The sequence below is a fragment of the Pseudomonas sp. YH-1 genome, assembly GCF_051990045.1.
In the GTDB taxonomy this organism is placed as follows: domain Bacteria; phylum Pseudomonadota; class Gammaproteobacteria; order Pseudomonadales; family Pseudomonadaceae; genus Pseudomonas; species Pseudomonas nicosulfuronedens.
On the sequence record NZ_CP178184.1, the window covers coordinates 4,146,001 to 4,257,166 of the forward strand.

102 protein-coding genes and 1 pseudogene (1 of these 103 cut by a window edge) are annotated in these 111,166 nt (G+C 65.1%); 51 read left to right on the forward strand and 52 right to left on the reverse strand.

Annotation, left to right across the window (positions count from 1 at the left end; genetic code table 11):
* Positions 1 to 831: pseudogene (locus tag ACKI1H_RS19050) on the reverse strand (TonB-dependent receptor) (its annotated part extends 1,513 nt beyond the left edge of the window); the annotation flags it as partial.
* Between the two features lie 347 nt (positions 832 to 1,178).
* On the opposite strand from ACKI1H_RS19050, the gene ACKI1H_RS19055 reads away from it, so the two are divergent.
* Entirely contained in the window at positions 1,179 to 2,099 is a 921-nt protein-coding gene (locus ACKI1H_RS19055; RefSeq protein WP_138525469.1) for a LysR family transcriptional regulator, read from the forward strand.
* A 143-nt stretch (positions 2,100 to 2,242) separates the two neighbouring features.
* Positions 2,243 to 2,689: an N-acetyltransferase family protein gene (locus ACKI1H_RS19060; RefSeq protein ID WP_440465941.1), complete on the forward strand. Its 447-nt coding sequence runs from the start codon at positions 2,243 to 2,245 to the stop codon at positions 2,687 to 2,689.
* A 4-nt stretch (positions 2,690 to 2,693) separates the two neighbouring features.
* Here ACKI1H_RS19060 and ACKI1H_RS19065 read toward each other — a convergent pair whose 3' ends face one another.
* On the reverse strand, positions 2,694 to 3,362 hold the full coding sequence (locus ACKI1H_RS19065; RefSeq protein WP_138525471.1) for a TIGR04211 family SH3 domain-containing protein: 669 nt from the start codon (positions 3,360 to 3,362) through the stop codon (positions 2,694 to 2,696).
* A gap of 315 nt (positions 3,363 to 3,677) precedes the next feature.
* Between ACKI1H_RS19065 and ACKI1H_RS19070 the strand changes: the two genes are divergently transcribed.
* On the forward strand, positions 3,678 to 4,013 hold the full coding sequence (locus ACKI1H_RS19070) for a DUF2790 domain-containing protein (protein ID WP_138525472.1): 336 nt from the start codon (positions 3,678 to 3,680) through the stop codon (positions 4,011 to 4,013).
* 18 nt (positions 4,014 to 4,031) lie between these two features.
* On the opposite strand, the gene ACKI1H_RS19075 is transcribed toward ACKI1H_RS19070, so the two are convergent.
* The gene (locus tag ACKI1H_RS19075) at positions 4,032 to 5,417 is read right to left on the reverse strand and encodes a heavy metal sensor histidine kinase (RefSeq protein ID WP_440465942.1); all 1,386 of its coding nucleotides are present in this window, start codon (positions 5,415 to 5,417) and stop codon (positions 4,032 to 4,034) included.
* Positions 5,414 to 6,088, reverse strand: a complete 675-nt coding sequence (locus ACKI1H_RS19080; RefSeq protein WP_138525474.1) for a heavy metal response regulator transcription factor — start codon at positions 6,086 to 6,088, stop codon at positions 5,414 to 5,416. Before ACKI1H_RS19080 ends, ACKI1H_RS19075 begins: the two co-directional genes overlap by 4 nt.
* Before the next feature lie 402 nt (positions 6,089 to 6,490).
* On the opposite strand from ACKI1H_RS19080, the gene ACKI1H_RS19085 reads away from it, so the two are divergent.
* From ACKI1H_RS19085 to ACKI1H_RS19095, 3 genes are all read left to right on the forward strand, one after another.
* The gene (locus ACKI1H_RS19085) at positions 6,491 to 7,738 is read left to right on the forward strand and encodes a TolC family protein (RefSeq protein WP_440465943.1); all 1,248 of its coding nucleotides are present in this window, start codon (positions 6,491 to 6,493) and stop codon (positions 7,736 to 7,738) included.
* A gap of 171 nt (positions 7,739 to 7,909) precedes the next feature.
* Positions 7,910 to 9,160, forward strand: a complete 1,251-nt coding sequence (locus ACKI1H_RS19090; protein ID WP_440465944.1) for an efflux RND transporter periplasmic adaptor subunit — start codon at positions 7,910 to 7,912, stop codon at positions 9,158 to 9,160.
* Between the two features lie 12 nt (positions 9,161 to 9,172).
* Positions 9,173 to 12,325 carry a CusA/CzcA family heavy metal efflux RND transporter gene (locus tag ACKI1H_RS19095; protein ID WP_440465945.1) on the forward strand — a complete coding sequence of 1,051 codons (3,153 nt, stop codon included), beginning with the start codon at positions 9,173 to 9,175 and terminating at the stop codon, positions 12,323 to 12,325.
* 47 nt (positions 12,326 to 12,372) lie between these two features.
* Here ACKI1H_RS19095 and ACKI1H_RS19100 read toward each other — a convergent pair whose 3' ends face one another.
* Positions 12,373 to 13,122, reverse strand: a complete 750-nt coding sequence (locus ACKI1H_RS19100; protein WP_440465946.1) for a substrate-binding periplasmic protein — start codon at positions 13,120 to 13,122, stop codon at positions 12,373 to 12,375.
* A gap of 339 nt (positions 13,123 to 13,461) precedes the next feature.
* The gene (locus ACKI1H_RS19105) at positions 13,462 to 14,799 is read right to left on the reverse strand and encodes an OprD family porin (RefSeq protein WP_138525478.1); all 1,338 of its coding nucleotides are present in this window, start codon (positions 14,797 to 14,799) and stop codon (positions 13,462 to 13,464) included.
* A 231-nt stretch (positions 14,800 to 15,030) separates the two neighbouring features.
* Between ACKI1H_RS19105 and ACKI1H_RS19110 the strand changes: the two genes are divergently transcribed.
* On the forward strand, positions 15,031 to 15,375 hold the full coding sequence (locus ACKI1H_RS19110; RefSeq protein ID WP_081517039.1) for a cupin domain-containing protein: 345 nt from the start codon (positions 15,031 to 15,033) through the stop codon (positions 15,373 to 15,375).
* Between the two features lie 54 nt (positions 15,376 to 15,429).
* Here ACKI1H_RS19110 and ACKI1H_RS19115 read toward each other — a convergent pair whose 3' ends face one another.
* Positions 15,430 to 16,122, reverse strand: a complete 693-nt coding sequence (locus tag ACKI1H_RS19115; RefSeq protein ID WP_440465947.1) for an MgtC/SapB family protein — start codon at positions 16,120 to 16,122, stop codon at positions 15,430 to 15,432.
* Positions 16,123 to 16,423: 301 nt separating this feature from the next.
* On the opposite strand from ACKI1H_RS19115, the gene ACKI1H_RS19120 reads away from it, so the two are divergent.
* Positions 16,424 to 16,732 (forward strand): NIPSNAP family protein, encoded by a 309-nt coding sequence (locus ACKI1H_RS19120; RefSeq protein WP_138525481.1) that lies wholly within the window; start codon positions 16,424 to 16,426, stop codon positions 16,730 to 16,732.
* Between the two features lie 228 nt (positions 16,733 to 16,960).
* Here the strand turns inward: ACKI1H_RS19120 and ACKI1H_RS19125 are convergent, their stop codons facing one another.
* The 3 genes from ACKI1H_RS19125 to ACKI1H_RS19135 are packed head-to-tail and all read right to left on the reverse strand — an operon-like array spanning position 16,961 to position 22,704.
* On the reverse strand, positions 16,961 to 18,379 hold the full coding sequence (locus ACKI1H_RS19125) for an efflux transporter outer membrane subunit (protein WP_440465948.1): 1,419 nt from the start codon (positions 18,377 to 18,379) through the stop codon (positions 16,961 to 16,963).
* Positions 18,376 to 21,507, reverse strand: a complete 3,132-nt coding sequence (locus tag ACKI1H_RS19130) for a multidrug efflux RND transporter permease subunit (protein ID WP_440465949.1) — start codon at positions 21,505 to 21,507, stop codon at positions 18,376 to 18,378. Before ACKI1H_RS19130 ends, ACKI1H_RS19125 begins: the two co-directional genes overlap by 4 nt.
* Positions 21,508 to 21,534: 27 nt before the next feature.
* Complete coding sequence (locus ACKI1H_RS19135; protein WP_440465950.1) at positions 21,535 to 22,704, reverse strand: MexC family multidrug efflux RND transporter periplasmic adaptor subunit; 1,170 nt, start codon at positions 22,702 to 22,704, stop codon at positions 21,535 to 21,537.
* A 172-nt stretch (positions 22,705 to 22,876) separates the two neighbouring features.
* Between ACKI1H_RS19135 and ACKI1H_RS19140 the strand changes: the two genes are divergently transcribed.
* Together ACKI1H_RS19140 and ACKI1H_RS19145 are read left to right on the forward strand one after the other, a co-directional pair.
* On the forward strand, positions 22,877 to 23,440 hold the full coding sequence (locus tag ACKI1H_RS19140) for a TetR/AcrR family transcriptional regulator (RefSeq protein WP_440465951.1): 564 nt from the start codon (positions 22,877 to 22,879) through the stop codon (positions 23,438 to 23,440).
* 86 nt (positions 23,441 to 23,526) lie between these two features.
* Positions 23,527 to 24,972 (forward strand): SulP family inorganic anion transporter, encoded by a 1,446-nt coding sequence (locus tag ACKI1H_RS19145; RefSeq protein WP_138526417.1) that lies wholly within the window; start codon positions 23,527 to 23,529, stop codon positions 24,970 to 24,972.
* Positions 24,973 to 25,111: 139 nt separating this feature from the next.
* Here ACKI1H_RS19145 and ACKI1H_RS19150 read toward each other — a convergent pair whose 3' ends face one another.
* From ACKI1H_RS19150 to ACKI1H_RS19180, 7 genes are all read right to left on the reverse strand, one after another.
* On the reverse strand, positions 25,112 to 25,363 hold the full coding sequence (locus ACKI1H_RS19150) for a hypothetical protein (protein WP_138526418.1): 252 nt from the start codon (positions 25,361 to 25,363) through the stop codon (positions 25,112 to 25,114).
* Between the two features lie 70 nt (positions 25,364 to 25,433).
* The gene (locus ACKI1H_RS19155) at positions 25,434 to 30,014 is read right to left on the reverse strand and encodes an autotransporter outer membrane beta-barrel domain-containing protein (RefSeq protein ID WP_440465952.1); all 4,581 of its coding nucleotides are present in this window, start codon (positions 30,012 to 30,014) and stop codon (positions 25,434 to 25,436) included.
* A 92-nt stretch (positions 30,015 to 30,106) separates the two neighbouring features.
* The gene (locus ACKI1H_RS19160) at positions 30,107 to 31,795 is read right to left on the reverse strand and encodes a response regulator (RefSeq protein ID WP_440465953.1); all 1,689 of its coding nucleotides are present in this window, start codon (positions 31,793 to 31,795) and stop codon (positions 30,107 to 30,109) included.
* Positions 31,796 to 31,841: 46 nt separating this feature from the next.
* The gene (locus ACKI1H_RS19165) at positions 31,842 to 32,345 is read right to left on the reverse strand and encodes a DUF2938 domain-containing protein (RefSeq protein WP_440465954.1); all 504 of its coding nucleotides are present in this window, start codon (positions 32,343 to 32,345) and stop codon (positions 31,842 to 31,844) included.
* A gap of 58 nt (positions 32,346 to 32,403) precedes the next feature.
* Positions 32,404 to 33,600: an MFS transporter gene (locus ACKI1H_RS19170; protein WP_440465955.1), complete on the reverse strand. Its 1,197-nt coding sequence runs from the start codon at positions 33,598 to 33,600 to the stop codon at positions 32,404 to 32,406.
* A 110-nt stretch (positions 33,601 to 33,710) separates the two neighbouring features.
* Positions 33,711 to 33,926: a tautomerase family protein gene (locus ACKI1H_RS19175; RefSeq protein WP_138216719.1), complete on the reverse strand. Its 216-nt coding sequence runs from the start codon at positions 33,924 to 33,926 to the stop codon at positions 33,711 to 33,713.
* A 32-nt stretch (positions 33,927 to 33,958) separates the two neighbouring features.
* Positions 33,959 to 34,693 (reverse strand): SDR family NAD(P)-dependent oxidoreductase, encoded by a 735-nt coding sequence (locus tag ACKI1H_RS19180; protein ID WP_440465956.1) that lies wholly within the window; start codon positions 34,691 to 34,693, stop codon positions 33,959 to 33,961.
* A 132-nt stretch (positions 34,694 to 34,825) separates the two neighbouring features.
* Between ACKI1H_RS19180 and ACKI1H_RS19185 the strand changes: the two genes are divergently transcribed.
* Together ACKI1H_RS19185 and ACKI1H_RS19190 are read left to right on the forward strand one after the other, a co-directional pair.
* Positions 34,826 to 35,749, forward strand: a complete 924-nt coding sequence (locus ACKI1H_RS19185; RefSeq protein WP_440465957.1) for a LysR family transcriptional regulator — start codon at positions 34,826 to 34,828, stop codon at positions 35,747 to 35,749.
* A 181-nt stretch (positions 35,750 to 35,930) separates the two neighbouring features.
* Entirely contained in the window at positions 35,931 to 38,333 is a 2,403-nt protein-coding gene (locus ACKI1H_RS19190) for a TonB-dependent siderophore receptor (protein ID WP_138526425.1), read from the forward strand.
* 263 nt (positions 38,334 to 38,596) lie between these two features.
* Here ACKI1H_RS19190 and ACKI1H_RS19195 read toward each other — a convergent pair whose 3' ends face one another.
* The 3 genes from ACKI1H_RS19195 to ACKI1H_RS19205 form a co-directional block, all read right to left on the reverse strand.
* Entirely contained in the window at positions 38,597 to 39,109 is a 513-nt protein-coding gene (locus ACKI1H_RS19195; protein ID WP_440465958.1) for a thioredoxin family protein, read from the reverse strand.
* A 58-nt stretch (positions 39,110 to 39,167) separates the two neighbouring features.
* Positions 39,168 to 39,611, reverse strand: coding sequence for a nuclear transport factor 2 family protein (locus tag ACKI1H_RS19200; protein ID WP_045207256.1), 444 nt, complete (start codon positions 39,609 to 39,611; stop codon positions 39,168 to 39,170).
* A 108-nt stretch (positions 39,612 to 39,719) separates the two neighbouring features.
* Positions 39,720 to 40,223: a GNAT family N-acetyltransferase gene (locus ACKI1H_RS19205; protein WP_138526427.1), complete on the reverse strand. Its 504-nt coding sequence runs from the start codon at positions 40,221 to 40,223 to the stop codon at positions 39,720 to 39,722.
* 144 nt (positions 40,224 to 40,367) lie between these two features.
* On the opposite strand from ACKI1H_RS19205, the gene ACKI1H_RS19210 reads away from it, so the two are divergent.
* The 4 genes from ACKI1H_RS19210 to ACKI1H_RS19225 all read left to right on the forward strand — a co-directional run bounded on the left by ACKI1H_RS19210 (position 40,368) and on the right by ACKI1H_RS19225 (position 42,576).
* Positions 40,368 to 40,799 (forward strand): Rrf2 family transcriptional regulator, encoded by a 432-nt coding sequence (locus tag ACKI1H_RS19210; RefSeq protein WP_138526428.1) that lies wholly within the window; start codon positions 40,368 to 40,370, stop codon positions 40,797 to 40,799.
* 118 nt (positions 40,800 to 40,917) lie between these two features.
* Positions 40,918 to 41,304: a DUF1360 domain-containing protein gene (locus ACKI1H_RS19215; RefSeq protein WP_138526429.1), complete on the forward strand. Its 387-nt coding sequence runs from the start codon at positions 40,918 to 40,920 to the stop codon at positions 41,302 to 41,304.
* Between the two features lie 17 nt (positions 41,305 to 41,321).
* A complete protein-coding gene (locus tag ACKI1H_RS19220) occupies positions 41,322 to 42,011 on the forward strand; it encodes a class I SAM-dependent methyltransferase (protein WP_440465959.1) in 690 nt (229 codons plus the stop codon).
* A gap of 73 nt (positions 42,012 to 42,084) precedes the next feature.
* Positions 42,085 to 42,576: an HIT family protein gene (locus ACKI1H_RS19225; RefSeq protein WP_138526431.1), complete on the forward strand. Its 492-nt coding sequence runs from the start codon at positions 42,085 to 42,087 to the stop codon at positions 42,574 to 42,576.
* On the opposite strand, the gene ACKI1H_RS19230 is transcribed toward ACKI1H_RS19225, so the two are convergent.
* Positions 42,547 to 43,461 carry a LysR substrate-binding domain-containing protein gene (locus ACKI1H_RS19230; RefSeq protein WP_440468889.1) on the reverse strand — a complete coding sequence of 305 codons (915 nt, stop codon included), beginning with the start codon at positions 43,459 to 43,461 and terminating at the stop codon, positions 42,547 to 42,549. The two genes, ACKI1H_RS19225 and ACKI1H_RS19230, sit on opposite strands and share 30 nt — an antisense overlap.
* Positions 43,462 to 43,598: 137 nt before the next feature.
* Here ACKI1H_RS19230 and ACKI1H_RS19235 point away from each other — a divergent pair, with 137 nt between their 5' ends.
* Positions 43,599 to 44,549, forward strand: a complete 951-nt coding sequence (locus tag ACKI1H_RS19235; RefSeq protein ID WP_440465960.1) for a DMT family transporter — start codon at positions 43,599 to 43,601, stop codon at positions 44,547 to 44,549.
* Position 44,550: 1 nt separating this feature from the next.
* Here the strand turns inward: ACKI1H_RS19235 and ACKI1H_RS19240 are convergent, their stop codons facing one another.
* The gene (locus ACKI1H_RS19240; RefSeq protein ID WP_440465961.1) at positions 44,551 to 45,249 is read right to left on the reverse strand and encodes an MOSC domain-containing protein; all 699 of its coding nucleotides are present in this window, start codon (positions 45,247 to 45,249) and stop codon (positions 44,551 to 44,553) included.
* A 132-nt stretch (positions 45,250 to 45,381) separates the two neighbouring features.
* Here ACKI1H_RS19240 and ACKI1H_RS19245 point away from each other — a divergent pair, with 132 nt between their 5' ends.
* Positions 45,382 to 45,621: a cytoplasmic protein gene (locus ACKI1H_RS19245; RefSeq protein ID WP_138526435.1), complete on the forward strand. Its 240-nt coding sequence runs from the start codon at positions 45,382 to 45,384 to the stop codon at positions 45,619 to 45,621.
* Between the two features lie 208 nt (positions 45,622 to 45,829).
* Here the strand turns inward: ACKI1H_RS19245 and ACKI1H_RS19250 are convergent, their stop codons facing one another.
* Positions 45,830 to 46,756, reverse strand: coding sequence for a LysR family transcriptional regulator (locus ACKI1H_RS19250; protein WP_440465962.1), 927 nt, complete (start codon positions 46,754 to 46,756; stop codon positions 45,830 to 45,832).
* Positions 46,757 to 46,836: 80 nt separating this feature from the next.
* Here ACKI1H_RS19250 and ACKI1H_RS19255 point away from each other — a divergent pair, with 80 nt between their 5' ends.
* Both ACKI1H_RS19255 and ACKI1H_RS19260 read left to right on the forward strand, forming a co-directional pair.
* Positions 46,837 to 48,159, forward strand: coding sequence for an MFS transporter (locus ACKI1H_RS19255; RefSeq protein ID WP_440465963.1), 1,323 nt, complete (start codon positions 46,837 to 46,839; stop codon positions 48,157 to 48,159).
* A gap of 30 nt (positions 48,160 to 48,189) precedes the next feature.
* Positions 48,190 to 49,119, forward strand: a complete 930-nt coding sequence (locus ACKI1H_RS19260) for a carbon-nitrogen hydrolase family protein (RefSeq protein ID WP_440465964.1) — start codon at positions 48,190 to 48,192, stop codon at positions 49,117 to 49,119.
* A 41-nt stretch (positions 49,120 to 49,160) separates the two neighbouring features.
* On the opposite strand, the gene ACKI1H_RS19265 is transcribed toward ACKI1H_RS19260, so the two are convergent.
* Entirely contained in the window at positions 49,161 to 50,144 is a 984-nt protein-coding gene (locus ACKI1H_RS19265) for an aldo/keto reductase (RefSeq protein ID WP_440465965.1), read from the reverse strand.
* A gap of 258 nt (positions 50,145 to 50,402) precedes the next feature.
* Between ACKI1H_RS19265 and ACKI1H_RS19270 the strand changes: the two genes are divergently transcribed.
* The 3 genes from ACKI1H_RS19270 to ACKI1H_RS19280 are packed head-to-tail and all read left to right on the forward strand — an operon-like array spanning position 50,403 to position 52,834.
* Positions 50,403 to 50,732: a carboxymuconolactone decarboxylase family protein gene (locus ACKI1H_RS19270; RefSeq protein ID WP_138526439.1), complete on the forward strand. Its 330-nt coding sequence runs from the start codon at positions 50,403 to 50,405 to the stop codon at positions 50,730 to 50,732.
* A 10-nt stretch (positions 50,733 to 50,742) separates the two neighbouring features.
* The gene (locus ACKI1H_RS19275; protein ID WP_440465966.1) at positions 50,743 to 51,747 is read left to right on the forward strand and encodes an aldo/keto reductase; all 1,005 of its coding nucleotides are present in this window, start codon (positions 50,743 to 50,745) and stop codon (positions 51,745 to 51,747) included.
* 46 nt (positions 51,748 to 51,793) lie between these two features.
* Positions 51,794 to 52,834 (forward strand): NAD(P)-dependent alcohol dehydrogenase, encoded by a 1,041-nt coding sequence (locus tag ACKI1H_RS19280; RefSeq protein ID WP_440465967.1) that lies wholly within the window; start codon positions 51,794 to 51,796, stop codon positions 52,832 to 52,834.
* Positions 52,835 to 52,868: 34 nt separating this feature from the next.
* Here the strand turns inward: ACKI1H_RS19280 and ACKI1H_RS19285 are convergent, their stop codons facing one another.
* Positions 52,869 to 53,762, reverse strand: a complete 894-nt coding sequence (locus ACKI1H_RS19285; RefSeq protein ID WP_440465968.1) for a LysR substrate-binding domain-containing protein — start codon at positions 53,760 to 53,762, stop codon at positions 52,869 to 52,871.
* Between the two features lie 58 nt (positions 53,763 to 53,820).
* Positions 53,821 to 54,822 (reverse strand): zinc-dependent alcohol dehydrogenase family protein, encoded by a 1,002-nt coding sequence (locus tag ACKI1H_RS19290; protein WP_440465969.1) that lies wholly within the window; start codon positions 54,820 to 54,822, stop codon positions 53,821 to 53,823.
* A 105-nt stretch (positions 54,823 to 54,927) separates the two neighbouring features.
* Here ACKI1H_RS19290 and ACKI1H_RS19295 point away from each other — a divergent pair, with 105 nt between their 5' ends.
* Positions 54,928 to 55,839, forward strand: a complete 912-nt coding sequence (locus ACKI1H_RS19295; RefSeq protein ID WP_440465970.1) for a LysR substrate-binding domain-containing protein — start codon at positions 54,928 to 54,930, stop codon at positions 55,837 to 55,839.
* A 26-nt stretch (positions 55,840 to 55,865) separates the two neighbouring features.
* On the opposite strand, the gene ACKI1H_RS19300 is transcribed toward ACKI1H_RS19295, so the two are convergent.
* Positions 55,866 to 56,738: a hypothetical protein gene (locus ACKI1H_RS19300; RefSeq protein ID WP_440465971.1), complete on the reverse strand. Its 873-nt coding sequence runs from the start codon at positions 56,736 to 56,738 to the stop codon at positions 55,866 to 55,868.
* Positions 56,739 to 57,135: 397 nt separating this feature from the next.
* On the reverse strand, positions 57,136 to 58,362 hold the full coding sequence (locus ACKI1H_RS19305; protein WP_440465972.1) for an EAL domain-containing response regulator: 1,227 nt from the start codon (positions 58,360 to 58,362) through the stop codon (positions 57,136 to 57,138).
* A 285-nt stretch (positions 58,363 to 58,647) separates the two neighbouring features.
* Here ACKI1H_RS19305 and otsB point away from each other — a divergent pair, with 285 nt between their 5' ends.
* The 3 genes from otsB to otsA are packed head-to-tail and all read left to right on the forward strand — an operon-like array spanning position 58,648 to position 62,650.
* The gene (gene otsB / locus ACKI1H_RS19310) at positions 58,648 to 59,463 is read left to right on the forward strand and encodes a trehalose-phosphatase (protein ID WP_440465973.1); all 816 of its coding nucleotides are present in this window, start codon (positions 58,648 to 58,650) and stop codon (positions 59,461 to 59,463) included.
* Positions 59,460 to 61,259: a glycoside hydrolase family 15 protein gene (locus ACKI1H_RS19315; RefSeq protein WP_440465974.1), complete on the forward strand. Its 1,800-nt coding sequence runs from the start codon at positions 59,460 to 59,462 to the stop codon at positions 61,257 to 61,259. The genes otsB and ACKI1H_RS19315 overlap by 4 nt, the downstream gene beginning before the upstream one ends.
* A complete protein-coding gene (gene otsA, locus ACKI1H_RS19320) occupies positions 61,241 to 62,650 on the forward strand; it encodes an alpha,alpha-trehalose-phosphate synthase (UDP-forming) (protein ID WP_138526448.1) in 1,410 nt (469 codons plus the stop codon). Before ACKI1H_RS19315 ends, otsA begins: the two co-directional genes overlap by 19 nt.
* A gap of 47 nt (positions 62,651 to 62,697) precedes the next feature.
* Here otsA and ACKI1H_RS19325 read toward each other — a convergent pair whose 3' ends face one another.
* Positions 62,698 to 62,865: a hypothetical protein gene (locus ACKI1H_RS19325; protein ID WP_440465975.1), complete on the reverse strand. Its 168-nt coding sequence runs from the start codon at positions 62,863 to 62,865 to the stop codon at positions 62,698 to 62,700.
* A 290-nt stretch (positions 62,866 to 63,155) separates the two neighbouring features.
* Here ACKI1H_RS19325 and ACKI1H_RS19330 point away from each other — a divergent pair, with 290 nt between their 5' ends.
* Entirely contained in the window at positions 63,156 to 63,365 is a 210-nt protein-coding gene (locus tag ACKI1H_RS19330) for a cold-shock protein (RefSeq protein ID WP_017518411.1), read from the forward strand.
* Between the two features lie 142 nt (positions 63,366 to 63,507).
* On the opposite strand, the gene ACKI1H_RS19335 is transcribed toward ACKI1H_RS19330, so the two are convergent.
* The 3 genes from ACKI1H_RS19335 to ACKI1H_RS19345 form a co-directional block, all read right to left on the reverse strand.
* Positions 63,508 to 64,788: an MFS transporter gene (locus tag ACKI1H_RS19335; RefSeq protein WP_126624768.1), complete on the reverse strand. Its 1,281-nt coding sequence runs from the start codon at positions 64,786 to 64,788 to the stop codon at positions 63,508 to 63,510.
* A 118-nt stretch (positions 64,789 to 64,906) separates the two neighbouring features.
* On the reverse strand, positions 64,907 to 66,061 hold the full coding sequence (locus tag ACKI1H_RS19340) for an acyl-CoA dehydrogenase family protein (protein WP_126624769.1): 1,155 nt from the start codon (positions 66,059 to 66,061) through the stop codon (positions 64,907 to 64,909).
* A 59-nt stretch (positions 66,062 to 66,120) separates the two neighbouring features.
* Positions 66,121 to 66,987 carry an IclR family transcriptional regulator gene (locus ACKI1H_RS19345; protein WP_138526449.1) on the reverse strand — a complete coding sequence of 289 codons (867 nt, stop codon included), beginning with the start codon at positions 66,985 to 66,987 and terminating at the stop codon, positions 66,121 to 66,123.
* Between the two features lie 241 nt (positions 66,988 to 67,228).
* Between ACKI1H_RS19345 and ACKI1H_RS19350 the strand changes: the two genes are divergently transcribed.
* The 7 genes from ACKI1H_RS19350 to ACKI1H_RS19380 all read left to right on the forward strand — a co-directional run bounded on the left by ACKI1H_RS19350 (position 67,229) and on the right by ACKI1H_RS19380 (position 75,197).
* Positions 67,229 to 68,005 carry an enoyl-CoA hydratase gene (locus ACKI1H_RS19350; RefSeq protein ID WP_440465976.1) on the forward strand — a complete coding sequence of 259 codons (777 nt, stop codon included), beginning with the start codon at positions 67,229 to 67,231 and terminating at the stop codon, positions 68,003 to 68,005.
* The gene (locus ACKI1H_RS19355; protein WP_440465977.1) at positions 68,002 to 69,552 is read left to right on the forward strand and encodes a 3-hydroxyacyl-CoA dehydrogenase; all 1,551 of its coding nucleotides are present in this window, start codon (positions 68,002 to 68,004) and stop codon (positions 69,550 to 69,552) included. The genes ACKI1H_RS19350 and ACKI1H_RS19355 overlap by 4 nt, the downstream gene beginning before the upstream one ends.
* Positions 69,553 to 69,585: 33 nt before the next feature.
* Positions 69,586 to 70,788, forward strand: coding sequence for a 3-oxoadipyl-CoA thiolase (locus ACKI1H_RS19360; protein WP_440465978.1), 1,203 nt, complete (start codon positions 69,586 to 69,588; stop codon positions 70,786 to 70,788).
* A gap of 22 nt (positions 70,789 to 70,810) precedes the next feature.
* Entirely contained in the window at positions 70,811 to 72,049 is a 1,239-nt protein-coding gene (locus ACKI1H_RS19365; RefSeq protein ID WP_440465979.1) for a CaiB/BaiF CoA transferase family protein, read from the forward strand.
* 141 nt (positions 72,050 to 72,190) lie between these two features.
* Positions 72,191 to 72,940 (forward strand): electron transfer flavoprotein subunit beta/FixA family protein, encoded by a 750-nt coding sequence (locus ACKI1H_RS19370; RefSeq protein WP_440465980.1) that lies wholly within the window; start codon positions 72,191 to 72,193, stop codon positions 72,938 to 72,940.
* Positions 72,940 to 73,869, forward strand: a complete 930-nt coding sequence (locus ACKI1H_RS19375; RefSeq protein ID WP_440465981.1) for an electron transfer flavoprotein subunit alpha/FixB family protein — start codon at positions 72,940 to 72,942, stop codon at positions 73,867 to 73,869. The genes ACKI1H_RS19370 and ACKI1H_RS19375 overlap by 1 nt, the downstream gene beginning before the upstream one ends.
* Before the next feature lie 77 nt (positions 73,870 to 73,946).
* Positions 73,947 to 75,197 (forward strand): OprD family porin, encoded by a 1,251-nt coding sequence (locus tag ACKI1H_RS19380; RefSeq protein ID WP_440465982.1) that lies wholly within the window; start codon positions 73,947 to 73,949, stop codon positions 75,195 to 75,197.
* Positions 75,198 to 75,242: 45 nt separating this feature from the next.
* Here the strand turns inward: ACKI1H_RS19380 and ACKI1H_RS19385 are convergent, their stop codons facing one another.
* Together ACKI1H_RS19385 and ACKI1H_RS19390 are read right to left on the reverse strand one after the other, a co-directional pair.
* On the reverse strand, positions 75,243 to 75,758 hold the full coding sequence (locus ACKI1H_RS19385; protein ID WP_440465983.1) for a BRO-N domain-containing protein: 516 nt from the start codon (positions 75,756 to 75,758) through the stop codon (positions 75,243 to 75,245).
* A gap of 407 nt (positions 75,759 to 76,165) precedes the next feature.
* The gene (locus ACKI1H_RS19390) at positions 76,166 to 76,618 is read right to left on the reverse strand and encodes a hypothetical protein (protein ID WP_440465984.1); all 453 of its coding nucleotides are present in this window, start codon (positions 76,616 to 76,618) and stop codon (positions 76,166 to 76,168) included.
* 397 nt (positions 76,619 to 77,015) lie between these two features.
* On the opposite strand from ACKI1H_RS19390, the gene ACKI1H_RS19395 reads away from it, so the two are divergent.
* Positions 77,016 to 77,432: a hypothetical protein gene (locus ACKI1H_RS19395; protein WP_440465985.1), complete on the forward strand. Its 417-nt coding sequence runs from the start codon at positions 77,016 to 77,018 to the stop codon at positions 77,430 to 77,432.
* Between the two features lie 167 nt (positions 77,433 to 77,599).
* Here ACKI1H_RS19395 and ACKI1H_RS19400 read toward each other — a convergent pair whose 3' ends face one another.
* Both ACKI1H_RS19400 and ACKI1H_RS19405 read right to left on the reverse strand, forming a co-directional pair.
* The gene (locus ACKI1H_RS19400) at positions 77,600 to 77,824 is read right to left on the reverse strand and encodes a DUF2798 domain-containing protein (RefSeq protein WP_126624779.1); all 225 of its coding nucleotides are present in this window, start codon (positions 77,822 to 77,824) and stop codon (positions 77,600 to 77,602) included.
* Positions 77,821 to 78,411 (reverse strand): flavodoxin family protein, encoded by a 591-nt coding sequence (locus ACKI1H_RS19405; RefSeq protein ID WP_440465986.1) that lies wholly within the window; start codon positions 78,409 to 78,411, stop codon positions 77,821 to 77,823. The genes ACKI1H_RS19400 and ACKI1H_RS19405 overlap by 4 nt, the downstream gene beginning before the upstream one ends.
* A gap of 108 nt (positions 78,412 to 78,519) precedes the next feature.
* Here ACKI1H_RS19405 and ACKI1H_RS19410 point away from each other — a divergent pair, with 108 nt between their 5' ends.
* A complete protein-coding gene (locus ACKI1H_RS19410; protein WP_440465987.1) occupies positions 78,520 to 78,951 on the forward strand; it encodes a helix-turn-helix domain-containing protein in 432 nt (143 codons plus the stop codon).
* A 224-nt stretch (positions 78,952 to 79,175) separates the two neighbouring features.
* Here the strand turns inward: ACKI1H_RS19410 and ACKI1H_RS19415 are convergent, their stop codons facing one another.
* Entirely contained in the window at positions 79,176 to 80,039 is an 864-nt protein-coding gene (locus ACKI1H_RS19415; protein WP_440465988.1) for a LysR substrate-binding domain-containing protein, read from the reverse strand.
* 133 nt (positions 80,040 to 80,172) lie between these two features.
* Here ACKI1H_RS19415 and ACKI1H_RS19420 point away from each other — a divergent pair, with 133 nt between their 5' ends.
* The 4 genes from ACKI1H_RS19420 to ACKI1H_RS19435 are packed head-to-tail and all read left to right on the forward strand — an operon-like array spanning position 80,173 to position 84,344.
* A complete protein-coding gene (locus tag ACKI1H_RS19420) occupies positions 80,173 to 81,228 on the forward strand; it encodes an agmatine deiminase family protein (protein ID WP_440465989.1) in 1,056 nt (351 codons plus the stop codon).
* A complete protein-coding gene (gene aguB / locus ACKI1H_RS19425) occupies positions 81,228 to 82,130 on the forward strand; it encodes an N-carbamoylputrescine amidase (RefSeq protein ID WP_440465990.1) in 903 nt (300 codons plus the stop codon). The genes ACKI1H_RS19420 and aguB overlap by 1 nt, the downstream gene beginning before the upstream one ends.
* 2 nt (positions 82,131 to 82,132) lie before the next feature.
* Positions 82,133 to 83,230, forward strand: a complete 1,098-nt coding sequence (locus ACKI1H_RS19430; protein WP_440465991.1) for an extracellular solute-binding protein — start codon at positions 82,133 to 82,135, stop codon at positions 83,228 to 83,230.
* A gap of 10 nt (positions 83,231 to 83,240) precedes the next feature.
* Positions 83,241 to 84,344 (forward strand): agmatine deiminase family protein, encoded by a 1,104-nt coding sequence (locus ACKI1H_RS19435; RefSeq protein ID WP_440465992.1) that lies wholly within the window; start codon positions 83,241 to 83,243, stop codon positions 84,342 to 84,344.
* Positions 84,345 to 84,658: 314 nt separating this feature from the next.
* Here ACKI1H_RS19435 and ACKI1H_RS19440 read toward each other — a convergent pair whose 3' ends face one another.
* The 3 genes from ACKI1H_RS19440 to ACKI1H_RS19450 form a co-directional block, all read right to left on the reverse strand.
* Positions 84,659 to 85,423 carry an SIR2 family NAD-dependent protein deacylase gene (locus ACKI1H_RS19440; RefSeq protein ID WP_440465993.1) on the reverse strand — a complete coding sequence of 255 codons (765 nt, stop codon included), beginning with the start codon at positions 85,421 to 85,423 and terminating at the stop codon, positions 84,659 to 84,661.
* Positions 85,420 to 86,943, reverse strand: coding sequence for a sensor domain-containing diguanylate cyclase (locus tag ACKI1H_RS19445; protein ID WP_440465994.1), 1,524 nt, complete (start codon positions 86,941 to 86,943; stop codon positions 85,420 to 85,422). Before ACKI1H_RS19445 ends, ACKI1H_RS19440 begins: the two co-directional genes overlap by 4 nt.
* Before the next feature lie 108 nt (positions 86,944 to 87,051).
* Positions 87,052 to 88,248: a GGDEF domain-containing protein gene (locus ACKI1H_RS19450; protein WP_440465995.1), complete on the reverse strand. Its 1,197-nt coding sequence runs from the start codon at positions 88,246 to 88,248 to the stop codon at positions 87,052 to 87,054.
* A 214-nt stretch (positions 88,249 to 88,462) separates the two neighbouring features.
* Between ACKI1H_RS19450 and ACKI1H_RS19455 the strand changes: the two genes are divergently transcribed.
* Positions 88,463 to 89,092 carry an FMN-binding negative transcriptional regulator gene (locus ACKI1H_RS19455; RefSeq protein WP_440465996.1) on the forward strand — a complete coding sequence of 210 codons (630 nt, stop codon included), beginning with the start codon at positions 88,463 to 88,465 and terminating at the stop codon, positions 89,090 to 89,092.
* 50 nt (positions 89,093 to 89,142) lie between these two features.
* Here the strand turns inward: ACKI1H_RS19455 and ACKI1H_RS19460 are convergent, their stop codons facing one another.
* The 3 genes from ACKI1H_RS19460 to ACKI1H_RS19470 form a co-directional block, all read right to left on the reverse strand.
* On the reverse strand, positions 89,143 to 89,544 hold the full coding sequence (locus ACKI1H_RS19460; protein WP_440465997.1) for a hypothetical protein: 402 nt from the start codon (positions 89,542 to 89,544) through the stop codon (positions 89,143 to 89,145).
* Positions 89,545 to 89,685: 141 nt separating this feature from the next.
* Positions 89,686 to 91,689 carry a peptidase U32 family protein gene (locus ACKI1H_RS19465; RefSeq protein ID WP_440465998.1) on the reverse strand — a complete coding sequence of 668 codons (2,004 nt, stop codon included), beginning with the start codon at positions 91,687 to 91,689 and terminating at the stop codon, positions 89,686 to 89,688.
* Positions 91,690 to 91,831: 142 nt separating this feature from the next.
* Positions 91,832 to 95,011: an autotransporter outer membrane beta-barrel domain-containing protein gene (locus ACKI1H_RS19470; RefSeq protein ID WP_440465999.1), complete on the reverse strand. Its 3,180-nt coding sequence runs from the start codon at positions 95,009 to 95,011 to the stop codon at positions 91,832 to 91,834.
* A 445-nt stretch (positions 95,012 to 95,456) separates the two neighbouring features.
* Between ACKI1H_RS19470 and ACKI1H_RS19475 the strand changes: the two genes are divergently transcribed.
* From ACKI1H_RS19475 to ACKI1H_RS19485, 3 genes are read left to right on the forward strand one after another with little or no spacing between them, the layout of a single operon-like run.
* On the forward strand, positions 95,457 to 96,473 hold the full coding sequence (locus ACKI1H_RS19475) for an alpha/beta hydrolase (protein ID WP_440466000.1): 1,017 nt from the start codon (positions 95,457 to 95,459) through the stop codon (positions 96,471 to 96,473).
* Positions 96,474 to 96,530: 57 nt separating this feature from the next.
* Positions 96,531 to 97,085, forward strand: a complete 555-nt coding sequence (locus ACKI1H_RS19480; protein ID WP_440466001.1) for an antibiotic biosynthesis monooxygenase — start codon at positions 96,531 to 96,533, stop codon at positions 97,083 to 97,085.
* Positions 97,086 to 97,103: 18 nt separating this feature from the next.
* The gene (locus ACKI1H_RS19485; RefSeq protein ID WP_440466002.1) at positions 97,104 to 98,942 is read left to right on the forward strand and encodes an amidohydrolase; all 1,839 of its coding nucleotides are present in this window, start codon (positions 97,104 to 97,106) and stop codon (positions 98,940 to 98,942) included.
* Positions 98,943 to 99,152: 210 nt separating this feature from the next.
* Here the strand turns inward: ACKI1H_RS19485 and ACKI1H_RS19490 are convergent, their stop codons facing one another.
* Positions 99,153 to 99,911: an anti-sigma factor family protein gene (locus tag ACKI1H_RS19490; protein WP_138526668.1), complete on the reverse strand. Its 759-nt coding sequence runs from the start codon at positions 99,909 to 99,911 to the stop codon at positions 99,153 to 99,155.
* Positions 99,908 to 100,417, reverse strand: a complete 510-nt coding sequence (locus ACKI1H_RS19495; RefSeq protein WP_192223326.1) for a sigma-70 family RNA polymerase sigma factor — start codon at positions 100,415 to 100,417, stop codon at positions 99,908 to 99,910. Before ACKI1H_RS19495 ends, ACKI1H_RS19490 begins: the two co-directional genes overlap by 4 nt.
* 162 nt (positions 100,418 to 100,579) lie before the next feature.
* Between ACKI1H_RS19495 and ACKI1H_RS19500 the strand changes: the two genes are divergently transcribed.
* The 5 genes from ACKI1H_RS19500 to ACKI1H_RS19520 all read left to right on the forward strand — a co-directional run bounded on the left by ACKI1H_RS19500 (position 100,580) and on the right by ACKI1H_RS19520 (position 103,478).
* A complete protein-coding gene (locus ACKI1H_RS19500; protein WP_440466003.1) occupies positions 100,580 to 101,626 on the forward strand; it encodes a catalase family peroxidase in 1,047 nt (348 codons plus the stop codon).
* A complete protein-coding gene (locus ACKI1H_RS19505) occupies positions 101,626 to 102,189 on the forward strand; it encodes a cytochrome b (protein ID WP_440466004.1) in 564 nt (187 codons plus the stop codon). Before ACKI1H_RS19500 ends, ACKI1H_RS19505 begins: the two co-directional genes overlap by 1 nt.
* Positions 102,186 to 102,428, forward strand: a complete 243-nt coding sequence (locus tag ACKI1H_RS19510) for a DUF2790 domain-containing protein (RefSeq protein ID WP_440466005.1) — start codon at positions 102,186 to 102,188, stop codon at positions 102,426 to 102,428. The genes ACKI1H_RS19505 and ACKI1H_RS19510 overlap by 4 nt, the downstream gene beginning before the upstream one ends.
* Positions 102,429 to 102,511: 83 nt before the next feature.
* Positions 102,512 to 102,961 (forward strand): hypothetical protein, encoded by a 450-nt coding sequence (locus ACKI1H_RS19515; RefSeq protein ID WP_280056298.1) that lies wholly within the window; start codon positions 102,512 to 102,514, stop codon positions 102,959 to 102,961.
* A 31-nt stretch (positions 102,962 to 102,992) separates the two neighbouring features.
* Entirely contained in the window at positions 102,993 to 103,478 is a 486-nt protein-coding gene (locus ACKI1H_RS19520) for a hypothetical protein (protein WP_280056297.1), read from the forward strand.
* A gap of 26 nt (positions 103,479 to 103,504) precedes the next feature.
* Here ACKI1H_RS19520 and ACKI1H_RS19525 read toward each other — a convergent pair whose 3' ends face one another.
* The 7 genes from ACKI1H_RS19525 to pstS form a co-directional block, all read right to left on the reverse strand.
* Positions 103,505 to 104,548, reverse strand: coding sequence for a sterol desaturase family protein (locus tag ACKI1H_RS19525; RefSeq protein WP_440466006.1), 1,044 nt, complete (start codon positions 104,546 to 104,548; stop codon positions 103,505 to 103,507).
* Positions 104,549 to 104,937: 389 nt separating this feature from the next.
* A complete protein-coding gene (locus ACKI1H_RS19530; RefSeq protein ID WP_440468890.1) occupies positions 104,938 to 105,483 on the reverse strand; it encodes a hypothetical protein in 546 nt (181 codons plus the stop codon).
* Positions 105,484 to 105,542: 59 nt separating this feature from the next.
* Positions 105,543 to 106,241, reverse strand: a complete 699-nt coding sequence (locus ACKI1H_RS19535; protein ID WP_440466007.1) for a hypothetical protein — start codon at positions 106,239 to 106,241, stop codon at positions 105,543 to 105,545.
* A gap of 50 nt (positions 106,242 to 106,291) precedes the next feature.
* On the reverse strand, positions 106,292 to 107,053 hold the full coding sequence (gene pstB, locus ACKI1H_RS19540; protein WP_054911197.1) for a phosphate ABC transporter ATP-binding protein PstB: 762 nt from the start codon (positions 107,051 to 107,053) through the stop codon (positions 106,292 to 106,294).
* A gap of 76 nt (positions 107,054 to 107,129) precedes the next feature.
* Positions 107,130 to 108,023: a phosphate ABC transporter permease PstA gene (gene pstA, locus ACKI1H_RS19545; protein WP_440466008.1), complete on the reverse strand. Its 894-nt coding sequence runs from the start codon at positions 108,021 to 108,023 to the stop codon at positions 107,130 to 107,132.
* Positions 108,023 to 108,988: a phosphate ABC transporter permease subunit PstC gene (pstC, locus tag ACKI1H_RS19550; RefSeq protein WP_138526868.1), complete on the reverse strand. Its 966-nt coding sequence runs from the start codon at positions 108,986 to 108,988 to the stop codon at positions 108,023 to 108,025. Before pstC ends, pstA begins: the two co-directional genes overlap by 1 nt.
* 74 nt (positions 108,989 to 109,062) lie before the next feature.
* Positions 109,063 to 110,094, reverse strand: a complete 1,032-nt coding sequence (gene pstS, locus ACKI1H_RS19555; RefSeq protein WP_138526867.1) for a phosphate ABC transporter substrate-binding protein PstS — start codon at positions 110,092 to 110,094, stop codon at positions 109,063 to 109,065.
* Between the two features lie 404 nt (positions 110,095 to 110,498).
* Between pstS and ACKI1H_RS19560 the strand changes: the two genes are divergently transcribed.
* A complete protein-coding gene (locus ACKI1H_RS19560) occupies positions 110,499 to 110,759 on the forward strand; it encodes a hypothetical protein (protein WP_440466009.1) in 261 nt (86 codons plus the stop codon).
* Positions 110,760 to 111,166 lie beyond the last annotated feature (407 nt).

Sequence of the window (111,166 nt, forward strand, 5' to 3'; positions counted from 1 at the left end):
CCATACACCACCATGCTGCCGTTGCTGGAATCCTCCTCGTTGTAGTCGTTGATCCAGCGCAGGTCGAAGTCTTCGTTGGGCTTGAACAGCAGTTGCCCGCGAATGCCCTGGCGCTCGCCGCCGTTCAGGTAGTTATCGTCGTGGACGTTCTTGATGTAGCCGTCGTCGCGGGTGCGGTAGGCTGAGACGCGCCCGGCCAGGGTGTCGGTCAGCGCCCCGGAGACGGTGCCCTTGCCCTGGAAATAGCCGTCCTGGCCGCCGGAGACCTCCACGCTGCGTTCCGGCGTGAAAGTCGGGGCGCGGGTGCTGATGTTCAGCACACCGGCCGTGGTGTTCTTGCCGAACAACGTGCCCTGCGGGCCGCGCAGCAGTTCCAGCTGCTCGATGTCCAGCAGGTCGAATACCGCCATGCCCGGGCGACCGAGATAGACGTTGTCCAGGTAGACCCCGGCGCTGCCTTCGAGGCCGTCGCTGGCCGGGTTGTTGCCGATGCCACGAACCGCGATGCTCGATTGCCGCGCGTGGATGAAGGCGACGTTCACGCTGGGCAGGATCTGCTGCAGATCCTGCACCTTGTAGACCCGCTGGGTTTCCAGGGTTTCGCCGCCGACCACGGTGATCGGCGTCGGCACCTTCTGCGAGTCTTCCTCGCGGCGGCGGGCAGTCACGGTGACCTTGCCCAGGGTGGCGTCGGCCTTGGCCTGCGCGGCGCCGACGGGCTTGCTGGTTTCACCGCCGGTGGTGGCGTCCTCGGTTTCCTCAGCGAGCACGGGCAGGGCGCCGCCCAGGGCCAGTAGCAGGACCACGGCGTAGTCCGGAGCCCGCAGCCGGCGCGGTTTGAAGGGGAAGGGCGAGTGTCTCGAAGTCATGCTGTGTCCTTGTCTCTGCACGCTGTTCGCGGGCAAAAGGGGGCCGCGCCAGGCAAAAGTGGCGAACGACGTTTTTCGTTGTGGGTGGGTGCGGCTTTGCTGTCAGCGACAGCGGGACAGGCACATTCGCGAAGAGAGGCGGTGCAAGGCTGGCATCGGGCGACTCCTGGTCTGAGCTATATTCTTAGTTCATAAAAGAATAGATGTTTGTTTTATTCTTCGTTGACGGAATAAGAGCTTGCATTTAAAACCAGCGCATAACGAGCGGCAAATGCCTTTGCCCACTATTTTCAATGCCGGAAATGCATCATGGATCTGCGCCAACTCCGCTACTTCATCGCCCTCAACGAACACCGCAGCTTCGTTCGCGCCGCCGACGCCATGGGCATCACCCAGCCGGCGTTCAGCCGCAGCATCCAGGGCCTGGAGCAGGAGCTGGGCTGCCGCCTGGTGGACCGGGGCAGCAAGGATCTGCGCCCGACCCCCGAGGGCCAGGTGGTGTTGCAGCACGCGCTGAGCCTGGTGCAGGGCGCCAACAACCTGAGCCACGCGGTGGCCCGGCTGAACAAGCTGGACTCGGGCGAGCTGCGCTTCGGCAGCGGGCCGGCGCCGGCGCAGAAACTGGTGTCCGATGCGGTGTCACGTTTCGTCCAGCGCTACCCGCGCATCCATATCCAGTTCGGTGTTGACAACTGGGAGCGCCTGGCACGCAGTCTGAGTCGCGAGGAGATCGAATTCTTCGTCGCCGATATCCGCCATTTCGAGGCTGACCCGAACTTCCAGACCCGCGCGCTGAAGCCGCGCAGCGGGCTGTTCTTCTGCCGCGAGGGGCACCCGCTACTGGCCAAGGAAAGCCTCTCCACCAACGACATGTTCGCCTACCCGCTGGCGGCCACGCTGATCCCGCCCAGCGCGCGGAAGATGCTCGCCAACCTCAGCGGCAAGATCGACATCAGCACCAACGTGCAGTGCGAGGACATGGCCTCGCTGGTGCGCATCGTCAGCCAGACCGATGCCATCGGCATCGCCGTGGAGGAGGCGCTGAGCGAGCCGATGGCGCGCGGGGAGCTGGTGCGCCTGCACTTTCGAAACCTGCCGCAGAACGTCGATATCCTCCAGGCCCGCTGCGGTATCGTCACCCGCAGCGGCGACCGCCTCTCGGCGGCGGCGCGGGCGATGATCGAGCTGCTGGTGGACCTGGATGCGGGGGTGGAGAGCGAGGTGGCGTGAGGTGGGTCGCCACTGGCCAATGGCGAATCAACGGTAGCGATCATCGGCAGGGACTGTCCGGGCGGATCAGTCGGCTTGCCTGCAAGGGGCGACAGATGAGAGGGTCTGATCGTACCGCCCGGAACCTTTCATGGACGCCTGCAATGAGTTTCTCGTTCCGCCCCGCCCGCATCACCGATGTGCCCTACGTCCAGCGAGGCGAGGAGGCCTATATCCGCCAGTGGGAGCCTGCCCACGAGGCGTGCTGGCGAGAAGACTTCGACCGGCACCTGGCGCGCTGGCTGGAGCACTTCGAGCGCCTGACCATCGCCGAGCATGAAGGCGAGAGTGTCGGCTACAGCCTCTGGTTACCCGAAGAGGGCAGCGCGGAGCTCTGCACTTTGGGTGTCAGCGTGGCGTGGCGGGGAAAGGGTGTCGGTGCGGCGCTGTTGCAGCGCTATATCGCCGATGCCCGGCAGGAAGGCTACACGCGATTGAAGCTCAGCGTGCGCCCGGACAACCCGGCGCGGCGCCTGTACGAGCGAGCCGGGTTCGAGCCGCAGGGCAGTGACGCCCTGGGCTATCGGCAGTACGAGTTGCGCCTGGACTGAGGTGTCAGACCCACTCGGTGCTGCGCTTGCGGCGCACCCGCAACATGGTTGGCAGGATCAGCCCGGCCAGCAGGCCGGCGCCGGCAATGCTGCCGCCGTAAGCCATGTAGCGCATCAGCACCTGTTTGTTCTCATCGCCCAGTTGCGCCTGCGCATCGCGCAGTTGCGAGCGCGCCTGGCTCAGTTCGCCGTCCAGGGCAGTGCGCGCGGCCTGCAGTTCGTCGATGAGCTTCTTGCGCGCGTCCAGGGTTTCCTGCATGCCCTGCACGCGGTTCTTCCAGCTGTCGTCGATGGTCTGCAGCTGGGTGGTCAGCTCGGTGACCTTTTGTTCCAGGGAGGGCAGGCGCTCGGCCTGGCCCGGCTTCTCCTGCAGGTCCTTGCTGGCGATCCACACGGTGTTGCCACTGTCGCTGCGCACCTGGCTGTAGTCGCCGGACGTGCTGACCAACTGGACCTTCTGCCCGGAGGTCAGGGTGCCGACGATGCGGTAGCCGTCGGTAGGGCCGCTGCGCACGTAGGTGCTCAGGCTGTCGTTCACCCAGCGCGCGTTGCTGGCGGGCTCCTCGGCCTGGGCCGGAGCGCCGGCTGCCAGCAGGCCGGCGAACAGGCAGGCACCGAGGGCGCGGGTCTGGAGGGGAGAAACTCGTGCGGGGAAGCGACGCGATAGGGACATGGGCAATCTTCACATGACTTGGAACGAAACCCGCCTTGCGGGAGCGAAAACGCCGGCCGGGCGATTTATTTGAAACGAAGGATTCAGAGCTGTCCGGGTGGCCAATGGCCAGGGATCCCACCCGGTGGGCCGACAGCACACAGACAGTTGTCGGATGCCGAGAGTTCACCGGTGGGAAATTGCGCGGATGAGTGGTGAGAAATTGCTAATGATCGATCAAGGCTGGATAACCGAATCGTCATCCTTGCCTCAGCTTCCCGTTAGCGGCGGGCACTTAAGGTGGAGTCACTTCCAACCACCCACGAGGTGACTGCCATGAAACTCTCCCGCTTCTTCCTGATCGCTGTTCTGACCGGCGTATCCTCCCTGGCGCTGGCCGACGGTGGCGGCGACATCACCTTCGCCCGTATGGAACAGGCCCGCCAGCAGGTCATGCAGGCCCGCCAGAGCGCGCCCACGCCGACGCAGATCGCCGAGGCGAAGCAGTACACCTACGGGATGAACCTGGACATTGCCGAAGTGGTGGCGGTGACTCCGATGAGCGCCGACTGCGGCGTGGTGCCGGTGCAGCTGCGCTACAAGGACTCCTTCGGCGAGGAACAGGCCATCGAGTACCGCACCGAGCGCGTCGCCTGCCGTGCCACCCGCTGATCTTGAGCTGGACGGCGATCAGTCAGGTGGCGGAGGAAACTTCAGGAGGAAGCGCGTCGGCCCTTCCTCCGAACTCTGCGCACAGGCGGTGCCCAGGTGCAGCTCCATGATCGAGCGCACGATGGCCAGCCCGAGGCCCGTGCCGCCCTGTGCCCGCGAGCGACCCTTGTCCACCCGGTAGAAGCGCTCGAACAGGTGCGGCAGGTGCTCGGCGGAAATCCCCGCGCCGGGGTTCTGTACCTGTAGCGTCACGGCCTCCCCATCGCCCCGCACCTGCACGCTGATGCGCTCGCCCTTGGGCGTGTGGCGGATGGCGTTGGACAGCAGGTTGGAAATGGCGCGCTGGATCATCAGGCGGTCGCCCACCACCAGCCCGTGACCTTCGATGACGATGCGCAGCGACTTCTCCTCGGCGCTGAAGTCGAACAGCTCGGCGACCTTCGCCGCTTCCTCTTCCAGCCGCACTGGCTCCTGCGGCAGCAGTGCCCGTGGGTGGCTGACCTGGGCGAGGAACAGCATGTCGCTGACGATCCGCCCGACTCGTTCCAGCTCCTCGGTGCTGGCAGCCAGCACCGTCTCGTACTCTTCCTTTTGCCGCGGCCGCGACAGCGTTACCTGGGCCTTGCCCAGCAGGTTGCCGATGGGCGAGCGCAGTTCGTGGGCGATGTCGTCGGAGAACTGCGTCAGCTGCTGCACGCCGCCATCCAGTCGGTGCAGCATCAGGTTCAGCGCCCGCGCGGCCTTGCCCAGTTCCCGCGGCAGGTCCTGCACGGGGATGCGATGGCTGAGATCCTGAGTGGTGATCAGAGAAGCCACCTGGCCGAATTTTCGCAAAGGTTGCAGGCCGCGCTTGGCCACCAGGCGCGCGCCGAGGGCGATAAGCAGCAGCAGTGGCGGCACCGCCAGCCAGGCCGAACGCAGGAAGGCGCTGAGCAGGGCGTCATCCTCGCGGCGATCCAGGGTCAGGAATACTCGCAGGGTATTGCCGTCGCGCAGGCGGATCAGGCTGCGCTCGGTGAGCAGGCGGCGGCCATCCGGCGCGCTCCAGCCGAACGCACGGCCAGTGCCGGCGAATGCATCGAGCGCCGGCAGATCAGCGGGCGACCCACTGTTGAACAGCGCCGATTTTCCAGGCTGTTCGGCGAGCAGCGCAGCGCTGAGATTATCGTGGCCCATCAACTGATCCTGCAGGGCATGGCCGCGCAGGGGCAGGGCGGCGAGGCCGGGGTCGGCCTCCAGCGCGTGGCGCAGTTGCCCGAGCTTGTCTTCCAGTTCGCGGTGGGCGCGCTGGTCCAGCTGATGATCGAGGGCGACGTAGGCGAGGGTGAGCAGCAGTACCGTCAGCACCGAACCCAGCACGCCGACCCACAGGCCGATGCGCAGCGACAGGCTGGCCGGCTTCATGCGCGGGACTCCAGCACGTAGCCGACTCCGCGCAAGGTGTGGATCAGCTTGTCGGCGAAGGGATCGTCGATCTTGGCGCGCAAACGGCGAATGGTGACTTCCACCACGTTGGTGTCGCAGTCGAAGTTCATGTCCCAGACCAGCGAGATGATCTGCGTGCGCGAAAGCACTTCGCCGCTGCGGCTCATCAGCAGGTACAGCAGGGCGAACTCCTTGCTGGTCAGGTCGATGCGCTGGCTGTCGCGGTAGGCGCGATGGCGGCCGGGGTCCAGTTCCAGCCCGCCGATCTCCAGCACCTGTGGCTGGTCGATGCGCTCGCTGCGGCGCATCAGCGAGCGCACGCGGGCCAGCAGTTCGGGGAACTCGAAGGGCTTGAGCAGGTAGTCATCGGCGCCCAGGTCGAAGCCTTTGACCCGCTCGGTGAGGCGGCCGCGGGCGGTGAGCATCATCACGCGGATGTCGCTGTGCTGACGCAGGCTGGCGAGCACGTCCCAGCCGTCCATCTGCGGCAGGTTCACATCGAGGATGACCAGGTCGTAGGCGCACTGCCGGGCCAGGTGCAGGCCGTCGACGCCGTTGTCGGCGCGGTCGACGACATAGCCGCTTTCGCTCAGCCCCTGTTGCAGATAATCGGCCGTCTTGTGGTCGTCCTCGATGAGCAGGATCTTCATGAATAGTTACTCGGTAATTGCGTGAAGAGTGGTGCCGCAGGTGCAGGAAAGTTCATCCGGACTGCGAAAAACGCGCGCAGTCTAGAAGCTGTAGCGACTTCAGGGTCAACGATGGCGATGTCGCATTTGCGGTTCTGAAAGAAGTGCTCAAAGTTCTGTAGATCGCTGGTCTGCAAGGAATTTCAGGAGATTTAGGGTTTCGTTGGAATGCTTTGAATTGTTTCCTGAAGTTACTTGGAAGCGGCGTGCGGCCTTTTTAAATACATACAACGGGACGTCGGCGGATGGCCAATTACATGTTTGTAATTATCCAGTCACCTTGTCGCTAGAGAGGCACTTCTAGATTCGCCGGTGGAAATGACGGGATGCCGTCGAAGTTGACTCCACCGTGCGAGGTTCGCCGTGTTTTCAAGACGTTCTGTATTCGCCGCGCAGGCGACGCTGCTGGCGTTGCTGCTCTGGCAGTCACCAAGCTGGGCGCAGGCCCGCGAGATCGGCATCGAGGATGCCCTGCAGGCGGCCGCCAGCGGTAACCCCGAGCTGGCTGCCAGCGGCCGGGAAATCGGTATTGCCCAGGGGCTGCGCGAGCAGGCCGGCCTGCTGCGCAACCCGACGCTGTCCTGGGAGCAGGAGGGCACCGAATCGCGCAACCGCACCACCACCCTCAGTATCAGCCAGCCACTGGAACTGGGCGGCAAGCGCGGCGCACGGGTGGAACTGGCCGAGCGCGGCCAGGATGTGGCGGCGCTGAGCCTGGAAGCCCGGCGCAATCAATTGCGTGGCGAGGTGATCGCGGTGTTCTACACCGCCCTGCGTGCCCAGGAGCGCGAGCGCCTGGCGCAACAGTCCGTCGAGTTGGCGCAGCGGGGCGTCTCTGCCGCTGATGGCCGTGTGCGTGCCGGCAAGGCGCCGCCACTGGAGGCCAACCGCGCGCAGGTACAACTGGCCGAAGTGCGCCTGGAGCAGGAGCGCGCCCGTCGCGAACGGGCCGACGCCAACCAGGCGCTGGCCGCGCTGATGGGGCTTGCGTCGCCGGACTTCACCGGGGTGCGCAACGACGGCGCGCAGTCCTTGCCCGCGCTGCCAACCCCCGATGAGCTGCTGCGCCGCCTCGGTGATAGCGCGCCGATGCGCCTGGCGCAGGGGCGCATCGATGAAGGCGAAGCTGCCGTGCGCCTGGCGAAGACCCAGCGCATCCCCGACCTCGATGTCAGCCTGGGGAGCCAGGAAGCGATCGAGGAGGGCAACCGCGACCGCATCGCGGTGATCGGTTTCAGTCTGCCGCTGCCGTTGTTCGACCGTAACCAGGGCAACATCCTCGCCGAGTCGCGCCGTGCCGATCAGGCCCGCGACCTGCGCAATGCCACCGAGCTGCGCCTGCGCCAGGAAACCCAGCAGGCGCTGCAGCAGTGGAGTACCGCCCAGGGCGAGGTGAATGCCTTCCGCCAGACCATCCTGCCCAGTGCCCAGACCGCCGTGGAAAGCGCCACGCGCGGCTTCGAGATGGGCAAGTTCGGCTTCCTCGAAGTGCTCGACGCCCAGCGCACCCTGATCACCGCCCGCGACCAGTACCTGCGCGCGCTGGCCCAGGTCAGCGATGCCTGGGGACGCATCGAACGGGTCTACGGCGATGTCGGCGCGGCCCGCTAACCGCCGTCGCGCCTGGCTCGGCCTGCTGCTCGTGACCCTGATGCCATCTGCTGCCGCGCCGACCGTGAGCCTGCCCGCGCACTGGTGCGTCCACGACCTCTTCAGCACCCTCCATCACCCTGCGGTGCCGGCGCCACGGCGCGGCGCCGGGGGATATTTACCGGAGCTTCCATGATCAAGAAAACCCCTCTCGCCGCCGCCGTTCTGCTGGCCTCCGCTCTAGGCGTCAGCGCCTACGCCTGGATGGGCAGCGAACAGGCCGGCGGCAAACACCTCGACGACGCCACCCATGCGGACGGCGAGCACCATGGCAACCCTGCGCCGGCCAGCCATGCCGAAGCGGCCAGCCATGCCGATGGTGAACATCACGTCGCCGAGGAAACAGACAACGAGGAGGAAGGCCTGCACCTGACCCCTGCGCAGATCGAGGCCGCCGGCATCCAGCTGGTGACCGCCGGCCCACAGGCGCTGGATGAAGCCTTCAGCCTGCCCGGTGAGATCGGTTTCGATGAGGACCGCACCGCGCACGTCGTGCCGCGCACCCCTGGCGTGGTGGAAGCGGTGTCGGTGGAGCTCGGGCAAAGCGTGAAGAAGGGCCAGCTGCTGGCGGTGATCGCCAGCCAGCAGGTGTCCGAGCTGCGCAGCGAGCTGGCTGCCGCCCAGCGCCGGCTGGCCCTGGCGAGCAAGACATTCGAGCGCGAACGGGAACTGTGGCAGGAGAAGATTTCCGCCGAACAGGACTACCTGCAGGCGCGCCAGGACCTGGAAGAGGCGCGCATCGCCCTGGCCAACGCGCAGCAGAAGACCAACGCCCTGAGCGGTGTATCGGCCAGTGCCGGCGGCAATCGCTATGAGTTGCGCGCGCCCTTCGACGGCGTGGTGGTGGAGAAGCATCTGGTGCCAGGCGAGGTGGTCAGCGAGAGCACGGCGGCCTTCACGCTGTCCGACCTGTCGCGGGTCTGGGCCAGCTTCAGCGTGGCGCCGCAGGACCTGGCGCGGGTGCAGGTGGGCAAGCCGGCGCGGGTGGAGGCGGCAGACCTCGGCATGCAGGTCGACGGTCGCGTCAGCTACGTCGGCAACCTGCTCGGCGAGCAGACTCGCAGCGCGGTGGCTCGCGTCACCCTGGCCAATCCCGATGGCGCCTGGCGTCCCGGCCTGTTCGTCAATGTGCGGGTAAGCAGCAGCGCGCGGCAGGTGGCGGTCGCGGTGCCGGAGCAGGCGATCCAGGAGGTGGAAGGCAAGCCCAGCGTCTTCGTGCGCAGCACCGAAGGGTTCGACCCGCGTCCGGTCGATCTCGGCGCGCGCAGCGCAGGTCAGGTCGAGGTGCTGGCCGGGCTTGCCGCCGGCGATCAGGTGGCGGCCGAAGGCAGCTTCGTCCTCAAGTCCGAGCTGGGCAAGAGCTCGGCGTCCCACGCGCACTGACGGAGCGAGAACATGTTCGAACGCATCATTCGTTTCGCCATCAAGCAACGCTATCTCGTGTTGCTCGCCGTCCTCGCCATGGCCGGCCTGGGTATCGCCAGCTACCAGAAGCTGCCCATCGACGCGGTACCCGACATCACCAACGTGCAGGTGCAGGTGAACACCTCGGCGCCGGGCTTTACCCCGCTGGAGACCGAGCAGCGCGTCACCTACCCGGTGGAGACCGCCATGGCGGGACTGCCCGGCCTGCAGCAGACGCGCTCGATCTCGCGCTCGGGGCTGTCCCAGGTGACGGTGATCTTCAAGGATGGCACCGACCTGTTTTTCGCTCGCCAATTGGTCAACGAACGCTTGCAGCAGGCCCGCGAGCAATTGCCGGAGGGCGTCGAGTCGGCCATGGGGCCGATTTCCACGGGACTGGGAGAAATCTTCCTGTGGACCATCGAAGCCGAGCCGGGCGCGCGCAAGGAGGACGGCAGCGAATACACGCCCACCGACCTGCGCGTGATCCAGGACTGGGTGATCAAGCCGCAGTTGCGCAACGTGCCGGGCGTGGCCGAGGTGAACACCATCGGCGGCTTCGCCAAGCAGTTCCAGGTCGCCCCGGACACCCGCCGTCTCGCAGCCTACCGGCTGACCCTGGCCGATGTGATCGCCGCGCTGGAGCGTAACAACGCCAACGTCGGCGCCGGTTACATCGAGCGCAACGGCGAGCAATTGCTGGTGCGTGCACCGGGGCAGGTGGGCAGCCTGGAAAACATCGCCAACATCGTGGTCGCCAATGTCGACGGCACGCCGATCCGCCTGCGCAACGTCGCCGAGGTCGACCTCGGTCGTGAGCTGCGCACCGGCGCCGCCACCGAGGATGGCCGCGAAGTGGTGCTTGGTACGGTGTTCATGCTGATCGGCGAGAACAGCCGTACCGTCGCCAAGGCCGCCGCCGAGAAGCTGGCCGAGATCAACCGCACTCTGCCGGCCGGGGTCAAGGCGGTGACCGTCTACGACCGTACGCAGCTGGTGGACAAGGCCATCGCCACGGTCAAGCGCAACCTCACCGAGGGGGCGATCCTGGTGATCGCGGTGCTCTTCCTGTTCCTGGGTAACATCCGCGCGGCGCTGATCACCGCCATGGTGATCCCGCTGGCCATGTTGTTCACCTTCACCGGCATGTTCAGCAACCGCATCAGCGCCAACCTGATGAGTCTCGGCGCGCTGGACTTCGGCATCATCGTCGACGGCGCCGTGGTGATCGTCGAGAACGCCATTCGCCGCCTGGCCCACGCGCAGCAGCATCATGGGCGCATGCTCACCCGTAGCGAACGTCTGCACGAGGTCTTTGCCGCGTCGAAGGAAGCGCGGCGCGCGCTGATCTATGGGCAACTGATCATCATGGTGGTGTACCTGCCGATCTTCGCCCTCACCGGCGTCGAGGGGAAAATGTTCCACCCCATGGCGTTCACCGTGGTGCTGGCGCTGCTGGGGGCGATGATCCTCTCGGTGACCTTCGTCCCGGCGGCCATCGCGCTGTTCATCACCGGCAAGGTGAAGGAAGAGGAAAACCTGCTGATGCGCAGTGCGCGCCGTGCCTACGAGCCGGTGCTGGACTGGGTGATGGCGCGCCGTGCGCTGGTATTCGCCGGCGCCGCCGTGCTGGTGGTGCTCTCGGGGTTGCTCGCCAGGAGCATGGGCAGCGAGTTCGTGCCCAGCCTGGGCGAGGGTGACTTCGCCCTGCAATCGCTGCGCACGCCGGGCACCAGCCTCTCGCAATCGGTGGCCATGCAGGAACGGCTGGAGCGCCAGGTACTCGACAAGGTGCCGGAGGTGCTGCGCATGTTCAGCCGTACCGGTACCGCCGAGATCGCTTCCGACCCGATGCCGCCGAACATCTCCGACGCCTACGTGATGCTCAAGCCCAAGGACCAGTGGCCCGACCCGAAGAAGAGTCGCGCGCAACTGGAAGCGGAAATCCAGGACGCCGCCAATGGTGTGCCGGGCAGCGCCTATGAACTGTCGCAACCCATCCAGCTGCGCTTCAACGAGCTGATTTCCGGGGTGCGCAGTGACGTGGCGGTGAAGGTCTTTGGTGATGACATGGACGTGTTGAACCAGACTGCCGAGCAGATTGCCGGTGTATTACGTCAGGTGCAGGGCTCGTCCGAGGTGAAGGTCGAGCAGACCAGCGGCCTGCCGGTGCTCACCGTCAACATCGACCGCCAGCGCGCGGCGCGCTACGGGTTGAATGTCGGCGACATCCAGGACAACGTCGCCGTGGCCATCGGTGGCCGCGAGGCAGGCACGCTGTTCGAGGGCGACCGCCGCTTCGACCTGATCGTGCGCCTTCCAGAGAACCTGCGCAGCGATATCGACGCCCTGTCGCGCATGCTGATCCCGGTGCCGGCTCCGGCCAACGCCATCGATTCGCGCATCGGTTTCATCACCCTGGGAGAGGTGGCGCGCCTGGAGCTGGTGCAGGGGCCGAACCAGGTCAGTCGCGAGAACGGCAAGCGTCTCGTCGTGGTCAGCGCCAACGTGCGTGGCCGGGATATCGGCTCGTTCGTCTCCGAAGCCAGCGGCAGCATCGAGCAGCAGGTGAAGCTGCAGGCCGGCTACTGGACGACCTGGGGTGGCCAGTTCGAGCAGTTGCAGTCGGCGGCGCAACGTCTGCAGATCGTAGTGCCGGTGGCGTTGCTGCTGGTGTTCACTCTGCTGCTGATGATGTTCAACAACGTCCGCGATGGCCTGGTGGTATTCACCGGGATTCCCTTCGCACTCACGGGCGGCGTGGTCGCGCTGTGGTTGCGCGATATCCCGTTGTCGATCTCCGCGGGCGTAGGGTTCATCGCGCTGTCGGGCGTGGCGGTGCTCAACGGCCTGGTGATGATCTCGTTCATCCGCAGTTTGCGGGAGGAGGGGCGCGGCCTCGATGCGGCGATCCGTGAAGGCGCGCTGACCCGCCTGCGCCCGGTGCTGATGACGGCGCTGGTGGCTTCCCTGGGCTTCGTGCCCATGGCGCTGGCGACCGGCACTGGCGCGGAAGTGCAGCGGCCGCTGGCGACCGTGGTGATCGGCGGCATCCTGTCCTCGACCACGCTGACATTGCTGGTGCTGCCGGCGTTGTATCGGTGGATCCACCGTCGCGAGGAGGAGGTTTCGCAGGCGGATTGATGAGCGCGGTTGTCGTCAGGGCCTGATCGCCCTGGCGACGAAACCACTCAGTGCTCGTCAGCGTGTTCGTAGCGGCGCCGGATTTGCTCCAGCTCGCCGGATTGGCGCATTTCCTCCAGAGCGCTGGCCCAGCTCGCAACCAGGGCGTCGTCGCTGTCGCGACTGAAGGCGATGTACAGAGAAGAGCGATAGAGCTCGATGGGAATGCGCCGTAGCGTTCCTGCGGCGATGTTCAGCTGCTTGCTGTAATAGGCGACGCCCGCGTCGGTGTCACCGACGATGATGCCGGTGCGGCCGGCCAGGAGCATGCGGTACAGCTGCTCGCTTTCCACTGCCCGTGGGTCGAGGTTGTCGAAGCCTTGCGCCGCCAGCGTATTCGGGACCAGGCCGGCGTGGCGCGTGGTGATTCGCCTGGCCTGTCGCAGCTGAGCCAGGGTAGTGATCGGCGCCTCGGCACCGGCCAGCTGGTAGGCGTGAATGGATTCCTCGACGATCGGCCCCACCCACTTGTACAGAGGCTCGCGCTCCGCCGTGCGGAACAACGAGAACATGATGGTCTTTGGGCGCAGTTGAAGGTCGCGGGTGGTGCGCATGCTGGGCAGCAGGACGACCTCGAAGCGGTCGCCCGTGCGCTGCATGATGGCGCGGACGATTTCCGTGGCAAGCCCGGTGATCCGTCCATTCTCCCGATAGTTGTAAGGGGCCCAGTCCTCCGTGACGACCCGGTAGTCGTCGGCCCTGGCGAGGCTGCTCACCAGCAGGCTGAGCAACGCCGCAATGAGTGTCGAAAGCTTCAAGGCTGTGGTCCGCTACCGTGAGGATCGCCAGAGAGTGGCATCGTCGGCGGGGACGGACAAGCTCGCGTCCGGAATCCGCGCAGAATTCTGCATCGGCTTGAGTCGGTGGCATGGGCAGCGGCGATGACGATGAAAGCGGCAAAAAAAGGCGCCCATGCGGGCGCCGAGGGTTCCTCTTCCTCCAAAGGGGCACGTGGAGCGCCAGGAAGTGGAGCAGTCTTGCGGGGGAAATCATCACCAGTTGCCTTGGGGGCGGTGATGCCTTCCGTTATACGCAGGGGCGCCTAACGGGAGGCTGAGGCGTAGCTGACAATTTCGTCATCCCCCCAGGCGATGGTCCTAGAGCACCGCCAAGGGGTACTCGATGATCAGCCGCACCTCATCCAGGTCCGACTCGAAGGCGGTGGCGCGGGTCGTCGCCTGACGTATGCGCAGCGACAGGTCCTTGAGCTGGCCCTCCTGGAACACGTACTTGGCTTCGATGTCACGCTCCCAGCGCTTCTGGTCGGTGAGTGGATCGCCGTTGTCGTCGCGGCGCATGTACACGGCGTTGGCGTTGGAGTAGTCGGCGTCGGTACCGCGGGCATAGCGGGTCATGAAACTCAGGCCGGGCACGCCGTAGGTGGCCATGTCGAGGTCGTAGCGGACCATCCAGGAACGCTCCTTCGGCGAGTTGAAGTCGCTGTACTGGATGGAGTTGTCGAGGTAGATCGAGTCAGCCTGGCGCAGGTAGTCGAAGTCGTTGTTGCCGTTGTTGCGCTGGTGGCTGACGGCGATGCGGTGGGCGCCGAAGTGAACGCCGGCGCTGGCGCTCCAGATGTTGGTGTTGAACTCGCCGAGCAGCTCGCGGCCCTCGTCCTGCGACTTGTAGTAGTTGAAGCCGCCGAACAGCTCCACGCCCTCGCTGAGCGGGAAGTTCAGCGCGGTGCCGAAGTAGTACTGGTTCCAGGCGTCCTTCAGGCGGCTGCTGTAGAGACTGACGCTGGCGTTGTCGTTGATGGCGTAGTCGCCGCCGCCATAGGCAAGCCAGTCGGAGTCCACCGGGCCTGCGTAGAAGGTGGCGAAACCGTCGTCCATCTGCCGTGACTGCGGCTGGCTCATGGAGTGCAGGCGGCCGCCTTGCAGCGTCAGGCCTTCCAGGCTGGTGTTCTGCAGAGTGAAGCCACGGAAGGATTCCGGCAGCAGGCGCGAGTCGCCGTAATGCACCACGGGCGTTTCCGGAAACACGTCGCCGACCTTCAGCACCGTGTCCCACAGGCGCACCTTGGCGGCGCCGCCGGCCTTGGCGTAGTCACTCTCGGTGCGGCCGTCGTTATCGGTGGGCAATACGTCCACCGAGCTGCCGGCGCCGTTGCGGCCGTCGCCGGTGTCGAGCTGGAAGCCGACCATGGCGAAGGCGTCAACGCCCACGCCGACCGTCCCCTGGGTAAAGCCGGATTCGAACCTGCCGATGATCCCGTGGGCCCAGACTTCCGAGTAGCCGTTGCCGCGCGGCGGCATCGACTGGCCGTGGCGGGCGTCGCGGTTGAAGTAGAGGTTGCGGTTGAGGATTTCCAGGCTGGCGCCTTCGAGGAAGCCTTCGGCCTTCTCCTCGGACTTGCCTTCGGCGAGGACGGTCGGCGAAGCGACCCCCAGTGCCAGCAGCGAAGCCGCCAGCGGGAACTTGTATCGGTACATGATGTGCTCCTAAGGGCAGGATGGTCGGTTACCGCCTGCTGTTGTTGTTTTCGCCCAGGCGTGGCGAGGGCCACGGGCATCGTGTAGGAGCGTGGATAACGCTGGCGTGAGCGGCGGATGACAAATCTGTCAGGCAGCGCTGGCAGGCAAACCGATGTCGGAACCAGGCAATCGCTGCCGGCGGCCGATGCCTAGGGTGGCGAACCCTCATTGAAACGACCTGGAGCTGACATGTCCGATTTCATCACCGTCCTGCGCGACACCTGCCCGACGCCCGTGCTGGACGCGACCAAGTGGAAGCGCATCGGCGGCGACCCGCACACCGTCAACCTCAACGCCTACCTGTCGGCGGACGGCAGCAAGATCATGGGCACCTGGATCTGCACCCCCGGCAAGTTCGAGGTGAATTACGAGAAGTGGGAGTACTGCCACTTCCTCGACGGCTACTGCGTCATCACCCCCGAGGGAGAGCAGCCAGTCCACCTGCGTGCCGGCGACGTGTTCGTCATCGAACCGGGCATGAAGGGCACCTGGGAAGTGGTGGAGACGGTGCGCAAGTACTTCGTGTTCGCCTGACCCGGATATCATGAAAAAGGGAGCCCATCGGCTCCCTTTTTCAGGGTGCGGCGCTCATTGGGGCCCGTCGCTGACCGACCAGCTGGCGGCCGACACATAGGGCGCCAAGGCCAGCTCACCGACCAGAGCTTCCAGCAGGCTGTCCTGCTCGCGGGGCGCGAGCGCCAGAGCGCTCACTTCCACCTCGCCGCCAGTCTTGCGGGTGTGGCTTTCCAGGCTCTGCAAGGCCAGGCCGTTGGCACCCAGGCGGCGCAGCAGGGTAGAGCGCACCAGGGCTTCATGCTGGGATTCGGTGACGGCCTGCACTTCGTAGTAGCGCTCGGTGCTGGGTTCGATGGGAGCGTGGCGCTGAATCCAGCGGGTCACCGCCGGCAGCGTCAGGTTGCAGAGCACGATGAGCAGGGTGGCGCACAGCGCCGCGAGCAGAAATCCGCTGCCAGCCAGCACACCCACGGCGCCGGTACACCAGACCGTGGCCGCGGTGCTCAGGCCGCGAACGCTGAGGCCGTCACGCATGATCACGCCTGCGCCGAGGAAGCCGATGCCGGTGACCACCTGGGCGGACATCCGCACCACCTGGTCCTCCGCGCCGAGCAGGAACGGCAGGGTGGCGAAGGTGGCCGCGCCCAGGGCTACCAAGCCATGGGTGGCAACGCCGGTGAAGCGCTGGCGCCATTGGCGCTCCATGCCGATCAGTGCGCCGAAACAGAGTGCCGCGAAGAGGTCGAGGACAATCTCGAAGTTCATGCCTTGTGCTCCGCGCCGGTCTTGTGCCGACGTCCGTGGAAAGGGGCATCGTGCCCCTGGTGAATAGGGAGGTGCGTCCAGTCTAACGGGCTGGCGGGCGATACGGGCTGACATGTCGCAGGCGGGCTGTGACCTGTAGCAGCGAGCTTGCTCGCGAACCGCTTGACGACGAGGTCGCCGGGAGGCCTGTTCGCGAGCAAGCTCGCTCCTACGAAGAGCCATATGCCGGGAAGGCTGTTTAGGCGTTCCCGCGAGGACTAGGTAGAGTGGCCGTCCCATTCAACGCAAGAGAGTTGGCAAGATGGTCACCTGTTACCTGCGCTACGTGCTGGACCCGTACAAGCTCAAGGAATTCGAACACTACGGCCGGCTGTGGATTCCCCTGGTGGAGCGCTTCGGCGGTCAGCACCACGGCTACTTCCTGCCCTCCGAGGGGGCCAGCAACATTGCCCTGGCGATGTTCACGTTCCCCAGCCTGGCCGACTACGAACGCTACCGACAGCAATCCATGGACGATCCCGAATGCCAGGCCGCGTTCCGTTACGCGGAAGAAACCCGCTGCATTCTCAGCTACGAGCGGAGCTTCTTCCGGCCGGTGTTCGGCGACTGATCGCCCGCTTTGATGCAGCGCGCAGGCCCCGTGCCAGCCGGCAAGCTTCTCGGGGCTGGAGTCATCGCGGACACAGTCCGCTTGTATGGCGTTAGGGTAGGCGCGGGCCATCCGTCGGCAGAGGAGCAGCACCGTAGGGCGCATAACGCCGGAGGCGTTATCCGCCATGGCGGCGGATAACCCGTGCCGGGTTATGCGCCCTACGTGAACCGGAGCCAAGGTGGTGGATCAGCGCTGCGCCGTCGCCTCCCCATTCCAGCCGCCGCCGAGGGCGCGGAACAGATCCACCAGGGCGATCTGCCGCTGGGTGCTGGTCTCGATGTAGGCCGACTCGTTGACGAAGTTGCTGCGCTGCGCATCGAGGTAGCGCAGGTGGCTGTCGACGCCGCCTTCGTAGCGCGCCTTGGCCAGCTTCAGCGTCTCGTTGGTGGTGTTGGCCAGGGCACGGCGCGCGGCTTCTTCACGGCGCAGGGTGTCGGTTGCCGCGAGCGCATCGGCCACTTCGCGGAATGCGGTCTGGATGGTGCCTTCGTAGGCGGCCACGGCCGAATCCTTGCGCACCTTGGCGAGGTCGAGGTTGGCGCTGTTGCGGCCGGCATCGAAGATCGGCAGCGACAAGGTCGGCACGAAGCTCCACGAACGCGAGCCGCCGTCGAACAGCCCGGACATTTCCGCGCTGGACGTACCGAAGCTGCCGGTCAGGCTGATGCGTGGGAAGAACGCCGCGCGGGCCGCGCCGATATCGGCATTGCGCGCCTTGAGCACGTGCTCGGCGGCGAGGATGTCCGGGCGCCGCTCGATCAGTTCCGACGGGGTGCCGGGCGCGATGTCCTGGATCAGCATGGGCTTGTCCTGCGGCACCTGCGGAATACGCCTGGCCGCATCGGATGTGCCGAGCAACAGCACCAGGGCATTGAGCGCCTGCTGCTTCTGCCGCGCGTTGCTTTCCAGCTCGGCGCGGGACTGTTCCACCAGCCCGAGCGCTTCCTGATAGTCCAGCGCCGTGGCCGCGCCGGCAGTACGCCTCTGGCCGATCAGGCTGAGCGAATCCTCGCGGCTGGCCAGGGTCTGCTCGGTCAGCTGCAGGCGACGCTGGGCGCCGTCGTAGGTGAGATAGGCCTGGCTGACCTCGGCAATCAGCGCGATGCGTGCGCTGCGGCCGGCTTCCTCGGTGGAGAGGTATTGCTCCAGCGCGGCGTCGGTCAGGCTCTTCACCCGGCCGAACAGGTCCAGCTCGTACTCGGGCAGCGCCAGGCCGACCTGGTAGCTGCTGCTCACCGCCGAACCGCCGCTGTTGGACAGGTCCGCCGGCAGCCGCTGGCGATTGCCGTTGGCCGCCGCATTCAGCCCTGGCACGCGATCGGCGCGCTGGATACGGTACTGCGCGCGGGCCTGCTCGATGTCCAGCAGGGTCTGGCGCAGCGAGCGGTTGTTGTCCAGCGCGACGTTCACCAGCTCACGCAGTTCGCTGTCGACGATGAAAGTCTGCCAGTCCAGGTGGCTCGCCGCGGTGCCGGGCTGGGCGGCGGGGCCGCTCCAGCTCTGCGCCACCGGTGCTTCCGGGCGTTCGTAGGTGGGCGCCATCGAGCAACCCCCCAGGGTCAGCGCCAGCAGCAGGGTGATGGCGGGTTTGTGCAGGGCGGTCATTGCACGACCTCCGACGGTTGATGCGCAGGTTTGGGTTGGCGACGCAGCAGTGACAGCAGCCAGACGAAGCAGATGGGCACGAAGATGACCCCGAGCAGCGTGGCGCTGAGCATCCCGCCGATCACCCCGGTGCCGATGGCGCGCTGGCTGGCGGCGCCGGCTCCGCTGGCGACCACCAGCGGCACTACGCCGAGGATGAAGGCCATGGACGTCATGATGATCGGCCGGAAGCGCAGGCGCGCGGCCTGGATGGCGGCGTCGCGCAGGCTGTGGCCCTGTTCCCAGAGCTCCTTGGCGAACTCGACGATGAGGATCGCGTTCTTCGCCGCCAGGCCGATGATGGTGATCAGGCCGACCTTGAAGTACACATCGTTGGGCAGCCCGGTAACGGTCACCGCGAGCACCGCGCCGAGGGCGCCGATGGGCACGATCAGCATCACCGACAGCGGGATCGCCCAGCTCTCGTAGAGCGCCACCAACAGCAGGAACACCACCAGGATCGCCAGGGCGAACAGCTGGGTGGCCTGGCCGCTGGCGACTTTTTCCTGGTAGGAGAGGCCGGTCCATTCGTAGCCGATGCCGGCTGGCAGTTCGCTCACCAGACGCTGCATTTCGGCCATGGCCTCGCCGGTGCTGACACCGGGGGCGGCGTCGCCGGAGATGCGGATCGACGGGTAGCCGTTGTAGCGCGCCAGCTGCACCGGGCCTTCTTCCCAGCGGGTGCTGACGAAGGCGGACAGCGGCACCAGCTCGTCGGCACTGTTGGGCACGTAGAGCTTGAGCACGGCTTCCGGGGTCATCCGGTCGCCCTGTTCGGCCTGCACCACCACGCGTTGCTGGCGGCCGGCGTTGGCGAAGTCGTTGATCACCGAGGAGCCGAAGGCGGTGGACAGCGCACTGCTGATGGACTCGAAGCTGACGCCCAGGGTGCGCGCCTTTTCGCGGTCGATCTCCAGGCGTAGCTGGGGGGCCTCGGCGAGGCCTTCCATCATGGCGTAGAGGATCTTCGGATTGCCGTTCGCCTCACCGAGCAGTTGGTCGCGGGCCGCCAGCAGCGCCTCGCGGCCGAGGCCGGCACGGTCCTGCAGGCGCAGCGAGAAGCCGCCGGAGTTGCCCAGGCCGTCGATGGGCGGCGGGGTAACGGCCATGATCGCGCCGTCGCTGATGCCGGCGAAGCGCTCGTTGATCGCCGCGGTTTCCGCCTCGGCGGACTGCGATTTATCGCGCACGGACCAGTCCTTCAGGGTCGGGAAGGCCAGTGCGGCGTTCTCGCCCATGCCGGAGAAGCTGAAGCCCATCACCAGGAAGGACGAGGCCACGGCCTCGCGCGACTTGAGGAACTGCTCCAGCTCCTGGCCGGTGACGTCGGCCCGCGCACGGGTGGCGCCCGGCGGTAGCTGGATGTCGACGATCATGTAGCCCTGGTCTTCCACCGGCACGAAGGATTCCGGCAGGCGCAGGTAGCTGTAGCCGAGCAGGGCGACGATGCCGGCGTAGATCAGCATGTAGCGCCCGGCACGCTTGACCAGCGCGGTATTGAGCAGGGTGTAGCGCTCGGTCAGGCGGTTGAAGCCCCGGTTGAAGGCGCCGAAGAAGCCGCGCTTCTCGTGGTGGCCTTCGGGGATCGGCTTGAGCAGGGTCGCGCACAGCGCCGGGGTGAAGGTCAGGGCGAGGAAGCCGGAGAACAGGATCGACACCGCCAGCGACAGGGAGAATTGCTGGTAGATCACCCCCACCGAACCCGCCATGAACGCCAGCGGCATGAACACCGCCGAGAGCACCAGGGTGATGCCGATGATCGCGCCGGACACCTGGCCCATCGCCTTGACGGTGGCGGCAGGCGGGGAGAGGCCTTCCTCGGCCATGATCCGCTCGACGTTCTCCACCACCACGATCGCGTCGTCCACCAGGATGCCGATGGCCAGCACCATGCCGAACATGGTCATCATGTTCACCGAGAAGCCCAGCAGGTACATCGCCGTCAGCGTGCCCAGCAGGCACACCGGCACCACGATGGCCGGGATCAGGGTGTAGCGCACGTTCTGCAGGAACAGGAACATCACCAGGAACACCAGCACCATGGCTTCGAGCAGGGTGTGGATGACCTTCTCGATGGCCACGTCGACGAAGCGCGAGGTGTCGTAGGGCACCGAGTACTCGACGTCGTCGGGGAAGTTCACCGACAGCTCGGCCAGGCGTTCCTTGACCAGCGCGGCGGTCTGCAGGGCGTTGGCGCCCGGCGAGAGCTGGATGGCGCCGGCCACGGTGGGCTTGCCGTCCAGGCGTGCGGTGAAGTTGTAGCTCTCGCTGCCCACCTCCAGGCGCGCCACGTCGGCCAGCTTCACGGTGGAGCCATCCGGATTGGCGCGCAGGACGATACGACCGAACTCTGCCGGATCGTCCAGGGTGCCCTTCACGGCGAGGGTGGCGGTCAGCTCCTGCTCGGTGCTGCCGGGGGAGGCGCCGAAGCTGCCGGCCGGCACCTGCACGTTCTGCCCGCGAATGGCATTGCCCACGTCATCGATGGACAGACCGTAGCCGACCAGCTTCTGCGGGTCGATCCACACGCGCATGGCGGCTTCGGAGGAGAAGAACTGCAGCTTGCCGACGCCTTGTACGCGGCGCAGCTCGTTGTTGATGTTGCGCGCGGCGTAATCGCCCAGGGCGGTGGTGTCGGTGCGCTGGGAGCCTTCCTTGTAGTTCAGCGCGTAGATCAGCAGGAAGCCGGCGCTGGTCTGCTCGACTTCCAGCCCTTGCGTGAGCACGGCCTGGGGCATGCGCGCCTCGGCCTTCTTCAGGCGGTTCTGCACGTCCACCTGGGCCAGTTCCGGGTTGGTGCCGGGCTGGAAGGTGACCACCACTTCGGCCATGCCGTTGGAGTTGCTGGTGGATTCGAAGTAGAGCAGGCCCTTGGCGCCGTTGAGCTCCTCCTCGATCACGCTGGTGACCGAGTCCACCAGCACCTGCGCCGAGGCGCCGGGGTAGGTGGCGGTAACGGTGATCTGCGGCGGCGCCACGCTGGGGTACTGGGCGACCGGTAGCAGCGGAATGGCCAGCAGGCCGGCCAGGGAAATGAACAGCGCCACCACCCACGCGAAGTTGGGGCGCTTGATGAAGAACAGTGACATGGGGAATTCCTCGCGGCGGTCCTCGCCTTATTGGCGCGACGCCTGCTGTTGCTGCTGTTGCTTCTGGGCTTGATCGGCTTGACGGGCTTCGACCTTGGCACCCGGCTGCAGGCCGGTGAGGCCACCGACGATGACCTGGTCGCCGCTGGCCAGGCCCTGGCTGATCTGCCAGCGCGAGCCCTGCATGGCGCCGGTCTGCACCTGGCGGGTCTCGACGCGGCTTTCGGCGCCGATCACCAGCACGTGAGCGGTGCCGTCGGTGGCGCGCTGCACGGCGCGTTGCGGCACCAGAATGGCCTTGGCGTCGGTGCCCTGCGGGGCGGTGACGCGCACATACATGCCTGGCAGCAGCAGACCGTCGGCGTTGTCGAATCTGCCGCGCAACGAGACCTGGCCGGTACCGCGATCCACCGAGATATCGGTGAACAGCAGCTCGCCCTTGCGCTCGTACGGCGTGCCCTCGACGCGCAGGCTCAGGGCCTGGCTCTGGCCGGCGGGGAGGTTGCCGCTCTTCAGCGCTTCACGCAGGCGCAGGGCGTCGGCCACCGGCTGGGTGAAGTCGGCATAGATCGGGTCGAGCTGCTGGATGCGCGCCATCAAGGTGGCGTCGCCCTGGCCAACCAGTGCGCCCTCGGTCACCAGCGCGCGGCCGATGCGCCCGGAGATCGGCGCCTTGACCGAGGCATAGCCCAGGTTCAGGCGCGCGGTTTCCAGGTCCGCCTGGGCGGAGCGTACCGAAGCCTGGGCGCTGCGCAGATCGGCGGTGGCGGTGTCGAAGTCCTGCTGGCTGACTGCTTCGATCTTCACCAGCGGCTCGTAGCGCTTCACCCGCGCCTGGGCTTCCTGCTGCGCCGCCTGGGCACGCGCCAACTCGCCCTCGGCGCGGGACACGGCAGCCTTGAGCGGCGCCGGGTCGATCTGGAACAGCAGGTCGCCGGCCTTGACGTCGGCGCCTTCCTCGAAGCGCTTCTGCACCACGATGCCCGCCACCCGCGCACGTACTTCGGCAACGCGCATCGGCTCGATACGCCCCGGCAACTCCGACGTCAGGGTGAGGGGTTCGGTCGCGACTGCCACCACATCCACTGGGCGCGCCGTTTCGGCGGCCGCCTGGGGTTCACCGGATTGTCCGCAACCGGCCAGCGCCAACGCTGCCACCAACGCACTGATTGTCCCTACTGCACGCAACCTGCCCATGTTTCACCCGGGGTCTGTCTATCTGGAAAGGTGCGTATGATCCTTTCAAACTCTAAATGAGTCAATAATGTCTCATTTGCTTCTGTGGTGTATAAAATGTGTCATGACCTTTCAAAAGAGAGGCCTTTTTCTGCACAATGAGACGATCCGCCACCTGACACGAGGCCCCCGAATGACTCTCTCCGCCCACGATGAACGTCTGCTCAAGGCGCTGGCCGTCGCCATCGTCGACCGCCCTCGGGCGACGCTGAAGGAGCTGGCGGAATCGGCGGGGGTGAGCAAGGCGACGCTGCACCGCTTCTGTGGCACCCGTGACGGGTTGATGGAGATGCTCGAGGACTACGGACATGTGGTGATCCGGCAGATCCTCGAAGCCGCCGAGCTGCAGCGTGCCGAGCCGCTGGAAGCATTGCGCCAGCTGATCGCTGAGCACCTGCGGCACCGTGACATGCTGAACTTCCTGCTGTTCCAGTACCGCGCCGAGAACCTCGACATGCAGGCGACGACCGAGCGCTGGAGCTACTACACCGAAGCAGTGGATGCTTTCTTCCTGCGCGGCCAGCAGAGCGGCAGGTTCCGCATCGACATCACTGCTGCGGTATTCACCGAACTCTTCCTCTCCATGCTCTACGGCATGGTCGACGCCGAGCGCTACGGCCGCGCGGCCAGCTCCAGTTCCGCCCAGGTGCTGGAGCAGTTGTTCCTCAATGGTGCACTGGTAAGACCCCAGGCCTGAGGCAGGCGCGGGACCGGTGGGTGGCCGGGCAGGGCGGTTTTCCGTACCATTGCCGCCCCTTCGCAGTCCCCGTTCCGAGTAGAAAAATGAAACCCGCCCGCTTGCGTGCCGATGTCCTGGCCGGACTCACCACGTCCTTCGCGCTGGTGCCCGAGTGCATCGCCTTTGCCCTGGTCGCCCACCTCAATCCGCTGATGGGCCTCTACGGCGCCTTCATCCTCTGCACCCTGACCGCCCTGTTCGGCGGCCGCCCCGGCATGGTGTCCGGCGCTGCCGGTTCGATGGCGGTGGTGATCGTTGCGCTGGTGGTGCAGCACGGTGTGCAGTACCTGTTGGCCACGGTGCTGCTGGGCGGGGTGGTGATGATGCTGTTCGGCCTGTTGCGCCTCGGCAAGCTGGTACGGATGGTGCCGCACCCGGTGATGCTGGGTTTCGTCAACGGCCTGGCCATTGTCATCGCCATGGCCCAACTCGAACACTTCAAGGACGGCGAGCACTGGCTCAGTGGCAACCCGCTGTACGTGATGGTGGGATTGGTGGCGCTGACCATGGCGGTGGTCTACGGGCTGCCGAAGCTGACCCGTGCGGTGCCGCCGGCGCTGGTGGCGATCCTCGGCGTCGGCCTCGCGGTGTACCTGCTCGGCCTGCCGACGCGCACCCTGGGCGATATGGCACATATCGCTGGCGGCTTGCCGCCGTTCGCGCTGCCGGACATTCCCTGGAACCTGGAAACCCTGCGGATCATCGCGCCCTATGCCTTCCTCATGGCGATGGTCGGCATCCTGGAAACCCTGCTGACGCTCAACCTCACCGACGAGATCACCGAGACCCGTGGATTCCCGGACCGCGAGTGCGTGGCGCTGGGTGGTGCCAACATCGTCTCCGGGCTGTTCGGCGGCATGGGTGGCTGCGCGATGATCGGGCAGACGGTGATCAACCTCAGCTCCGGCGGCCGGGGGCGGCTGTCCGGCGTGGTCGCCGGGGTGATGATCCTGCTCTTTGTGCTGTTCCTCTCGCCGCTGATCGAGCGCATCCCGCTGGCGGCGCTGGTGGGGGTGATGTTCGTGGTGTCGCAGCAGACCTTCGCCTGGGCTTCGCTGCGGGTGCTGAACAAGGTGCCGCTGAGCGATGTGCTGGTGATCATCGCGGTGACCGCCATCACGGTCGCCACCGATCTGGCCACGGCGGTGTTCTGCGGCATCATCCTGGCGGCGCTGGACTTCGCCTGGAAGCATGCTCGCGAACTGTATGCGGACATCCATGACGAAGCTGACGGCAGCAAGCTGTACCGTGTGCATGGCACGCTGTTCTTCGCTTCCACCACGCCGTTTCTCAATCAGTTCGACCCGGCGAACGATCCGCTGCAGGTGACCCTGGACTGCGCGCACCTGAGCTTCGTCGACTACTCGGCCATCGCCGCGCTGATGACCCTGCGCGAGCGCTACAGCAAAGCCGGTAAGCATCTGCGCGTGGTGCATCTGTCCGAGCGTTGCAAGCAGTTGCTCAAGCGGGCGGGGATGCAGCACGCCTGAGCCTCGGCGCCCCCAGCGCAGCGTAGGGCGAATAACCTGGATCAGGTGATCCGCCGGCTGTCATTCGGCGGATAACGCTGGCGCGTCATGTGCCCTACGGAGCTGACTCCGGCGCCTTGACCTGTCGGAGCGATGCCCATCATTTCGTTGGCGGCGCTGACCGCATGGGTATCGCTGCGCTCCACCCATCCTGCTGAGCGTTCAGGCTTTGCCAGACGCCTTCCAGCGAATCGGCGTCCAGCAGCAACTGTCGGGCGGCACAGCGAATGCGTCGGGCCTGTTCTTCGGTGACGTTGCAGGAGCCCAGTTCGCGCAGCAGTTCGGCGGCGACTTCGTTGTTGAAGGAGCTGGTACGTACGGCGCGCAGGATACGGCTGTCGGCGTGTTGCATGAGGTTCTCCCGGGGGAAACGAAAAAGCGGCGCAGCGCCCGGAGGCGCTGCGCCGGTCGATGCCTGAGGCTCAGAATTTCACCTTGATGCCAAGGATGCCTTCGTAGCTGCGGCCTTCACCATCGAAGGACTTCTGATATCCCAGCGATCCGGTGACGCTGGTCCGCTCGTTGAGCTGGTAGTCCACGCCCAGGTTCAGTTCGCCCCGGGTGCCATCCATGTCGGTGCCGAAGGGGATGTAGCCGTTGGCCGAGGAGAACTCGGTCTTGGCCTTGCCCTTGAACTCGTGCCAGACGCTCGGCCGGACCCAGGCGTTGGTGCGGTGGATGCGTCCCTGGTCGTCTTCGCGGAACCAGTCCTTGTCGAGCCGCACGCCGAGCCGGCCGGTGAGGGAGTCGACATCCTCGAAACGCACATCGGATGCGTCGTCGTGGCTGTCATCGAGCTTCAGCTTGCTGACGATCAACTGGGCCTGCGGCTCCAGGTGCAGGGTCTTGTCACGGTTGAGCTTGAACGGATAGCCGGCCTCGAGCGAGGCGGTGACGCCGTGGCCACGGGTTTTCATCGATCCGGCGTCGTTGGCGCGGGCCTGCAGGTCGAAGCGGTTGAATTGCAGCACGCCATCGAGGTACCAGCCTTTGGGGCCGAAGTGTGTCCAGTAGCCACCGATTCCATAGGAGCGCAAGCTGTCGTCGCCGGCGTCCTGGCCATCGGTATGGTCGACGCTGCCCTTGATGCGCCCGGCCTGCAGCGAAAGACCGGCCTGGTCGGTGCTGCCGTCGGTGTCTTCGTTGCGGTAGAGATCGGCGCCGACCTGGAAGGCCTGGATGCGGTAGTCGTAGTCGGCGCCGCTGGACAGGCTGTCCTTGCCTTTCTGGTGGATCAGCCGGCCCCAGCCCAGGGACGGGCCGTAGGTGTCGGTTTCTTCGCTGGGCAGCGGGTCGGTGGCATTGCGCCGCTCCTCGCCAACGCGTTCATGCAGGGTATCGACCAGGGCGCGGCTGTAGTTCAGCGCCATGGCGGGGAGCGCGCTGTACAGCGAGGTTTCGGCCCGGTAGTTGGGGACCTGCGGCGTCGGTGCCGGAGCGGTCGGCGTGACAGGGGCGAGAGGAGCGACCGGATTGCTCGGGTCGACAGGCGCGACGGGACCAACCGGATCAACCGGGCGGCCGGGATCGACAGGATCGACAGGGCTGACCGGATTCACCGGAGTCGCGTCCTTCGTCGAACGCAGGTACCAGGCCTCGCCGTTGCTGTCATCGAGGCTCGAGCGGTGCAGGGTGTACTCGTACGGACCGGCCTTGACCCGGTTGAGCAGCCGGAAGACGTCGGCCTCAGTGGTGCCGCCATTCACCGCGTCCACAACCTTGATGCCGTTACCCTCGGTCAGCGCTCCGGGGCCGCCGGCATTCTTGATTCGCAGATTGCTGTCGCCAGTGGCCTTGCCGCCGTCGATCACCAGTTGATCGGAAGGCGAGTCGTCCTTGTAGAGGTAGGTATTCAGCGCGAGGGTGCCGTTGTCGCCGTGGTAGTCATTGACGCTCAGCCGCTTGTAGCCGCCCTCGACACTGAAGTCGATCAGGCTGGCGTCGTTGCGCAGCACGCTCAGGTTCGAATCACCGGTGAGTTGCCAGAGGCTGGTGTCGCGAAGGGTGACGTCCGAGTGGCTGCCGGCGGCGGTCTTCGCCGTGCCGCTGACCAGCGAGGTCGAGAGGTCGAGGCGAGCGTTGCCAACGGCATCTTCGCTACGGCCGAGGCCTTGCCACTGGCCGGTACCCATGTCGGGGCTGGCGCTGCCGTCACTGGCCACGGAACGGTCGACGTTCAGCCATTGGCCGCTGCCCCCGGCCAGGCTGTGGCTGAGGGCGATGTCGGCGACGCCGGCCGTGGCAAGGGTGGCTCCATCGCGGTTGGAGAGGGTGGCGTGGTCCATGCTCACCTGGCCCGGAAGCGTTTCGGTTCCCTGCACATAGAGCGCTGCGGATTGCGCACCCTGTGCCGCCACCACGACGGATTCGGCATCGACGCTGCCACCCTGGCGCGCCACCACGCCATGGCCGAAGTCGCCCTGGGTATTCACGCTAACGCCATCCAGGCGGGCGGTGGCGGTGTTGTTGGCGAACACGCCCACAGCCTGTTCGCCCTGGGTGCTGACGGTGCTGTTGGTCGCGCTCAGTGCGCCGCCGGATTCGGCGCGCAGGCCGTGTGAGGCGATGCCCTGAGTGGCGATACTGCTGTCGCTCAGGTCCAGTGTGGCGGTTTCGTCCTTGTACTGGCGGCTGACCAGGGCGCCGGCGGCGTGGTCGCCTGTGGTCTGTACGGTGACGTGGCTGGCGGAGAGTCCGACGGCACCCGGCTTGGCCGAGCCGATGCCGGCGTAGAGGCCGACCGAGTATTCACCCTCGGTCTTCACACTGAGGTTGCCCAGGATCATGCTGCCGCCGTCGTCCACGGCGGCGCCGTAGGCCTGGGAGCCTTGCGTCAGCACGCTGGTGCCGTCGGCTACCAGCAGGGCGCCGGGATTGCGCGCTGCCAGGCCGTGGGGAAAGGTGAGGTTGCCCGCAGTTGGCGAGCCGTTGCCGGTGGTGGTGACCGAGCCGCCATGAACGATCACCGTGGCGCCGAGGTCGGCGACTATGCCCATGGCGTTGTCGTTGCCGTGGGTGGTGACGGTCAGGTTGCTGGCAGTGAGGGTCGAGCCCGGTACGGTGGTGGCAGCACTGCCGGCGGCCAGTGCGGTGGAGTAGTTGCCATGGGTGGTGATGCTGCCGTTGGCCAGGTTCGCGTCGGCGCCATCGCGAACCTGCACGCCGTAGCTGGTCTTGGGCGTGGTAAGCACGTCGCTGCCGGTCATCTGCAGGCTGGAGCCGGTGCCTTCCACCAGCACGCCGGGCGACCAGGGGCCGACGGCGCCGACGGGAGCGTCGACGGCAATGCTGCTGGCATCGACCGTGGCGCTGGCCCCGCCAGTGATGTTGAGACCGATGGAGCGGTTGCCGTCGACGCTGACCGTGGAGTGACTGAGGAGGCCACTGGAGCCGGCGCCTTCGAGGGACACGCCGTGTCCGTAAGTCAGGCCGTGCACCTGCAGTGTGGCGTGGTCCAGCGCCACGCTGCCTCCGCCCATGGCGCGCGCGCCGGCGGCTGGGCTGGCGACACTACCGGTGCCGCTCACACTGGCGCTGGAGTGGTTCAGGGAAACATGGCTGCCGTTGCCTTCGGCGCGAGCGCCGCCGACATTGGTGCCGGTTACGGCGAGGGCGGAATTGGAAAGCTCGATCTGGCTGCCGGACAAGGCATGCAGGGCAGCCGTCGTGGTTGTGCTGGTGGCGCTGCCGCTGGCGCTGATGTCGGCCGCGTCCAGCTTGATTCGTGCGCCGTCCTCGCTACGCGCAGCGCTGGCGCTGCCGGCGGCGATGTCGAGGGTCAGCCCTCGGGCATCGATGAGGGTGCCGCTGCCGCCGGCCAGCAGGCCGTGGCTGAGGCTCAGGAGCTTTTCGCCATCCACCGGGCTGGCGGCGGAGACCGCCGCACCGCTGGTGTGAACACGAGTGTCGCCGGTCAGGCTCACCTGCGCGCCGTTGCGAGCCCAGACACCGACCGAGCCCTTGCCGGAGGTCGTGATGGTGCCGCCGTCGATGTCGACGGTCGCATCGTCGACCAGCACGCCATGGCCGTTGCCGCCGGCGGTGGTCACGGCACTGTTGGTCAGTGTCGTCGAGGAGTCGCTGTCGATACGCAGGCCGTAGGCCGAGCCGCCGTTGGTATCCACGCGGATGCCGTCGGCGGACAGCGAGCTGCCGCCACTCACCTGTACACCATGGGCACCACCGGTGGTGGTACTGCGGGCGCCGGAGGTGGTGATGGCGACGTTGTCCAGTCGGGCCTGGGCGGCGTTCTCCAGCGCAATGCCGGTCGCTCCCCAGGACGTTGTGCTGACGGAACCGCCGTGCATGTCCAGTTGACCCTGGCTGACGAGGCCGCGGTTGTTGTTGCCCTTGGCGCCGCCACCGACCAGGACCTGGGTGTCGGTCAGGTGTGCCGCGCCGTTGGCGTCCACCCGCAAGCCGGTGAGGTCGTTGGTCGTGATGGCGACGCTGGCGGCAGTTTTCGGGTCGAGGACGATGCTGCTGCCGCTGAGCGTCAGGGTGTCGCCTGAGGAGATTCGTGCGCCGGTCTGGCCTTTGGCCGTCGCTGCGGTAACGGCGCTGGTCTCGATGCGGCCCTGGTTGAAGCTGACATTGCCGCTGGTCTTGATGCCGAAGCTGTCACTGGCGCTCAGTTTCACAGTGGTTTCGGCCAGGGAACCGGTGATGACGCCAACGCCACCGGCCAGCGTCACATTGATCGGTGGCGGTGCGCCGAGCAGGGCGCGACTGGCGTAGACCGTCGGTGCCTCGCGGGCGGCCTCCAGGGCGAGGTCGAGGTAGGACGGCAACGCGGGCTCGATGACTACGCCGGCCTCGGAGGGCTGGTTGAGGTCGTCGGTGTCGGCCTCGGTGACGCTGTCCTCGGCTTCGGCTTCGATCACCCGTAGGCTGAACAGACTGGCGAGGACGAGGCTGATAGCCTGGGCCAGACGGGATCGGCGCAGCTGCGCCAGGGCAGAATCGGTCGTGACGGTCGATGGGTAGCGGGGGGTGGATTTCATGGTGCAACTCCATAGCGGGACTATGGAGCGAGCATCGGGTCAGCGTCGGGGCGCTCCCATCGTGGGCGCCTGATTGCTCTGTAGTGGTTGCACTAGAAGCGGGCGTTTCCCTTGGGGAGCTTGAGTTGGATCAAGGCGGCGATGTCCGATTCGGCATCGCCATCCAGCAGCAGTTCGCCATGCAGCAGGCGACTAAGGCGGTGTGCCAGATGAATTCGCGCCTGGTCGGCCATCCCCGTCAGTGGTAGCTGTAGGGGGGTGCCATGGTTGCTGCGGATAGTCAGTCGCCACTCGACTTCGGCACCGGGCAGGGAGGTGCCGTGGGCGCTGACTTTGAGGTCTTGCAGGCCTGCCTTGTGCAACGCGCGCAGTAGCACTGCCAGCAGGCGCTGGTAGCGCCCCCGGTCGATCCAGGCCCACAGGGCTTCCGTGTCGGGCTCGAATGGCTGCTGCGGCTCGCTGGCTTGCAGGGCGTCCTGGGTCAGGCGGTTGAGTTCCTCCGGGCGAGGCATCATCAACGGGGTGCCCCGGTCGAGTTCGATCAGCTCCATCAGTACTTCGAGCTTGTCGCGCATTTTCTCCAGGTGCTGGGGCACCTCTCCCAGTTTGGGGTCGTTGGCATGATCCATTCGGAGTGCGCCGACCAGATCGGCGACAGCGTTCAGCTCCTGCAGCAGGTCACGGCCTGAAGAAAGGAGGAACGCCGCCCGGCTGACGAACAGCGACTCCAGGTAGATCCTGGCCTCCTGCAGGCGCTCCACCAGTTGTTCACTTTCGGTGACGTTCACGTAGTAGCAGAGCACACCGAGCATTGAGCCGGAGTCCTCGCGTATCGGCACTCCGATCAGCCGATAGGTTCGCGCTTCTCCTTCGATCTCACCGGAAACCACCAGGGAAAATGGCACGCCTAGGGCTGCGCCTTCGAGAAATTCGCGCTGGTACCGGGCCAGCTGCTTCGGGTCGACGATGGCCACCTGGGAAATCGACAAGCCGATCAGCGCGGCCTTGCTCCGGCCGTGCTGCTCAGCGTAGGACTGGTTGCAGGTCAGCAGTACGCCATCGATGCTCCACAGGCTGGCGGCATTGGGCAGCAGGCCGAGCAGTTGCTCGATGCCCTCCACCTTGCTCATTCCGTGCAGGGGGCGTTGGGCGAGCTGGAGGACCTGCTGGTCGCTCAGCAGGCCACGGACCTGTGCAGTGGCAATCAGGTCGATCAGTGAGTCGGTGTGGGTCTTCTCCAGCAGGCGGGTCTTGTAGGTGCTCACCGTGCGGTCGCTGATCGCCAGTTCGTCGGCAATGTCCTTGATCCGGTAACCCTGGGCCAGGTACTGCAGCACGGTCAGTTCGCGCGGTGTGATGACTTCCCCCGGAGCAAGATCGGCGGCTGAAGCACTGCTCTGGCGTGCCGGAAAGACCTTGCGACCGCTGAGCACCAGCTTCACCGCGTCGTCCAGTTCAGCGGGCTGGTCGCCCTTGTGCACATAGCCACTCGCACCGGCCTGCTGGCTGAGTTCGTGGTAGTGCGCGCCTGAACGCTGGGTGAACACCAGTGCCTTCTGCCGCGTCTTGCCGCTGCGCAGGCGTTGCAGCAGCTCCAGGCCGCCCAGGCGTGGCAGGTCCAGATCGAGCAGCAACAGATCCGGGTGCAGACGTTGCACCAGGGCCAGGGCCTCGCGGCCGTCACCGGTTTCGCCGACGACTTCGTGGCCGGCTTGCGTCAGGCGCTGGCGTAATGCCTCGCGGACGAAGGGCTGTGGGTCGGCGACGACGATGCGGCTCATCCGTGGCTTCCTGCGGGTCGTTTCTCGCAGAGAAGGGTAGCCCAGCTCAGCGACTGCACAGGAGCGGGGCGAACAGAAGGGCGGCGAGGTACAGGCCAAGGCCGAACACCAGGTGCGTGAGCAAACTGTGCAGGCGAGTCTTTGCAGGGTTGGCGCTGTTCGCGGCGGCGATACCCAGGCCGAACGCCGGTTGCATGACGAAGAAGGGAAGCACCACGGTGGCCAGGCCGAACAACAGGGCGGGCGCCAGCGTAGGGTGGCAACGCCAAGGGGCATCGACGGCGACCAGTGCCAGGGCGAACAGCAGGCCGGTCAGGTAGTGGGCGAGCCAGCCCAGCGCGCGCTCGCCGGCGACAGGGGCTGCCTTGCCGATGGGTGCATGACGAAACTGCCCGCGCGGCATGTGGCCGATCCAGCGCCCGAGCAGGGCGTAATCCAGTGAGGGAACGCCGAGCAGGTGCTTGCGCAGGACGGTCCAGCCATCCATCAGCAGGGTGGCGCCAATGCCGATGCCGGCGATGTGCAGCAGAAGCGTGAGGGAGTGGGGCATGGCTGTTTCCTTCGGGTAAGTCGATGGAAGCAGCATCCCGGTTCAAGTGGACTTGAGGTCAAGCACCCCGTGCCTGCCGTTCGCTCAACGCGGAGCCGAGCACATAGAACACCCCGCCGCCGATGATGAACGCGCCGAGCATGACGAATACCCAGTGCGGCGCGAACAGTGCCAGGAAACAGCCCACCAGGATCGGCCCGAAGGCACCGCCGAGATTGGCCAGGTTCTGCGTGCCGTAGTACACGCCGCGCAGGTGCGGCGGCGCGATGCGGTCGATGAACATGTACTCGGCGGGGATCACGATGATTTCGCCCAGGGTGAACACCACCATCGCCAGCCCCCAGTGCCAGAGGCTGTGGGACAGGCCGAAACCGACGATGCCGAGCACGAACAGTCCCAGGCCGACGATCAGCCAGCGCTGCAGGTGCTCATTGCCGATGCGCTTGCCCAGCAGGTACTGCAGGGCGATCACGGTCACGGCGTTGACCCCCAGCAGGGTCTGGATCACCTGGTAGGCGTACTCCGCGGTGCCGGTGGCCACCAGGTACTGCGACAGGTAGGCGGAGAACTGGCCGAACACCACGGCGGTGAGCACGCCACCGAGGGTGAAGTACATCAGCCGATGGTCCTTCGCCAGCACGCCGATCACGGCGATGAACGACGGTGGCGCAACACCTTCCGCCGGGCGCATGCCCCGGTCCCCGTAACGCAGGAAGGCCAGCAGGAACAGGCCACCCAGCACTGCGGATACCACAAAGGGCACGTGGGCGTGCCACTGCGCCAGGGCTGCGCCGATGAAGGGACCAATGGCATAGGCGAGGTTGATCAGGGTGTAGCGGATGGAGAAGGCGCGGCCCTGTTCGCCGGCCGGCAGCAGGCGTCCGAAGATGGTCTTCACCACCACGTCGGTGACCGAATAGGCGAAGTTGAAACCCAGCAGGAACAGGAAGAACAGCCACAGCTGGGTGGTCAGCAGCATGCCGGCGAAGGCGGCGACGAAGCAGGTGCCGAAGCCGAGGATCAGTCGGAAGCCGGGCATCCGGTCGATCAGGAAGCCGCCATAGAGGCTGAGCAGCGAACCGCCGAACAGGGCGCCGCCCATGATCAGGCCGATGCGGCTGACGGGCAGGTCGAACTGGGTCGAGAGGTAGATCACCAGGTAGGGCAGGGTAATGGCGCGGCCCAGGGTGAGCAGGAAGGTACCGCAGAGCAGCAGGTTGACCTGTAGCGGGTAACGCTTGAGCGCGGCGAGCATTCCTTGCCTCGGCTGTCGATGGGAGCGGGTAGGCTCCCGATCCTATCAGCACCAGCTTGGTGCATGGCAAGCGCCGGAGGCTCTGGTGAGCCTCCAGCGTGCCCGCTGGGTCAGCTGCTGCCGTGCTTGCCCTGCGCCTTCAGTTCGGCGACGGTCTTGCCGCCTACACCCCAGGCGTCGGTGGCGATTTCCTGGATCACCACATAGGTGGTCGACGGCGGCTTGCGCAGTACGCGCTCCAGCAGTTCGGTGACGCCTTCGATGAGCTGGCGGCGCTCGTCGGCGGTCACGCCTTCGTCGGTGACCTGGATATTTACGTAGGGCATGGCGGTTCTCCGTTGTTGTTGTAAAGGTTGGCTTACCAGACGCCGGTGGTGGAGCCACCGTCGACGTTGAGGATGGTTCCGCTGACGAAGGTCGAGTCGGTCAGGTAGAGCACCGCGTCGACGATATCCTGCGGGTTGCCAATCTTGCCACTGGGCGAGAGGCCGCGCAGGAAGGCGCGGGTACCTTCGTCGTCGGGATGCAACGGGGTTTCGATGATCCCCGGCGCCACGGCGTTGACCTGTACGTGGGACGCCGCCAGCTCCAGGGCCAGGCCACGCACCGCGCTATTCAGGCCGCCCTTGATCAGCACCGGCAGCAGCGCCGGGACTTTTACGTTGGGTTGCATGGCGATGGAGGCGGTAATGCTGATGATGTGTCCCGAGCGGTTGGCTGCCATGTGCTGCGCGGCGGCCTGGGAGGGGTAGAAGAAACCCTTGAGGTTGGTGTCGACGATGGTGTCGAGCTCTTCCTCGGTGTAATCGCCCACCGGCTTGGTGATGAAGATACCGGCATTGTTGATCAGGATGTCCACCTGGCCGAAAGCCTCGATGGCCTGGGCGAACAGGCGCCGGGCGGTGTCCGGCTTGGCGATGTCGCCGGCCACGCCGAGGAAGTTGTGCGGGTTGCCCAGCCGGGCGGCGGCTTCCTCCAGGCGGGCCTGGGTGCGGGCGTTGCCGACCACGTTGTAGCCGCGTTCCAGGTACGCGCTGGCGATGGCGAAGCCGAGGCCGCTGGAGGCGCCGGTGACGATGACGGTCTTGCTCATGGTGATTGCTCCGATAGTGGGGCGGGGCGGTGTGCCCGCGTCTTGGAAGCCAATCTAGGTTGCAATCAATGATTGAAAAATAAGGCTGATGGCATTTGAATTGATACCTCATGTAAATAATCGAGCTGCGCCATGCCCCGCCATTTCGACGACCTGCAACTGGGCAGCATCGAGCTGTTCTGCCTCGCTGCGGAGACTGGCAGCTTCACTGCCGCCGCCAACGAGGCGGGCATCACCCCGGCTGCGGTAAGCCGATCGGTGGCGCGACTGGAAGAGCGCCTGGGCGTTCGCCTGTTCGTTCGCACGACGCGGCAGATGCGCCTGACCGATGACGGCCGCAGTTATTTCGAGCAATGCCGCCAGGCGCTGACCCAACTGGTGGATGCCGAGCGCGCAGTCAGCGGCGGCCAGAGCATCGCCTCCGGGCGCCTGCGCATCAGCGTGCCCACACCCTACGCGCATTACCGGTTGTTTCCCCGGCTGCCGGAATTCCGTCGACGCTATCCGCAAGTGCAGGTGGAGGTGCACGTCAGCAACCGCAACATCGACTTCGCCAACGAAGGGTACGACCTGGCGATCCGTGGCCGCGACCCGGCGGACTCCAGCCTGGTGGCGCGGCGCCTGGAGGAAGCGGAGAACGTGGTGGTCGCCACGCCCGAGTACCTGGCGCGAGCCGGCATGCCGCAGACGCCGGACGATCTCGCCGGGCACGAATGCATCCAGTTCGAACTGCCCAGCACCGGGCGACGTGTGCCCTGGTCCTTCCGGGTCAACGGCAAGCGGGTGGAGATCGAGACGGCCGGCAGCCTCACGGTGCTGGAGGATTACCTGGCCACCGCGACCCTGGCGAAGTGCGGTGGCGGCCTGATGCAGGCGTATCGCTTCACCGTGCAGGAAGAACTGGAGCGGGGCGAGTTGGTGGAAGTGCTGAAGGACTACGGGCAGACGACGCGGCCCTTCCTGTTGATCTATCCCCACGCACGCCATGTGCCGTCACGGGTGCGGGCCTTCATCGAGTTCATGCTGGAGAAGCGCAACGATGATAAGCCCCTGTAGGAGCGGGCGCTGGAGCGGCACTGCGTGTTTTGAGAAATAAGATACGAAGTATTCGCATTTACAAAGAATTTACATCTGCATACACTTTGGCTCCCCGTCGGCGTCCACCACGCCGGCATTCGCCAACCCGAGTCATTGCGCCGCCAGAGCGCAAACCTCGCACCGAAGGATCCTTCAGCAGATGAAAGACGTAGCGTCGGGAGCGCTCCTGCTCAGTCTCTCCACTTTTGCTCTCTCCGCAGTGGCGGCCCCCGTGGCCATCAACCTGCCCAAGCAGCCCCTGGCCGCTTCCCTGGAGCAATTGCAATCCGCAACCGGAATGCGGATTTCCTATGATCGTGCCCAGATCGCCAAGGTTGGCGCGCCGGCACTCAAGGGCAACATGGAGCCGAGCGAGGCACTCGATCGTCTGCTGGCGGACAGTGGCCTGCAAGGCACGGTCAATGGCAATAACGCGCAGGTCAGCGGTACCGCACGCGGCGCGTCGGGCACTGACAGCGTCGACCTGGGCGCCACCGAGATCGTCGGCGCCGCCAGCGTGGCGCCGGGTACCACCGAAGGCACCGGCTCCTACACCACGGGCGTGATGCAGACTTCCACCAAGCTGAACATGACCGTCCGCGAAACGCCGCAGTCGGTCAGCGTGGTCACCCGCCAGCAGATGGAAGACCAGAACATGCAGGACCTCGACGACGCGATCCGCGGCGTCACCGGCATGACCGTGCAGCAGTACGGCCCGGCCCGCGTGAGCTACGCGGCGCGCGGCTTTGACGTCGACAACATCATGTACGACGGCCTGGCCACCAGTATTTCCACCTACACCCAGGACGTCATCAGCGCCGCCGACCTGGCGATGTTCGACCGCGTCGAAGTGGTGCGAGGCGCCACCGGCCTGATGCAGGGCGCCGGCAACCCGGCTGCTGCCGTCAACATGGTGCGCAAGCGTCCGACCCAGGACTTCCACATGAGCCTGGAAGGCAGTGCCGGTTCCTGGGACCGCTACCGCAGCCAGGTCGACGTATCCGGCCCGCTGAACAGCGAAGGAACCCTGCGTGGTCGCGCGGTGGCCGCCTACGAGACCCGCGACAGCTTCCAGGACGTAGTCAGCGGCGAGCGCGGCGTGCTCTACGGCATCACCGAGGCCGACCTGAACCCGGACACCACCCTGACCCTGGGGGCGTCCTACCAGAACGACAACAAGAACGACAACTGGGTGGGCCTGCCGGCGCCGCTGGGTGGCCGTCACCTGGACCTCAAGCGCTCCGACTACTACGGCGCCGACTGGTCCTACTGGGATACCACCACCACCCACCTGTTCGGCGACGTGGTGCACCGCTTCGACAATGGCTGGCAGATGAAGGTCGCCGCCGACAAGCTGTGGGCGCGCATCGAGATGCTCGGCCTGTACAACAGCTGCTACTACACCGAAGGCTGCCCGACCATGACCATGGGGCCGGGTCAATACTCCTACACCGACGACCATCAGAGCTACGACGCCTTCGCCAACGGCCCGTTCCAGGCCTTCGGTCGCGAGCATGAACTGGTGTTCGGCGGCAGCTACCGCGAAGAGCGCTTCGACGGCCACGGCGGCTGGGGCGACCTGACCTACAACGACGGCTCGCCGGTGACCCCGTTCGACCCGACGAAGTGGGACCCGAGTTCGGTGCAGAAGCCGAACATCGACATGAGCCTCTGGAACATGAAGCTCGACCAGGAGCAGAAGGGCGCATACGTCACCACCCGCCTGAACGTCGCCGACCCGCTGAAGGTCATCCTCGGTGGCCGGCTGGACTGGTACGAAGCCGACCCGCACAACGACACCGGCACCCAGAAGGTCACTCGCAACGTCACCCGTTACGCCGGTGTGGTCTACGACCTGAATGACGTCTACTCGGTCTATGCCAGCTACACCGACATCTTCAAGCCGCAGAGCAACTTCGACGCCAGTGGCAGCCTGCTCGACCCGATCACCGGCAAGAACTACGAGATCGGCCTGAAGGGCGAGCACTTCGGCGGTGCGCTGAACACCCAGCTGGCGATCTTCCAGATCGACCAGGAAAACCGCGCCACCGACGACACCAGCGGCCCCTCGCCGTGCCCCAGCTCGCCGACCTCGATCTACTGCTCGCGCGCCTCGGGCAAGGTCCGCAGCCAGGGCGTGGACATGGAAGTCAGCGGTGCCATCACCGAGAACTGGCAGGCGATGGCCGGCTACACCTACGTCGACGCCAAGTACAAGCACGACAGCAACGAGGACAACGTCGGCAAGCAGTTCGACCCCAGCAAGCCGCGCCACCTGTTCAAGCTCGCCACCAGCTACACCCTGCCGGGCGAACTGCACCAATGGCGCGTGGGCGGCAACCTGGTGACCCAGAGCCAGACCGAGGACACCACCACCGGCTTCCAGCAGGGCGGCTACACGGTGACCAACGCCATGCTCGGCTACAAGGTCAACGAGAACATCGATACCCGGGTGAACTTCAACAACATCTTCGACAAGTACTATTACAGCGGCATCAGCTTCGGCAACCTGAACTACGGCGAGCCGCGCAACCTGATGTTCACGGTCAAGTACTCGATGTGACCCGTTTGGCCTGAACGAAAAAGCCCCGCATAGCGGGGCTTTTTCATGCCTTCGATTTCACTGCGAAGTCTATGGCGTCCGGTCCCCTCGTAGGATGGCGTGGAGCGAAGCGATACCCATCGATTGGCCGGCAACTCCGCTGATGGGTATCGCTTCGCTCCACCCATCCTACGACTGCATTTCCATGGATATTTCGCGGCAGGCTGAAGTGCCGGCGCATAACCTGTTCCAGGTTATGCGCCCTACGTATCTGCAAGGAGGGGTCAGGCGCGGCCTTCGGCCTTCTCGAACAGATCGAGCAAATCGCGCAGCGTGCTTTCCAGGTACTCGCCCGCACGGTAAGCCGGCTTGAGCGCATCGCCACCCGCCACCACATCCTGCGGCCGTTCGATAAAGCGGCCCACCGGCTGGAAGTCGCCATCGAGCGCCAGCACTACCGGAATCAGGATGCGATCCAGCTCCATGCGTTCGCGAAGGTCATCTTCGGCACGACCCTTGGTGATCACCGCCAGCTCCACTCGCGGTTGCAGGCGCTGCAGATGGTCCATCACGGTGACGTTGATCTGGCAGTCCGGGCACCACATCTCGCCGGCGATCAGCAAACGGTAGTGGCCTTCGACGCCCTGGATGCGGCGCAGGGTATCGGCGCTGATCGTGCCGGGCTCGGCCAGCAACTGCTGGACCTTGCGCACGCCGGCGATCTCGCCGGCCAGGCCGTGGGCGACGAAGGCGTCGAAGCCTTCACCGATGGAGAAGAGTTCCTCATAGGAGGCCATGGGGATTTCCTTGAAGCGGGTGATGGCTCATCCCAGCAGAAATCCCCGTGGCGGGCAATCAGCTCTTGGCGGTCTGCGCCTTGGCGGCCGCGAGGTAGGGCGCCAGGCGCCGGCCCATTTCCTCGCCCAGCGCCTGCAGGCCGCTGAGCGGGCGGACCATCACCTCGAACTCGACGATCTTGCCGTCTTCGTCGAAGCGGATCATGTCGATGCCCTTGAGGTCCTTGCCGTTCACCGTGGCGCTGAACTCCAGCACCACGTTCAGGCCGTCGCCGGTGGCCAGCTCGCGGTGGTAGGTGAAGTTCTCGAACACCTGCAGCACGGTGTTGAGGATGGTCGAGACCACCGGAGCGCCGGGGTAGGGCGAGTGCGCCATGGGCGAGCGGAACACCGCGTTGGGTGCCAGCAGTTGCGGCAGGTTGGACAGGTTCTTGGCGGCCACCATCTGGTGCCAGCTGGCCAGCGAAGCGGCGGCCTGGGGGTGCAGGTTCAGTGCGGTCACGGGAATAGCTCCTGAGCTTCTTGTTGTTCGCTCAGGACGATACGGCCGGTTCGGCAAGTCGCTCAATGATCGGAAATGACAGAAGACTGATCCTGGCGTACAGGGCTCTCAGTGCGTGGCCGGGCTGATCAGGTAGCTCACCAGCTGTGGATCGTCCCCCGGCTCGATGCTCTGCACCGGACGCGGCAGGTCGGCGAACACGGCTTTCCAGAAGGCCGCCGCCACCTCATCCTGGGAATAGAAGCGCACCAGCCAAGGGCCGGGATTTCCCAGCAGCACCTGGTTGGCCAGGGCGCGGCCAATCCCCATGCGACGGTACTTCTTCAGCACGAACAGGTCCGACAGCTCCAGCGCGTCGATGCCCGGCAACTCACTGCCTTCCACCAGCAGGAAGCCGGCGATGAAGCCGTCGGCGAGGATCAGGTTGGCGCTCCACTCCGGCTCGCTCCAGTAGCGCGCCAGGTGTTCCTCGTGAATGTAGAAGCGGCCGTCGACTTCCACGTCTTCGTCTTCCCAGTCCGATGACTCATAGGCGTAGTACTGGTAGAGGTTGCGGATCAGGTCCTGGTGTTCAGGGCCGGTCTGCACCAGCTGGATGGACAGATCGTTCATGGTCGGGAGGCTCGCGGGAAGGCGGAAGAGGGCGCGTGACCGCCATTGTCGCCCATTCCCGTGGTAATGCCAGTGGCAGACGGGTTTGAACCTCGCCTCGGCAGGGTGCGATGATGCAGGCGCCTCCACCTTCGAGACCCCGCCGTGCGAACCGATAGCCGCCTCTCGCGCATGCTCCACGTGCTGCTGCACATGGCCCGCGATGACCAGCCCGTGACCTCCGAGCGCATCGCCCAGATGCTCGGTACCAACCCTGCGGTGGTGCGGCGGACCATGGGCGGCCTGCGCGAAGCGGGCTACGTGCGCTCGGAGAAGGGCCATGGCGGCGGCTGGACGCTGGACTGCGACTTGGCCCAGGTCACGCTGCTGGATGTCTACCGCGCGGTGGGCAGCGAGCGCCTGTTCGCCATGGGTTTCGACAACGTGCACCCGGATTGCCTGGTGGAAAAGGTGGTCAATGACGCACTGCAGGACGCCATGGAACAGGCCACCGCTATCCTCCTGGAGCGCCTGGGCGCCGTGTCCCTGGCAGATCTCGCCGAACGCTTCACCATGCTCTACCCGAAAGACCACTGAGGGTTTCTGGCTGAAGTGCCGGTCGATGACCGGCGTTGACCCGGCTTGCCTGATCAGGTTACTTTAAAAGTAACGAAAGATTCGAAGCGTCACGTACAATCCCACCAGGAACCCTCCCATGACCGACCTCCTGAACTCGCCGCTGGCCGGCGCGCTGTGGACCTGCCTTGCGCTGGCCATTGCCGCATCCGCCCTGTCCATGACCGTCACCCAGACTGAACTGTTCGCGCCACTGCGCGGGCTGGCCTGGAAAGTCCACCCGCAGGTCGGCCACCTGTTCCAATGCTTCTACTGCTTCAGCCACTGGGTGGTGATCGCCGGCACCCTGGTCTACCGTCCGGTAGTGATCGCCAGTGGCTGGGCGCCGGTCGACTGGCTGGTGGCGACCTTCTTCACCATCGCCCTGACCGCGATGTTCTGCGGGCTGCTGTTCAAGGTGTTCCTCACCGCCATGGCCAAGGCCGTGAGCGAGCGGGAGCTGAAGAAGCTGTTCGCAGGCGAGTGAAACGCAAGGGAATCTGCATGAACCACTCCGAACTGATGGCCCCTTTCCACGACCCCGACGCCGCCGCGCGCTACGCGGAAAACCCGCCGCGTTTCGTGCCCGGCCTGTTCGATCTGCACCGCATGGCGGCGATCCTGCTGGCCGAGCAGGCGCCGCACGACGGCCATTTGCTGGTGCTTGGCGCGGGCGGCGGCATGGAGCTGCGAGCCTTCGCCGAGGCACAGCCGGCCTGGCGCTTCACCGGCGTCGACCCTTCCGCCGAGATGCTAGCGGTGGCGGCCCAGATGCTCGGGCCGAACGCCCAGCGTGCCGACCTGCTGCAGGGCTATGTCGAAGACGCACCAGAGGGCCCGTTCGACGGTGGCGCCTGCCTGCTGACCCTGCACTTCCTGCCCGAGCCGGAGCGCCTGCGCGTGCTGCGGGAGATCCATTCCCGGCTCAGGCCAGGCTCTGCCTTCGTGATGGCGCATCTTTGCGTACCGCAGGGCGCTGGCGAGCGTGCGCGCTGGCTGTCGCGCTATGCCGAGTTCGCCGTCAGCGCCGGCATGGAACCCGCCAATGCGCAGCAGGCTCGCAGTGCCGTGGATGCGTACCTGAACATCCTCACACCCGAGCAGGATGAAGCGCTGCTCTGGGAAGCAGGATTCAGTCGCATCGAGGCCTTCTATGTCGGCTTCGCCTTCCGCGGCTGGGTCGCGCTCGCCTGAAGGACTCTGCAAGGACGATCTCAAGGGTTCGGTCTGCTAGGCTGGTGTCCCGTTTTGCGCTGGACGCCAGTCGATGCAGGTTCCTTCCACCCACGTCATCCACCAGACCGAGCACTGGCTGCTCAATCACCATCTGGCGTCTGCCTTGCCGGGCTACCTGATGCTCGGCTCGAAGCGGCCGGTGGAATCCCTGGCCGATCTGCCGGAGGCCGCGTTGGCGGAAATGGGCGTGTTGATGGCGAAAGTCCAGCGCATCCTCGAAGAGACCCTGCAACCCAAATGGCTGTACATCGGCCGTTTCGGCCATTCACCGGGCTTCCCCATCCACTTCCATTTCATCCCGGTATACGCCTGGGTAGAGGAACTGTTCTGGGCCGATGCGCGCTACCGTTCGCTCACCCAGTTCGCTCATGTCGAAGACGCCGCCACCCAGACCGACGGCGCCGAGCTGACCCTGTTCGTCTGGCGCGAATTCGGCGAAGCGCCCGTGCCGCCCGCAGTGCAGGGGCCGCCGGTCGAGCAGGTGATCGAGTGCTTACGCAGGCGTTTCGTCCAGCCCCAGTGACGCCAGCAACCAGTCATGGAACAGCTGCGCCGCCGGTGACAGCTGGCGGTGGCGCAGGGATACCAGGTATTCGCCGCGCTCGGTGACCATGGCCAGATCAGTCACCCTTTGCATCTCGCCGTTAGCCACTGCTTCGTCGGCCATGAAGCCCCAGGCCAGGCCGATGCCCATGCCCTGTTGCACGGCGCGGTAGGCGAGGGTGAGCTGGTTGAACACCGGGTCGCTTTCGGCCGGCTGGTAGTCCTTGCCGAAGTGGCCGAACCAGTCGTGCCAGTCCAGGCAGCTCCAGGCCGAGGTATCCAGCTGCACCAGCGGGGCGGCGGCGAGCTGGTCGAGGGTGGTGATGCGGGTGGCATCGAAGTCCGGCCGGGCGACGGGGTAGACCACTTCCGGCAGCACGAAGCGGCTGTCCAGGGTGGTCCAGTCGCCCCCGCCGTAGAGGATGCCCAGGTCGAAATCCACCAGGCTGGCTTCGTCCATCTCGTTGATCGCATGAACATGCACCGCAATGCCCGGATGCGCCTTGTTGAACTCGATCAGCCTGGGAAACAGCCAGAACTGCGCCATGGCATGGGTCGCCAGTACCGACACGGCGTTACTCTGGTGAACGTTGCGGATGCGCCGCACGCTGTGTTGCAGACGGTCGAGGAGCATGTCGACGGTACCCAGCAGTTCGACGCCGGCAGCGGTGAGGGTGACGCCACGGGGTTTGCGCTCGAACAGCGGCACCTTGAGGCTGTCTTCCAGCGCGCGCATCTGCTTGCTTACCGCGCTCTGGGTGAGGAACAGCTCGGTGGCGGCCTGGGTGAAGCTGCCATAGCGGCCCACGGCCTCGAAGGTGATGAGGGTTTCCAGGGGCGGCAGGGTGCGCAGGTAACGGCTGATGGCGGCTCTCCGGTGAAAGGTCTTAGGTATTCCTGAGGGGAATGTCTCGGTGCGGATTTATCCTTGGTCAGAACCTATCACAACCGCTACCGTGGCGGCTCTTTATGGGCATTCACCGAAGTATCGAGGTTGTTGGAATGAAGCGCGGGGTGGTCTATGCAGGCATGGCAGGGGCAATCTGGGGCGGGGTGATTCTCGCGCCGTCGCTGGTGCCGGAATTCAACCCGCTGCTGATCAGTTCCGTGCGCTTTGCACTGTATGGCGCCATCTCGCTGCTGATTGCCTTGCCGGTGGCACTGGGCCTGATGCGCCGGGTCAGCCGCGACGACCTGCTGATACTGATACGCCTGTCCCTGGCCGGCAACCTGCTGTACTTCGCGCTGCTCTCGGCAGCGGTGCAGTTCGCCGGGGTGGCGGCAGCCTCGCTGATCAACGGCATCATGCCGCTGGCGATCGCCTACCAGAGCCGTTCCGAGCAGGATTCGCTGCCGCTGTCGCGGATGAAGTTGCCACTGGTGCTGGTCGCGCTGGGCATCCTCTGCATCAACCTGGATCCAACGGCCTTGATGGCCTCCGGCAGCACGCCGGGCGAACGCATCCTCGGCATCGTCTGCGGCTTCTGTGGCGTCGCCTGCTGGTCCTGGTACGCCAGCGCCAACGCGCGCTACCTGAAGGCCAGTCACTTCAACAGCCACGAGTGGTCGACCCTGATCGGCGTGGTCACTGGCGCGATGGCGGTGGTGCTGGCGGGCTTGGGCGTGCTGATCGCACCCCAGGCGGTGCCCTCGGGCATTTCCTCGGAGCGCTGGATGGTGTTCCTGTGGGTGTCACTGTTCCTTGCCGTGTTCGGTTCGTGGGTCGCCAATGGCCTGTGGAACGCTGCCACGCGGCGCCTGCCGATGAGCCTGGGCGGCCAGCTGATCGTCTTCGAGACGCTGTTCGCCTGTGCCTATGCCTACATCAACGAGCAGCGGCTGCCGGGCCCGGTGGAGGCGCTAGCCATCGTCCTGCTTACCGTCGGAGTGCTTTGGGCCATCGGTCTGCACCGTGCGCCGGCAGAGGCTCCGGCACGCGCCATGGAGTCCTGATTCAGGCCTTGGGGCTGCCTTCCAGGCGCGGGCTCCAGTCCTCCACTGCGCCGTTCTCCAGGCGTCTGGACAGGGTGCGGCGCCAGTTCGGCGGCAAAGGCAGTTCCAGGCATTCACGCAGCACATCGGCGTCCACGCGTTTGTTGAACAGCACGGCGGATAGCCGCTTCAGCGACCACTCGGCATGGGGCCGCTCGACCAGTTCCAGTATTGCGCCGGCGGCCACCGCGCCTTCCTCCAGGACGCGGTAGTACCAGCCGGTACGCCCGGACTCCTGCACCCGCAGGGCCATCTGCGCCACCTCGAAACGGTCGTTGAGCTTCCAGCAGGGCATGCGCCCCTGGGACACCTCCAGCAAGGCCGTGCCAGCACGGATGCGGTCGCCCAGGCAGATATCCGCTTCGGTCCAGCCGGTGGTGCTGAAGTTCTCGCCGAATGCGCCGGGCCGGCCCAGCAGCCGATGCTCGCCCAGCTCGGTGGCCCAGTCCGCATAGTGCTCGCGGGGATAGTGGTGGATGGCCTTTTCGATACCGCCGTGCACGCGCAGGTCGCCTTGCTCGTCGTTCTCCAGCCCCAGCTTGGTCACCGCCAGACTGGCCTGACGCGCTTGCTTGGCGATGGCGCTGCGCGAGCCTGGGCGAGTGAAGGGCACGGCTTTGCCGGTGAGGAGGGCGGCGAGGGAAACGGCGGGCAGGCTCATGACGGGATTCTCGGGCTCGGAAATGGTGTCGACCAAAAACTACCTGGACAAAATCTGCCAGGACGGTAGGCTTTGTCAATGTTTCGATTCGATACCAAGTGCTCTTCCCATTCAATTTCGCGAGAGCCCGCCATGCAGAAATACCGCCTCATCGTCCGGCGCCACGGCCAGTTGCTCGGCCATTTCGATTCCGACCAGCCCTGGGCGAAGGAGGCCGTGGGCAGCATCGCCTGTTGCCTGGGGGAGCTGGGCTACGGCCTGGAACTGCTGGTGGCCGACAGCGAGCGCCGGCTGCTGGAAAGCTCGCCGTCGGGCATCAAGGTGCTGGCCAGCGAGCCGCTGTATCGGCCGATGCCGCTGGAAAGCCTCTGACGTGTTATCCGCCCTACAAGAGCGGGCTCCGCGTCTGGGGCCGGGCCCTGCGTAGGATGGCGTGGGGCGCGGCTATGCCCATCGATGCACATTGACCGGACTGTAGGAGCGAGCTTGCTCGCGAACCATTTTCCCGACGAATCCGGCGTCAAGCGGTTCGCGAGCAAGCTCGCTCCTACGAGATCAAGAGCCCGGCAGAGCCGGTCGCTCACCCCAGTTTTTGCGCCAGTTCGCCGATGAACTGCCGCAGCCACTCGTGGTGCGGCTTGTTGTGTCGCGCGATGTCCCAGACCATGAAGCAGCGGAACGATGGCACCGGGAAGGGAACCGGGCTGACGCTCAGGTCGGTCATCGCCGCATAGCTTTCGGCGGCGAAGCTGGGGATGGTCGCGATCACTTCGCTGCTCATCAGCGTCGTCAGCGCGCCGCTGAAGTGAGTGAAGGAAGCGGTGACGCGCCGGGCATAACCGGCGGCCTCGAACAGGTCGTCGATGAAGCCGCGCCGGCCATCGTAGGACACCCTCACATGATTCGCGGCGAAGTACTCCTCCAGGGCGATGGGCTCGTCCGCCGCCCGGCCGCGAGGGCGGAACAGGCAGGAGTAGGACGAGGAGAACAGCACCTGGGACGAGTAGCTGGTGTTGAAGTCCTTGGGCTCGCTACAGATCACCAGGTCCATGTCCGGGTCCTGCAGGGACTGTTTCCACAGCGAACTGTTGCTCTGGTGAAAGGCGAAGCTCACACCCAGGCCGTCTGCTGCGGCAGCGTTGACGATGCGCGGCGCAAGGTAGGCCTCGATATCGTCGGACAGGCCGATGTTGAACACGTAGCTGGAGTCGTGGGCGGAGAACTCCGGCTCGTTGCCCAGCACGCCGGAGATCGAGGTCAGCGCCTCGGCGATCTTGGGCGCCAGTTCCATGGCCTTGCGCGTGGGCTGCATGCCGGAGGCGGTGCGGATGAACAGTTCGTCGCCGAAATGCTCGCGCAGCCGGCGCAGTGCCGAGCTGACCGCGCCCTGGGTCACATGCAGCATGGCCGAGGCGCGCGTGGCGCTGCGCTCGGTCATCAGGCAATGGAAGGTGAGCAGCAGGTTCAGGTCGATCCGCGCGATATTACGTACGTTAATCCGGCTCATATTTCCTAATCGTTTGCCCTGCGGTCGTGGGGCTTCCTAGTCTGGCGTCCACACAACCATAACAAGGGATGGAGAATCCTGTGGACGCGATTTCGCAAAGCTTGGGTGCTAGCAGCATCCGTACCAGGGGCGGGCAGTCGGACATCCGCAAGCGGGCCATGGCGGTCGGCATCGGCAACTTCATGGAGTGGTTCGACTTCGCCATCTACGGCTACTTCGCCGCCGTCATCGGCATGCTGTTCTTCCCCTCCAGCGCGCCGGGCGTGTCGCTGCTCTCGTCGCTGGCGGTGTTCGCCGTGGGCTTCCTCTCGCGGCCCTTCGGCGCGTTGATCCTCGGCCCCATCGGCGACCGTTTCGGCCGCCGCGCGGTGCTGATCATCACGGTGTTCGGCATGGGCGTGTGCACCACCATCATCGGTCTGTTGCCCTCCTATGAGGCAATCGGCATCGCCGCGCCGATCCTGCTGATCGCCATGCGCTTCATCCAGGGCATGATGGTCGGCGGCGAGTGGTCCAGCGCCGGCATCTACATTGTCGAGAGCGCACCGTCGAACCGCCGCGCCACCGCGGCCAGTGTGATCACCGGCACGGCCGGGCTGGCCTTCCTGTTCGGCACTTTCACCGCCGCGAGCATTTCCTCGGCGCTGGACGATGCGCAGCTGGCGGCCTGGGGTTGGCGCCTGCCGTTCGTGGCGTCCATCGTGATGACCGGTATCGCCGTGTTCATCCGCCGCAAGCTGGGTGATACCCCGGTGTACGAGGAAATGGTGCGCCAGCGTGATTCGCACAAGGCTCAAGCGCCGAGCAAAGCCGTGCGCCGCCGTGCCTTCATCACCACCTTCGCCTTCTCTGCGCTGTTCGGTGTGTCGCTCTACTACTTCATCACCTACGCCAACAACCACCTGGTCAGCACCGTCGGCATGCCGCGCAGCAGTGCGCTGTGGCTGTGCAGCATCGCGCTGGTGGTCTACGTCATCGTCAACCCGTTGATCGGCCGTCTGAGCGACAGCATCGGCCGACGCAAGCTGCTGCTGGCCGCGGCGGCTGCGCTGACGCTGCTGGCCTATCCGATCTTCCTGCTGCTCAACACCGGCCACCCGCTGGCGATTCTCCTCGGCCTGACAGTGATAGGCGTGCTGGTGGCGATCACGGCGGTCATGGACGTGGTGCTGCTGGTGGAAGTCTTCCCGGCCTCGATCCGCTCCACCGGCGCTGCGCTCGGCCACAACCTGGCGCTGGCCATTCTCGCCGGCCCCGGTCCCTTCATCGCCGCCGCGCTGATCCGCCAGACCGGCGATGCGAATCTCCCTGCGGCCTATCTCGCGGCGGTGTCCCTGGTGTGCCTGGTGGTGCTGTGGAAGACCCTGCCGGAAACCCGCGACAACGACATCAGCCGCTTCTAAGTCTTCAATCCAGGAAATTCAGGAGTCCCCATGACCCGTGTAGCAATCATCCAGGCCGCCTCCATTCCCTACGAGCCCATGGCCAGCGTCGAAAAGGCCGCCGGCATCCTGCGCCGCGTGGCGGAGCAGGGCGCGAAGCTGGCGGTATTCCCCGAGGCCTACATCGGCGGCTACCCCAAAGGCGCGGCTTTTGGCAGCGTGGTGGGCAACCGCAGCGCGGCCGGGCGCGATCTCTACCAGCGTTACGTCCAAGGCGCTGTGGCGCTGGATGGTCCGGAGCTGGCGGCGCTCGCCGAGAGCGTCGAGCAGACCGGAGTGACCACGGTGGTCGGTATCATCGAACGCTATGGCCGTACGCTGTACTGCACCGCCGTGACCCTGGTGCCCGGACGCGGCATTGCTGGTTACCACCGCAAGCTGATGCCCACCGGCCAGGAGCGCCTGATCTGGGGCTTCGGCGATGGTTCGACCATCGAGCCGGTGGACACCGAGTTCGGGGTGCTGGGCAGCGTCATCTGCTGGGAGAACTACATGCCAGCGCTGCGCCAGGCCATGTATGCGCAGGGCGTGCAGCTGTACTGCGCGCCGACGGCGGATGATCGCCCGTCCTGGGCTGCGTCCATGCAGCACATTGCACTGGAAGGCCGGGTGTTCGTGCTCTCGGCATGCCAGGCGATCCGCCTCGGCGAGTACCCGCAGCAACACCGCGAGGCGTTCGGCCTGACGCACCAGGAAGACGACTACGTGATGCGTGGCGGCAGCATGATTGTCAGCCCGCTGGGCGAGGTGCTGGCCGGGCCGGTGTTCGACTGCGAGACCGAGCTGTATGCGGACCTCGATATGGGCCAGCTCAGCCAGGGCAACCTCGACTTCGACGTCTGCGGCCACTATGCGCGGCCGGACGTGTTCGAGCTCAAGGTCAATACCGCACCCCTGCGCGCGGTGACTTTCGAGGGTTGATGGCGATAGCCCGGCACCGACGGGGGCCGGGCTTGCTTTGCTCAGCGCCCCACGCGCTGCTGCAGGTGCGCCGGATAGCGCTCACCGACGATCTCGATTTCGCGCAATGCCGCTTCGATGGCGCCTAGGTCGGTGGCGTCCAGCACCCGTGAGGCCGCGCCGAGGTTTTCTTCCAGCCGATGCAGCCTGGTGGTGCCGGGGATCGGCACGATCCACGGCTGCTGGGCCAGTAGCCAGGCAATGGCGATCTGCGCGCGGGTCGCGCCCTTGCTCTCGGCGATGCGACCGAGCACCTCGATCAGGCCCGCATTGGCCTTGCGGTTCTCCTCCGAAAAGCGTGGCACGACGTTGCGGAAATCGTTGGCCGAGAACTGCGTGCGCTCGTCGATGGCGCCGGTGAGGAAGCCCTTGCCCAGCGGGCTGAAAGGCACGAAGCCGATGCCCAGTTCGGCCAGCAGCGGGAGGATTTCCTTTTCCGGCTCGCGCCACCACAGCGAATACTCGCTCTGCAGTGCTGCCACCGGCTGCACCGCATGGGCACGGCGGATGGATTGCGGGCCGGCTTCGGAGAGGCCGAAGTGCTTCACCTTGCCTTCGCGGATCAACTCGCCGACGGTGCCGGCGACGTCTTCCATGGGCACGTCCGGGTCGACGCGGTGCTGGTAGAAGAGGTCGATGCAGTCGGTCTTCAGGCGCTTGAGCGAGGCTTCCGCCACCGCGCGGATGTTCTCCGGGCGGCTGTCCAGGCCGAGGGTAACGTCACCGTTCCTGAAGCCGAACTTGGTGGCGATCACGACCTGATCGCGCACTGGCGCCAGGGCTTCACCCAGCAGCTCCTCGTTGGCGAAGGGGCCGTAGGCCTCGGCGGTGTCGAAGAAGGTCACGCCGCTATCGAAAGCCGTACGTAACAAACGGATGCCATCGTAACGATCAACCGCTGGGCCATAGCCGTAGCTCAGGCCCATGCACCCCAGACCCAGTGTCGATACCTGCAGGCCATGCTGGCCCAGTGCGCGCTTGTCCATCGAAGTCTCTCCAGTTGAACGTCAGTCCTGAAGCGGGAAGGGCAGGATTGCCCGGCGAAACGTCTGGAATGGACTTTACTCAAGGACTTTGCAGGTGATTAGACGGGCAAAAGCGCATTCGCCTATGAGCCTGGCTCATGGGTTATCGCCGGGCATTCATGAGGTTGCCTCATAGGTCCAAACGCGTTTTGCTCCTTAATCGCAGGTCCGGCACGGCCTAGCATGGTCCATCAGTTCACTGGCCAAGCGGAGAACACCATGAACGAACCAGCCTCCACCGCCCACAAGGCTTTCGGCGACATCGCCCCGGCGCTGGCCGACTACACCGACCAGGTGCTGTTCGGCGATGTCTGGGAGCGCCCCGGCCTCTCGCCACGCGACCGCAGCCTGGTCACCGTCTCCAGCCTGGTGGCGCGCTATCAGGCCAACGAACTCCATTTCCACCTGGGCAAGGCGCTGGACAACGGCTTGACCCGCGAGGAGCTGATCGAGGCCATCACCCATCTGGCTTTCTATTCCGGCTGGCCCACTGCCTCAACTGCGCTGGGCGTTGCCCGCCGCGTGTTTGCCGAGCGCGACGCCGCCTGAGGAGTACTCCATGCAATACCGTTACCTGGGCCGTAGTGCCCTGAAAGTCTCGCCCCTGTGCCTGGGCGCGATGATGTTCGGCGGCGAAACCGATGAGCCAACCTCGCGGCGCATCATCGACAAGGCCTTCGAGCAGGGCGTCAATTTCCTCGACACGGCTGACGTCTATCACAAGGGTCGCTCCGAAGAGGTCGTCGGACGCGCAGTAGCCGCCCACCGGGATGACTGGGTGATCGCCAGCAAGTTCGGCAACGCCCTGGGCGATGGCCCGAACCATCGCGGCCAGTCGCGCAAGTGGATCTACCAGTCGGTGGAAGACAGCCTGCGCCGGCTGGGCACCGACTACCTGGACATCCTCTACTTCCACCGCACCGACGTCGATGCGCCGCTCGAAGAAGGGCTGCGCGCAGTGGGTGAGCTGATCCGCCAGGGCAAGGTGCGTTACTACGGCCTGTCCAACTTCCGTGGCTGGCGTATCGCCGAGGTGGTGCGCCTGGCCGACCAGCTGGGCATGGACCGACCGATCTGCAGCGAACCGCTGTACAACCTGGTGGACCGCACCGCAGAGGTCGAACAACTGCCCGTCGCCGGCCACTACGGCATCGGCGTGGTGCCCTACAGCCCGCTGGCCCGTGGCGTGCTTACCGGCAAGTACCGGCCCGGCGCCGAACCGCCCGCGGATTCCCGCGTCGGCCGTGGCGACAAGCGCATCCAGCAGACCGAATGGCGGCCCGAATCCCTGCAGATTGCCCAGCGCATCGCTGAACACGCCGTCGTCCGTGGTACCACTCCGGCTGCCTTCGCCCTGGCCTGGGTGCTGAACAATCCCCTGGTCAGCTCGCTGATCGCGGGGCCGCGTACGGAAGAGCACTGGGACGGTTACCTGCCGGCGCTGGACTTCGAACTGACCGCCGAAGACGAAGCCTTCGTGAACAGCCTGGTGCCGCCCGGCCATGCCTCCACGCCCGGCTATAGCGATCCTGCCTATCCCGTCGAAGGCCGCCCGGCCCGTTGAACCCACTCTTTTAACCGATCCATTTGCAGTGTCAGGAGCAATGCCGATGAAGACCCTTGGATATGCCGCGCAGAACCCGCAGGACCCGCTCGCGCCCTTCACCTTCGAGCGTCGTGCACTGCGCGACAACGACGTGGCGATGGACGTCCTTTATTGCGGTGTCTGCCACTCCGACCTGCACCAGGCCCGCAATGACTGGGGTTTCAGTCGCTACCCGATGGTGCCGGGCCACGAGATCGTCGGCCGGGTGACCGCAGTCGGCTCGAAGGTTACCCGCTACCAGGTCGGTGACGCCGTGGCGGTGGGCTGCATGGTGGATTCCTGCCAGGTGTGCGATCAGTGCCGCAAGGGCGAGGAGCAGCTGTGCCGCGAAGGCAATACCCAGACCTACAACGACCGCGATCGCGTGACCCGCGAAGCAACTCAGGGCGGCTATTCCAAGCAACTGGTGGTGCGCGAGGACTTCGTCCTGCGTGTGCCGGACGGCCTGGACCTGAGCAAGGCGGCGCCGCTGCTATGCGCCGGTATCACCACCTATTCGCCGCTGCGCACCTGGAACGTCGGGCCGGGCAGCCGCGTGGGCGTGGTCGGTCTCGGCGGCCTGGGGCATATGGCGGTGAAGCTGGCGGTCGGCCTGGGTGCCACCGTCACTGTGCTCAGCCGCACGGCGGACAAGCGCATTGACGCGCTGGAGTTGGGTGCCGACGCGCTGCTGGTGTCGTCCGATGCGCAGGCGATGAAGGCCGCAGCCAACAGCTTCGACCTGATCATCGACACCGTGCCGGTGAAACATGACCTCAAGCCCTACCTGCCGCTGCTCGATGTGGACGGCACCCTGGTGCTGGTGGGGCAGGTCGGTCCCATCGACGAGATCAGCAGCATCCCGCTGCTGATCGGCCGTCGGCGCATCGCCGGCTCGCCCATCGGCGGAATCGCCGAGACCCAGGAAATGCTCGATTTCTGCGGCAAGAAGAACATCCTGCCGGAGTGCGAGATGATCCGCATGGACGAGATCAACCATGCCTTCGAGCGCATGGAACGCTCCGACGTGCGCTACCGCTTCGTCATCGACCTGGCCACTCTCTGAGTGGTGTAAGCCGGGCGCGTGATGCGCCCGACTTTCAATCCTGATGACGCAGTGCGTCCACCAGCACCGTGAAGGCGCGGGATTTCTGCCGCCGGCTCGGGTAGTAGAGGTGGTAGCCGGGGAAGGTCGGGCACCAGTCTTCCAGCACCTGCTCCAGGCGCCCGGCGGCGACGTGCTCGGTGACCATGTCGGCGGGCAGGTAGGCGAGGCCGAAGCCATCCAGCGCCGCGCGAAGGATGTGCGGGCTGCTGTTGAAGGTCAGCTGGCCTTCGACTCGCGCCTTCACTTCGTGACCGTCCTTGGCGAACTCCCAGGCCATCAGTCCGCCGTAGGTCGGCAGGCGCAGGTTCAGGCAGTCGTGGCCGGCCAGCGCCGGTACATCCAGCGGGCGGCCCTCGCGGGTGAGGTAGGCGGGGCTGGCGACCACTGCCATACACAGGTCCGGGGCGATACGGACGGCGATCATGTCCTTGGCCACCTGATCGCCCAGGCGTACGCCAGCGTCGAAGCGTTCGGCGGCGATATCGGTCAGGCCGTAGTCGATGCTCACCTCGACCTTGATGTCCGGATAATCCGGCAACACTTTCGCCAGCTTCGGCCAGAGCACGGTGCTGGCCGCGTGTTCAGCGGCGGTGATGCGCAGGGTGCCGACCGGCTTGTCGCGAAAGTCGCTGAGGGCCGCCAGCTCGGCTTCGATCTCCTCGAAGCGCGGAGCCAGGGTATTGAGCAGGCGCTCGCCGGCCTCGGTGGGCGAGACGCTGCGAGTGGTGCGGCTGAGCAGGCGCAGGCCGAGGCGGGTTTCCAGCGCGCGGATGGTGTGGCTCAGCGCCGACTGGGAAACCCCCAGTTGCGCCGCTGCCTTGGTGAAGCTGCCTTCGCGCGCCACGGTGACGAAGGCGATCAGGTCGTTGAAGTTTTCCCTTGGCATTTCGGCTCCGCTGCATCCAGCGCGGCGGGGAGCCGCGCCGGGGCAGTGTATCTGATGGCTACAAGGTGACCACGACTTTGCCGAACTGCTGGTTGGATTCCAGGTAGCGGTAAGCCTCGACTATCTCGTCGAAGGTGAAGGTACGGGCGATCACCGGGTGCAGCGAGCCGTCCGCGAGGCCGGCGTAAATGAACGCTGCGGCTTCGCGCAGGCGCAGCGGATCTTCCAGCACTTCGTAGACGCGATAGCCACGCAGGACCAGCGAACGGCTCAGCACTTCGAACAGCGGGAAGGGCGTGGGCTCGGGGCTCAGGCCGCCGTACTCGATGAGGATGCCGCCCTCGGACATGGCCGCAGTCAGTGGCTCGAAGATCGGACCGCCCACCGGGTCGAACACCACCCGTGCGCCGACCTTGCCGGTGATCTCGAGCAGGCGCGCGCGCAGGTTCTCCGCTTCGCTGGCGATGACTTCTTCGGCGCCGGACTGCAGCAAGGCTTCACGTTTGGCCGAGGTGCGGGTCACCGCGATGGGCACCGCGCCCACGCTACGGGCGATCTGGATGGCGGCCAGGCCGACGCTGCTCGAGGCGGCGGTGATGACGACGACGTCTCCCTCGCGCAGCCCGGCCACCTGGACCAGTGCGCCATAGGCGGTGAGGTATTGCATCCAGGTGGCGGCGGCGTCACTCCAGGCCTGTCCCGGCGGGTTCTTTACCAGGCGAGCTTGCGGGACCACCAGGCGCTCTGCGTGGGTCGGATCCTGCTGCATCGAGGTCGGTGGCAGGACGCTCACTGCATCCCCCGGCAGGAACCCCTGCACCGCGCTGCCTACTGCTTCGACTACGCCTGTGGCTTCCAGCCCCAGCCCGGAGGGGAGCAGCGGGCTCTCGATATAGCGGTCCGTGCGCAGCAGCGATTCGGCGCGATTCAGCCCCAGGGCCTTGATCCGAATGCGCACTTCATCCGCGCCGGGTTGGCGAACGTCCACCGGTTCGATGCGCAGGACTTCCGGGCCGCCGAACTGGTGGAAACGAATGGCGCGGGTCTTGGTGCTTTCCATGTGATGCTCCCAGTCGAAAGTGATTTGACGTAAAGCGACTATCAGTCATGGGATTCGCTGGTTAAATGGCGTATAGAAACAGTTGGTCGAAATCAGGAGTTTCGAATGGATCGTCTGACCAGCATGGAAGTCTTCGTCCGCGCGGTGGACCTCGGGTCCTTCGCGGCGGCGGCAGATGCCCTGGAAATGTCCGCCCCCATGGTGGGCAAGCACGTGCGCTTTCTCGAAGAGCGTCTGGGCGCGCAGTTGCTGATGCGCAGCACGCGCCGGCAGAGCCTGACCGAAGCGGGGAGGATCTACTACGAGCGCTGCCGCACCCTGCTGGCCGATGCCGAGGCGGCGGACATCCTCGCCGCCGGAGAGGTAACCGAGCCCCGAGGTCGGCTGCGGGTGGCCATGCCCGTGCATTTTGGCCGGCGCTGTGTGGCGCCGGTCCTGCTGGAGCTGGCGCAGCGCTATCCGCAACTGGAGCTGGACCTGCGCTTCAGTGACCGCCTGGCGGATCTGGCGGAGGAGCAGATCGACCTGGCGATCCGCACCGGCGAGCCGCAACCCAGAGACGGCATCATCGCGCGGCGCATCGGCCGACAGCGCATGGTGGTGTGTGCTGCGCCGGCGTATCTGGAGGAGCACGGGCGGCCGGAGAATATCGAAGCGCTGGCCGAGCATCGGGTCCTGGTCTACCACCGCTCCGGGCGCATCAACCCCTGGTTGTTCCCCCGCGACGGGCAGGGGCCGGTGGAGTTCGCGCCGAACTCGCGGCTGCGTTTCGATGACCTGGCGGCCATTGCTGATGCGGCGGTACGTGACATGGGACTGGCGTGGCTGCCGTACTGGCTGGTACGCGAAGTCATCGAGGAAGGTGCGCTGGAGGAGTTGCTGCCGGGGCAGCCGGGCTTCCTCTACGACGTCCATGCCACCTGGCTGCAGACCGCCCAGCTGCCACGCAAGGTGCGGCTGGCGATCGATGCGCTGGTCGAGGTGATACCTGGGCGGGTAATGCCGGCGCAGGAATAGGGCGGCCTTGGCGGCCGCCCGGGGCATCACTTGGCTGGGGTGAGTTGCAGCACGCGGTCGCGGCCGCCTTCGGCGAGCAGGTAGCCGCCCTTGCCGTCGGGCACGATGGACTGCGGCGCCTTGAGGAAGGACAGGATGGTGTGCGGTTCGCCCTTGCCGTCCCACAGCAGCAGGCGGGCGCGGTGAGTGGAGTCTTCGCTGATCCACAAGCCGCGCTGGTCGCACATCAGGAAGGTGGGCTGGTTCAGGCCGGCGAGCAGCACCGGGTCCTTGCCGTCGTCACTGAATTGGTGCACGACGCCTTTCTTCTTCTCGGTGTAGAGCAGCCTGCCGTCGGTGCAGCGGGTGACGGATTCGGTTTCCTGCAGCTTGTCGCGGAGCACCGTCAGCTCGCCATCGCTCCAGCGGTAGCGCAGCAGCCGGCCGTTTTCGCCACGGTCCTCGATGGCATAGAGGTTTTCGCCGTCGTCCCACAGGCCTTGTACCGACTGGCCCATGAACAGGTCGGTGATCTTGCCGTCCTTGAGCATCTGCACCGGCCTGCCGTCGGACTCCTGGCTGAACACCCAGCCGCCCCGGGCGGCGATCATGCCATCGGGCTTGGACAGCCCATCGACCATGACCCGGCGCTGGCCGTCGGCGGCGATGCGCAGGATGTTGCCTTTGTCCTTCTTCAGCTCCTGGCTGACCAGCAGGCTTCCATCGGGCAGCGGAACCAGCGACGCGGCCTTCTGCACGTTCTTGTGCAGGACGGCGACGGACCAGTCATCGGTGGCCTGCACCGGATAGAAGCCTTGCCAGGCAAAGAAGGCAAGGGCGGCAACGACGATGGAGCCAGTGCCGGTCAGGACAAGGCGAACCAGCGAGCGACGGGGCGAACGCACAGAAGACTGGGGCATGTAGCGGCTGCCAAAACTGAAGGTGGGCAACACTGGGGCGATCCCTTTGGATTTATGCCTTCCTGGCATCCAGCGTGCAGCCGGGCATGGTAACCAGACAGTTCATCGGCGGGCTAGGGCGAAACGGCGTGATCGACATCACGTCGAGCAATGGAGCAAAACCGGGCCAATCGTCGTATAGCCGACACTATTGGGACGAATGTGCAGCGAATTGGCGGGTATTGCCTGGGCAATTTGCGGTGTTTTGTCGCGTTTGTGCTGATTTACAGGTCATGCGGGAGAACTGGGAAGACGGGCTGATGGCCAATGGCCTACAATTCCTGCGTCCTTTGCTGAGGACAATCCAGACGGCTGTTGCGGACAGGAAGTCCGCAACAGCCGTTTTCTTTTCCGCCTCTCACTGCGCCGGGCGTATCGCCTGAACCGCTTCCAGCTTCTGCAGCTTCAAGGGAGCTCCACGCAGGAAGGTGCCAACCTGACTGGCATCCATCGGCTTGCCGAACAGGTAACCCTGCGCGCAATCGCATTCCAATTGCTGCAGCTGACGAAGCTGCGCGGCGTTCTCCACGCCCTCGACGATTACCTTGAGGCCCAGTTCGCGACCCAGCGCGAGAGCGTTGCGCAGCACGATCAGTCGGCGCGGGTCGCCGTTGTTCACGTCGGCGATCAGGTGGCGGTCGAGCTTCATCTCGGTAAACGGCAGCTCCATCAGGCGCTGCAGGGTCGAGTGGCCACAGCCGAAGTCGTCGATGGCCAGGCCGCAGCCGAGCAGACGCAGGCGCAGCACATTCTCGAGGCTCAGCGGCGGTGCGTGCAGCGGCGAGCTCTCGGTCAGCTCGAAGGTGATACGCCGGGGATCGAAGTCCAACGCTCGCAGGTTGCGCTCTACGGCGGCGGCAAAGTCGGTCTGGGCGATCTGCTCGGCTTCCAGGTTGAAGGACAGCTTCAGCTCGTTGTTCCCCAGGCACCGCAGGGCCTCGACGGCCTGGGTCATCAGTTCGAAGAGCATGCTGTCGAGCTTGCCGGCACGCCGCAGCCCCGGCAGGAACTCGCTGGGGAGCAGAACGCTTCCGTCCTCCCGTTGCCAGCGCGCCAGCACCTCGAATCCATAAACCTGCGCGGTAGCCACGGAGACCTTGGGTTGCAGGTGGGCACGCAGACGTCCGTGGGAGGACAGATTGGCCGCTTCGACTTCGTCGTCTGCAGCGGCCTCGTTCAGGGGCAGGCCAAGCTGCGCTTCCCGGGGCTGGAAGTCGGCGAGCAGGGCGCGCAGGCGCTCCAGTGTCCCGGCTTCGTTGCCCAGCCAGAACACCTTCATGCCCTGCAACTGCAGCAGGTGGGAGAGGGCGCTCCAGGTGCCCGGCGCCATCTCCCCGCTGACGACCACGCCATGGGCCAGGCGTTCGCGAGCCACGGTCTGGAGAAACTCCAGGCGTGATACCGGGTCGATGCGTACATCGCAGATCAGCAGATGGACGCCCCCCTGGCTGCGCAGCCGATCCAGCGCGAAGGCATTGCTGGAGACCTCGGACAGGAAGCTGTAGCCCAGGTGATGCAGTGCAGTAACGGCGGTGGAGCGGTGCAGGCCGGAAGCCTGGAGTACCAGCGCGGAGAGCGGAGGCATGGATTTTTCTCATGAAAGAGTGGCCTGCCGCATTCTCGAAAACGGCGCACTTCCTGTGAGGCAGAGGATTCCATTCTTTCTGTCAGGGAAATCCCATCCGTGATTTTCCGCAAGCATTCCTTGCAGCCCCCGCCAGCTCTGGCCTGAGCCTTCCAGAGTAGTCGCCAGGGTGAAACCCGCGGTCGACCCTCGCTGTCCCGCATGTTAGGGTCGCTGTGCTCCCTTTCACGTCCGCGCCGGCTACCCACGGCCGTGCGGCACGCCCTGAACATGGAGAAATGGCTCATGTCACGTCCCGTACCACGGGGACCTGTCGACACGGCCATGGTCCCGCATAGCGAGGCCTCAGCCACTGCGCTGCTGATCCTCTGGCTCAGCCGACCTCAGCAGACCGCACTGTTCCTGGATGTCGACGGAACCCTCCTGGACATCGCCGAATCCCCCGGCGCGGTCGTCGTACCGCCCGGGCTGCTCGATGCCCTCACACAGCTGCATCGCCGACTCGACGGTGCCCTGGCCCTGATCAGCGGCCGCCCGGTCGAAGAGCTCGACCGGCTCCTGCAACCCTTGCGCCTCGCCGCCAGCGGCGGCCATGGCGCGCACTGGCGCGAAAGCGGCGACAGCCCCTTGCGCCGCACCACCAAGGACCTGCCTGCCTGCTTGCGAATGCAGTTGACCGCCCTGGCGAGCCGGCATGTCGGAATCCATGCCGAAGACAAGGGCAGCAGCTACGCGCTGCACTTCCGCTCCGCGCCCTCGCTGGCCGCCGATTTGCGTGCCGAGTTGCAGACATTGCTGCGTGCGCCGGAAGGCGCAGGGCTGCGGTTGCTCAATGGCAAACAGGTCTACGAAGTTGTCCCCGAAGGCGTCGACAAGGCCCAGGCGATCCAGCGGCTGCTGGCAACGCCTGACTTTTCCGGACGTCTGCCGCTGTACATCGGCGACGACGTCACCGACGAACCCGCCATCGCGCTGATGCCGGAACTGGGCGGCCTGGGCCTCTCGGTCGGGCGTGCCTTGCCCGGCGCCAGCGCGGTGTTCCGCGACGCGGAGCAAGTCCGTGAAGCACTCATGCAAGCAGCAGGAGGACCTCAGCGATGACGAACCCACAGGAAGGCGCCCTGGAACTGGGCCTGATCGGCAACTGCCGGGTGGCCGCGCTGGTCAACCCGCAGGCGCGGCTGGTCTGGTGGTGCTATCCGAACTTCGACAGCGATCCAGCCTTTTCCCGGCTGCTGGCCGGAGATGACGAGAAAGGCTTTGCCGACGTGGTGCTGGAGAATCAGGTCAGCAGCACATCCGACTACCAGCGCAATACCGCGATCATCACCACCGTGCTACGAGATGACAGCGGCGGGGCGGTGCGCATCACGGACTTCGCTCCGCGCTTCCTGCAGCACGGCGACATCTACCGGCCAGCACAGCTGTGCCGGCTGATCGAGCCCATCGAGGGCATGCCAAAGATCACCTTGCGCGTGCGCCCGACCCACGGCTACGGCAAGCCCAGCCAGGGCTCCAGCGGCTCGGGGCATATCCGCTACCTGGATGGCGACGAGCCGCTGCGTCTGACCACTGATGCGCCCCTGGGGTATATCCAGCACGAAACGCCGTTCGCGCTACGGCATCCTGTGAGCCTGGTGATCGGCCTCGACGAGGCGCTGGGCAACGCACCCGGCGAAGTGGTGCGCGATTACCTCAAGCGCACGCAGAACCACTGGCACGACTGGGTGCGCGGGCTGGCCATCTGCTTCGAATGGCAACAGGTGGTGATCCGCTCGGCCATCACCCTGAAACTGTGCAACTTCGAAGACACCGGTGCGATCATCGCCGCCGCCACCACTTCGGTGCCGGAGGCGCCCGATTCGCAGCGCAACTGGGACTACCGCTATTGCTGGCTGCGCGATGCCTACTTCGTGATCCTTGCCCTCAACCGCCTGGGTGCCACTCGGACCATGGAGGGCTATATCGATTTCATCACCACCGTGGCCAGCGGTGATGGCGAACTCAAGCCGCTGTACGGAATCATTCCCAACCTGGACCTCACCGAGCGTATCGAGCCGGACCTCGCCGGCTTCCTCAACCACGCCCCGGTGCGCGTCGGCAACCAGGCGGTGGAGCAGAACCAGCACGACGTGTTCGGCTCGGTGGCGCTGGCGGTGTTGCAGAGTTTCGTCGACGAGCGCCTGCCCAAGCCCAGCAACGAAGGCATGCTGCAACTCCTTGAGTCGCTGGCGCGCCATGCCGAACGGACGGCCTTCGAGCCGGATGCCGGCATCTGGGAGTACCGCGGGCGCAAACGCATCCACACCCATTCCGCACTGCTCTGCTGGGTCGCCTGTGACCGCGTCGGGCACATCGCCCGGCGCCTGGGGCAGGAGCGGACTGCCAGTGACTGGATGGAGCGGGCCGCCAGACTGCGCGAGCGCATCCTGGCCGAAGCCTGGAGCGAGAAGAAGCAAAGCTTCACCGGTGCTTTCGGCCACGATGATCTCGACGCCAGCGTGCTGTTGATGAACGAACTGGGGATCATCGCGGCCGACGATCCGCGTTTCATCGCCACCGTCGAGTGCATCGGCCGCGAGCTGAACGTCAACGGGCAGATGCTGCGCTACGCCGCGGCGGATGACTTCGGCGTGCCGGAAACCGCCTTCCTGGTGGTGAAGTTCTGGTACCTCGACGCGCTGGCCGCCATTGGCCGCATGGACGAGGCGCGCCGGCTGTTCGAAGAGCTGATTGCCGCACGCAACCACTACGGGCTGCTCTCCGAAGACCTGCACCCGCACACCGGCGAGCTGTGGGGCAATATCCCGCAGACTTACTCCATGGCGGGATTGATCAACTCCGCGATGCGTCTGTCGATCGGCTGGGAGGAGGGACTATGTCGCGCCTCGTGGTGATCTCCAACCGGGTCGGGCTGCCCGATGGCAACGGCCCGGCGCCCGGTGGCCTGGCGGTGGCGGTGGAGGCCGCCATGCGCAACCGCGAAGGCATCTGGTTCGGCTGGAGCGGGCGGAAGGCCGAGGAGCCGGGGCCGCCCGCCACCGTCCAGCGCGACAACCTGCGCTATGTCCTCACCGACCTGCATCCGCAGGACTTCGACGAGTATTACAACGGCTTTGCCAACCGGGTGCTCTGGCCGATCCTGCATTACCGGGTGGACCTCGCCGAGTTCAATGAAGCGGAGTTCGGCGGCTACCAGCGCGTCAACGAGTTCTTCGCCGAGCGCCTCAGCCCGCTGCTGGAAGAGGACGACGTGCTCTGGGTCCACGACTACCACCTGATTCCCCTGGCTCTGGCCTTGAGGCGGCGCGGGCATGCCAATCGCATCGGCTTCTTCCTGCATATCCCGATGCCGCCGGCCGACCTCATCACCGCGCTGCCGCACCACGACGAACTGCTCCGCGCGCTCACCGAGTACAACCTGATCGGCTTCCAGACCGAGAACGACGCCAGCAACTTCGCTCGTTATCTCACACGTGTGGTGGGGGCGGCGACGCCCGATGGGCGCCGTTATCACCTGGAGGACCAGCACTTTCGCGTCGGCGTGTTCCCGGTGGGGGTGGATGCCTCCGGCTTCCGCCGTCTGGCCGAAGAAGCCTCGCTGAGCCAGGCCGCCGAAGACCTGCGGGAGAGTCTGGGCGGCCGAGCGCTGATGGTCGGCGTGGACCGGCTCGACTATTCCAAGGGCATCGTCAATCGCCTCGATGGCTACGAGCGCTTTCTGGAATGCCATCCGCAGTGGCACAACCGGGTGACCTGCCTGCAGATATCCCCCGGCAGCCGCCAAGACATCCCCGAGTACGCCGATATCGACGCTGCCGTCAGCGCGCGGGTCGGGCATATCAACGGGCGCTTCGGCGCCGTGTCCTGGGTGCCGCTGCGCTACGTGGCGCGCAACCACCAGCGCGCGGACATCGCCATGGTCATGCGCCATGCGCGGATCGGCCTGGTGACGCCATTGCGCGACGGCATGAACCTGGTCGCCAAGGAGTTCGTCGCCGCCCAGGACCCGGACGATCCTGGCGTGCTGATCCTTTCCCAGTTTGCCGGCGCCGCAGCCGAGCTGGGCGGCGCGCTGATCATCAACCCCCATGATCGAGGCGCCCTGGCCGAGGCCATGGCACAAGCGCTGCGCATGCCGCTCAAGGAGCGCCAGGCGCGCCACCGGGACATGTATGCCGTGCTGGAGGCCAATGACATCCGCTTCTGGGGGCCCAGCTTCATCGACGCGCTGACGCGGCCGGGCAGGGCGCTGAACTGGTTGTCGAACCATTACCTCAGCCACTGAAATGCAAAACCCCGCCATGGCGGGGTTTTCATCATGCATTCAGTCGTTCAGGACGCCGGCTTCTTGCTCTCGGACTTCGCCCATTGCGATTTCCGCTCGACCTTCACTGCCAGTTGGCCAACGGGGATTTCCTGGATTTCGCCACCCTGGGAGAGGAAAGCGGCAATCTTTTCATCGAGCTCCGAACGTTCGCGAATCAGCTGTGAATCAGTCATGAAGTCACCTTTGCGTTGGGCGCCAAACCGGCCCCGCCAGCCTACACGTCTTTTGCGTATTTGGCCGGGATAGCTCGACCATTTGTCAAAATCACCACTGGTCGTGAAAAAAAGCTATGAATTAGCGCCAAACCTTGTATTCTGCATGGGCTGCCTGCCCAGTAACGAGTTCCGCGACTTGATGTTCTTCTACAAGATGCTCCATCTCCTCGGCACCTCTTCACTACGCATTCAGCTCATCGCCGGTCGGCTTTCGGCCGGCCTTTAGCATTCTTTTAGGAGACAACATCATGTCCGATCGTCAAAACGGCATCGTCAAATGGTTCAACGCTGAGAAGGGCTTCGGCTTCATCACCCCGGAAAGCGGCCCGGACGTATTCGTTCACTTCCGTCAGATCGAAGGCAACGGCTACAAGTCCCTCGACGAAGGCCAGAAGGTCAGCTTCGTTGTGACTGCCGGCCAGAAAGGCCCGCAAGCTGAACAAGTTCGCGCTGTCTAATCGACATCGCTGACAAGAAAGCCCCGCTTCGGCGGGGCTTTTTTTGCCTGCGATTTTGTCCCGATGTCCTTTTGTGCGTGCAAACAAAAACGCCCGGTGCAGTGCACCGGGCGTTTTCGTGGCTGGGCGCTAAGCGCTCAGGTCACTCCTGCTGCGGGTCGAACTGCTTGTCGCGGATCAGCAGGGCGGGGATCACACCGCAGATGAAGTACGCCGCGCCCATCACCAGGAAGCCCACGCCAATGGACATCTGCGTGGCGAGGAAGCCGATCACTGCCGGGGCGATGGCTGCGCCGATACGACCGATGTTGTACGCACCGCCGACTGCTGTGCCACGGAAGGCGGCGGCAAAGCTCTCGGTCATGTAGGTGGCGTTCACGCCGTAGGGAATGCCGTAGAGGAAGCCGAACACCACCAGCATCCAGAGAATGTTCTCCGGGCTGTGGAACAGCACGATCACCGGCAGGAATACGGCGGTGCCCAGGGCGCCGAAGGAGAACACGGTACGGCGGCCGAACCAGTCGGCGGCGACGCCGGCCAGTACCTTGCCGAGGATCATCGCCGCGTAGGTGCCGACCAGGTACGAGGTCATGGCCTTGAAGTTCATGCCCATCTCGGTTTCCAGGTACGACGGCATCCAGTTGTTCACGCCGTAATAGCCGAACTGCAGGAAGCCGGCGGTCAGCGCCCAGAACAGGAACATGCGGCTGGCCTTCGGATCGCTGAAGATCTGGCGGAAGGCGTTCTGGCGCGGAACGGCGGCGACGCTGCTCGACTGGCCGGCGGTCTTGCGCTGCTGGCGTTCTGCCTGTGCCTGGACCCAGGCAGCGGGCTCGGGGATCAGCTTGCGCATGGCCACGGCCAGCACCACCGGGATGATGGCGATGTAGAACAGGTAGCGCCAACCGTGGTCCGGCAGGATCCAGCCGGCCAGCAGGGTGGCGACGATGTAGCCCACCGACCAGCCGGCTTGCAGGGTGCCCAGCACGGTGGTGCGGTACTTGGTCGGCACGTATTCGGCCATCAGCGTGTTGCAGGCCACGTAAAGGGCGCCCAGGCCGAGGGAGGCGACGAAGCGCGCGGCAGCAAACTGCCAGTAATTGTGAGTCAGTCCGAGGACCGCGGTGCCGACGGAGAACAGCACGATGGTCCAGACCACGGTCTTGACCCGGCCGAAGCGATCGCACGCCCAGCCGCCGTAGATACCGCCGAAGGCCATGCCGGCCAGGGTGACGCTGCCCAGGCTGCCGGCCTGGAGGTTGCTCAGGCCGAACTCGGCCTTGAGGCTGGTGAGGCTGTAGGAGAGAAGCATCAGGTCCGCGCCATCGATCAGCAGGCCGATGAAGCAGAAGGCGAAGACGAGTACCCAGGTCTTGCTCTGGGTGGCGGCGGTTGCAGCCGTCGCGGAAGCAGTGTTTTCCATGAACGAATTACCTGTTGTAGTTGTTGGCGGACCGGTGTGCCGATCCTCGGTAAGCGTGTGGCAGGTGCTTTGAGTCGGCGGCGCGAGGTGCGTGGCCACGCGCCGCCTGATGGGGTGGTCAGGCCTGGGCTTCGCGGATCATGTTGCGGGCGATGATCACCTGCTGGATCTGCGTGGTGCCCTCGTAGAGCCGGAACAGACGCACGTCGCGGTAGAAGCGCTCGATGGCGTACTCGCTGACGTAACCGGCGCCGCCATGGATCTGCACGCAGCGGTCAGCGACGCGGCCGCACATCTCGGTGGCGAACATCTTGGCGCAGGAGGCTTCGGTGCTGACGTTGCGGCCCTCATCGCGCTTGCGTGCGGCGTCCAGCACCATGCAACGGGCGGCGTAGATCTCGGCCTTGCTGTCGGCGAGCATCGCCTGGATCAGCTGGAACTCGGCGATCGGCTGGCCGAACTGCTTGCGTTCCAGGGCGTATTGCAGTGCGTCGGCGAGCATGCGCTCGGCGGCGCCGACGCTCAGCGCGGCAATGTGCAGGCGGCCCTTGTCGAGCACCTTCATGGCGGTCTTGAAGCCCACGCCCTCGACGCCGCCGATGAGCTGGCCGGCCGGGATGCGTACGTTGTCGAAGATCACATCGCTGGTGTGCGCGCCTTTCTGGCCCATCTTGTGGTCCGGCTTGCCCAGGGAAATGCCCGGCGTGCCGCGCTCGACAATGAAAGCACTGATGCCGCCGGAACCCTTGATCGTCGGGTTGGTGCGGGCCATCACGGTATAGATGCCGGCGTGCGGGGCGTTGGTGATGAAGCGTTTGGTGCCGTTGAGCACATAGAAGTCACCATCGCGCACAGCGGTGGTCTTCAGCGAGGCGGCGTCGGAGCCGGAGTCCGGCTCGGTCAGGCAGAAGGCGCTGAGCAGTTCGCCGCTGGCGAGTTTCGGCAGGTAGTGGGCTTTCTGCTCCGGCGTGCCGTCGATCAGGATGCCGATGGAGCCGATGCCGTTGTTGGTGCCGATGTAGGAGCGGAAGGCGGGGGAGGTGCGGCCGAGTTCGAAGGTGATGTTCACCTCTTCTTCCATGGTCACGCCCAGGCCGCCGAAGTCTTCGGGGATGGTCAGGCCGAACAGGCCCATCTCGCGCATCTGCTCGATGATGTCCTGCGGGATGGCGTCGGTCTCGGCGACCTCGTTCTCCCGCGGGATCAGCACTTCGCCGACAAACTGGTGGATGGAGTCCAGAAGTATCTGCAGCGTTTCTGGGTCTCGGATCATGTGCACTCCTCACAAGGCCCGCGAGCGGGCCAGTCTGGCGAGGCACCGTCACCCGAGATTCAGCGAGCGGCGGCACCTATGTTGTTGACCATGTTGATCAGGCGGGGCCCGATGTCGTCCTCGAGCTTCTCGCGGGTCAGCTGGAAGCTCGGACCGCCGCAGTTGAAGGCCAGCAGGCCGTACTGCGGGTGTACCAAGGGCACGGCGACGGAGTTGACGTCGCGGTGCCATTCACCGATCGACAGGCAGTAGCCGTAATCGGTGTAGTCCCTGAAGGCGCGGTCCAGACCCTTGCGGATGGCCGGCCAGGTATCCGGTTCGCGTTCGCGAATGTGCTCGAGCAGGAACTCCCGCTCGTTCTCCGGCATCGCCGCGAGGCACGCGCGGCCCACCGAACTCGCCGCCAGCGGCAGGTAACTGCCGATCTGCCGGCGCATCGTCATGTTTCCCTGTCCCTGGACCACGTCCAGGTACACCATCTGCAGACGGTCGCGGGCAGCCATGGCCACCGCCGCCTGGGCGTGGTTGGCCAGTTCCTCCATCAGCGGATGGGCCACCGCGCGGATCGACAGGTTCGACAGCATTGCGTAGCCGAAGCCGAGCACGCCGACGTCGAGCTGGTACTTGCCCGAATGCATCTCGCGCTTGAGGCAACCCAGGCGCATCAGGGTGTTGGTCAGGCGCGTCACCGTCGGCTTGGGCAGGTCGGTCTTGCGAGCCAGGTCCTGGTTGCTCAGCACGTTTTCCCGTGGCGTGAAGCAGCGCAGGATCTCCAGGCCGCGAGCCAGGGCCGTGACGAACTGGCCGCTGTTTTCCTCTTCGCTCAGTGCCGTGGCCGGGTCGTACAGACCCCGTTCCAGCAGGCCGATCTCACCTTCGTTTTTCGTCGGCGCAGCCGAATCCATCTCCGTCTTGTTGCGGCGCATGGTAGAACCCCTATTCACGGAAAATCAATAAAATAAAATTCAGTTTCGTCAGACGAAATTGTAATGGGTCTGGACTGGTTAGTACAGACGTGCAGGTAAAAATTTCAGATGCCGCGATTTCACTGGCTTTGAAGGGGTAATCGATCATCACCGTTTACAGCCAGGATTCGGTGTCTCTATGATGAAATCGAAATACGGAATCTAGTTTCGTCAGACGAAACAATAAGAGGTCTTCGCTGTCATGAGTACCAACGTGGTTCATCTCGATATCCGGGCCGATGGCGTGGCGGTTGTCCGCATCGACCGCCCGGAAGCCAAGAATGCCTTGAACGCCGCCGTGCGCCAGCAACTGGCCGAGCACTTCCGCGCCCTGAGCGACAACCGCGAGGTTCGCGCGGTGGTGCTGACCGGCGGTGAGGAGTGCTTCGTCGCCGGCGCCGATATTCGCGAGTTCGCCCAGGCCAGTCCCATCGAGATGTACCGCCGCCATACCGAGTTGTTGTGGGAAGCCATTTCCCGCTGTCCGAAACCGGTGATCGCTGCGGTCAATGGCTTCGCCCTGGGCGGCGGCTGCGAGCTGGCGATGCACTGCGACATCATCGTCGCCGGTGAGTCGGCGCGCTTCGGCCAGCCGGAAGTGAAGCTCGGCCTGATGCCCGGCGCCGGCGGTACCCAGCGGCTGATCCGTGCGGTAGGCAAGTTCCAGGCGATGCGCATTGCCCTGACCGGCTGCCTGATCAAGGCGCCGGAAGCCCTGGCCATCGGCATGCTCAGTGAAGTGGTGGAAGACGCCCGCACGCTGCCGCGTGCACTGGAACTGGCCGCCGAGATCGCCGCACTGCCGCCGCTGGCCGTGGCGCAGATCAAGGAAGTGATGCTGGCCGGCGCCGACCTGCCGCTGGACAGCGCCCTGACCCTGGAGCGCAAGGCCTTCCAGCTGTTGTTCGACTCGAAGGATCAGAAGGAGGGTGCCGCCGCCTTCCTGGAAAAACGCCAAGCCAGCTTCCTGGGGGAATGAGCATGACCCTTTCTTTTGGTATCAAGCGCATTGAACGCATGGCCATCGTCGGTACCGGCGTCATGGGCAGCGGCATCGCCCAGATCGCCGCCCAGGCCGGCATCCAGGTGAAACTCTTCGATGCCCGTGATGGCGCGGCACAAGCCGCCCGCGACAGCCTCGGGCGTACCCTCGCCAAGCTGGCGGAGAAGGGCAAGATCACTGCCGCAGAGGCCGATGCGACCCTGAGCCGCCTGTTGGTCGCCGGGGCCCTGAGCGAGCTGGCAGATTCCGATCTGGTGGTCGAAGCGATCATCGAACGGCTGGACGCCAAGCAGGCGCTGCTGGCCGAGCTGGAAGCGGTGGTCAGCGCTGACTGCATCCTCGCCACCAATACCTCGTCGCTGTCGGTCACCAGCATCGCCCGAGGCTGCCAGCATCCCGAGCGGGTGGCGGGCTTCCACTTCTTCAACCCGGTGCCGCTGATGAAGGTGGTCGAGGTGATCGACGGCCTGGCCAGCGATCCGCAGGTCGGCGACAGCCTGGTGGAGCTGGCCGCGCGCATGGGCCATCGCGGTATCCGCGCCAAGGACACCCCCGGCTTCATCATCAACCACGCCGGCCGCGCCTACAGCACCGAAGCCCTGCAGATGCTCAAGGAAGCCATCGCCGAACCGGCCGACATCGACCGCATCCTGCGCGAGGGTCTGGGGTTCCGCATGGGGCCGCTGGAGCTGTTCGACCTCACTGCGCTGGACGTGTCCCACCCGGTGATCGAGTCCATCTACAACCAGTTCTACCAGGAGCCGCGTTACCGCCCGGCGGCGCTGACCCGGCAGATGCTCGAGGCCGGTTTCGTCGGCCGCAAGGTCGGTCGCGGTTTCTATCGTTATGAAGACGGCAAGATGATCGACCCGCCGGCGCCGCAACCGGTACCGAGTGTTGCAGCACTGCCGCCCGTGTGGATCGGCGCGGAAAACGACCAGGACCGTGAAGTGCTCGGCGAGCTGCTGAAGACACTCGGCGCGACGCTGGAACAGGGCGCCCAGCCGAGCAGCGAAGCGCTGTGCCTGCTGGCTCCTTACGGGATCGACGCCACCAGCGCCTGCCAGCGTTTCGGCACCGAGCCGACGCGCACGGTCTGCATCGACCTCCTGCTGGACCTGCAACGCCACCGCTGCCTGATGCAGAACCCGGCGACTTCCTCGGCAATGCGCGATGCTGCCCATGCGCTGCTGGCGGCTGACGGCGTAGGCGTGACGGTCATCAATGACAGCGTCGGTTTCGTTGCCCAGCGCGTGCTGGCGCTGATCGTCAACCTGGCCGGCGACATCGTCCAGCAGCGTATCGCCAGCGTCGACGACCTCGATGAAGGCGTGCGCCGTGGCCTGGGCTACCCGCACGGTCCGCTGGCCTGGGGCGACAGCGTTGGCCCGGCGCGCCTGCTGAACATCCTCGAACGCATGACCGACCTTACCGGCGACGCCCGCTACCGCCCCGGCCCGTGGCTGCGCCGCCGCGCCGCGCTCGGCCTGTCGCTGCGCCACGCCGAGCCTGCGCCGGGCTGAAGCCCGGCGCCTAGTTGATTCAAGGAGACACCGATGCTCAATGCTTATATCTACGCCGGCCTGCGTACCCCCTTCGGCCGACACGGCGGTGCCCTGGCGCCGGTACGCCCGGACGACCTGATCGCCCAGGTGATCCGCGAACTGCTGGCCCGCGCCCAGGTGCCGGGCGAAGCCATCGAGGACGTGATCCTCGGCAACACCAACCAGGCCGGTGAGGACAGCCGCAACATCGCCCGCCATGCCGCGCTGCTCGCCGGCCTGCCGGTGACCGTGCCGGGCCAGACGGTGAACCGCCTGTGCGCCAGTGGGCTGGCGGCCGTCATCGACGCAGCACGCGCTGTGACCTGCGGTGAAGGCGAGCTGTTCGTCGCCGGCGGGGTGGAAAGCATGTCCCGCGCGCCCTTCGTCATGGCCAAGGCCGAGACCGCCTACAGCCGCGACCTGACGGTGTTCGACAGCACCATCGGCGCACGCTTCCCCAACCCGAAGATCGTCGCCGGATTCGGCAACGACAGCATGCCGGAGACTGGCGACAACGTAGCCCGCGAATTCGGCATCAGCCGTGAGCAGGCCGACCGTTTCGCCGCCCGTTCCCAGGCCAACTATGAAGCCGCCCGCCAGGCCGGTTTCTTCGCCGGGGAAATCCTCCCGGTCAGCGTACCCACCGGGCGCAAGACGCCGCCGAATGTCGTGGAGCAGGACGAACACCCGCGCCCGTCTTCCGATGACGCCGCACTGGCGCGTCTGAAACCGCTGTCCGAAGGTGGCGTGGTCACCGCCGGCAACGCCTCCGGCGTGAACGATGGCGCCGCCGCGTTGCTGATCGGCTCGGCCGCTGCGGGCGAGCGCCACGGCCTCAAGCCGCTGGCGCGGATTCTCTCGGCGGCGGCCGTCGGCGTGGAGCCACGCATCATGGGCGTCGGCCCGGTGGAGGCGATCAACAAGGCGCTCCAGCGCGCCGAGCTGACCCTGGCCGACATGGACATCATCGAGATCAACGAAGCCTTTGCCTCTCAGGTGCTCGGCTGCCTGCACGGCCTGGGCGTGGACTTCGACGACGCGCGGGTCAACCCCAATGGCGGCGCCATCGCCGTCGGCCACCCGCTGGGCGCTTCCGGCGCGCGGTTGGCGCTGAGTGTGGCGCGACAACTGCAGCGCAGCGGTCAACGCTATGCGGTGATCAGCCTGTGCATTGGCGTGGGCCAGGGGCTCGCCATGGTTATCGAGCGCGCCTGAGCGCGTCAGTGAGGATGTGAAGATGGGTGCTTTGAGCGGATACCGCGTACTCGACCTCAGCCGCGTGCTGGCCGGCCCCTGGTGTGGCCAGGTGCTGGCCGACCTGGGTGCGGAAGTGATCAAGATCGAACGGCCCGGCGTAGGGGATGACACCCGTGGCTGGGGCCCGCCCTACATGAAGGCAGCCGATGGCTCGGACAGCAGCGAGGCGGCGTACTACCAGTCCACCAACCGCAACAAGCTGTCGGTGGCGCTGAACCTGGCGACGGAGGAAGGGCAGGCGCTGGTGCGCGCCCTGGCCGGCGAGTGCGATGTGCTGATCGAGAACTACAAGGCCGGTTCGCTGGCCAAGTACGGGCTGGACTACGACAGCCTGTCGAAGGTCAATCCGCGCCTGGTCTATTGCTCCATCACCGGCTTCGGCCAGACCGGCCCGCGTGCCGAGGAGCCCGGCTACGACTTCATCATCCAGGGCATGGGCGGGCTGATGAGCATTACCGGCGAGAAGGATGGTGTACCCGGCGCCGGTCCGCAGAAAGTCGGTGTCGCTGTATCCGACGTGATGACCGGCCTGTATTCGGTGGTCGCCATCCAGGCCGCGCTGCTGGCCCGCGAGAAGACCGGCCGCGGCCAGCACTGCGACATGGCGCTGCTGGACGTGCAGGTCGCCATGCTCGGCAACCAGAGCCAGAACTACCTCGCCACTGGCCGCTCGCCGGGCCGCCAGGGCAATGCCCACGTCAACATCGTGCCGTACCAGGTGTTCAGCGCGCAGGACATGGACTTCATCATCGCCTGCGGCAACGACAGCCAGTTCGTCTCGCTGTGCGACGCCATCGGCCTGCCGGAATTGCCCAAGGACCCGCGTTTCACCCGCAATGCCGACCGCGTGCGCAACCGCGACATCATCGTCGGCAAGCTCGCCGAGCACTTCCAAGGCGACACCGCCGACAACTGGGTGAAACGCATCCACGCGATGAAGGTGCCGGTCGGCGTGATCAACGACATCGGCCGCGCGCTGGACGAGCCGCAGGTGGTCGCCCGCGACATGCTGGTGGAGATTCCTCACGCGCAGAACCCCGCGTTCCGCATGGTCGGCAGCCCGTTGAAACTCTCCGAGACGCCGGTGGAATACCAGCGCCCGGCGCCCATGCTCGGCGAGCACACCGACGAGGTGCTCAAGCGCCGCCTCGGTCTGGACGATGCGCGTTTGGCGCAGCTGAAGACCGAGGGTGTGATCGAGCAGCTCGGTGAGGCCTGACGCCCTGGCCTGAATCCGTTCGCGAGCAAGCTCGCTCCTACGAAGAGCAAATCGGTACATACCTGTAGGAGCGAGCTTGCTCGCGAATCCAAACCCATCGCAGCGCCGATGCATGCTGGCGCCAGCCAAGGAATATCCCTGATGAAAGTACTGGTCGCGGTAAAACGCGTGGTCGACTACAACGTCAAGGTCCGCGTCAAGGCGGACCACTCCGGCGTTGATCTGGCCAACGTCAAGATGTCCATGAACCCCTTCTGCGAAATCGCCGTGGAAGAGGCCGTACGCCTGAAAGAGAAAGGCGTCGCCAGCGAGATCGTGGTGGTCTCGGTTGGCCCGAGTGGCGCGCAGGAGCAATTGCGCACCGCTTTGGCGCTGGGTGCCGACCGCGCCGTGTTGGTCGAGAGCAACGACGAGCTGAACTCGCTGGCGGTCGCCAAGGCCCTGAAAGCCCTGGTCGACAAAGAGCAGCCGCAGCTGGTCATCCTCGGCAAGCAGGCCATCGACAGCGACAACAACCAGACCGGCCAGATGCTGGCGGCGCTGACCGGCTATGCCCAGGGCACCTTCGCCTCCAGGGTCGAAGTCGCGAGCTCCAAGGTCAACGTCACCCGTGAAATCGACGGCGGCCTGCAGACCGTTGCCCTGAACCTGCCGGCCATCGTCACCACCGACCTGCGCCTGAATGAGCCGCGCTACGCGTCGCTGCCCAACATCATGAAGGCGAAGAAGAAGCCACTGGAATTCCTCCCTCCGGACGTGCTGGGCATCTCCACGGCCTCTACCGTGAAGACCCTCAAGGTGGAAGCGCCCGCCGCACGTAGCGCCGGCATCAAGGTGAAGTCGGTGGCCGAACTGGTCGAAAAACTGAAGAACGAAGCGAAGGTGATCTGATGGCTGTCCTGGTTGTTGCAGAACATTCCAATGGTGCGCTGGGCGCCGCGACACTGAATACCGTTGCCGCCGCGCAGAAGATCGGCGGCGAAATCAACGTGCTGGTCGCCGGCCAGAACGTCGGTGGCGTGGCCGAAGCCGCTGTCAGGATCGCCGGTGTTTCCAAGGTGCTGGTCGCCGACAACGCCGCCTACGCGCACCAGCTGCCGGAGAATGTGGCTCCGCTGATCGCTGAGCTGGGCAAGGGCTACAGCCACGTGCTGGCCGCCGCTACCACCAACGGCAAGAACTTCCTGCCGCGCGTTGCCGCCCTGCTGGACGTCGACCAGATCTCCGAGATCATCGAAGTCGTCAGCGCCGACACCTTCAAGCGCCCGATCTATGCCGGTAACGCCATCGCTACCGTGCAGTCCTCGGCTGCCGTCAAGGTCATCACCGTGCGTGGCACCGGCTTTGACGCCGTCGCTGCCGAAGGTGGTTCCGCCGCTGTTGAAGCTGTTTCCGGCCCGGCCGATGCCGGCAAGTCCGCCTTCGTCGGTGAAGAACTGGCCAAGTCCGACCGTCCGGAACTGACCGCTGCCAAGATCGTCGTTTCCGGCGGCCGCGGCATGGGCAATGGCGACAACTTCAAGATCCTCTACTCCCTGGCTGACAAGCTGGGCGCTGCCGTCGGCGCTTCCCGCGCTGCCGTTGACGCCGGCTTCGTGCCGAACGACATGCAGGTCGGCCAGACCGGCAAGATCGTCGCTCCGCAGCTGTACGTGGCCGTCGGTATCTCCGGCGCCATCCAGCACCTGGCGGGCATGAAGGACTCGAAAGTGATCGTCGCGATCAACAAGGACGAAGAGGCGCCGATCTTCCAGGTCGCCGACTATGGCCTGGTCGCCGATCTGTTCGAAGCCGTACCGGAGCTGGAAAAGACTCTCTGACCCAGTTCTTCCCCTGGCCGGGCCAGCCTCATCGGTCCGGCGTTTTGCCAACACCCCAGTAGAAAGAAACAAGAACAATGAAAAATCGTCGTACCCCTGTGCTGGTCTCCGGACTGGCGCTGCTGCCCTCGTTCGCCCACGCGGATTTCCTCGCCGACAGCAAGGCCAGCATTGAAGCACGCAACTTCTACTTCAACCGCGACTACCGCCAGAGCGGCGCCGCCCAGTCCAAGTCCGAAGAATGGGCCCAGGGCTTCCTGCTGCGCTATGAATCGGGCTACACCGACGGCACCGTGGGTGTGGGCGTCGATGCCCTCGGCCTGCTGGGCCTCAAGCTGGACTCCAGCCCGGACCGTTCCGGCTCCGGCCTGCTGCCGTACTCGGCCAGCGACAAGCGCGCCGCCGACGACTACAGCGACCTCGGCCTGACCGCCAAGCTGCGCGTGTCCAAGAGCACGCTGAAGGTCGGCACGCTGCTGCCCAAGCTGCCGGTGGTGCAGTACAACGACACCCGCCTGCTGCCGCAGACCTTCCAGGGCGCGCTGGTGGAGTCGAAGGAGCTCGACGACCTCGACCTGCAACTCGGCCAGCTGCGCGAAGTGAAGCAGCGCGACTCCTCGAACAACGAGGATCTGTCGATGACCCGCGGCAACAAGCGCAACATCGTCACCGGCAGCCACCTCACCAGCGATCGCTTCAACATCGCCGGCGGCACCTACCGCTGGAACAGCCAGCTGAGTACCAGCTACCACTACGCCAACCTCGAAGACCTGTACCGCCAGCACTACGTGAGCCTGGTGCACACGCTGCCGATCGCCGAAGGCCAGTCGCTGAAGTCCGACATTCGCTGGGCGCGCTCCACCGATGATGGCGGCAGCAACGTCGACAACCGCGCGCTCAACGCCATGTTCACCTACAAGCTCGGCAACCAGGCGTTCGGCCTGGGCCTGCAGCGCATGTCCGGCGACACCGGCTTCGCCTACCTGTCCGGCACCGACCCGTACCTGGTCAACTACGTGCAGATCGGCGACTTCGCCAACAAGGACGAACGCTCCTGGCAACTGCGCTACGACTTCAACTTCGCCTCCTACGGGCTGCCCGGCCTGAGCCTGATGACCCGCTACCTGCGCGGCGACAACATCGACCTGCTGAACGGGCAGGGCGACGGCAAGGAATGGGAGCGCGACACTGACGTCGGCTACCTGGTGCAGAGCGGCCCGCTGAAGAACGTCGGCTTCAAGCTGCGCAACAGCACCTTCCGCAGCAGCTTCGGCAATGACATGGACGAGACTCGCTTCATTGTCAGCTACACCTTGCCGATCTGGTGATCGGCAGCCTCCCCGGACTCGCGCCGGGGAGGCACTTGCCTGCCGTCAGACGCCAGCTTCATGGCTCGGCGCACTGCCTTTGAGCCGCCCCAGCCAGCTGCGCCGACCCTTGAACGGGCTGAAGGTCGGCACCTGCTGGAAGGGCACCCAGAGCTCGCCTTGCCAATCCAGCACCGCCACGCGCTGCGACGCCCAGCGCATCAGCAGCCGGCGCGGCTGCTCCGACCCTTCCTTGCCCGCATCGCGCAGCAGCGGAATCACCTGCTCGGCCAACCAGCGCCCGAGTGTGCGGCTCTCCGGATGGCCGAAGCGGATCAGCGCCTTGTACAGCGCCGCTTCGTTGATGACGTCCGTGGTGAGCTCCGCACCGCTGGCGGACAGCAGGCGGACTTCCTGCACTTCATAAGGCTCCACTCGGCGCGCCAGTGTTTGCGGATAATCCATGGCCAATAGCCGCGCCAGGTCGCTGGCGACCAACCACGGCTGGTCGTCGATCAGGATGCCGCGCAACGTGTGGTTGTGTCGCTGGAAGGTGGTGGGGGTGTAGAAATGGTCTTGCATGGGCAAAGCTCCTGGATAGTCCATTAAGAGAGCTGCCACTCGCCGCTGTCATCGAAGGGTGGCAGACCGCGCAGGGTTGACAGACCGGAACCAGGAGCCGGCAGACCAATTGGTCTCCCTGCGCGGTCCACCATTGATGCGCCGTAGAGTATTTCTTTGGACGCACGAATGCCTACGAAAACGATGCGCTCGTTTCCACACGCATCCGAAGGGAGATGTACCGCGCCTGGTTTGTCGGGCTGTCAAACCCGGTCGCGGAATTGACCGCGACCGGGCGAGAATAGGAGGGCGCCTCGTAGGCCCGCTGCGCAGACTTAGGTGGGAAGCTTCGGTTTAGAACTTATTCGCCCTGAGTTCGAGTCTCTAGCTGACGGCCGGGGTTAACGCCAGATCTCCACGACAGCCTTTCAGTGCGGGTGATTCTGTTGAATGAAATGAGTAAGTGCGTTGACGCTTTGATGAAAGCGTTGCGCCTGTGATAGCGAGCGCCAGAATCCAATGGCAAGTATGACCAGGCAGGTAACAAACTCCAGCCAGTCCGGTAATTCCTTTGCATTGGCGAAGCGGATAACTATGTACATACCGCCAAATGTAAGCAGAACAATACCGGGAAGGGAGATCAGTCGCTTGGCGAGCGGAGTCCAGTAATGAAAGTTTTCTCGATTGGCTGGTAGTGGAAGAAGCACGCTCAGATAGTGGAATGCAAAGCCGCTGCTCCAGATGAGCATGGCAAAAGTCAAGTAGCCTCGCTCGTCGAGCGAGTCGATGCCAGCCATGTTCAGGAAAAACAGGGGAGTAGTGGAGATAAGTATGTAGAGGCCGAGGATTGTTCGTCTGCCAATCTCGTAGCGATCGTTCACGGGGTGTCCTTATTAAGGCAGTCACATTCGAACTGTCCATTATGTGGGCGCAAATGTTCACCAATTGCGAATAGGCATGGCTCGGACACTTTACATGATGATGTCGAAATGGTGGCAAATAATGGCGGGGCGTTTGGACTTCGGCGCTGCCCCTCACAGCGAAGTGCTTTGCGCCGAATCGACTGTCTACGGCGTAGGCTGGTAGTTGGTGGTGGCTCAATCGTTGAGCCGAACCATGCCAACCCTTACGCTTGAGCGACAGCGAGAGGATATCGCCGAGTAGAAGGCCTCAATAGCTTAGGAAAGTTCTAGCCATGTCCTGCGCCCTCGGCTTATAAAACCCCTTCGCCGCTGTAGACCCGCAGGGATGGCGGCCCCACGAGATCAAGGAACGATGATGCGACGAGTCACGATGATTCTGCTCGCTGCCGCCCTGTTGCAGGGCTGTGCGCACCAGAAGACCGGCAACCAGTGCGAAGACAACTTCAACACCGAAGGCGGCTTCATCGCCGGCAAGACTTTCACTTCCAACGTCCAGCTGGACATGCCGGTGTCCAAGGTATTCGACCGGGCGCAGAAGACGTTGGTGAAGGAAGGTTTCACCATCCAGAACGCCGACGAGAAGAGCGGCACCATCTCCGCCTATCAGGGCGTGATCCTGAGCAGTCGTAACGCACCGTTGAACGTCGTGGTGGAAAAGTCAGGCTCCGGCTCCAAGGTAAGCTATGTCTTCGTCACCCTGGGGGGGATGTACACCACCGAGGGCGCGGTGCGTGACGGCTTCTGCCGGTTCACCGACGGGATTCGCGAGTAACCGCTAGCCCCTGCAGGAACTCGTTGCCTCGACGGCTTTTGTAGGGCGGGTAGAGCGCAGCGATACCCATGCCGTGGCGTGGTACGAAGCGATGGGTATCGCTGCGCTCCACGCCATCCTACGCACGAGGCCCCCGGATGTTCCTTTTCAGGGTGGCGCCATCGGGCCTACGCGCGGACCAGCTTCTCCACCAGGCGGCGAGTGAGTGGGGTGATGACCAGCACCAGCGGGAAGGCGATGCCCCAGCTGGCGAGCCATGCGCCGAGCCAGAACTGGGCGAAGTCGGGTGCCAGGCCGATGGCGCGGCCGGTGGAAAGGCCGGAGACCAGCAGGGTCATCACGCCGGACAGCATCAGGGCAAACAGCAGCGGGGCGTAACGGCGCGGGATCATGCGTGGCACTCCTGCGCGGGCTCGAGCTCTGGCTGCTGAAGGCGGCTGAGGGTTTCGGCGAAATGCTGGCCGAACATGAACGCGCTCTTCAGGTCGCCGGGGCAGAAGTCCGGCGCGGTCTTGTCGGCCTGGGCCATCAGGCCGGACCAGGATCCGAGTCGGTTGGCGGCTTCGTGCTCAGGCACTCCCTGATGTTGTTCGGGAAGGATCGGGTTGCCGGCCCAGAGCATCCCGTGCTGCATGCAGAAGGTGAACATTGAGATCAGCGTGGATTGCTTGTCGCCGGCCGGCAGTGCCGAGACAGTGAAGCCGGCGGCGAGGCGGCCACGCAGCCTCTGCTGGCGCCACAACGGGCCGGTGGCATCCATCAGGGCTTTGAGCGGTGCCGAGACGCCGCCCAGGTAAGTCGGCGAGCCGAGGATCAGGCCGTGGTAGGCAAGCAGCGCTTGTGGCCGTTCGATCAGCTCGTGGGCCTGGAGCAACTGCACTTCGCAGCCGGGCACCCGGCGAGCGCCGTTGGCGATGGTCAGGGCAATGCGCTCGGTGCGGCCGCTGGCACTGTGGTAGACGATGGCGATGCTTTTCATGGAGTTCTCCTGTTTCTTACGCAAGGTCAAAGCCGCGTCCGGGTTGACCGGCAAGGGCTTTGGCGTGAACCTACAAGTTCAAGCGAACTTGAGGTCAAGAGGTGTTCCATGGATATCGCTGACGTGGCCAGGCGCTCCGGCGTGCCGGCTTCGACCCTGCGTTTCTACGAGGAGAAGGGACTGATCGTTTCGCTCGCCAAGCCCGGCGCGCGCCGGCAGTTCGCACCGCAGATTCTTGACCAGTTGGCGTTGATCACCCTGGGGCAGTCGGCCGGATTCAGCCTCGAGGAGATCCGCTCGATGTTTTCCGGTGACGGCGGGGCGAATATCGACCGGCAGATGCTGGAGGCCAAGGCGGATGAGCTGGATGCCACGATCAAGCGTTTGCGGGCGATGAGTCGCGGGTTGCGCCATGCGGCGGCATGCCCGGCGCCCAGCCACGCGGAGTGTCCGACTTTCCAGCGATTGGTAAAGACGGCGGCGGAGAGCGCGTTGGCGGGGAAGAAGGAGCGGGGGCGGTTGAAAACGGGGAAGGCCTGATTGGTGGTGTTTTCGAAGGGCGAATAACCCGGAACGGGTTATTCGCCGACAAGGCGGATAACGCCATAGGCGTTATGCGCCCTACGGTGGTGAAAGTCCTGCGTGGGGAGAGGGGGGGGCGGTTGGCACAGCTCTTCGCAGGGTCGAGGGGACGCCCAGTCCTTGCTCGCGAACAGAGTCAGCCGGCCACTCCGGTGCTGGGTTGTTCGCGAGCAAGCTCGCTCCTACAGGGAAACGCCCAGCGCGGCGGATAGCCACTCGCAGAAGCCCACCGCCTGCGCATTGCGTTCGCTCTGCTGGTGCACCAGCAGTGACCAGTTCGGTCCGCGCACGGTCTGCTCGCTGAGTGGGGTGAGCAGGCCATTGCTACGGGCATCGCCGGCCAGCAACTGGCTCACCAACGCGATACCCAGCCCCTGGCTGGCAGCGTCGAGCAGCAGTCCCGGATCGGAGAAGTTCAGCCCCTCGCTGCGCTGGCCGACGTCCGCTCCACCCTGCACCTGCCAGTGCGCCCAGTCCATTTCCCGTTCGCCGTGCAGCGTGGTGCGCGCAGGCTCCGGCTGCGTCAGCAGAGAAGGGTGGCAAGCCGGATAGAGACGATCCTCCAGCAGCACGCGGAAGCGGCACTCGGCCTGGGCAGTGAGATCGTCGCGCACAGCGATGTCGATGGTCTGGCTGGCCATGTCCGGGGTTTCGTCGGTGGTCAGCAGCCAGAGGTCGATTTGCGGGTGGCGTCCGTGGAAGTCGGCCAGGCGCGGTACCAGCCAGTGCCGCGCGAAAGCCGGGGTGGTGTTGACCACCAGCTGGTTGGGCTTGCGGTACTGGTCCAGGCGGCGGATGCCCACGGCCAGTTGCTGCAGCATCGATTGCGTGGTGCTGAGCAGGTCAGCGCCGGCGTCGGTCAGCGCGACCTTGCGCCCTGAGCGATAGAACAGCGGCTGTTCGACGAAGCTTTCCAGGCTGCGGATCTGCTGGCTGATGGCCGACTGGGTGAGGTGCAACTCCTCGGCGGCCTTGTGGAAGCTGCCCAGGCGCGCGGCGGCTTCGAAGCCGCGCAGGGCATTCAGGGGTGGCCAGTGTTTGAGCATGATCGATAAGTTCGTCTAATCAGATTTACGCAAAATCTATCGTTTGTTGTGACGTTTTCACAGGCCTAGCATTGTCATCAGGCGCCGCTTAACCCTTTCCCTCCGATAAAAATTCCTTACCGAAGGTTCGAATATGCATCGCAATGACGATAGGCAGAACGGCTGGCGCATGCCTGCCGAATGGGTCAACCACGCGGCGACCTGGATGGCATTCCCGCACAACCGTCCGCTCTGGGAGGGCGGCTGGCGCGTGACCCTGGAGCAGGTGCAGGAAGACTTCGCCCGTGTCGCCAACGCTATTGCCCGCTTCGAGCCGGTGAAGCTGGTGGTGGACCCGTCCGCCGTGGCCCGCGCCGCCGAACTCTGCGGGCGGAATGTCGAGCTGGTGCCGCTGCCCATCGACGACAGCTGGTGCCGTGATTCCGGGCCGACCTTCGTCTGCCATCCGCAGCAGGGTGTAGCCGGCGTGAGCTGGCGCTTCAACGCCTGGGGCGGCAAGTCCGAGCACACCCTGGACGAAGGCCTGGGCCGTCGCATTCTCAATAACCTCGGGTTCGACTGCTTCGGTACGCCGCTGTCCAACGAGGGCGGGGCGATCCATGTGGACGGCGAGGGCACGCTGATCACCACCGAGTCGGTGCTGCTCAACCCCAATCGCAACCCTGGCGTGAGCAAGCGCGAGATGGAGGAAATCTTCAGCCGCCTGCTGGGTGTGACCAAGACCATCTGGCTGCCGGGCGACCCGCAGTACGTCACCGGTGACATGACCGACGGCCACGTCGATGGCGTGTGCGCCTTCGCCCGTCCTGGCGTGCTGCTGGTGGATGCTACCCACGATAGCTCCAGCGTCTACGCCCAGGTCGCGAAGGAAAACCGTCGCGCGCTGGAATTGGCCACCGATGCCCAGGGTCGCTCCTTCGAGCTGATCGAACTGTTCGAAGCCAGCGCCGCGGTGGACCCGGAGGCGGAAGTGTTCTGCGCCTCCTACACCAACTTCTACCTGGCCAACGGTGCGGTGATCATGCCGGCCTACGGCATCGCCGCCGACGACGAAGCCGCCGCCGTGCTCGCCCGTGCTTTCCCCGGTCGCGAAGTGGTGCCGGTGCGCATCAATAACCTGGCCCACGGCGGCGGCGGTGTGCACTGCATTACCCAGCAGCAGCCGGCCTGGCCGCTGGGAGGCCTGTGATGAGCAAGCTGAGCGTCGCGGTGCTGCAGTTTTCCTGCAGCTGGGACCTGCCGCGCAACCTCGCCGAAGCCGAGCGCCAGGTGCGCGCGGCGGCGGCGGAGGGAGCGAAACTGATCCTGCTGCCCGAGTTGTTCGCCACGCCGTACTTCTGCATCGAGCAGGACCATTCCCACCTCGCCCTGGCCCAGCCGTATGACAACAGCCCGCTGCTGCAGCGCTTCGCCAGCCTGGCGGCAGAGCTGAACGTGGTGCTGCCGATCAGCTGGTTCGAACGGGCCGGTAACGCCTACTTCAATTCGCTGACCGTCGCCGACGCTGACGGCAGCCTGCTCGGGGTGTACCGCAAGACGCACATCCCCAACGCCATCGGCTACCAGGAGAAGGAGTACTTCAGCCCCGGCGATACCGGCTTCCGTGTCTGGGACACCGCCGTCGGCCGCCTCGGCGTGGGCATCTGCTGGGACCAGTGGTTCCCCGAGACTGCTCGCTGCCTGGCGTTGCAAGGCGCGGAGATGCTGCTGTTCCCCACCGCGATTGGCTCCGAACCGGGCGCCGAGCAGCTGGACTCCCGCGACCACTGGCAGACCGCCCAGCGCGGCCACGCTGCCGCCAACCTGCTGCCGGTGCTGGCGGCCAACCGTATCGGTGAGGAAGTGGCGCCCAGTGATGACAGGCTGCGCATGCGCTTCTACGGCTCGTCCTTCATCACCGACCACAAGGGCGCGCTGCTGGGCGAAGCCGGGCGCAACGAGACCGCCGTGCTGGTCCGCGAGCTGGACCTCGACCTGGCCCGCGAGGAGCGCCTGACCTGGGGCGTCTACCGCGACCGCCGGCCGGAAATGTACGGCCCGTTGCTCGGCCTCGATGGCCGCCACCTGCACCCGCGCTGGCAAGGAGTCTGACCATGAACAAGCACCTGATGATGGGCGCGCTGGGGTTGTCCCTGGCGTGCTGCCTGCAACCGGCTATGGCCGAAGAGAAGGTCCTGCGCCTGTTCAACTGGGCGGATTACTTCGCCTCCGACACCCTGGCCAACTTCACGAAAGAGACCGGCATCCGCGTCATCTACGACGTGATGGACAGCAGCGAGACGCTGGAGGCCAAGATGATGGCCGGGCACAGCGGCTATGACCTGATCTTCCCCGGCGATACCGTCGCCGAGCGCCTGATGCGCGCCGGCGCGTTGCAGAAGCTCGACGACAGCAAGCTGGAGCACCTGGGCGATATCGAATCGGGCCTGCGCGACTTGCAGACCAAGTACCCGTACTCGCGGCATGCCGTGGTGCCCTACACCTGGGGCAGCATCGGCCTGACCTACAACCAGGCAAAGATCGAGCAGCGCATGCCCGGCGCGCCGGTGAACAGTCTTGACCTGATGTTCAAGCCGGAGATGGCCAGGCACTTCGCCGACTGCGGCATCTCGATGATCGACTCGCCGGACGAAGTGCTCGCCGTGGTGCTCAACTACCTCGGCCGCGACCCACGTAGCGGCAAGCCGCAGGATCTGGCGGACGCACTGGCGGTGCTCAACGGCATCCGCCCGTATATCCGCAAGTTCCAGTCGCAGCCCGTCACTCAACTGGTCAATGGTGACCTGTGCCTGTCGCTGGGCTACAGCGGTGACGTGATCCAGTCGCAACGCGCTGCCGACGAGGCGAAGAAGCCCGAGCGCTTCGAGTACCGCGTGCCGCGCGAAGGCACTTCGGTATGGATGGACACCATGGCCATTCCCGCGGACGCGCCGCACCCGGAGTATGCCTACGCACTGATCAACTACCTGATGCGTCCGGAGGTGATGGCGGCGATCAGCAACGCCACCGGCTACCCGACGTCCAACGCCAAGGCGCGCCCGATGGTCGAGGCGAGCATGCGCGACAACCCGGACATCTATCTTGATGAGAAGGCCTACGCGCGACTATTCCCCGGCAAGGACATCCCGCAGCGCGACATGCGTTCACGGATGCGCACCTGGACCAGCTTCAAAACCGGCACCGGCGGCTGAGGAGGCGAGGATGATGACACGCAGGAACCTGCTCGGCGCCGGCATGACGCTGGCGACAGGCCTCGGGCTCGGCCTGGGCCGCGTCGCCCTGGCGGCGAAGCCCTGGTACATGCCCGACGAGCACCGCAAGCAGGAGCGGGTGTTCGTTGCCTATGCGGCGAGCGCCGACATCTGGGAAGACATGGTTCCGGATGTCAACGCCACGGTGGCGCGACTGGCTCGCGCCATTGCCGAATTCCAGCCGGTGACGGTGCTCTGCCGGCCGGAACAACAGGCCGAAGCCAAGCGCGCGTGCGGCGGCCAGAACGTCGACTTCCTGCCTGTTCCGGTGGACGACATCTGGGTGCGCGACTACGGCGGCTGCTTCCTGGTCAACGACGCGCCGGGCGGCATGGCGCTGGCCGACTTCAACTTCAACGGCTGGGGCGGCAAGCAGCACGCCGAGCGCGACCGCAAAGTGTCGGCGGCGCTCGCCGAGGACCTGGAAGCCAAAGCCCTCGTCAGCGAGCTGTGCGGGGAGGGTGGCGGCATCGAGGTGGACGGCCACGGCACGGCGATCTTCACCGAGAGCTGCTGGCTCAATGACAACCGCAATCCGGGCTGGACGCGCCCGCGTATCGAGGCCGAGCTCAAGCACATGCTGGGGCTGCGCAAGGTGATCTGGCTGCCGGGCATCCGCGGCAAGGACATCACCGATGCGCACGTGGATTTCTATGCGCGCTTCGTCGAGCCGGGTGTGGTGGTGGTCAACCTGGACAACGACAAGCGCTCCTACGACTACGAGGTCACTCGCCGGCACCTGGAGATTCTGAAGAGCGCCACCGACGCCGATGGGCGCAAGCTTGAACTGCACAGTCTGCCGCCGCCGATGAACCCCAAGGCGAACGCCTACAACCGCGACAACCCGGACTTCGCCGCCGGTTACATCAACTACCTGCCGGTGAACGGCGGGGTGATCGCGCCGAAGTTCGGCGATGCGGCGGCCGATGAGCATTGTCACGCCTTGCTCAGCGAGCTGTATCCGGACCGGGAGATCGTGCAGCTGAACATCGACCCGATCGCCGCCGGCGGTGGCGGCATTCACTGTGTGACCTTGCAGATGCCGGCGGTGTAGGCCGCCTCGCGCAGCCTGCCTCTTCGTAGAAGCGAGCTTGCTCGCGAATTGGATTTCCCAACGGCGCCGAGCTGCGCGGGGTTGCGAGCAAGAACTGAGCGTCCCCCTCGCTCCTACAAGTCCGTTATCGCTGGATGTGCCACGGGAGGCCGGCGAATTCGTTTTCGGCGGATAACCCGTTCCGGGTTATGCGCCCTACGGTGGGGTCAGTTTCGTAGGATGGGTGGAGCACAGCGATACCCATGCAGTTCGAGCTGGGAATGATGGGTATCGCTGCGCTCCACGCTATCCTACGGTCGAAAGTTGTTGCGCGATCAGTGCTCGGCGAACGCCTCGTTCAGCAATGCGGGCAGGGCAATGCCGGCTGCGCTGGCGAGGGCGAAGTCGCGTTCGCCGTGCAGGGGGCCGGGGACGGGATTGATGTGGAGGACGGTCGCGCGAAGGCGCCAGGCGATCTCGGGAATTTCCGCCGCCGGGTAGACCACGCCGGACGTGCCGATGGAGATCAGCAAGTCGCATTGTTCGGCGGCCTGGAAGGCATGAGTGATGGCGTCCATCGGCAGGCTTTCGCCGAACCACACCACGCCGGGACGCAGCGGGCCGCCGCAATGGGCGCAGGCCGGTGGTTGCACGCGGCGGCCGGCCTCGGGTTCGTCCGGTACCGGCAACGGCGCGTCCGGGTCACGCTGGCACTGGAAGCAACGCGGGCGTTCCAGCTGGCCATGCAGGTGGGTGACGTCCAGGCTGCCGGCACGCTCGTGGAGGTCGTCGACGTTCTGGGTGATCAGCGTGAGCTTGGGTACCTTGCTCGCCAGGGCGGCAATGGCCAGGTGCGCGAGGTTGGGCTGTGCGCGATGGACGACGCTGCGTCGCCATTCATACCAACCCCAGACCAGCGCCGGGTCGGCGCGGTAGGCCTCGGCAGTGGCCAGTGAGGCGGCGTCGAAACGCTCCCACAGTCCGGTAAGGCGGTCGCGGAAGGTGGGAATGCCACTCTCGGCGGAAACGCCGGCGCCGGTGAATACCACGACGTGGCGGGCAGTGCGCAAGGCATCGAGCAGGTCAGGGTCGAGGATCATGGCGCGGATTCCTGCGCGGCCGGAGCGCTTTCCAGGCGATTGCGGCCGGCCGCCTTGGCACGGTACAGCGCACGGTCGGCGGCTTCGATGAGGGCTTGTGGGCTGCTGTCGTTGCCACCGGGCAGGGTGGCAATGCCGATGCTCGCGGTGATCCGGCCGACCGGGCTGCCGGCGTGGGTCAGGTTGGCCTGCCGCAGACGTTGCATGAATTGTTCGGCCACGGCCAGGGCGCCATCGGCTCCGGTGTTGGGCAGGATCACCGCCAGCTCTTCACCGCCATAGCGCGCGGCAAGGTCGCCGGGGCGACGCACGCTGTCGGCAAGAACGCGGCCGATGCGCCGCAGGCAGTCGTCGCCGGCCGGGTGGCCGTAGGTGTCGTTGAAGCGCTTGAAGTGATCCACGTCGATCAGCAGCAGCCCCAGCGGTGTGCGCTCGCGGTGCGCGCGGCGCAGCTCGGCGATCAGGTGCTCATCGAAGCTGCGGCGATTCTCCAGGCCCGTCAGCGGGTCGCGCGAGGCGAGCACCTCCAGCTGACGGTTGGCCTTGAGCAGGTCTTCGCGGGCGTCGCGCAGCAGGCGCTCGGTGCCGATGCGCCGCTGGATGGCGAGGATCAGCAGGCTGCCGATGACGACGATGACCATCAGCAGGCCGAAGGCAATGGCCACCGTGCGCAGGGCATCGGCGGCCCAGGCGGCGAGGGCTTCGTCCTTGCCCAGGGCCACCGAGGTCACCAGCGGGTAGCGCTCGTTCTTGCGGAAGGCGTAGATGCGCTCGATGCCGTCCAGCGAGGAGGCGAAGGTGGCGCTGCCGACCGTGGCGCTGTCCAGGTACTGGGTGAAGATCGGCGAGCGCGAGAGTACCCGGCCCATGTCGCTCTCGCGGAAGGGATAACGCACCAGTACCTGGCCGTTGCTGGTGGCCACGCCGATGGCGCCGGTCTTGCCGATATCGATCTTGCCGAACAGGCGGAGGAAGTCCTGCACGCCGAGGGCGGCGACTATCACTCCGGCGAAATTGCCCTGGTCGTCGTTGTAGCGCCGGCTGACAGTGATCACCCAGACGCCGGTGGATCGGCTGTGGATCGGCTCGCCGATGTAGGCCTCCAGCGAGGGATTGTCGCGATGGTGGATGAAGTAGGCGCGGTCGGCGCTGTTGGAGCCAGGCGGGAAGGGGCCGGTGGAGGTCATCAGCCAATTACCCTGGGCGTCGTAGATGCCGACGCCGTTGAGCTGCACCAGCAGGTGCTGCTGGCGCTGCACCAGTTCGTCCAGGCGCTGAAGTTGCGGAGCGTCGCGGCCTTCGTGCTCCAGGCGCTCGGCGAGGCCGAGCAGGAGCATGGAGCTCTGGGTGATAACGCCCTCGACATAGGTGTCCAGGGCCTGGGTGAGGTTGAGGTTGTGCGTGGTGGTTTCCGCCAGCGTGCGCTCGCGCGCCGACCACAGCTCCCACGCGGTGGCGGCGGCCACGGCGAGGCTGATGATCGACAGCAGGAGAATGGCAAGACGGATGTCGCGTTTCACTCTGGCCTCGTTGGGTCGGTCCCTGTGACGGTTGCCGTGCGCTGGGGGCTTCGCCCGGCGGGAATGCAGGGAGGCGCCGGTTGCATGCGCCCGGTTGCGTGTCGTTCGTCAGACGCCTGGCATGCCGCTGAGTTGCACACGGTTGCGACCTCTCTGCTTGGCCACGTACAGGTGCTGATCGCAGCGGGCAAGCAACTCTCTTGGCTCCTGCAGCCCGCTCTCGTTGGCCATCGCCGCGCCGAGGCTGATGGTCAGGTGGCGCAGGCTGTCGGGCCGGTAGAAGTGCTCGATGCCCAGGCTGGCCACCTGCTCGCGCAGCCGTTCGGCCACACAGCGCAGGTCCTCGGCGCTGGTCGCTTCCAGCAGGATGGCGAACTCCTCGCCGCCATAACGATAGACGTTGGCGCGCCCGCCGCGCAGGGTGCCGACCAGGCTTTCGGCCACCTGGCACAGGCAGCGGTCGCCGGTCTGGTGGCCGTAATGATCGTTGTAGGGCTTGAAGTAGTCGATGTCGGCCATCAGCAGGGCGAAAGGTCGGCCGTGGGCGCGCATGCCGTGCCAGCTCTCGTTTAGCTGCAGGTCCAGGGAGCGGCGGTTGCCCACGCCAGTGAGGCCGTCGGTGGCTGCCAGCTCCTGCAGCCGCAGGTTGAGCGCGGCCAGCTCCGAACGTTGGCGGCGCTCCTCCAGATCGGCGAGGAAGGCCTGGCGCACGCCCTTGATGTTGGTCCAGCTGATGAACAGGCTGAACAGAGCGATGGGCAGGTAGACCAGGGTAAAGATCAGCAGCGGCTTGGTCGCCCCGTCATGGATCAGCCAGACGTTGTAGAGAATGATCGCCGAGATGACCGCCGATACCACGGCGATGCCTTTGAAGGAATAGCGCACGCCGAGGTTGCCTAGCAGGATGAACACCACCGAGGCGTAGAGGAAGAACGGCACGTCGGGCGATGCACTGCGCTTGAGCAGTTCGAACCAGGCGATGGTCGAGATGATGTCGTGCACCGGCATCAGCAAGTCCATCACCAGGACGCTGCGGCTGAAGCGGAACACCAGGAAGATGTTGATCAGGCCGAGGAGGCTCAGGGTCGTGCGCAGGAATAGCGATTCCTTCGCCATGTCCGGAATCAGCAGGGCATCGGCCAGCACATAGGAGTCGTAGGCGGCCATGGCGATGAAGTTGATCGCCAGCAGGAAACGCCGGTAATGCTGGACCACGTACGCCTTGTAGGCATCCTGCAGGCGCGGCGGAATTCTCCCCTGGTACTGCTGCCGGGGAGGAACGGCGGGGAACTCGGGTGCGGTCATCGAAAGTGGGAGCCTGTGTCTGCCATCCGGGGCGAATGCTGGCCAAGGGCTAGAGTAGGGGGCGGCACCATCGCCGTCCAGCGGGGCGATGCATAGGCTGTACCAAAATATCGATCACCGGAGATTGGCTCTATTACCAAAGGCATTAATGGATCTTTATAGGGTGCCAATGCCGCGGCATGATGGCCGCCACCACCCGCTGTCGAGGCCTTACATGTACCTACCCGCGCATTTCGAGGAAAACCGCCCGGAGGAGCTGCACCGGCTGATCCGTGAGCATCCCCTGGGCATTCTGGTCACCGGCCATGACGGCCTGCTGGACGCCAACCATCTGCCGTTCGAGCTGGAGCATTCTGGCGAAAAACCGCTGCTGCGCGCCCACGTCGCCCGCAACAACCCGGTGTGGCGGGAGGCCGACGGTGAAGAGGTGCTGGTGATCTTCCGTGGCGAACACGCCTATGTCTCGCCCAACTGGTACCCGAGCAAGCACGAGGCGCATCGCCAGGTGCCGACCTGGAACTACCAGGTGGTGCATGTACGCGGCCGTCTGAAGGTCATGGACGAGGAGCGCTTCGTGCGCGGCGTGGTCGGCCGCCTGACCCGTACCCACGAGGCCGGCGAGGACAAGCCGTGGAAGATGAGCGACTCCACCCCGGAATTCATCAGCGGCATGCTGGCGAACATCGTCGGCATCGAGGTGGAAATCGGCGAGATCATCGGCAAGTCCAAGCTCAGCCAGAACAAGGAGGACCGCGATCGGCTGGGGGCCGCGGCGGAGCTGGAGATACGCGGTAGCCACGAGCTGGCCGGGGCGATGGTCAAGTCCAGGGACGCGCAGGACTGACCTGTAGGAGCGAGCTTGCTCGCTCCTACAAAAAGTGCTGGGGTGTTGGGCTAGATGCCGCCCAGCAGGTCGTGAGCGTCCAGCAGGCGCCAGGCGATTTCCGGGTTCTTCTCCAGGCCCCGGCGGATCGCGGCGGGGATGGCCTGGCGGGTTTTTCGGCAGAGGCCGGGTTGCTCGTCGAAGTCGAACTCGATGCCGCGCATGGTGCGCACCTCGTTGAAGCCGGGGGCGATGTGCAGGCGAATGCCCAACTGATCGAAGAGCTTGTGCTGCAGGCGTTCCAGGTCCGACAGGTCCTTGAGGTTTTCCAGGCGTTCGAGCAGGCGCTGTTCCTCGTGCCGGGTCAGCAGCAGGATGCGCAGGTCGGCGTTGGGTGTCTCCAATAGCCGCTCCCGGTCGCAATTGCAGGCGCCGGGCGGACATTGCTGGCGGAGCGGGGGCGTGGTGGGCATGTCCCGATCATAGCGGGGATCGGGAAATCGCGCAGGGGGACCGCTCTTGCCGTTTGTAGGAGCGAGCTTGCTCGCGAACCGCCCAGCGCTGGAACTGCCGGGAATCTGTTCGCGAGCAAGCTCGCTCCTACAACAAGAGGCTCAGTGCGCCGGCTTGCGAATGGTCTTGAGCAGGTCTTCCGGGCTGATCTGCCCGACGATGGTGTTCACGCCTTCACTGCCGGGCTGCGGCAGGCCGAGGATGTGGCCCTTGATCTTGCCGATCACGTGCATCTCGCACGGCTTGCAGTCGAACTTCAGGGTCAGCACTTCGTCGCCATGGATCAGCTGCATCGGCTGTACCTTGGTGCGCACGCCAGTCACGCCCTTGGCCTGCTTCGGGCACAGGTTGAAGGAGAAGCGCAGGCAGTGCTTGGTGATCATCACCGGTACTTCGCCGGTTTCCTCGTGGGCCTCGTAGGCGGCGTCGATCAGTTGCACGCCGTGGCGGTGGTAGAACGCGCGGGCCTTCTCGTTGTACACGTTGTACAGGAAGGACAGGTGCGACTCCGGGTACACCGGCGGCGGATTGGTCTCGGCCTTGCGGCCGCCGCGCGGATGGGCCTGCACGCGGGCTTCGGTGAGCGCCTCGATGGCCTCGCGGCGCAGCGACTTGAGCTGGGAGTTGGGGATGAAGAACGCCTGCGGGGCGTCCAGCCTGATGGCGTCGGCGTGGTACTGGGTGGTGCCCAGCTGGCCGAGCAGGTCGTGCAACTGGTCCAGCGCCTGTTCCGGCTTGTTGGCGGCGCCGAACGGGCCGTCCAGAGCGACGCTGGCGCTGACGCCTTCCTCGCTGGTGGCGGTCAGTTCCAGGCGCTCTTCACGCAGCCTGGCGACCCACGACAGGCCGATACGGCGCTCGGCGGAAGTCTTCTGCAGCGCTTGCTGCCAGTTGTGGTCGAGGTTGCGCGACAGCGGGTGGTTCGGGCGCAGCCGGTAGAGGCCTTCGGGCATCTCGTTGGGCTCGACGCGGTAGCGGTAGCGCTTCTCGCCGTCTTCTTCGAATTCGCCTTTCGGCTCGGCGATGTTGGCGCGGAAGCCGACCACTTCGCGCTTCACCAGCACGTTGAGGCCGTCGCCGTTGGACAGCGGGTCCTTGGTCACTACCAGCAGGTCGCGCTTGCCGACCTTCTCCACGGTGCCCACCGGCAGGCCGGTGAAGGTCGGCGAGTCGAAGGCGCCGATGTCGATCTTGCGGTCGCTGACGAAGTAGTCGGTGCTGCCGCGGTGGAAGGTCTTGTCCGGGTCCGGCACGAAGAAGTGGTCGGTGCGGCCGCTGGAGGCGCGGGCCAGGTCCGGGCGCTCGGCGAGGATGCCGTCCAGGCGCTGGCGGTAATAGGCGGTGATGTTCTTCACGTAGCCCATGTCCTTGTAGCGCCCTTCGATCTTGAAGGAGCGCACGCCGGCGTCCACCAGTGCGCTTAGGTTGGCGCTCTGGTTGTTGTCCTTCATCGACAGCAGGTGCTTCTCGAAGGCCACCACGCGGCCCTGGTCATCCTTCAGGGTGTAGGGCAGGCGGCAGGCCTGGGAGCAGTCGCCGCGGTTGGCGCTGCGGCCGGTCTGGGCGTGGGAGATGTTGCACTGGCCGGAGAAGGCCACGCACAGCGCGCCGTGGATGAAGAACTCGATGGCGGCATCGGTCTCGTCGGCGATGGCGCGGATTTCCTGCAGGTTCAGCTCGCGGGCCAATACCAGCTGGGAGAAGCCGGCCTGATCGAGGAACTTCGCCCTACCCAGGGTGCGGATATCGGTCTGGGTGCTGGCGTGCAGCTCGATCGGCGGGATGTCCAGCTCCATGATCCCCAGGTCCTGCACGATCAGCGCATCGACGCCGGCGTCGTAGAGCTGGTGGATCAGCGCGCGCGCCGGTTCCAGCTCGTTGTCGTGGAGGATGGTGTTGATCGTGGTGAACACCCGTGCGTGGTAGCGGTGGGCGAATTCCACCAGCTGGGCGATATCGCTCACCTCGTTGCAGGCGTTGTGCCGCGCGCCGAAGCTCGGTCCGCCGATGTAGACGGCGTCGGCGCCATGCAGGATGGCCTCGCGGGCGATGTGGACATCGCGGGCAGGGCTGAGCAGTTCCAGATGGTGTTTGGGCAGGGACATGGTTTCTTCTTTATCAGGCATGGCACGGGCAATCGCGCATTGTACCGGTCAAACGTCGCGCCGGCATCCGTGGCGTGCCGGACGGTGCGCAGAGGTACGCCTGTAAAGAATGGGGCGGCCGTTACCAGCCGCCCCGGGTGACTCAGTATTCGAACCGGTAGCCGACGTTGGCGTGGTTCTGGTCGAAGTTGTCACCGTCGCGGTAGCCCACTTCCATGAACAGGCTGTGCCCTTCGGTCAGACGCGTGGAGACGCCCACGGCCGCTTCGCGCCAGCCTCCACTGAAGTCCGAGCTCTGCTTGGGCGTGCCGTTGATCCGGTAGCCGATGTCATCGGCCATCAGTTCGCGCACGTAGCCGCCCTTGAGGTACACCTCGGACTTGTGTTTCGCGTTGCTCAGCTCGTAGCCGACGATACCGCCGGCGCGGGCCAGCAGCGAGTCGTAGTCGTCGTAGTGGATCTTCAGGCCATTGCTGGCGCGCGAGGAGAAGCCGCCCTGGTCGGTGTAGACCAGTTGTGCCTGGGGTTCGACGAACCACTGGCTGTCCTTCTCGCGGTGCAGGGTGAAGCGTTTGCCGGCTTCCAGCGAAGCGGAGTAGCCCTTGCTGCTGCCGGAACTCTTCACACGGTTGCCCTGGGTGTCGTTGACGCTGAAGTTGTTCTTCTGGTGCGCGGCCTTGAGCACGGCGTCGAGGTAGAAGCCGTTCTCGTGCAGCCAGGTGCCGTAGATGCCGACATGCGTGTTGCGCGCGCCGCCGCTGCCTTCGTCGAAGCTCTGGTCGGCCTCGGTGTGGCCGATCATGGCGCCGACGAACAGGTCGCCGCTGCTCACCGGTACGCGGCGGTCCAGGCCCAGCTGGATGCCCTGGTAGCTCAGGCGATAGCCGTCGAAGTTGCTGCCGGCGAAGGAGTGCAGGCGGCCGCCATTGGTACGTAGCCAGACGTTGCCGTCCGTATCGCGCTCGGTGTAGCGCAGTTCACCCATGCGCTGCAGCAGGGTCTGCATGTCGAGGTAGGACAGCAGGTAGTTGGTGTGCACCTGAGCGTGGAAAGCGCGGGTGGTCGAGGTGCCGGGACCGGGGGCGGGGCCGGGCGGTGTCGGCGCGACCGGGTCGCCGGGTTCGATCGGGCCGGGCGGAGTCGGATCGACCGGGGGCGTCGGGTCGACTGGAGGAGTCGGGTCGACTGGAGGGATGGGATCCACCGGCGGAGTTGGATCGACCGGGTCGGTCGGGCCCGGATCCACCGGCGGCGCGGTGTAACCGTAGAGCTCCCAGTTGTCGTCCTCGTTCTTGCGCAGGGCGTAGGTATTGCCACCCAGCTCCACCAGCGCGCCCTCGTACAGCCCGAACTGGCCGCTGCCGCCATTGGTCTCGATGATCTCGATGCGCTCGTTGCCCAGGGTGCTCTGCGATCCGTCGTTGGCCACCAGCACCGAGTGGTTGCCGGCGCTGCCGCCGGCTTCGCTGATGCTCAGCTTGTCGGTCAGCTGGTTGACGATGTCGGTGTAGAAGTGGAACGCCCCGGTGCCGCTGAGCGAACCCAGTTGCAGGCTGCCATAGTGCTCCGGCTGGTTGGCGGCAAAGCCGCTCTGCCAGGATTCGCGGCTGTTGAGGAAGACCTGCGAGCCGTCCTGCAGGTCCAGCGCGGTGAGGTTGGAAGTGGCGTAGTGAGCTGCCTCGCCGCTGTTCTTGTCCAGCAGGTACCAGCGCGAGCCCTTGAGGTTGAGGGTGGCGCTGCTGGCGCTGCCGTCCGTTGCAACAGTGCTGTCAGTCACCGCGCGGCCCACCAGCTCGCTGTCCTGCGCATTGAGCGTGAAGCTGCTGGCGAACACGCCCTCGGTGCTGTTCTGGCTGGCGTTGACGTTGAGCAGGCTGCGCCCGTCCCGGGCAGTGGCGCTGCTGTTGGCGAGGTTCAGGGTGGCATCCTGCACCGCGTCGGCGACGTTCATGATGCCGGCGTTCTGGCCGTCGGAGGTGCGCCCGGCAAGGCCACCCACCTCGATCAGCCCGGCGGTTCCGGTGGCGCCGTCGAGGTGTGCCATGTCGGTATCGGTCAGGTCGATGACTTGGCCGCCTTCGAGACGATCACCGTCGCTGGCGAGGCTGTAGCCATTGGCGAAGGAGTAGCGGATCGCGCTGGCGGCGGAGTTGATGCTGTTGCGCACCCCGGCCACCAGGGGCGTGAGGGTGATCTTCGCGCCGTCGCCCATGACCCGCAGACCGGCCGAGTCCTTGCCTTCGGTGGTGATGTCGACCTTGCCGTACACCGTCACTTCGGAGTTGCCGTACTGGGAGCCGGCGTGGCCGGTGCTGTTGGTGGGGGAGCTGGCGCTGCCACCACCCAGAGAGCCAGCAGCCAGGCCGTGGGACTGGCCGGAGCCGGTGGTGTGGATCACCGTCTGGAAGTCCTGGTGTTGCTCGCTGTTGATCGTTACCTGCGAATTACCGGTGGCCCAGGCGCCGATCTCGTTGGTCCCGGCGGTCTTGATCCGCAGGTGGCCGCCATCGTAGCCGGTGGCGGTGACACTGGAGTGGTTCAGCGCGAACAGGGCGTTGGCGCCGTAGCGACTGTTGCTGCCCTGGTTGAAGTCACCCCCCATGAAGGTGATCGACGAGTTCGCCGTGGCATAGAGACCCACGCCGTTGCTGATGCCAGTGCCGTTCATGTCCACGAGGTCGAGCGTCACGGTGCCGTTGTTATTGGCCTCCACCGAGCGCTGGCTGGACTTGTTGGTGACCGTCAGCACATAGGGCGCGCCGTCTTTCGCGGTCATGTCGATGGTCCCGCCATTGGCGGCGAACAGGCCCTTGCCGCCGGCGATGGTCAGGTTGGCGTTGCCGTTGAGCTCGGCGCTGGAAGTAGCGCCGTCCACGTACATCGCGCTTTTCGGGCTGTTGTAGCCCGAGCTGGTGGAGGTGGCGGTGAGGTTGCCGTTGAGCACGAAGCGCCCGCCCGCGGTAACCGCGATGCCGTTGTAGACGTACTTGCTGGCCGAGTTGGTGTTGCTGCCGTAGTTGTAGCTGATGTCACCGTTGACGGTGACCAGGCTGTTGGCGCTCTTGATATCCAGGGTATTGCCATCGACCTTGCCACTGACGCCTGTGAGTACCAGGGGCGAGCCGCTGGGGCCGGTCATGGTAATGATGGCGCCGTTGCTCACGGCAAAGGTCTTGATGGTGCCGACCTGGGTGAAGTCTTCGTATTGGCCGCTCTGGTTGGCGGTATAGCGTTGATCGGTTTCGGTGACGCTGTTGGCCGCCGTTGCGGTGGCCACGGCCAGCGGGCTGGCCAGCAGAAGCATCAATGGGGTGTTCTTCATCACGGTTTCCTACCGCCTCTCGGCGGGATGGGTGAAGAGAACCCGGGTGCTCGTTTTCCGTGTGCCGCGCCAGTGAATTCCTGGCGTGAAGGGGTGGGGAGGTGGGGTTCAGCGGTGGTCTACCGGCACTGTGAGTCGCTCACGGGGGTTGGTGTCGGCGGCGATTGTCGACCGCCACCCCAGAACGCGCCGTTGAGCTATGTCAGAAAGTTTTCGAATCCGGCATGGGTATTGAGAAACGTCATGGCCAGGCCAGATTGCGCCTGACCTGAATCAATATGGACCTGCCCCGGAGCTGCGCAATGCAGCCATGCAGAGGGCAGGGCGGTGCCTTTGCAAAACTGCAAAGCGACCCTGCAACCCTGTCTATTCCGCGCTTTGTGGGCTGGGATCAAGATGCGCTCGTCCTCTCGGAAAACCTCCCCCACTTTCAAGGAACCGAATCATGAACGCCAAGCAATCCCTGCTCGCTGCCTCTCTCGCCCTGGCCATCGGCAATGCCTTCGCCGCCGGCAACCCGACTGTCGAACACAACACCCAGGCCTTCCTCGAAGCCCTGGAAGCCGGCAAGGGCCAGCCGCTGGAAACCCTCTCGCCCAAGGATGCCCGTGCGGTCCTGACCGGCGCCCAGGCTTCGGTGAAGGTCGATCTGTCCGGCACCCAGGTCAGCGAGAAGACCGTGCAGACCGAGGTCGGCCCGGTGAAGCTGACCATCGTCCGCCCGGCGGGCGTGAAGGGCACGCTGCCGGCGTTCATGTACTTCCACGGCGGCGGCTGGGTGCTGGGCGACTACCCGACCCACGCCCGCCTGATCCACGACCTGGTGGTGAATTCCGGCGCCGTCGCTGTCTACGTCGACTACACCCCGTCCCCCGAGGCGCATTACCCGGTGGCGATCAACCAGGCCTACGCCGCCACCAAATGGGTCGCCGAGCATGGCAAGGCGCTGAATGTCGACGGCAAGCGCCTGGCCGTGGCCGGCAACAGCGTGGGCGGCAACATGGCGGCGGTGGTCGCACTGATGGCCAAGGACAAGGGCACGCCCAAGCTGCGCTTCCAGGCGCTACTGTGGCCGGTGACCGATGCCAGCTTCGAGACCGGCTCGTACAACCAGTTCGCCCAGGGGCATTTCCTCACCAAACCGATGATGCAGTGGTTCTGGGACAGCTACACCACCGACCCGAAACAGCGCGCCGAGATCTACGCTTCTCCGTTGCGCGCCACCACCGACCAGCTCAAGGGCCTGCCGCCGACCCTGATCCAGACCGCCGAGTCCGACGTGCTGCGTGACGAAGGCGAAGCCTACGGTCGCAAGCTGGATGCCGCGGGTGTGGCTGTCACTTCCGTGCGCTACAACGGAATGATCCACGATTACGGCCTGCTCAACGTGGTGAGCAAGGTGCCGGCCGTTCAAGCCGCCATGCGCCAGGCCGGCCAGGAGCTGAAGGTCCACCTGCAGTAAGCCGCTTTCCTCCCTCGCCGCCAGGCGGGGGAGGCCACTTCTCTGGAGGGAACCCACATGAACCAGACCACTGAGCAAGAATCCGTCACCCTGATCATCCGCCACCGTGCCCGCCCCGACAGTGTCGCCGCGTATGAAGCCATCCTGCGCGAGCTGACCCGCGCCGCCAGCGAATTCCCCGGCCACCTGGGCGTGGACGTGATGCGCCAGGGTGAGCACTTCACTTCGGTGCTGCGCTTCGCCAGTGCCAACGAACTGCAAGCCTGGCTTGACTCGCCGCAACGCCGCGAACTGATCAAGCGTGCCGACCCGCACCTGATCGACGGTGAACAGAAGGAGCTGCACCGCGCCCACGAGTTCTGGTTCACCACCCCGGACAACCCGCAGAAGCAGCCGCCGCGCTGGAAACAGGCGGCCATCTCCTACCTGGTGATCCTGCCGCTGGTGATGCTGGTGCCGCAGCTCTGGCGCCCGCTGTTCACGCAAATCCCGCTACTGGGCGGCTTCGTGCCGGCCAACATGCTCATCGTAGCGACCATCGTCCTGCTGGTGGTCTACGTTTTCATGCCACGGGCCACGCGCCTGTTCTCCGCCTGGCTCAACGCCCGCTGATCGAAAGAGGAAATTGCCATGTACGCCGACCTGATCCTGACCAACGGCCGCTTCCACACCGTCGACCGCGAGAAACCCGAGGCCACCGCCGTGGCCATCGCCGACGGCAAGTTCATCGCCGTCGGCACCGAGGCCGAGGCCATGGCCTTGCGCGCTGGCGCCACCCGAGTCATTGACCTCAAGGGACGCACTGCGATTCCCGGTCTAAACGACTCGCACCTGCACCTGATCCGCGGCGGGCTTAACTACAACCTCGAATTGCGCTGGGAAGGTGTGCCGTCCCTGGCTGATGCCCTGCGCCTGCTCAAGGAGCAGGCCTTGCGCACACCGTCGCCGCAGTGGGTGCGCGTGGTAGGCGGCTGGAACGAATTCCAGTTCGCCGAGAAACGCATGCCGACCATTGAAGAGCTGAACCAGGCGGCGCCGGACACCCCGGTGTTCGTCCTGCACCTGTATGACCGCGCGCTGCTCAACCGCGCCGCGTTGCGCGTCGTTGGCTACACCAAGGACACCCCGAACCCGCCCGGTGGCGAGATCGTCCGCGACAGCAACGGCGAGCCCACCGGCATGCTGGTGGCGCGGCCCAACGCGATGATCCTCTATGCGACCCTGGCCAAGGGGCCGAAACTGCCCTTCGAGTACCAGGTCAACTCGACCCGCCAGTTCATGCGCGAGCTGAACCGCCTGGGTGTCACCAGCGCCATCGATGCCGGTGGTGGCTTCCAGAACTACCCGGACGACTACCAGGTCATCGAACAGCTGGAGAAAGACAACCAGCTCACCGTGCGCATCGCCTACAACCTGTTCACCCAGAAGCCCAAGGAAGAATTGGCCGATTTCAAGAACTGGACCAGCAGCGTCAAGTACGGCCAGGGCAGTGACTTCCTGAGGCATAACGGTGCCGGCGAGATGCTGGTGTTCTCGGCGGCCGACTTCGAGGACTTCCTCGAGCCACGTCCCGACCTGCCCGGCACCATGGAAGCCGAGCTGGAGCCGGTGGTGCGCCACCTGGTCGAACAGCGCTGGCCGTTCCGCCTGCACGCCACCTATGACGAGTCGATCTCGCGCATGCTCGACGTGTTCGAGAAGGTCAACCTGGATATCCCGTTCAACGGTCTGCACTGGTTCTTCGACCACTGCGAGACCATCTCGCCGAAGAACATCGAGCGGGTGAGGGCGCTGGGCGGCGGCATCGCCATCCAGGACCGCATGGCGTTCCAGGGCGAATACTTCGTCGACCGTTATGGCAAGCAGGCCGCCGAAGCGACCCCGCCGATCAAGCGCATGCTCGCCGAAGGTGTGCCGGTGGGCGCGGGTACCGACGCCACCCGTGTATCCAGCTACAACCCCTGGACCTCGCTGTACTGGATGGCCAGCGGCAAGACCGTCGGCGGACTGGAGCTGTACCCCGAAGGCCTGTCCCGCGCCACCGCGCTGGAGCTGTACACCCATGGCAGCGCCTGGTTCTCCAACGAACAGGGCAAGAAAGGGATGATCAAGGTCGGGCAGATGGCCGACGCGGCGGTGCTCTCCGCGGACTACTTCAATGTGCCGGAGGAAGAGATCAAGGCCATCGAATCGGTGCTGACCGTGGTCGACGGCCGCGTGGTGTTCGGCAGTGGCGACTTCGAGCGCCAGGCGCCGACGGCGATCCCGGTGCTGCCGGACTGGTCGCCGGTGGCCAAGGTCCCCGGCCACTGGCGCCCGCAAGCGCCGCTGCAGAATGCCGTGCACCAGTGTGTCGGCTCCTGCGGCGTGCATGGCCACAGCCACGAACGCGCGCGCCAGTCGAGCGTGCCGGTGAGTGACTTCCAGGGCTTCTGGGGCGCCTTCGGCTGTTCCTGCTTCGCCTTCTGACGCCAGAGCCTTTGTAGGATGGCGTGGAGCGCAGCGATACTCATCAATGGTCGCACCGACAGCATGGGTATCGCTGCGCTCCACCCATCCTGCGTTCGTGGCCGCGTACCATGGAAAACGACCATGCTATCCACCACCGTTATTCCACCGGTTGATTGCCCGTAGGATGGTGTGGAGCGCAGCGATACCCATCAGCGCCACAGCCCACCGCTAGAACCCCACCAATTGCCCCACCGCTTGAGCCTGCGGATCATCGCTGCGGCTCACCAGCGCATAGTTGTAGCCACCCTGGCTCCAGTAACGCGCCAGCAGGTCGCCATCGGTGCGCTGCCCCTGCGGCAACATCTCATGGCGCGGTCCCGGCGGGCGGATGAAGAAGGTCAACCGACGCCCCTGGCCATCCTCGTAGATCACCAGCGCCGCCGCACCCTGTTCGGTGGCGAGCAACCGCGCCCCGACGGTCTTCAATCCCACCTGCTCCAGCGCCGGTGGCGGCGGGGCGTCTTTCAGGTAGCGCGCCAGCCAACCATGCAGGTCGCCTCCATCGCGCAGGTCCAGCCCGTTCTGGCCGGCGTCGGCAAACAACCGGTAAGCCTGCACCGCATCCTGCATCGGCAGCATGCCGCGCAGCATCGCGTCGCCGCGCATCTGCCAACCCCCCATGCCACCGACGCCCAGCGCAATCAACAAGGCTGCCGCCGTCGCAAGGCGCGAACGTCTGCGCTGCTGGATCTGCCGGCGAATCCGCGCCGGGTCCAGTTGTTCGGGAATGGCTCCGCGCGCCTGGCCGGCAAAGGCCGCGCGCAGCTGCTGCGCATCCTGCCGCCAGCCTTCCACGCGGCGGGCGTCGTCCGGGTGCGTGGCGAGCCAGGCTTCCACCCACTGGCGACGCGCCGGTTCCAGCTGATCGTCGAGGTAGGCGTGCAGGTCCTGTTCCTGGGGCGTGCCGTCGGGAATGCGTTCGTTCATTTCAATACCCGCAAAGAAGGAGTCGCCGTCTGTCCTTCGCTCAGCGCGCGCAGCGCCGTGCGGGCGCGCGACAGGCGGGACATGACGGTGCCCATGGGAATATCCAGTGCCTCGGCCACTTCGCGGTAGCTCAGGCCCTCGACGCTGACCAGCGTCAGCAGCGCGCGTTGCTCGGCGGGCAGGCGCTCGAAGGCCTCTAGCGTCGAGCGTGCGCTGACGATGTCCTCGGGCGATGCGCTGACCGCGCTGTCCGCGCCGAACAGGCTCAGCAGGCGGGCGTAGCGTTTGGCCCGGCGCTGCCCGTCGATGAAGTGCCGGTAGAGGATCGAGAACAGCCAGGCACGCAGGTCGCCGTCGTCGCGGCGGCCGGTCCAGGCCGACAGCGCCTTCTCCAGGGTGGCCTGGACCAGGTCGTCGGCGCTGCTCGCGCTGCGCGTCAGCGACAGGGCGAAGCGCCGCAGCCGGGGTAGCAGTTCGCGCAGTGAATGGTCGTCCAGTGAATGCATCGGGGCGCCGGGAGTGGGTGGGTTCGAGCGAGAAAGACGTCTGTGGCAGCGATCTATTCCCGTCCCGCGAAAAAATATTTCTTTCGGGGTTGGCGGGAATAACCCGTGGCACGGTGCGTCGTACCGGCTCAACGCATTCAGCCTAAGCCTGAGGAGCTGGAAATGACAGAAACACCGCCCACCGCACCCAGCGTGCCCCTGCGCCTGGCGGCCATCGGCGCCGTGGTACTCGGCGTGGCCGCCGTCTTTGCCTACGTCGCCGGCTGGCTCGACCCGCAGCGCCTCACCCCGGACAAGGTCATCAACACCCTGGAGCACAACGGCGGAGTCTACCCCGGGTACCGGCGCAACCATGCCAAGGGCCTGTGCGTGATCGGCCACTTCGACAGCAACGGCGGCGTGGCCGACCTCTCGCGCGCCAGCCTGTTCTCCGTCGGCCGTGTACCGGTAGTGGGGCGCCTTGCGATCCCCGGCGGCAACCCCAAGGCCAGTGACGGCGCCGCGCCGATCCGTAGCCTGGCGCTGCGCTTCCTGCCGGCCGATGGCCAGGAATGGCGCACCGGCATGAACGCCATGCCGGTCTTCGTCGTCCGCGACGTGGCCAGCTTCTTCGCCCTGCAACAGGCCACCGCGCCGCAACCGGGCACCGGTAAGCCCGATCCGGCCAAGGCCGGGGCCTTCTTCAAGGCGCACCCCGAGACCGGCCCCTTCCTGCAGTGGATGAAGACCTCCACACCGTCCTCCAGCTACGCCAACAGCGCCTACTACGGCCTCAACGCCTTCTACCTGGTGAACAAGGATGGCAAGGAACAGCCCGTGCGCTGGTCTGTGCAGCCCGAGGCACCGGTCGAACCGCTGGCCGCCGACAAGCGCGGCGACGCCGACTTCCTCGCCGCTGAGCTGGCCCAGCGCATCGCCGCCGGCCCGCTGCGCTGGCGCCTGCAGTTCACCCTGGGCGAACCCGGCGACAGCACCACCGACGCCACCCAGGCCTGGCCCGACAGCCGCCGCAAGGTCGATGCCGGGGAACTGGTGATCGAGCGCTTGCAACCGGAAATCGGCGGTGACTGCCGTGACGTCAACTACGACCCGCTGATCCTCCCCGACGGCATCCGCGCCTCCGACGACCCGCTGCTCAGCGCACGCTCGGCCGCCTATTCGGAATCCTTCAACCGCCGCACCCGTGAGCAGGCCCAGGAGACCCACTGATGAAACCGACTTACTTCCCGCTCTCCCTGCGCGTGCTGCACTGGCTCATGGCCGTGCTGGTGCTCGCCATGCTGCTGATCGGCCTTGGCATGGTTGCCAGCGTCTCGCCGCGCCACGCTACCCTGATCGCCATCCACAAGCCCCTGGGCGCTGCGTTGCTGGTGCTTGTGCTGCTGCGCATCCTCGTACGTCTGACCCATCGCATCCCCGCGTTGCCCAGCGACATGCCCGGCTGGCAACGCAGCGCCGCACACTTCTCGCACCTCGTGCTCTACGGCCTGCTGTTGGCCCAGCCGCTGGTGGGCTGGACCATGCAATCCGCCGGTGGCTACCCCGTGGTGCTTTGGGGCGGCTTCGAACTGCCGGCGCTGGTGGCGCCCTCGGTGCAACTCCACGCCATCCTGCGCAGCGCCCACACGGTCATTGCTTACGCCTTGCTGGCGACCATCCTCCTGCACCTCGCCGCCGCGCTGTTCCACGGCTTCATCCGCCGCGACGAAGTCCTCCCCAGCATGACTGGCGCCCCCATGCCGCGCGCTTCGTCCTCCGGGGAACGGCCATGAAGCGTTTTCTCGCCGTCGCCTGCCTCTTCACCTCCTGCGTGGCCCTCGCCGCGCAGGAGGCACCACCGGCGCAGGACTACCACTACGGCCAGAAGCTCGACATCCAGCGCGTGGTGCAGGCACCGGACCTGGGTTTCTGCGGGATTCGCGAGGTGGAGATGACCTATGAGGACAGCGCCGGGCAACGGCATACGCTGCGGTATCCGGTGTGGGGGCAGGGGTGTGGGAATGAGAACTGAGGTGGAGAGCACCTAGGGCTGCTTTCGAATGGGTATATTCCTTGGTTAGGATCCTGGCCTTTTCACGCCAAGGAGTGGGATGCATGCAGATAGATCGAGATGTACGACCCGAGTACTTCGCACAATTAGAAGGACTGCTCTATGGCATGAATTATCAGGTCTGGATCGCTCTGTACGGTCCGCTCGAGGCACAACTTTCTCTGGAGCAAGCACTGAAAAAGTCTGTTTCCAAGGATGCTGTTGTCGGTGGCAGTGAGACCGTTGCCAGAAGCGTTGTTCGTTCGCAGATCATAGAGAGCATGTTCTATCCAGGCGATCCCGGCTGTGGGCCTATCGATCTGGAAGCAAAGCGAGGCGAGATCATTGCTCTGACGGAGAGGATTCTATGCGACGCGCATCTCGATGATGCGCAAGAGGTTACTGCCTTCTGGTTCGCGAAAGGACATCCCGCCTATCCGGTGTTCTGGGATTTCGCCTACGACATTCACGCCCAGAGCAATCGCTGGATTCTGCTGGGGAGCAGTAGTGATTGAGCGCATGGCCTGCGATCGTTAAGGAACTGCAATGGAAAGTCTCGTTCGGGTTAAACAATTTCGTCTAGTGATTTCAATGCCGGATCTTTGCCATTGGGCAGATGACGATGCAGAGCCTGTGTTATTGAGTGAATGGCGAAAAATAATCGGATTGCTTCGACTCGATGAGAGTCGGATTGCGGCGTTGTACGACCTGTACTTCGATCGGACGCCGACGGGGCATGGCGATGTGTATGCATTCCTCAGCAGCCATCAACCGGAGAGTTTGCTGGCGTTTGATCTGTATAAGGACCCTACGGATCAACTCGACATCGTCACCGTTGGTGTCTGCGCACCCTCTGATGCAGTGGCTCAAGTCAAACCACTGCTACGAAGCGCATTCGATCAGGCGTCCTGCCAGATTCTTTACGAGGAAGGAAACATTCTGCAGCGTGTCCAACAAATGATTGATCCCCGCGGTTATCCGAAAAGCTTCGGAAACGGAGCATTCCGTCAGCAGCTACTGTTCAACGAATGAGATCAGGTTGGCCATAGAATTGACCTTCATCTGTGGCGATTCCGTGCGGGGCGATCGGAGGGCCGTACTCTCTGGTTCCTCGCCATTGTTACCTTCCGCACCGTCTCCACGAACGGCGTTACGATCAAACTCCACAGCGACGAATACCGCGCATCGTCGTGTTCCCCCGCGCCGAACTGGATTGGTTCCGGCGCGCGCTGGGTGACGTAGAGCGTGCCGAACATCCAGTCCCACAGCGACAGGTTGATGCCGAAGTTCCGGTTGAAGTGGCGGGGTGCGTCGCTGTGGTGGATCTGGTGCTGGGCGGGGCTGTTGATCACGTGCTCGACCAGCGGCCCGAACGACAGCCACACATGGCTGTGGCGCAGGTTGGTCGCCAGCACGTTGAACAGCAGGATCATGTAGGTCACGCCGAACAGCGTGTAGGCGCTGATCTGGCCGCCGCACGCGTACCAGAAAATGCCGGCGTAGGCGCCCAGCAGCACAGTCCCGGCCAGGTTGGCTGCCAGCTTCTCCACGAAGTGCACGCGGCTCGCCGTGATCGGCGTCAGCACTGCCGCCGAGTGATGCACCTTGTGGAAGGCCCACAGCCAGCGCGAGTGGAAGGCCCGGTGCACCCAGTAGTTCTTGAAGTCACTGACCAGGAACACCCCCAGTCCATAGAGCAGCGACAGCCCGAGGTTCTCGCCCACCTGTGGTCGCGCACCCCACAGGTGGGTGAAGAAGGCAATGTAATCGCCTGAGCGCAGGATGTACGGATCGATGATCCCGACGATGGGCACCATCAGCGCCACGTTGAGAATCCCGCGCACCAGGTAGTAGCGGTAATCCAGCAGCGCCGAGCGATGCAGATTCACCCGGCTGCCACCAACGAACTGCCAGAACGACGTCGCCTGCGTCAGCCCGCGCTGCCGGCGGAAGCGGAACAGGGCGTAGGCGATGGCGTAGGAACACAACAGGAACACCACGCCGACGCGGCCGCTGAGGTCGAAGAGGCCGGTGAGCTGGTTGGTGATGGGGCTGATCACCAACTCGGTGAAGTGGCGGTGGATGTGCGAGAGGTCAGGCATGGGCGCTGGCGCCGGAAGTCAGGTGAACAGACTTGTACTTCAACTGATCGCCCACGGCGCTGAGGTGCTGGCGACTCGTGGGGCGTCACGTATTCGCTCAGCATGCGACCTGGGAGCTCACGCTGTCAAAGTTCAGCGGCGCCGGGGCAGGGCAATTCGACAGGGGGGCTGCAGAAGCCTGATCTGCGGAGGCGATTGGATTGGCCTGGAGTGGCCTGCTGAACGGCGGACTCCATCGATGAGGTGGCGAGGCCCCCGCACGGTGTACTAAGCCGGGGCGTAACCTTGAGGGAGTCGGCTAAGGAGCGACATCCGCGACGCTGCAGGTTCCGGGCGATGGGCAGGGTGAAGACGTTTGCCAGTCAGCAACGAGCCGCAGGGTTGACGGCTCAGGCTGCTGCAGCCATTGGCTGCTGTTGTCGATCCAGCATTTCCTGGAGTTCAGCCACCGAATCCAGAACTTTCTGTGCCCAGCGCTCATCGTCCGGACGCACGACAACGACGCGGAAACCGTGGTCATGGCCTTCGCTCTTCACGCCTTCGGAATCGTCGACATGCAGGTCGATATCGAATGCCGGCGGAAGTTTCGAGGGGGCGTTCGCCATCCCGCGCTCGGTCAGGGCCTGGTTGTGCCGAACGCTGTTGACCACGCCGTCGACGTGGATGCCGTACAACAACAGCCAGCGCCTGATATAGGACGGTGTGCGGCCGGAGGACGTGTAGACCCAGATGCTGCAGCCCTGGCGGCGTAGTTCCCGGGTGAGGGAGCGGGTCCCGATACGCAGCGGTTCGCCAAGCCAGCGATGAATGAACACCGGGAGCCTGCTGGGCTCGACGTCGCTGTGGTGGGGGAGGCAGGCCAGGGTGTCATCGATATCGAACGAAATCCGTATGCGCGGGCGTTCGAACCGGTAAGGCGCAAGGGAGCCTTTCATGGCGTCCCACAGCTGATCCTTGATGGCCAGGCAGGTTGCGAGCATGGGCTGCGTATTCATCAGGCACCTCCCTGACAGGCGGAGGCGTGTTTTTCGCCAAGGAAAAATCGCTGCGAATCCGCTGCCTGATCTTCGAGGAAGGCGGCGTACTTTTTCTTGATCTTGGGCAATTCGAATAGCGCCTTTACGCCATGTTTGGCGGAGTTGCGTATGACCGATGACGGGTTGAAGTAACCCTTGGCGTTGTCCAGGGTCAGCACGAACGGTGGCAGCCCGGCACGTATCAGCAGATAGCTGACGATGAGCGAGCCGCTGCGATGGTTGCCTTCGATGAACAATTGCGGTTTGCTCAGAATCCGCACATAGACACCGGCCGCGCGCTTCCACACCGATTCGCTGCGATACGCGCTGTACCAGTTGAACAGGTCCTTGATGCCGCCTTCCACGTTGTTGAAGAAGTGCGCCTCGGTGGCCGCCAGGTGCGGCGCGAATTCCAGCCGACGGGCAGGGTCTCGGCCGCACAGCACGGTGGCGTTGATCTCCAGCATCAGGTTTACCTGCTGGAGATCGAACAGGTCGACGCCCCGTGCGACGTAGTCGTCGATCAGGGCGTAACCCTCCAGCACGTTGTGCAGCACTTCATCGGTGAACGGATCACGCGGCTCGGTAAAGCACTGGCTGAGCTCACCGAAACGGCCTTGCACCTCACGCAGCGCACGTTCAATCGCTCGCAGATCAAGACGGCGCGTGGCAGACATGGGCAACCCTGAAGAAGAGGTGTGTGGCTTCATACGACTGCGGGTTCGACTCAGCTGAACTTGCCGCTGATGTAGTCCTCGGTCATTTTTTCCCGCGGGCTTTCGAAGATCTGCTTGGTTGCGCCCATTTCGACCAGGTAGCCCGTGCGCGTGCCCTGGGAAATGTCCACCGAGAAGAATGCCGTCGTGTCAGCGACACGGATGGCCTGCTGCATGTTGTGGGTGACCAGCGCGATGGTGTAGTCCTTCTTCAGCTCGACCATCAGCTCCTCGACACGGCGGGTAGCGATCGGGTCGAGTGCCGAGCACGGCTCATCCAGCAACAGGACTTCCGGTTCGGTGGCAATGGCGCGAGCGATGCACAGGCGTTGCTGCTGGCCACCGGAGAGCGACAGGCCGCTCACCTTCAGCTTGTCCTTCACTTCATCCCACAGCGCGGCGCCCTGCAGGGCATGCTTGACCCGGTCGCCGATGTCGCCCTTGTAGCGATTGAGGCGCAGGCCAAAGGCGACGTTGTCGAAGATGCTCATCGAAAACGGGTTGGGCTGCTGGAACACCATGCCGATGTAGCGGCGCACAACGACAGGGTCCACGCCCTTGCCGTAGACGTCCTGCCCGAGAAAGTGCACATGGCCTTCGAAGCGGAAGCCGCGCACCAGATCGTTCATCCGGTTCAGGCTGCGCAGCACGGTGCTCTTGCCACAGCCGGAAGGGCCGATGAAACCGGTGATCTTGTTCTTTTCGATCGGCACGTGGCTGTCACGTACCGCCATGAAGTTGCCGTAGAAAATCTTGTCCAGTTTGCAGTCCATGACCACCTGGGTCTCGGCGCCAACCGGGGCGACTTTCGGTGCAGTAGCAGTGTTCACGATTCGGATGCTCCGTATCTTAAAACTTGGGCTTGCCAAAAATTCGACTGATGACGTTCACGATCAGCACGATCATCACCAGCACCAGCGATGCGGCCCACGCGAGCTCGAGCTGGTTGTCGAAAGGCATGCCGGAGAAGTTGTAGATCAGTACGGAAAGCGAGGCCGTGGGGTTCATCACTGCCAGGCTGCCGTCGTGGTAGATCCAGTAGTTGCTGAACAACGCGGTGAACAGCAACGGCGCGGTCTCGCCTGCGGCGCGCGCCACGGCCAGCATGACGCCGGTGAGGATCGCCGGCAGGCCGGTAGGGAGTACGATCTTCCAGATGACCTGGGCGCGGGTGCAGCCCATGCCGTAGGCGGCATCCTTCATGATCTTGGGCACCATCTTCATCGACTCTTCGGCCGTGAGCACGACGATCGGCAGCATCAGCACGGCCAATGCCACGCCACCCGCCGGAGCTGAGTAGGTACCGGTAGTCATCACGACCAGGGCGTAGGCGAAGACCCCGGCCAGGATGGAGGGCAGGCCGGTGAGCGTCTTGGCGGCAAAGCGCGCGGCGCTCGCCAGTTTGCTGTCCGGCCCCAGTTCAGCCAGGAAGACGGCTGCCATGATGCCAACCGGAACGGCAATGGCGGCGGCGATACCGACCATGACGAAGGTGCCGGCCAGCGCGTTGCCGAAGCCGCCGCCGGTCTCGAAGCCGGTCGGTGGCAGTTCGGTGAAGACCTCCAGGCTCAGGCGCGCACCACCGCGGGTGATCAGCATGTAGAGCACGGAGATCAGCGGCACACTGGCCAGCAGGGCGCCGATCCAGACCAGCGTGGTCAGCACCAGGCTGCGCAGGGCGCGGCCCTCGAGCTTGCGCTGCAGGCTCGGCAGGGCGGATGCGGTGGGAGTGAGGCTGGTCATTACTTGGTCCCCCGCTGGGCGTAAAGCATGATCATGGAGCCGAGCACGTTCACGATCAGCGTGATGAACATCAGCACCAGTGCGGCATACATCAGCACTTCAACCTCGTTCGGCCCGGCTTCGGGGAAGTTCAGCGCCAGCAAGGCTGCCAGCGTGTTGGCCGGTGCAAACAGCGACAGGGAAATGGTGTTCGCGTTGCCGACCAGCATGGCCAGGGCCATGGTTTCACCCAGTGCGCGGCCCAGGCCCAGGACCAGGGAGCCGAAGATGCCGGTGGCAGCGGAGGGCACCATCACCTTGAGGATCGCTTCCCAATGGGTGGTCCCCATCCCGTAGGCGGCCTGCTTGGTCTTCATCGGCACGCTGGCAAGAGCGTCCTGCGAGACCGCGGCAATGGTGGGCAGAATCATGATGGCAAGCACCAGAGAGGCGGGCAGCAAGCCTGGCCCGCTCAACGATGTGCCGAAAAAGGGTATCCAGCCGAGTTCGCTGTTCAACCACGCCGTCAGTGGGCGAATGGCCGGGATCACCACGTAGATCCCCCACAGGCCGTAAACGACGCTGGGGATGGCAGCGAGCAGTTCGACGATGGTACGGAACACCGCCGCAAGCTTGGCGGGGAGGAAATCCTGGGTCAGGAAGATCGCCATGCTGACGCCGAACAGGCCTGCGATCAGCAGAGCGATCAGTGCGCTGTAGAGCGTGCCCCAGATGGCCGGCAAAATGCCGTACTTGCCCTGGTTGACGTCCCAGACCGAACCCAGGAGAACGTCCAGGCCATGTTTCTCCATGCCCGGAAAGGCCTTGCGGCCGACTTCGAACACGAGGGCAACGACCAGCACCAGAATCAGGACCACACCCAGGCGTGCAATGGCACGGAAGGTCCGGTCAACCAGGAAATCCTTCGCGGATGGCGGTTGGCAGGCAGAGTCCGGATTTACCGGTACGACAAAAGGTTGGGTCATGGGGGAGTTCCGGAACAGGTGGAGGTCTCATCCGGCGTGGCTGACAGCCCACACCGGATGAAGACTCGCAGGCGTTACTGGATGTTGGCGGAAGCTTTGCGAACCTGATCGACGACTGCTTGCGGCAGCGGGATGTAGCCCATCGAATCAGCGATCTTCTGCCCTTCGGTCAGGCCGTACTCGACCATTTCACGCATGGCCTTGGCCTTGGCCGGGTTCTCGTTGTGCTTGCGGAAGATCATCCAGGTGTAGGAGGTGATCGGGTAGGACTGGGCGCCGTCCGGATCGGGCAGCCAGGCCACCAGGTTCTCCGGGAACTTCACGGCAGCCAGCGCCGCAGCACCGCTTTCTGCGTTCGGCACGACGTACTGGCCGGCCTTGTTCTGCAGCTGGGCGAAGTCGACCTTGGCCAGCTTGGCGAAGCCGTACTCGATGTAGCCGATGGCGCCAGGGGTCTGGCGAACGGTAGCGGTCACGCCATCGTTCTTCGGCGACTTGATGAATTTGTCGCTGGCCGGCCAGTTGACGGTGTTGCCTTCACCCAGGGCAGTCTTGAACTCCGGGTTGATGGTCGACATGTGCTTGGTGAACACAGCGGTGGTGCCGCTGGAGTCCGCACGCACGACAACAGTGATCGGCAGGGCCGGCAGTTTCAGCTCAGGGTTGGCCGCGACGATCTGCGGGTCGTTCCACTGAGTGATCTTGCCCAGGAAGATGTTGGAGTAAACATCGCGCGGCAGTTTCAGCCCTTTGGGGCTGCCCGGCAGGTTGTACGCCAGGACGATTTCGCCGGCGGTCATCGGCAGCAGTTGCACGCCTTCGGCAACCTTGGCGATGTCCTCGTCTTTCATGGCCGAGTCACTGGCCGCGAAGTCCACGGTCTTGTTGAGGAAATCCTGTACGCCCGCACCGCTGCCCTTGGACTGGTAGTCCACGGTGACGCCAGCGGATTTCTTGCTGAAGTCCTTGAACCAGGTCAGGTAGATCGGCGCGGGGAAGCTGGCGCCAGAGCCGGTCAGGCGGACGCTTTCGTCGGCAAAGGCGACGGAAGTGGCACACATGGACAGCGTAACGGCGATCGCAGCAGATTTCACAAAGCTTTTCATCGAGGGCAATCCTTTTGATATCGGGCTGCCATACTGTGATCGGGTCCTGTGAAATTTTTATGACAGCGCGATGGCAAGCGCTCTGGCTTGCCGGCTTGACAGGCATATCTCCGAGCTTCCGCGATGCGCGTCAGGTGAGTTCGCAGTGGCTGCCCGCCTTGGCTGGCGGCTATTTCAGGGCTGGGGCGGAGGGGCAGGGCGAGGGATCTCCCCCCTGTTCGATGAGCACGCTGCGCAATAAATAGTTACGGTCACTCGGCAGAGACAAGCGATGTAGAAGCGTCCGGTTGCCGCCAATGAACTGTCAGGGCGAGGCCATTCGCCAGGGGCCGCTATCGGCCAGAAGCGGACAGTCTCCAGCCATCGTAGAATTCACTCAGAGTTGGGGCTCCAAGGAAGACAACATGACACTTGCCAAGGGCGATACCGTAAGGCTGATGGAAGTTGACCAATCTTCGGCTGTCTTCTCTGACTGGTTGAACGCACGGACGCCAGCGTCTGGCGATGTTGCTGTCGTCGAAGAAGCTTGGGATTCCAAAGGTGGCCGCACTGTCCGCTTACTCTGTGAGCAGCGTGCAGGCTTTCCCGAGTGGCGAGCCACGTTTCGGGAAGGAGAGTTGGTCTACGAGGTTCTTTCGGCCGACCTCAGTGACGCGACTCCATGACTAATCCCTCCGACTGCTATGGGGCGGTAGCGGCCTCTCACCAGGGGCAGCAATCGACCGATAGCGGACGTTTAGAGTAGAGATAATAAATCTGTCCCCTTTTCCTCAGTCCCCTTTTCCTCAATAACTGCTTTATCAAGCGCCTGATCCGAATTTGAGATCGTCTCACCACAAGTCAGGTACAGGTACAACGCAGCTAACTCCTCGAGTCTTGATGACTCGGATTGCACCTTGAACCGCGATTTATCTACCTCACTGGCATGGATATCTACGGAAGGGGCATCGCTCTCTCTGTCTTTCATATGCAGTAACGTCCAAGAGCGACTGTTCACAGGGTACGAGTCACCTTCTGTGTCCACGTTTCGTCCAGGGCCAAAAAGTAGATCCAGAAAGCACCTGAAGTCTGG

Coding starts and splice junctions, on each gene's coding strand:
- ACKI1H_RS19530 (WP_440468890.1), bottom strand. CDS start 105,483: ATGAAAGGCTCCCTTGCGCCTTACCGGTTCGAACGCCCGCGCATACGG.
- ACKI1H_RS19220 (WP_440465959.1), top strand. CDS start 41,322: ATGAACCACTCCGAACTGATGGCCCCTTTCCACGACCCCGACGCCGCC.
- ACKI1H_RS19345 (WP_138526449.1), bottom strand. CDS start 66,987: ATGCGCCGCAACAAGACGGAGATGGATTCGGCTGCGCCGACGAAAAAC.
- pstA (WP_440466008.1), bottom strand. CDS start 108,023: ATGACCAGCCTCACTCCCACCGCATCCGCCCTGCCGAGCCTGCAGCGC.
- ACKI1H_RS19535 (WP_440466007.1), bottom strand. CDS start 106,241: ATGTCTGCCACGCGCCGTCTTGATCTGCGAGCGATTGAACGTGCGCTG.
- ACKI1H_RS19385 (WP_440465983.1), bottom strand. CDS start 75,758: ATGCAAGACCATTTCTACACCCCCACCACCTTCCAGCGACACAACCAC.
- ACKI1H_RS19375 (WP_440465981.1), top strand. CDS start 72,940: ATGGCTGTCCTGGTTGTTGCAGAACATTCCAATGGTGCGCTGGGCGCC.
- ACKI1H_RS19080 (WP_138525474.1), bottom strand. CDS start 6,088: ATGAAGATCCTGCTCATCGAGGACGACCACAAGACGGCCGATTATCTG.
- ACKI1H_RS19130 (WP_440465949.1), bottom strand. CDS start 21,507: ATGTCACTGTTCTTCATCAAGCGCCCCAACTTCGCGTGGGTGGTGGCG.
- ACKI1H_RS19405 (WP_440465986.1), bottom strand. CDS start 78,411: ATGAAAAGCATCGCCATCGTCTACCACAGTGCCAGCGGCCGCACCGAG.
- ACKI1H_RS19440 (WP_440465993.1), bottom strand. CDS start 85,423: ATGATCCTCGACCCTGACCTGCTCGATGCCTTGCGCACTGCCCGCCAC.
- ACKI1H_RS19105 (WP_138525478.1), bottom strand. CDS start 14,799: ATGTACCGATACAAGTTCCCGCTGGCGGCTTCGCTGCTGGCACTGGGG.
- ACKI1H_RS19170 (WP_440465955.1), bottom strand. CDS start 33,600: ATGCTCGCCGCGCTCAAGCGTTACCCGCTACAGGTCAACCTGCTGCTC.
- ACKI1H_RS19075 (WP_440465942.1), bottom strand. CDS start 5,417: ATGAAGCCGGCCAGCCTGTCGCTGCGCATCGGCCTGTGGGTCGGCGTG.
- ACKI1H_RS19480 (WP_440466001.1), top strand. CDS start 96,531: ATGAACCAGACCACTGAGCAAGAATCCGTCACCCTGATCATCCGCCAC.
- ACKI1H_RS19520 (WP_280056297.1), top strand. CDS start 102,993: ATGGAAAGTCTCGTTCGGGTTAAACAATTTCGTCTAGTGATTTCAATG.
- ACKI1H_RS19295 (WP_440465970.1), top strand. CDS start 54,928: ATGGATCGTCTGACCAGCATGGAAGTCTTCGTCCGCGCGGTGGACCTC.
- ACKI1H_RS19215 (WP_138526429.1), top strand. CDS start 40,918: ATGACCGACCTCCTGAACTCGCCGCTGGCCGGCGCGCTGTGGACCTGC.
- ACKI1H_RS19300 (WP_440465971.1), bottom strand. CDS start 56,738: ATGCCCCAGTCTTCTGTGCGTTCGCCCCGTCGCTCGCTGGTTCGCCTT.
- ACKI1H_RS19350 (WP_440465976.1), top strand. CDS start 67,229: ATGAGTACCAACGTGGTTCATCTCGATATCCGGGCCGATGGCGTGGCG.
- ACKI1H_RS19125 (WP_440465948.1), bottom strand. CDS start 18,379: ATGACCGCCCTGCACAAACCCGCCATCACCCTGCTGCTGGCGCTGACC.
- ACKI1H_RS19455 (WP_440465996.1), top strand. CDS start 88,463: ATGTACCTACCCGCGCATTTCGAGGAAAACCGCCCGGAGGAGCTGCAC.
- aguB (WP_440465990.1), top strand. CDS start 81,228: ATGAGCAAGCTGAGCGTCGCGGTGCTGCAGTTTTCCTGCAGCTGGGAC.
- ACKI1H_RS19430 (WP_440465991.1), top strand. CDS start 82,133: ATGAACAAGCACCTGATGATGGGCGCGCTGGGGTTGTCCCTGGCGTGC.
- ACKI1H_RS19155 (WP_440465952.1), bottom strand. CDS start 30,014: ATGAAATCCACCCCCCGCTACCCATCGACCGTCACGACCGATTCTGCC.
- pstS (WP_138526867.1), bottom strand. CDS start 110,094: ATGAAAAGCTTTGTGAAATCTGCTGCGATCGCCGTTACGCTGTCCATG.
- ACKI1H_RS19140 (WP_440465951.1), top strand. CDS start 22,877: ATGACTCTCTCCGCCCACGATGAACGTCTGCTCAAGGCGCTGGCCGTC.
- ACKI1H_RS19240 (WP_440465961.1), bottom strand. CDS start 45,249: ATGAGCCTGCCCGCCGTTTCCCTCGCCGCCCTCCTCACCGGCAAAGCC.
- ACKI1H_RS19225 (WP_138526431.1), top strand. CDS start 42,085: ATGCAGGTTCCTTCCACCCACGTCATCCACCAGACCGAGCACTGGCTG.
- ACKI1H_RS19250 (WP_440465962.1), bottom strand. CDS start 46,756: ATGAGCCGGATTAACGTACGTAATATCGCGCGGATCGACCTGAACCTG.
- ACKI1H_RS19335 (WP_126624768.1), bottom strand. CDS start 64,788: ATGGAAAACACTGCTTCCGCGACGGCTGCAACCGCCGCCACCCAGAGC.
- ACKI1H_RS19495 (WP_192223326.1), bottom strand. CDS start 100,417: ATGCATTCACTGGACGACCATTCACTGCGCGAACTGCTACCCCGGCTG.
- ACKI1H_RS19095 (WP_440465945.1), top strand. CDS start 9,173: ATGTTCGAACGCATCATTCGTTTCGCCATCAAGCAACGCTATCTCGTG.
- ACKI1H_RS19265 (WP_440465965.1), bottom strand. CDS start 50,144: ATGGACAAGCGCGCACTGGGCCAGCATGGCCTGCAGGTATCGACACTG.
- ACKI1H_RS19380 (WP_440465982.1), top strand. CDS start 73,947: ATGAAAAATCGTCGTACCCCTGTGCTGGTCTCCGGACTGGCGCTGCTG.
- ACKI1H_RS19450 (WP_440465995.1), bottom strand. CDS start 88,248: ATGACCGCACCCGAGTTCCCCGCCGTTCCTCCCCGGCAGCAGTACCAG.
- ACKI1H_RS19355 (WP_440465977.1), top strand. CDS start 68,002: ATGAGCATGACCCTTTCTTTTGGTATCAAGCGCATTGAACGCATGGCC.
- ACKI1H_RS19185 (WP_440465957.1), top strand. CDS start 34,826: ATGCCCCGCCATTTCGACGACCTGCAACTGGGCAGCATCGAGCTGTTC.
- ACKI1H_RS19560 (WP_440466009.1), top strand. CDS start 110,499: ATGACACTTGCCAAGGGCGATACCGTAAGGCTGATGGAAGTTGACCAA.
- ACKI1H_RS19485 (WP_440466002.1), top strand. CDS start 97,104: ATGTACGCCGACCTGATCCTGACCAACGGCCGCTTCCACACCGTCGAC.
- ACKI1H_RS19135 (WP_440465950.1), bottom strand. CDS start 22,704: ATGGGCAGGTTGCGTGCAGTAGGGACAATCAGTGCGTTGGTGGCAGCG.
- ACKI1H_RS19395 (WP_440465985.1), top strand. CDS start 77,016: ATGCGACGAGTCACGATGATTCTGCTCGCTGCCGCCCTGTTGCAGGGC.
- ACKI1H_RS19515 (WP_280056298.1), top strand. CDS start 102,512: ATGCAGATAGATCGAGATGTACGACCCGAGTACTTCGCACAATTAGAA.
- ACKI1H_RS19260 (WP_440465964.1), top strand. CDS start 48,190: ATGACCCGTGTAGCAATCATCCAGGCCGCCTCCATTCCCTACGAGCCC.
- ACKI1H_RS19460 (WP_440465997.1), bottom strand. CDS start 89,544: ATGCCCACCACGCCCCCGCTCCGCCAGCAATGTCCGCCCGGCGCCTGC.
- ACKI1H_RS19175 (WP_138216719.1), bottom strand. CDS start 33,926: ATGCCCTACGTAAATATCCAGGTCACCGACGAAGGCGTGACCGCCGAC.
- ACKI1H_RS19195 (WP_440465958.1), bottom strand. CDS start 39,109: ATGGCCTCCTATGAGGAACTCTTCTCCATCGGTGAAGGCTTCGACGCC.
- ACKI1H_RS19315 (WP_440465974.1), top strand. CDS start 59,460: ATGACGAACCCACAGGAAGGCGCCCTGGAACTGGGCCTGATCGGCAAC.
- ACKI1H_RS19150 (WP_138526418.1), bottom strand. CDS start 25,363: ATGCAACACGCCGACAGCCGTATCCTGCGCGCCGTACGTACCAGCTCC.
- ACKI1H_RS19270 (WP_138526439.1), top strand. CDS start 50,403: ATGAACGAACCAGCCTCCACCGCCCACAAGGCTTTCGGCGACATCGCC.
- ACKI1H_RS19410 (WP_440465987.1), top strand. CDS start 78,520: ATGGATATCGCTGACGTGGCCAGGCGCTCCGGCGTGCCGGCTTCGACC.
- ACKI1H_RS19465 (WP_440465998.1), bottom strand. CDS start 91,689: ATGTCCCTGCCCAAACACCATCTGGAACTGCTCAGCCCTGCCCGCGAT.
- ACKI1H_RS19060 (WP_440465941.1), top strand. CDS start 2,243: ATGAGTTTCTCGTTCCGCCCCGCCCGCATCACCGATGTGCCCTACGTC.
- ACKI1H_RS19145 (WP_138526417.1), top strand. CDS start 23,527: ATGAAACCCGCCCGCTTGCGTGCCGATGTCCTGGCCGGACTCACCACG.
- ACKI1H_RS19510 (WP_440466005.1), top strand. CDS start 102,186: ATGAAGCGTTTTCTCGCCGTCGCCTGCCTCTTCACCTCCTGCGTGGCC.
- pstB (WP_054911197.1), bottom strand. CDS start 107,053: ATGGACTGCAAACTGGACAAGATTTTCTACGGCAACTTCATGGCGGTA.
- ACKI1H_RS19365 (WP_440465979.1), top strand. CDS start 70,811: ATGGGTGCTTTGAGCGGATACCGCGTACTCGACCTCAGCCGCGTGCTG.
- ACKI1H_RS19180 (WP_440465956.1), bottom strand. CDS start 34,693: ATGAGCAAGACCGTCATCGTCACCGGCGCCTCCAGCGGCCTCGGCTTC.
- ACKI1H_RS19065 (WP_138525471.1), bottom strand. CDS start 3,362: ATGTCCCTATCGCGTCGCTTCCCCGCACGAGTTTCTCCCCTCCAGACC.
- ACKI1H_RS19285 (WP_440465968.1), bottom strand. CDS start 53,762: ATGCCAAGGGAAAACTTCAACGACCTGATCGCCTTCGTCACCGTGGCG.
- ACKI1H_RS19205 (WP_138526427.1), bottom strand. CDS start 40,223: ATGAACGATCTGTCCATCCAGCTGGTGCAGACCGGCCCTGAACACCAG.
- pstC (WP_138526868.1), bottom strand. CDS start 108,988: ATGACCCAACCTTTTGTCGTACCGGTAAATCCGGACTCTGCCTGCCAA.
- ACKI1H_RS19420 (WP_440465989.1), top strand. CDS start 80,173: ATGCATCGCAATGACGATAGGCAGAACGGCTGGCGCATGCCTGCCGAA.
- otsB (WP_440465973.1), top strand. CDS start 58,648: ATGTCACGTCCCGTACCACGGGGACCTGTCGACACGGCCATGGTCCCG.
- ACKI1H_RS19165 (WP_440465954.1), bottom strand. CDS start 32,345: ATGCCCCACTCCCTCACGCTTCTGCTGCACATCGCCGGCATCGGCATT.
- ACKI1H_RS19070 (WP_138525472.1), top strand. CDS start 3,678: ATGAAACTCTCCCGCTTCTTCCTGATCGCTGTTCTGACCGGCGTATCC.
- ACKI1H_RS19370 (WP_440465980.1), top strand. CDS start 72,191: ATGAAAGTACTGGTCGCGGTAAAACGCGTGGTCGACTACAACGTCAAG.
- ACKI1H_RS19475 (WP_440466000.1), top strand. CDS start 95,457: ATGAACGCCAAGCAATCCCTGCTCGCTGCCTCTCTCGCCCTGGCCATC.
- ACKI1H_RS19110 (WP_081517039.1), top strand. CDS start 15,031: ATGTCCGATTTCATCACCGTCCTGCGCGACACCTGCCCGACGCCCGTG.
- ACKI1H_RS19505 (WP_440466004.1), top strand. CDS start 101,626: ATGAAACCGACTTACTTCCCGCTCTCCCTGCGCGTGCTGCACTGGCTC.
- ACKI1H_RS19090 (WP_440465944.1), top strand. CDS start 7,910: ATGATCAAGAAAACCCCTCTCGCCGCCGCCGTTCTGCTGGCCTCCGCT.
- ACKI1H_RS19400 (WP_126624779.1), bottom strand. CDS start 77,824: ATGATCCCGCGCCGTTACGCCCCGCTGCTGTTTGCCCTGATGCTGTCC.
- ACKI1H_RS19415 (WP_440465988.1), bottom strand. CDS start 80,039: ATGCTCAAACACTGGCCACCCCTGAATGCCCTGCGCGGCTTCGAAGCC.
- ACKI1H_RS19245 (WP_138526435.1), top strand. CDS start 45,382: ATGCAGAAATACCGCCTCATCGTCCGGCGCCACGGCCAGTTGCTCGGC.
- ACKI1H_RS19275 (WP_440465966.1), top strand. CDS start 50,743: ATGCAATACCGTTACCTGGGCCGTAGTGCCCTGAAAGTCTCGCCCCTG.
- ACKI1H_RS19490 (WP_138526668.1), bottom strand. CDS start 99,911: ATGAACGAACGCATTCCCGACGGCACGCCCCAGGAACAGGACCTGCAC.
- ACKI1H_RS19280 (WP_440465967.1), top strand. CDS start 51,794: ATGAAGACCCTTGGATATGCCGCGCAGAACCCGCAGGACCCGCTCGCG.
- ACKI1H_RS19470 (WP_440465999.1), bottom strand. CDS start 95,011: ATGAAGAACACCCCATTGATGCTTCTGCTGGCCAGCCCGCTGGCCGTG.
- ACKI1H_RS19525 (WP_440466006.1), bottom strand. CDS start 104,548: ATGCCTGACCTCTCGCACATCCACCGCCACTTCACCGAGTTGGTGATC.
- ACKI1H_RS19340 (WP_126624769.1), bottom strand. CDS start 66,061: ATGATCCGAGACCCAGAAACGCTGCAGATACTTCTGGACTCCATCCAC.
- ACKI1H_RS19190 (WP_138526425.1), top strand. CDS start 35,931: ATGAAAGACGTAGCGTCGGGAGCGCTCCTGCTCAGTCTCTCCACTTTT.
- otsA (WP_138526448.1), top strand. CDS start 61,241: ATGTCGCGCCTCGTGGTGATCTCCAACCGGGTCGGGCTGCCCGATGGC.
- ACKI1H_RS19435 (WP_440465992.1), top strand. CDS start 83,241: ATGATGACACGCAGGAACCTGCTCGGCGCCGGCATGACGCTGGCGACA.
- ACKI1H_RS19055 (WP_138525469.1), top strand. CDS start 1,179: ATGGATCTGCGCCAACTCCGCTACTTCATCGCCCTCAACGAACACCGC.
- ACKI1H_RS19325 (WP_440465975.1), bottom strand. CDS start 62,865: ATGACTGATTCACAGCTGATTCGCGAACGTTCGGAGCTCGATGAAAAG.
- ACKI1H_RS19290 (WP_440465969.1), bottom strand. CDS start 54,822: ATGGAAAGCACCAAGACCCGCGCCATTCGTTTCCACCAGTTCGGCGGC.
- ACKI1H_RS19500 (WP_440466003.1), top strand. CDS start 100,580: ATGACAGAAACACCGCCCACCGCACCCAGCGTGCCCCTGCGCCTGGCG.
- ACKI1H_RS19305 (WP_440465972.1), bottom strand. CDS start 58,362: ATGCCTCCGCTCTCCGCGCTGGTACTCCAGGCTTCCGGCCTGCACCGC.
- ACKI1H_RS19160 (WP_440465953.1), bottom strand. CDS start 31,795: ATGAGCCGCATCGTCGTCGCCGACCCACAGCCCTTCGTCCGCGAGGCA.
- ACKI1H_RS19120 (WP_138525481.1), top strand. CDS start 16,424: ATGGTCACCTGTTACCTGCGCTACGTGCTGGACCCGTACAAGCTCAAG.
- ACKI1H_RS19235 (WP_440465960.1), top strand. CDS start 43,599: ATGAAGCGCGGGGTGGTCTATGCAGGCATGGCAGGGGCAATCTGGGGC.
- ACKI1H_RS19330 (WP_017518411.1), top strand. CDS start 63,156: ATGTCCGATCGTCAAAACGGCATCGTCAAATGGTTCAACGCTGAGAAG.
- ACKI1H_RS19115 (WP_440465947.1), bottom strand. CDS start 16,122: ATGAACTTCGAGATTGTCCTCGACCTCTTCGCGGCACTCTGTTTCGGC.
- ACKI1H_RS19360 (WP_440465978.1), top strand. CDS start 69,586: ATGCTCAATGCTTATATCTACGCCGGCCTGCGTACCCCCTTCGGCCGA.